General features: G+C 49.3%; 82 protein-coding genes, 2 tRNA genes and 1 pseudogene. 40 read left to right on the top strand and 45 right to left on the bottom strand.

What is annotated here, in order from left to right:
- Positions 1–154: 154 nt before the first annotated feature.
- A pseudogene (locus HHO50_RS21395) lies at positions 155–1191 on the top strand (IS3 family transposase); the annotation flags it as partial.
- Positions 1192–2264: 1073 nt separating this feature from the next.
- Here HHO50_RS21395 and HHO50_RS18380 read toward each other — a convergent pair.
- The 4 genes from HHO50_RS18380 to HHO50_RS18365 form a co-directional block, all read right to left on the bottom strand.
- Positions 2265–2348 (bottom strand) — tRNA-Leu (locus tag HHO50_RS18380).
- A 43-nt stretch (positions 2349–2391) separates the two neighbouring features.
- Positions 2392–2931, bottom strand: a complete 540-nt coding sequence (locus HHO50_RS18375; RefSeq protein WP_181308214.1) for an iron-sulfur cluster co-chaperone HscB C-terminal domain-containing protein — start codon at positions 2929–2931, stop codon at positions 2392–2394.
- Between the two features lie 75 nt (positions 2932–3006).
- Positions 3007–3297, bottom strand: a complete 291-nt coding sequence (locus HHO50_RS18370) for a putative quinol monooxygenase (protein WP_181308212.1) — start codon at positions 3295–3297, stop codon at positions 3007–3009.
- 345 nt (positions 3298–3642) lie between these two features.
- Positions 3643–4419: an S-adenosyl-l-methionine hydroxide adenosyltransferase family protein gene (locus HHO50_RS18365; protein ID WP_181308210.1), complete on the bottom strand. Its 777-nt coding sequence runs from the start codon at positions 4417–4419 to the stop codon at positions 3643–3645.
- A 110-nt stretch (positions 4420–4529) separates the two neighbouring features.
- On the opposite strand from HHO50_RS18365, the gene HHO50_RS18360 reads away from it, so the two are divergent.
- From HHO50_RS18360 to HHO50_RS18345, 4 genes are all read left to right on the top strand, one after another.
- On the top strand, positions 4530–5573 hold the full coding sequence (locus HHO50_RS18360) for a PhoH family protein (protein ID WP_181308208.1): 1044 nt from the start codon (positions 4530–4532) through the stop codon (positions 5571–5573).
- A 241-nt stretch (positions 5574–5814) separates the two neighbouring features.
- Positions 5815–7923, top strand: coding sequence for a ComEC/Rec2 family competence protein (locus HHO50_RS18355; RefSeq protein WP_181308206.1), 2109 nt, complete (start codon positions 5815–5817; stop codon positions 7921–7923).
- A gap of 359 nt (positions 7924–8282) precedes the next feature.
- Positions 8283–9128, top strand: coding sequence for a hypothetical protein (locus HHO50_RS18350; protein WP_181308204.1), 846 nt, complete (start codon positions 8283–8285; stop codon positions 9126–9128).
- A 182-nt stretch (positions 9129–9310) separates the two neighbouring features.
- Entirely contained in the window at positions 9311–11224 is a 1914-nt protein-coding gene (locus HHO50_RS18345) for an ATP-dependent DNA helicase RecQ (protein ID WP_181308203.1), read from the top strand.
- A 436-nt stretch (positions 11225–11660) separates the two neighbouring features.
- Here HHO50_RS18345 and pgk read toward each other — a convergent pair whose 3' ends face one another.
- From pgk to HHO50_RS18325, 4 genes are all read right to left on the bottom strand, one after another.
- Positions 11661–12869: a phosphoglycerate kinase gene (gene pgk / locus HHO50_RS18340; RefSeq protein ID WP_181308201.1), complete on the bottom strand. Its 1209-nt coding sequence runs from the start codon at positions 12867–12869 to the stop codon at positions 11661–11663.
- Between the two features lie 174 nt (positions 12870–13043).
- Positions 13044–13214 (bottom strand): hypothetical protein, encoded by a 171-nt coding sequence (locus HHO50_RS18335; RefSeq protein ID WP_181308199.1) that lies wholly within the window; start codon positions 13212–13214, stop codon positions 13044–13046.
- A gap of 211 nt (positions 13215–13425) precedes the next feature.
- Positions 13426–13629, bottom strand: coding sequence for a helix-turn-helix transcriptional regulator (locus HHO50_RS18330; RefSeq protein ID WP_181308197.1), 204 nt, complete (start codon positions 13627–13629; stop codon positions 13426–13428).
- 2 nt (positions 13630–13631) lie between these two features.
- Positions 13632–14159 (bottom strand): DUF2975 domain-containing protein, encoded by a 528-nt coding sequence (locus HHO50_RS18325; RefSeq protein ID WP_181308195.1) that lies wholly within the window; start codon positions 14157–14159, stop codon positions 13632–13634.
- Positions 14160–14557: 398 nt separating this feature from the next.
- Here HHO50_RS18325 and HHO50_RS18320 point away from each other — a divergent pair, with 398 nt between their 5' ends.
- From HHO50_RS18320 to HHO50_RS18305, 4 genes are read left to right on the top strand one after another with little or no spacing between them, the layout of a single operon-like run.
- Entirely contained in the window at positions 14558–17257 is a 2700-nt protein-coding gene (locus HHO50_RS18320) for a D-alanine--D-alanine ligase (RefSeq protein ID WP_181308193.1), read from the top strand.
- A gap of 3 nt (positions 17258–17260) precedes the next feature.
- On the top strand, positions 17261–18055 hold the full coding sequence (locus HHO50_RS18315; RefSeq protein WP_181308191.1) for a PASTA domain-containing protein: 795 nt from the start codon (positions 17261–17263) through the stop codon (positions 18053–18055).
- A 9-nt stretch (positions 18056–18064) separates the two neighbouring features.
- Positions 18065–19903: a T9SS type A sorting domain-containing protein gene (locus HHO50_RS18310; RefSeq protein WP_181308189.1), complete on the top strand. Its 1839-nt coding sequence runs from the start codon at positions 18065–18067 to the stop codon at positions 19901–19903.
- The gene (locus tag HHO50_RS18305) at positions 19900–20205 is read left to right on the top strand and encodes a rhodanese-like domain-containing protein (RefSeq protein ID WP_181308187.1); all 306 of its coding nucleotides are present in this window, start codon (positions 19900–19902) and stop codon (positions 20203–20205) included. Before HHO50_RS18310 ends, HHO50_RS18305 begins: the two co-directional genes overlap by 4 nt.
- 223 nt (positions 20206–20428) lie before the next feature.
- Here HHO50_RS18305 and HHO50_RS18300 read toward each other — a convergent pair whose 3' ends face one another.
- Together HHO50_RS18300 and HHO50_RS18295 are read right to left on the bottom strand one after the other, a co-directional pair.
- Positions 20429–21553: a site-2 protease family protein gene (locus tag HHO50_RS18300; protein WP_181308185.1), complete on the bottom strand. Its 1125-nt coding sequence runs from the start codon at positions 21551–21553 to the stop codon at positions 20429–20431.
- Positions 21543–22187, bottom strand: coding sequence for an HAD family phosphatase (locus HHO50_RS18295; RefSeq protein ID WP_181308184.1), 645 nt, complete (start codon positions 22185–22187; stop codon positions 21543–21545). The genes HHO50_RS18300 and HHO50_RS18295 overlap by 11 nt, the downstream gene beginning before the upstream one ends.
- A 73-nt stretch (positions 22188–22260) precedes the next feature.
- Here HHO50_RS18295 and HHO50_RS18290 point away from each other — a divergent pair.
- Positions 22261–22334: transfer RNA gene (locus HHO50_RS18290), tRNA-Ile, on the top strand.
- A gap of 160 nt (positions 22335–22494) precedes the next feature.
- On the opposite strand, the gene HHO50_RS18285 is transcribed toward HHO50_RS18290, so the two are convergent.
- Complete coding sequence (locus HHO50_RS18285) at positions 22495–23532, bottom strand: BT4734/BF3469 family protein (protein WP_181308182.1); 1038 nt, start codon at positions 23530–23532, stop codon at positions 22495–22497.
- A gap of 235 nt (positions 23533–23767) precedes the next feature.
- Between HHO50_RS18285 and HHO50_RS18280 the strand changes: the two genes are divergently transcribed.
- From HHO50_RS18280 to HHO50_RS18245, 8 genes are all read left to right on the top strand, one after another.
- Complete coding sequence (locus HHO50_RS18280) at positions 23768–25531, top strand: reverse transcriptase domain-containing protein (protein ID WP_181308180.1); 1764 nt, start codon at positions 23768–23770, stop codon at positions 25529–25531.
- Between the two features lie 133 nt (positions 25532–25664).
- Positions 25665–27209: a class I SAM-dependent DNA methyltransferase gene (locus HHO50_RS18275; protein WP_181308178.1), complete on the top strand. Its 1545-nt coding sequence runs from the start codon at positions 25665–25667 to the stop codon at positions 27207–27209.
- Positions 27202–28377: a restriction endonuclease subunit S gene (locus HHO50_RS18270; protein WP_181308176.1), complete on the top strand. Its 1176-nt coding sequence runs from the start codon at positions 27202–27204 to the stop codon at positions 28375–28377. Before HHO50_RS18275 ends, HHO50_RS18270 begins: the two co-directional genes overlap by 8 nt.
- Positions 28377–29042: an abortive infection family protein gene (locus HHO50_RS18265; RefSeq protein ID WP_181308174.1), complete on the top strand. Its 666-nt coding sequence runs from the start codon at positions 28377–28379 to the stop codon at positions 29040–29042. The genes HHO50_RS18270 and HHO50_RS18265 overlap by 1 nt, the downstream gene beginning before the upstream one ends.
- The gene (locus HHO50_RS18260; RefSeq protein WP_181308172.1) at positions 29039–32269 is read left to right on the top strand and encodes a type I restriction endonuclease subunit R; all 3231 of its coding nucleotides are present in this window, start codon (positions 29039–29041) and stop codon (positions 32267–32269) included. The genes HHO50_RS18265 and HHO50_RS18260 overlap by 4 nt, the downstream gene beginning before the upstream one ends.
- 163 nt (positions 32270–32432) lie before the next feature.
- Positions 32433–33989 (top strand): AAA family ATPase, encoded by a 1557-nt coding sequence (locus tag HHO50_RS18255; protein WP_219921581.1) that lies wholly within the window; start codon positions 32433–32435, stop codon positions 33987–33989.
- Positions 33990–33991: 2 nt separating this feature from the next.
- Positions 33992–35368, top strand: a complete 1377-nt coding sequence (locus HHO50_RS18250) for a hypothetical protein (protein ID WP_181308170.1) — start codon at positions 33992–33994, stop codon at positions 35366–35368.
- A gap of 301 nt (positions 35369–35669) precedes the next feature.
- On the top strand, positions 35670–36746 hold the full coding sequence (locus tag HHO50_RS18245; protein WP_181308168.1) for a YhcG family protein: 1077 nt from the start codon (positions 35670–35672) through the stop codon (positions 36744–36746).
- 419 nt (positions 36747–37165) lie between these two features.
- Here the strand turns inward: HHO50_RS18245 and HHO50_RS18240 are convergent, their stop codons facing one another.
- The 7 genes from HHO50_RS18240 to HHO50_RS18210 form a co-directional block, all read right to left on the bottom strand.
- A complete protein-coding gene (locus HHO50_RS18240; protein WP_181308166.1) occupies positions 37166–37555 on the bottom strand; it encodes a hypothetical protein in 390 nt (129 codons plus the stop codon).
- 157 nt (positions 37556–37712) lie between these two features.
- Positions 37713–38645 (bottom strand): BT4734/BF3469 family protein, encoded by a 933-nt coding sequence (locus HHO50_RS18235; RefSeq protein ID WP_181308164.1) that lies wholly within the window; start codon positions 38643–38645, stop codon positions 37713–37715.
- A complete protein-coding gene (locus tag HHO50_RS18230; protein WP_181308162.1) occupies positions 38627–40090 on the bottom strand; it encodes a DUF3987 domain-containing protein in 1464 nt (487 codons plus the stop codon). Before HHO50_RS18230 ends, HHO50_RS18235 begins: the two co-directional genes overlap by 19 nt.
- A gap of 5 nt (positions 40091–40095) precedes the next feature.
- The gene (locus HHO50_RS18225; protein WP_181308160.1) at positions 40096–40812 is read right to left on the bottom strand and encodes a hypothetical protein; all 717 of its coding nucleotides are present in this window, start codon (positions 40810–40812) and stop codon (positions 40096–40098) included.
- Positions 40813–40823: 11 nt separating this feature from the next.
- A complete protein-coding gene (locus HHO50_RS18220; protein ID WP_149098642.1) occupies positions 40824–41168 on the bottom strand; it encodes a helix-turn-helix domain-containing protein in 345 nt (114 codons plus the stop codon).
- 94 nt (positions 41169–41262) lie between these two features.
- Positions 41263–42192, bottom strand: coding sequence for a hypothetical protein (locus tag HHO50_RS18215; protein ID WP_181308158.1), 930 nt, complete (start codon positions 42190–42192; stop codon positions 41263–41265).
- Between the two features lie 4 nt (positions 42193–42196).
- A complete protein-coding gene (locus HHO50_RS18210) occupies positions 42197–43429 on the bottom strand; it encodes a site-specific integrase (RefSeq protein ID WP_181308156.1) in 1233 nt (410 codons plus the stop codon).
- Between the two features lie 633 nt (positions 43430–44062).
- On the opposite strand from HHO50_RS18210, the gene HHO50_RS21390 reads away from it, so the two are divergent.
- The 4 genes from HHO50_RS21390 (at position 44063) to HHO50_RS18195 (ending at position 46398) form a co-directional block, all read left to right on the top strand.
- Positions 44063–44275, top strand: coding sequence for a type I restriction-modification system subunit M N-terminal domain-containing protein (locus HHO50_RS21390; protein ID WP_255478812.1), 213 nt, complete (start codon positions 44063–44065; stop codon positions 44273–44275).
- Entirely contained in the window at positions 44223–44879 is a 657-nt protein-coding gene (locus HHO50_RS18205) for a class I SAM-dependent DNA methyltransferase (protein ID WP_255478811.1), read from the top strand. Before HHO50_RS21390 ends, HHO50_RS18205 begins: the two co-directional genes overlap by 53 nt.
- On the top strand, positions 44842–45243 hold the full coding sequence (locus HHO50_RS18200) for a hypothetical protein (protein WP_255478810.1): 402 nt from the start codon (positions 44842–44844) through the stop codon (positions 45241–45243). The genes HHO50_RS18205 and HHO50_RS18200 overlap by 38 nt, the downstream gene beginning before the upstream one ends.
- Positions 45244–45453: 210 nt before the next feature.
- On the top strand, positions 45454–46398 hold the full coding sequence (locus HHO50_RS18195; RefSeq protein WP_219921580.1) for a type I restriction enzyme endonuclease domain-containing protein: 945 nt from the start codon (positions 45454–45456) through the stop codon (positions 46396–46398).
- A gap of 724 nt (positions 46399–47122) precedes the next feature.
- Here the strand turns inward: HHO50_RS18195 and HHO50_RS18190 are convergent.
- Both HHO50_RS18190 and HHO50_RS18185 read right to left on the bottom strand, forming a co-directional pair.
- On the bottom strand, positions 47123–47524 hold the full coding sequence (locus tag HHO50_RS18190; RefSeq protein ID WP_181308154.1) for a heme-binding protein: 402 nt from the start codon (positions 47522–47524) through the stop codon (positions 47123–47125).
- A 415-nt stretch (positions 47525–47939) separates the two neighbouring features.
- Positions 47940–48290, bottom strand: a complete 351-nt coding sequence (locus tag HHO50_RS18185; RefSeq protein WP_181308152.1) for a hypothetical protein — start codon at positions 48288–48290, stop codon at positions 47940–47942.
- Positions 48291–48810: 520 nt separating this feature from the next.
- Between HHO50_RS18185 and HHO50_RS18180 the strand changes: the two genes are divergently transcribed.
- The 3 genes from HHO50_RS18180 to HHO50_RS18170 all read left to right on the top strand — a co-directional run bounded on the left by HHO50_RS18180 (position 48811) and on the right by HHO50_RS18170 (position 54232).
- The gene (locus HHO50_RS18180; RefSeq protein WP_181308150.1) at positions 48811–49317 is read left to right on the top strand and encodes a phosphoheptose isomerase; all 507 of its coding nucleotides are present in this window, start codon (positions 48811–48813) and stop codon (positions 49315–49317) included.
- 999 nt (positions 49318–50316) lie between these two features.
- Positions 50317–51975, top strand: coding sequence for an alpha-glucan family phosphorylase (glgP, locus tag HHO50_RS18175; RefSeq protein WP_181308148.1), 1659 nt, complete (start codon positions 50317–50319; stop codon positions 51973–51975).
- 1030 nt (positions 51976–53005) lie between these two features.
- Positions 53006–54232 (top strand): Bcr/CflA family multidrug efflux MFS transporter, encoded by a 1227-nt coding sequence (locus tag HHO50_RS18170; RefSeq protein ID WP_181308146.1) that lies wholly within the window; start codon positions 53006–53008, stop codon positions 54230–54232.
- 88 nt (positions 54233–54320) lie between these two features.
- Here HHO50_RS18170 and xrtN read toward each other — a convergent pair whose 3' ends face one another.
- The 4 genes from xrtN to HHO50_RS18150 are packed head-to-tail and all read right to left on the bottom strand — an operon-like array spanning position 54321 to position 59194.
- A complete protein-coding gene (xrtN, locus tag HHO50_RS18165; protein ID WP_181308144.1) occupies positions 54321–55688 on the bottom strand; it encodes an exosortase N in 1368 nt (455 codons plus the stop codon).
- Entirely contained in the window at positions 55685–58231 is a 2547-nt protein-coding gene (locus HHO50_RS18160) for an XrtN system VIT domain-containing protein (RefSeq protein ID WP_181308142.1), read from the bottom strand. Before HHO50_RS18160 ends, xrtN begins: the two co-directional genes overlap by 4 nt.
- Entirely contained in the window at positions 58221–58556 is a 336-nt protein-coding gene (locus HHO50_RS18155) for a transcriptional regulator (RefSeq protein ID WP_181308140.1), read from the bottom strand. Before HHO50_RS18155 ends, HHO50_RS18160 begins: the two co-directional genes overlap by 11 nt.
- Positions 58557–58564: 8 nt before the next feature.
- Positions 58565–59194, bottom strand: coding sequence for a hypothetical protein (locus tag HHO50_RS18150; protein ID WP_181308138.1), 630 nt, complete (start codon positions 59192–59194; stop codon positions 58565–58567).
- A gap of 861 nt (positions 59195–60055) precedes the next feature.
- On the opposite strand from HHO50_RS18150, the gene HHO50_RS18145 reads away from it, so the two are divergent.
- The 5 genes from HHO50_RS18145 (at position 60056) to HHO50_RS18125 (ending at position 66034) form a co-directional block, all read left to right on the top strand.
- A complete protein-coding gene (locus tag HHO50_RS18145; protein WP_181308137.1) occupies positions 60056–60739 on the top strand; it encodes a response regulator transcription factor in 684 nt (227 codons plus the stop codon).
- Positions 60736–62121, top strand: a complete 1386-nt coding sequence (locus HHO50_RS18140; RefSeq protein WP_181308136.1) for a HAMP domain-containing sensor histidine kinase — start codon at positions 60736–60738, stop codon at positions 62119–62121. The genes HHO50_RS18145 and HHO50_RS18140 overlap by 4 nt, the downstream gene beginning before the upstream one ends.
- 407 nt (positions 62122–62528) lie before the next feature.
- Positions 62529–62684: a hypothetical protein gene (locus HHO50_RS18135; protein ID WP_181308134.1), complete on the top strand. Its 156-nt coding sequence runs from the start codon at positions 62529–62531 to the stop codon at positions 62682–62684.
- Positions 62685–63790: 1106 nt separating this feature from the next.
- Positions 63791–65353: a SulP family inorganic anion transporter gene (locus tag HHO50_RS18130; protein ID WP_181308132.1), complete on the top strand. Its 1563-nt coding sequence runs from the start codon at positions 63791–63793 to the stop codon at positions 65351–65353.
- 18 nt (positions 65354–65371) lie between these two features.
- Positions 65372–66034, top strand: coding sequence for a carbonic anhydrase (locus HHO50_RS18125; protein WP_255478808.1), 663 nt, complete (start codon positions 65372–65374; stop codon positions 66032–66034).
- 102 nt (positions 66035–66136) lie between these two features.
- Here the strand turns inward: HHO50_RS18125 and HHO50_RS18120 are convergent, their stop codons facing one another.
- Entirely contained in the window at positions 66137–67435 is a 1299-nt protein-coding gene (locus HHO50_RS18120) for a hypothetical protein (protein WP_181308130.1), read from the bottom strand.
- Between the two features lie 312 nt (positions 67436–67747).
- Between HHO50_RS18120 and HHO50_RS18115 the strand changes: the two genes are divergently transcribed.
- From HHO50_RS18115 to HHO50_RS18100, 4 genes are all read left to right on the top strand, one after another.
- The gene (locus HHO50_RS18115; RefSeq protein ID WP_181308128.1) at positions 67748–70213 is read left to right on the top strand and encodes a type IA DNA topoisomerase; all 2466 of its coding nucleotides are present in this window, start codon (positions 67748–67750) and stop codon (positions 70211–70213) included.
- A 276-nt stretch (positions 70214–70489) separates the two neighbouring features.
- Positions 70490–71455, top strand: coding sequence for a LysM peptidoglycan-binding domain-containing protein (locus tag HHO50_RS18110; RefSeq protein ID WP_255478807.1), 966 nt, complete (start codon positions 70490–70492; stop codon positions 71453–71455).
- Positions 71456–72022: 567 nt separating this feature from the next.
- Positions 72023–72802, top strand: coding sequence for a TIGR02757 family protein (locus HHO50_RS18105; protein WP_181308126.1), 780 nt, complete (start codon positions 72023–72025; stop codon positions 72800–72802).
- A gap of 171 nt (positions 72803–72973) precedes the next feature.
- Positions 72974–75382, top strand: a complete 2409-nt coding sequence (locus tag HHO50_RS18100) for an endonuclease MutS2 (protein WP_181308124.1) — start codon at positions 72974–72976, stop codon at positions 75380–75382.
- Positions 75383–75945: 563 nt separating this feature from the next.
- Here HHO50_RS18100 and murB read toward each other — a convergent pair.
- Positions 75946–76965, bottom strand: coding sequence for a UDP-N-acetylmuramate dehydrogenase (murB, locus tag HHO50_RS18095; RefSeq protein WP_181308122.1), 1020 nt, complete (start codon positions 76963–76965; stop codon positions 75946–75948).
- Positions 76966–77118: 153 nt separating this feature from the next.
- On the bottom strand, positions 77119–78414 hold the full coding sequence (locus tag HHO50_RS18090; RefSeq protein WP_181308120.1) for a sugar MFS transporter: 1296 nt from the start codon (positions 78412–78414) through the stop codon (positions 77119–77121).
- 261 nt (positions 78415–78675) lie between these two features.
- Here HHO50_RS18090 and HHO50_RS18085 point away from each other — a divergent pair, with 261 nt between their 5' ends.
- Entirely contained in the window at positions 78676–79863 is a 1188-nt protein-coding gene (locus tag HHO50_RS18085) for a class I SAM-dependent RNA methyltransferase (RefSeq protein WP_181308117.1), read from the top strand.
- Between the two features lie 269 nt (positions 79864–80132).
- On the opposite strand, the gene HHO50_RS18080 is transcribed toward HHO50_RS18085, so the two are convergent.
- From HHO50_RS18080 to HHO50_RS18045, 8 genes are all read right to left on the bottom strand, one after another.
- Positions 80133–80933 carry a DUF4349 domain-containing protein gene (locus tag HHO50_RS18080; RefSeq protein WP_181308115.1) on the bottom strand — a complete coding sequence of 267 codons (801 nt, stop codon included), beginning with the start codon at positions 80931–80933 and terminating at the stop codon, positions 80133–80135.
- A 476-nt stretch (positions 80934–81409) separates the two neighbouring features.
- Positions 81410–82714: a UDP-N-acetylglucosamine 1-carboxyvinyltransferase gene (gene murA / locus HHO50_RS18075; RefSeq protein ID WP_181308113.1), complete on the bottom strand. Its 1305-nt coding sequence runs from the start codon at positions 82712–82714 to the stop codon at positions 81410–81412.
- Positions 82715–82720: 6 nt separating this feature from the next.
- On the bottom strand, positions 82721–83392 hold the full coding sequence (locus HHO50_RS18070) for a DUF4290 domain-containing protein (RefSeq protein WP_181308111.1): 672 nt from the start codon (positions 83390–83392) through the stop codon (positions 82721–82723).
- 223 nt (positions 83393–83615) lie between these two features.
- Positions 83616–85853 carry an ATP-dependent helicase gene (locus HHO50_RS18065; RefSeq protein ID WP_181308109.1) on the bottom strand — a complete coding sequence of 746 codons (2238 nt, stop codon included), beginning with the start codon at positions 85851–85853 and terminating at the stop codon, positions 83616–83618.
- 267 nt (positions 85854–86120) lie between these two features.
- Positions 86121–88550, bottom strand: coding sequence for a hypothetical protein (locus HHO50_RS18060; protein WP_181308107.1), 2430 nt, complete (start codon positions 88548–88550; stop codon positions 86121–86123).
- Positions 88551–88563: 13 nt separating this feature from the next.
- Positions 88564–89706, bottom strand: a complete 1143-nt coding sequence (locus tag HHO50_RS18055) for a DUF4249 domain-containing protein (protein ID WP_181308105.1) — start codon at positions 89704–89706, stop codon at positions 88564–88566.
- The gene (locus tag HHO50_RS18050; protein WP_181308104.1) at positions 89706–92498 is read right to left on the bottom strand and encodes a TonB-dependent receptor; all 2793 of its coding nucleotides are present in this window, start codon (positions 92496–92498) and stop codon (positions 89706–89708) included. The genes HHO50_RS18055 and HHO50_RS18050 overlap by 1 nt, the downstream gene beginning before the upstream one ends.
- 59 nt (positions 92499–92557) lie before the next feature.
- Positions 92558–93193 (bottom strand): hypothetical protein, encoded by a 636-nt coding sequence (locus tag HHO50_RS18045; RefSeq protein ID WP_181308102.1) that lies wholly within the window; start codon positions 93191–93193, stop codon positions 92558–92560.
- Positions 93194–93791: 598 nt separating this feature from the next.
- Between HHO50_RS18045 and HHO50_RS18040 the strand changes: the two genes are divergently transcribed.
- Positions 93792–94190: an STAS/SEC14 domain-containing protein gene (locus HHO50_RS18040; RefSeq protein WP_181308101.1), complete on the top strand. Its 399-nt coding sequence runs from the start codon at positions 93792–93794 to the stop codon at positions 94188–94190.
- 130 nt (positions 94191–94320) lie between these two features.
- Positions 94321–94896 (top strand): DUF3109 family protein, encoded by a 576-nt coding sequence (locus HHO50_RS18035; protein WP_181308099.1) that lies wholly within the window; start codon positions 94321–94323, stop codon positions 94894–94896.
- A 146-nt stretch (positions 94897–95042) separates the two neighbouring features.
- On the opposite strand, the gene accC is transcribed toward HHO50_RS18035, so the two are convergent.
- The 7 genes from accC to HHO50_RS18000 all read right to left on the bottom strand — a co-directional run bounded on the left by accC (position 95043) and on the right by HHO50_RS18000 (position 100501).
- Complete coding sequence (gene accC / locus HHO50_RS18030; protein WP_181308097.1) at positions 95043–96386, bottom strand: acetyl-CoA carboxylase biotin carboxylase subunit; 1344 nt, start codon at positions 96384–96386, stop codon at positions 95043–95045.
- 111 nt (positions 96387–96497) lie between these two features.
- Positions 96498–96989, bottom strand: coding sequence for an acetyl-CoA carboxylase biotin carboxyl carrier protein (gene accB / locus HHO50_RS18025; protein WP_181308095.1), 492 nt, complete (start codon positions 96987–96989; stop codon positions 96498–96500).
- A 4-nt stretch (positions 96990–96993) separates the two neighbouring features.
- The gene (gene efp, locus HHO50_RS18020) at positions 96994–97557 is read right to left on the bottom strand and encodes an elongation factor P (RefSeq protein ID WP_181308093.1); all 564 of its coding nucleotides are present in this window, start codon (positions 97555–97557) and stop codon (positions 96994–96996) included.
- A 123-nt stretch (positions 97558–97680) separates the two neighbouring features.
- Entirely contained in the window at positions 97681–98679 is a 999-nt protein-coding gene (locus HHO50_RS18015) for a beta-ketoacyl-ACP synthase III (RefSeq protein WP_181308091.1), read from the bottom strand.
- 37 nt (positions 98680–98716) lie between these two features.
- Complete coding sequence (plsX, locus tag HHO50_RS18010) at positions 98717–99658, bottom strand: phosphate acyltransferase PlsX (RefSeq protein WP_181308089.1); 942 nt, start codon at positions 99656–99658, stop codon at positions 98717–98719.
- Between the two features lie 64 nt (positions 99659–99722).
- Positions 99723–99917: a 50S ribosomal protein L32 gene (gene rpmF / locus HHO50_RS18005; RefSeq protein WP_062544815.1), complete on the bottom strand. Its 195-nt coding sequence runs from the start codon at positions 99915–99917 to the stop codon at positions 99723–99725.
- 32 nt (positions 99918–99949) lie between these two features.
- Complete coding sequence (locus HHO50_RS18000) at positions 99950–100501, bottom strand: DUF177 domain-containing protein (protein ID WP_181308087.1); 552 nt, start codon at positions 100499–100501, stop codon at positions 99950–99952.
- A 468-nt stretch (positions 100502–100969) separates the two neighbouring features.
- Here HHO50_RS18000 and HHO50_RS17995 point away from each other — a divergent pair, with 468 nt between their 5' ends.
- From HHO50_RS17995 to HHO50_RS17985, 3 genes are all read left to right on the top strand, one after another.
- A complete protein-coding gene (locus HHO50_RS17995) occupies positions 100970–101251 on the top strand; it encodes a hypothetical protein (RefSeq protein WP_181308085.1) in 282 nt (93 codons plus the stop codon).
- Positions 101252–101772: 521 nt separating this feature from the next.
- Complete coding sequence (locus tag HHO50_RS17990; protein ID WP_181308083.1) at positions 101773–102159, top strand: transposase; 387 nt, start codon at positions 101773–101775, stop codon at positions 102157–102159.
- A gap of 46 nt (positions 102160–102205) precedes the next feature.
- Entirely contained in the window at positions 102206–102778 is a 573-nt protein-coding gene (locus HHO50_RS17985) for a transposase (RefSeq protein ID WP_181308081.1), read from the top strand.
- Between the two features lie 74 nt (positions 102779–102852).
- Here the strand turns inward: HHO50_RS17985 and HHO50_RS17980 are convergent, their stop codons facing one another.
- The 3 genes from HHO50_RS17980 to HHO50_RS17970 form a co-directional block, all read right to left on the bottom strand.
- Positions 102853–103347 carry a hypothetical protein gene (locus HHO50_RS17980; protein WP_181308080.1) on the bottom strand — a complete coding sequence of 165 codons (495 nt, stop codon included), beginning with the start codon at positions 103345–103347 and terminating at the stop codon, positions 102853–102855.
- Positions 103348–103944: 597 nt separating this feature from the next.
- Positions 103945–104277, bottom strand: a complete 333-nt coding sequence (locus tag HHO50_RS17975) for a DUF86 domain-containing protein (protein ID WP_181308078.1) — start codon at positions 104275–104277, stop codon at positions 103945–103947.
- Positions 104267–104569 (bottom strand): nucleotidyltransferase family protein, encoded by a 303-nt coding sequence (locus HHO50_RS17970; protein ID WP_181308076.1) that lies wholly within the window; start codon positions 104567–104569, stop codon positions 104267–104269. Before HHO50_RS17970 ends, HHO50_RS17975 begins: the two co-directional genes overlap by 11 nt.
- Positions 104570–104818: the final 249 nt, after the last annotated feature.

Genomic DNA, 104818 nt, shown 5'->3' with positions numbered 1-104818 from the left:
TGGATGGCCGACAAGAAAGCCGATACCCTGGCCGCCCTCTTCCATGAGAACGCCGTGTTCGTCCATATGGGGGGTAGCTGGGGTAACTGTAAGCTCCCCCGAAAATAGAACTGTTTAGGAAAAGAGAAAAACTCTTAACTTAGAACAGTCAATCATGAAAAGAAAAACTTTCACCCCACAGCAAATCGCCAAGCTCCTCCAGGAGTTCTCCGACGGCAAAAGCGTGGCTGAGATCAGCCGGGAGCATGGTGTGAGCCAGGCAGCCTTTTATAAGTGGCGGCAGCGCTACAACGGCATGGACGCCACCGAGCTCAAGCGGCTCAAGGCCATGTATGCCGAGTTGGCCCTGGACCTGAGGGTAGCCAAGGAGATTATCGAAAAAAAGCTTTAACGCCCTGCCAGAAGCGACAGATTGTAGAGGAGATGTCCCCACCCGCCGCAAGGGGCATCAGCAGGGTTTGTCGGGTACTCAACCTGAGCAGGTCGGTTTACTACTATCAGTCCCGGAAGGATGACCAGCCGGTGGAGGATGCGCTGCGGCGGAAGGCCGAAGAGCATCCCAGGGAGGGGTTCTGGAAAGCCTTTGCCCGGCTGCGTAATGAAGGGCAGCCATGGAATCATAAACGGGTGCATCGCATCTATAAAACCATCGGGCTGAATATCCGGCGCAAAGCCAAGAAAAGGCTGCCAGCGCGCGTCCGGCAGCCTTTGCAGGTACCGGTGGAGTTGAACCACACCTAGTCGATTGATTTTATGAGCGATGCCCTAATGAACGGGAGAAGATTCCGGTCCTTTCATGTGCTGGATGATCATAATCGGGAGGCGCTGCACATCGAGGTGGACTTCTCCTTGAAAAGTAACCGGGTGGCCTGGGTACTTAACCACCTGATGAAGAAAAGGGGAAAGCCAAAGCGGGTCCGGATGGATAACGGCCCGGAATTCATTTCTAGCCTGATGGTCGAATGGAGCCAGATGCACGGGGTAGAGTTCATCTACATCCAACCAGGAAAGCCCACGCAGAACGCTTTCGTAGAGCGGTTCAACGGCACCTTCCGGAAGCATGTGCTCAATGCTTACCTGTTTGACAACATCCAGGAAGTCCGGGATGTTACTTCTGCCTGGCTCGAGGACTATAACCTGGTCAGGCCGCATGATGCCCTAGGAGGCATGTCTCCGGTAGCTTATGCCAAGGCATCAGAAACCAAGCAATTAATACATGATGAAGCCCTGGCGTTGAATCAATATTGATGGAAATTTATACTCCTACTCAGTTCTAAAAGTGGGGAGCCTACAAAGGATAAGGTTGAAACAGAATTTTTTGGAAAGTTTATTTTTGCATCTAATAATGTTAAAGACTTCCTACCAATTGAAGAAGAAGAAATTCGGTACTGGGTTAGATATATTCATCCTCTCAATAATGACAATGTTAATTTTATTCAAGATCTAGAGAAGGAGATACCCGCTTTTCTGAGGTTTTTGATAAACAGGAAAATGCACACACCCAACCCTTTGACTAGAATGTGGCATAGTGTAGGGGACATATGGACAAGAGATTTGGAGATAGCCATGAGGGGTAGTAAAAGTAATACTGAACAACTGCTAATTGAGACTATCAAAGAATATTACTATGGGTTCAATGATGAACTCATAAGCCGGGGGATGAAGAACAATGGCTAAAGTTAGCATTGAATGATATTGTTGAGTTAATGACATTAGCAACTGGCCGTAAAACAGTACATGGAATTCATGACATAAAAAGAATTGTAAGTGATAAGTGGGGGTTAAAGCCCTTAAATAGTTCTTACAAAGTTTACAGTTGGGTAGAGGTACTAGATGGTAATACTAATACTAAAATGTCATTATCAGTTAAAGCTAAGAAAGGCAGATACTAGTTGATTCCCAATGAAAAGTTTGAGCCTGTGCAGTTGACAGTTGAATAGAAGTCCTAGGTTCTAGTAATTATTTGAAATATAGGTAATTGGATGTGATTTGCCCTTCAACGGATTATCAACTTAGTGTCAACAGTTCAACACTAATCAACAGACTATAACTATAGATTGGGCTATATAATCATCAATAAGTCAGTTATTTACCTTTGATATCAACAGTTCAACCAAAATAATTTGAACTAGTGAAAAGGAGCATTCTTAAAGGCGTGTTTTGATTTAACCTTGGATAGAATTATAGAATAGGTTTTGCCACCTAATTTGCCACCTATAAAACAAGAAAGCCGCTGATTATCAGCAGCTTTCAATCTTTAAGAGTACCCAGAGCCGGAGTCGAACCGGCACATCCGTGAAGATATTGGTGTTTGAGACCAACGCGTCTACCGATTCCGCCATCTGGGCATTTACTTTCCGGTAGATTCTGAAAAACGAGGCGTGAAACGCTTTATCTGTCAGAAGAGGATGCAAACTTATTCAATGATTCCTTTATACGCAAGAGGTAACGCTGCTTGAGGTAGTAATTTTTTACCTGTTTCAGCGCTTCTGCCTGTTGCTCAGGGGGTAAAGTTTCATAAGATTCCAGCACCGGCCAGATAGAAGCCTTCAGATAGCCCTCAATTTCGTTGGTTTGGTCAGAAACGATCTTAAACTGCACCGAGTCATAGTCCATCTCCAGATCCATGAGTTGCTCGTTCAACTCCATTACCTCCATCAGGAAATCCTGGGGCAGATCATTTTGACCGCCTTCCTCCAGCAGACCGTGCTGCTCCAGAATGTATTGCATGCGCCGGTCAAAGTTGGAGAGCGTGCGATAAGCGTTGGTGTTAAGGGTAGACTTCTCCAGAATCTCCTGCTGTTTTTCGGGCGACTCCAAGGTGTAGAAATCCGGGTGGAACTCGCGGCTCAAGGCGTAGTATTTGGTCTGGATGGCTTTCTCATCGGGCAGAAAGCTTTCCGGGAGGCCATAGAATTGAAAGTAGTTCACAGGTAAATAGGGGTTAAACGTTCATCATTAGATACAAGACGCAAGAAGCAGGGGAGAAGATACACTCCGCTTACCCTATAGTTGGGCGGGCTGAAAGGAAAAAGCCTGCGCAGGCTCAGAGAACAGGGCTTTGGTGGGTTTCCAGACACTCCCGAACAATTCTGACTTGCGGTAATTATTCAGGGCTTCGTCAGAGTCCCAGAGGCTGTAGGTGCTGTAGACATGGGGCAGGTGGTAGTCCTGCAACAGCTCCACGCTTCTACACCCTGGAAAAGCACTGATCTTCTCCCTGGAAGCTTTGAAGATCTCCAGAAACGCAGGCACCTGCTCCTTCAGAAACGTCATTCTCACTACTCGTATCAGCATTTTTTATAATTAGGAATTAGTTTGACCGCCTGTGCTAATTTAACCGTGTTTTTGGAAAAATAAGCCAAAATCGCTTAAGCCCTCTGCCATCCTGAAAAGATCTTGGCGGAAAGCGGCAGAAGCGTTAAAGAATAGCTTTTCTAGTCCGGCCACAAGATCCTTCCAGGAGGACAAAAATATAAAGAAGAATCAGAGGATGGCAGTAAAGGGAATACTCAATTAGGAAGGCTCAAAAATTGAAGTTGAACACAATAATAGAAACTGGTAAATACAGAGGAAATTGGATTAATAACCAATAAACCAGCAAGTACTACAACCGCACATTCCTCAATTCCTAATTCTCAATTACTCCGTGTCTGGCGCAAACCGGATGTCTACGGGAGAGTCAAAGTACATGCCTAGTAGTTCTGAGGCGTGGCCTTTGTTGATGCCAATGGTGAGGTAGCCCTGCCGGTTGAACAGCGCCACGGTGTCGCCTTCGTTGGGTTGGTTGAAGCGGGTGCTCAGGCGGTCAATCACTTCGCGGTTGAAATGGATGGTGAAGTTTCGGCCGTGGCCGATGGCCTCCACGCTGTCTTTGGTAATATCGGTGATCAGGTTCCCGAAGTGGTCTACGTGCACCACGTGGCCGGTAATGGAATGGTCGTTGAGCCGCAGTTGCCGGTTAATGAGCTGCACCATGCCATCGGCTAACTCACCCACCTCGGCCATGGAAGAGCCCTGGGTCAGGGCCACGGCGGCGGGCACCATAATGTCGCGGGCCGGCGAGGTGGAGTCTGGTTGCAGGGGCAGGTCTACCAACTGCTCAGGATCACCGTCGGTAATGAGCGAAAGCAGTCCGTTGTCGGCACAGATAAAATAATGTCCTTTCTGGCGGGCCACCTGGTAGCGGCCGCTGCGCGTGCCGTGGGAGTCTACGGCAATCAGATGCACCGTGCCTTTGGGGAAGTCTTGGTACACCGAGTTGATCACGTGGTAGCCATGGGCAATGTTGAATGGTTCTACGTGGTGCGAGATGTCTACAATAACTTGCGTAGGGTTGATAGTCAATATCTTAGCTTTCAAGGCGGCCACGTAGTGGTCTATGGTGCCAAAATCTGACAGTAACGTGAGAATTCCCATGGGAACGGTTGGTCAAAAGAACTTTATAATTTGTAGAATTGTCTTATAACAAATCTACTATATTTTCAGTAGATTGGTTTTAAAACCACATATATAAACGGAAATAGCCCTTGGTAGAAAAAACAATAACCCTGGAGAATATCTCTCTGTTAGATTTCCTGGGCCTCGAAAATCAAAACATAAAACAACTGGCCGCCGCTTTCCCCAGCAGCAAAATCATCTCCCGCGGCAATGAGATAAAGATACAGGGGCAAACCCCCGAGATCACCAAAATCCACGAAATCCTTTCCTCCCTCATTGAGCATTACCACCAGTACGGGAAAATCACGGACAAAAGCGTGCATAAATTCCTGACCGCCGACAATGATTTTGAGGAGGACGTGGTCATCACCTCGCCAGACGTCATTGTGTACGGCAGCAAAGGCGGCGTTATCAAAGCCAAAACGCCCAGCCAGCACAAGTTGGTAGAGGCCGTGGCCAAAAACGATTTGGTGTTCGCCCTGGGGCCCGCCGGTACCGGTAAAACCTTTATCTCGGTGGCCATGGCGGTACGCGCGCTCAAAAACAAAGAGGTAAAGAAAATCATCATCTCACGCCCGGTGGTGGAAGCTGGCGAGAGCCTGGGGTTCTTGCCCGGCGACATGAAAGACAAAGTAGACCCGTATCTGCGGCCCATCTATGATGCCCTGGAAGAGATGATTCCGGTAGAAAAGCTGAAGTATTACTATGAAAACAAAATCATAGAGATAGCGCCGTTGGCCTACATGCGGGGTCGTACCCTCAACCACGCGTTTGTGCTGTTGGACGAGGCGCAGAACACCACCCCCATGCAGATCAAGATGTTCATGACCCGTATGGGCCCCACCTCTAAGGTGATGATCAACGGTGACCGCACCCAGATAGACTTACCGCGCAACCAACGCTCTGGCCTCATTGAAGCCATGACCGTGCTGCGCGACATCAAAGGAATTGGCTTTGTAGAAATGCAGGCCGAGGACGTGGTGCGCCACCGGTTGGTGAAGAACATTGTGGAGGCATACACTAAGTTTGACGAAAAACGCCAGAAAGAGCGCGAAGAACGGGAGAAAAGCGGAGACACCGAAAATCAGGATGCGCCCCGCCGCCGCCAGAACTTCCGCCGCCACGACGACTAATTTGGAATTCGGCAAAGGCGCCTTCTCTGTAGAGGAAGTACTTTTGCCGATTTCTTTGAAAAACAGCCGGGAAACTCCCTTTGCAAGAAGATGGAAAACAGACCAGTTGCGTTGAACTCCCTAAAACAGATGAATCCGCAGGCTCGCTCGCCATCGGTTTCCTTCGGTGAATTTTTCGGGTTTACGTTGGCTGGTGCGCTTTCTTCCACAGGGAATTCGGAACAAAACACAATGGTGCTGAATGGCTAAAGCGGCAGTTGCGGGCACGTTTCGGCTGGTGGGCAGCTTTGTGCTCGGCATTGTCTTGTACCATACGGTAGGCCGCGGTTTCTCTTTTGCGGGAGAAACCGCGGCTTTTTTTGTGCTCCTGTTTTTAGTTTCGGGGTGGTTCGCGCTAAAACGTCCTTTAGCCCGGCGTAGGAGAGGGGCCGGACTAGCCGGCATGCTGGCTGTCACCGCTTTCTCGTTTTGGGGCAGTTCTTTGAAAAACAAGCCTGAAACGCTTCCGGTGCCCGCCCAGGAAATCACCCATTACCGCATCACGCTGGTCAAGGCCGTGGCCCTTAAACCTACCTCGGTCAGTTCAGTAGGTCGGGTGGAGGCCGTTCTGGCCAACGGGAAATGGTATCCCGCCAAAGGTCAGGTAGCCGTGTTTCTGCCCCATTCTGCCAAAGCAGAGGCGTTGCAGTACGGGCAGCAACTGCTGGTACAAGGCACGCTGATGCCTCCCGCCCAACCCGCCAACCCTTTCCAGTTTGATTACAGACGTTATCTGGCCCTGAAGCACATTCAATGGCAGGCGTATCTTCCCCACAGCACCTGGCTTACCATCGGCTATGCACCCCCCAGCGCGGTGGTGGCTTTGAGCCTGAAAATCAGAAAACAGCTCGAAAACGCTTTCAGAGAACACATACGGGCCAAACGCGAGGGCACCATTGCCAACGCGCTGGTGCTGGGCGTGCAGGATGACCTGGATGCCGCGCTGCGCAACGCGTACGCCCGCACCGGAACCATGCACGTGCTGGCCGTGAGCGGGCTGCACGTGGGCTTGCTTTACGGCGTGCTGTTGCTTTTCCTGAAACCCCTGCGGCGTAACAAAACCAGTAAACTGCTGATCTTCCTGCTCATTGTGGGCATTGTCTGGTTTTACGCCTTCGTGACGGGCATGTCGGCTTCGGTGCTGCGGTCGGTGTGTATGTTCTCGCTGGTGGAATTGGGTTTGTTGCTGCGCCGCAGGTCTTCCATTCTGAATACCCTGGCTCTGGTGGCCTTGGCTTTGCTGCTCTACGACCCCAATTTCCTGTTTGATGTTGGGTTCCAACTGTCTTTTCTGGCCGTAGCGGGTATTGTGCTGCTGCAACCCTTGTTCCTGAAACTTTGGTACCCTGCGCAGAAACCGGTGCGCCTGGTCTGGGAATTACTGGCTATTTCCATTGCGGCACAGGTGGCTACGTTTCCGTTGAGTCTCTATTACTTTCATCAGTTTCCGGTGTATTTCTGGGTCGCTAACCTGGTGGCGGTGCCGCTGTCTTCGGGGGCCTTGTACCTGGGCATTGGGTTTATGTTGCTCTTCTGGGTACCCGTACTCAATAGCCTTGTGGGCCAATTACTGGAATGGACGCTGTGGCTCATGAATGAACTGCTGCTCTGGCTGGAGCGCTGGCCCGCGGCGGTGCTGGATGGGTTTGTGATCACCCCCGGGCAGGTGGTAGCCTTGTATCTTTTCATCATTGCGGCTGTCCTTTTCCTGGTACAGAAGAAACTATCCTGGCTGGGGGTGACTGTCCTGTGTCTGGCGTTTTTCTCCGGCACAGAACTGGCCGAGGCGCATCGGCAACGCCGCACCAAAGAGTTGGTTATCCATAGCGCTAGAAGGAGCAGCGCGACAAGTGTCCTGCAAGGCCGGCATGTCACCTTCTTCGCAGATTCTTCCTTCTATGCCCAACCCACGCTATTTTCTTACCAGGTGCAGCCGTACTGGTGGGCCAGAGGGGTGAGGCAAAAGGCTTCTTTTTCTCCTGCTTTAGCGAAAACAGGGGAAAAACAGCCTGTCCCTCTCTATGTTACCCCAGAAGGAAACCGCTTGGTGGTATGGCAGGGCAAACGGCTGCTTTGGCTTAAGAAATTGCCCAGGAACGTAGCGCAGCCGATTGCAGTAGACGCCATGGTGTTGCAGCAGAATGTATGGTTTGATTTGGCTAGACTCCAGCGCAGTTTTTCCACCCGTATAATTCTCTTAGACCAAACCAACTCCAGAAGGTACGTGTCCAGAAAGGCTGCCGAACTTCGGGCGGCCGGTTACAAAGTCCACGTGCTGGAAGAAGACGGAGCGTGGCAAATCAGGTGGTAACCGGTGCGGTTTTAAGGCTCTTTTTCTCAAAACGCCCCTAAACCAAATTGCGCCGGTTGAAGGTTTTCTCCTGGAAGGGTAGGTTCAATGACCCCTTGCGGGAGTCACGTCTTTTGTAAGGCAAAGAGACAGAGGGTATTACCATGCCGTGCTTGTGACCTTTGGCAATGCTTCTTTTCAGGTTGTTTCGTGTGTTTTGTAAGTAGTTGTGAAACAGATCTTTAGCAATGCTAAAAATATTTTAGCATTACGTTGTAAGTGATTGATAATCAGTAGTATAATTTGCTGTATTTTTGAAGATAAGGGGCACTTTTACCGCACTCGTTCTGTTACTAATCTGAACAGAAACCAGAGAAAAAATGCAGACCAAAGTGAACCAAGAACCAAACGAAGAGAAAGTGGTTAAGAAGCACAAAATCGAGAGTTTTGATATCTCCCGCTCAGACGAAACCATGCACTTGGCCGTTGATTTGGCGAAGTTCATTAAGGAAAACCGGCTGTATCAAAACATACAAGGCAAAGAGTACGTGAACGTGGAAGGCTGGCAGTACGCCGGTTCCCGCTTGGGTATTCTGCCCGTGGTAGACGCGCTCACCAACATGAGCGATAGCACTGAGATCAAGTACATGGCCAAAGTGAACCTGCTGAACCTGCGTACCGAGCAGATTGTTGGCGCGGGCTTCGCGCTGTGCTCCAACAAAGAGCAAGGCCGTAAGTACTACCAGGAATACGCTATCGCGTCTATGGCGCAGACCAGAGCCATCGGGAAAGCCTATCGTAATATATTAGCCTGGATCATTAGGGCCGCCGGATATGAGCCAACTCCCGCCGAGGAGATGGACTACCAAGGCAACGTGACCGAGCAGAAAACGGAACAAACAGCTAAACCAGCCGTGCCCGCCAAAACCATGAAAGCCGTTCCGGCCGATGTGGTGGCTGCGGAAGTAACGCCCGCTCCGGTTGCGCCAGCGCCTACCGTGTCTCCGGCCCCGGAAGTGACGGAGGAAGCGACGGTGAAATACGCCACGGCCAAGCAGAAGGAAGAGATCATCCGGCTGCTGAACAACCCAGTCATTACGCGGCAGGAGAAAACCAAAATGCTCCTGAACATCAACAAACTGGACGAGGAACGGGCCAAGCAGTCTATCGCGAAGCTGAGAAAAGTGATTGAAGACCGCGAGCACGAACAAGCTGCCGCTGCCTAATGCCTTTAAAATTGAAGTGAATGTACAGAAGCCCGGCCCTTGGTCGGGTTTTCTGTTTTAGGGCCGTTTTATGGAAAACAGGCTTACATCACTCTGCCCGTAGGGCTCCATTTTCTCTAAGCAGAAACGGTGAGAGAGAGAGGTAGGCGCTTCCACCAAGGAATTCGTAATTTTGGGGAGATATGGCAATCATTCAGGATATTCTTAAGCAGTATTGGGGACATGAGACGTTCAGGCCGGGGCAGGAGGAGATTATTACTTCGGTGCTGAAAGGACAAGACACCTTGGCGATTCTACCTACCGGGGGCGGAAAATCTATTTGCTTTCAGGTGCCTACGTTGGCTATGGAGGGGATATGCGTGGTGGTGTCGCCGTTGATTGCGCTCATGAAAGACCAGGTGGAGAACCTGAGAAAACGCGGCATCTCGGCGGCGGCCTTACACGCTGGGCAGCCCGAACGGGAGCGCGATATTATTTTGGATAACTGCGTGTTTGGGGTGGTGCAGTTCCTGTACGTGTCGCCGGAACGGTTGCAGACGGAGTTGTTTCTGGAGCGCGTGAAACGCATGAACGTGTGTCTGCTGGCCGTAGATGAAGCGCACTGTATCTCGCAGTGGGGCTATGATTTCCGGCCGCCGTACCTGGAGATTGCCAAGCTGCGCGAGGTGTTGCCTGCCGTGCCGGTGCTGGCCTTGACTGCCTCGGCCACCGAAGCGGTGAAAGTAGACATTCAGGAAAAGCTGAAGTTCAAAAAGCAGCAGGTCTTTCAGCAGAGCTTCGCCCGAAAAAATCTTTCCTATTCGGTTTTGCAGACGGAGGACAAAGAAGGCAGGTTGCGCGAGATACTGCAGAAGATGAACGGCACCGCCATTGTCTACGTGCGCAACCGCCGCCGCACCATGGAACTGGCCCAGTGGCTGCACAACCAAGGCATCAAAGCCGCCGCGTACCACGCCGGGTTACCGCACCAAACCCGCGCCACCGCCCAAACCGATTGGGTTATGGATCGCGTGCGCGTGATGGTGGCCACCAACGCCTTCGGGATGGGGATTGATAAACCGGATGTCCGGCTGGTGGTGCACCTGGACTTGCCCGATTCACTGGAAGCGTATTACCAGGAGGCGGGAAGGGTTGGCCGAGACGGGAAATACAGTTATGCCACCGTCTTGTTAGGCCCCGAAGATGCAAAGCTGCTCCTGAAGAAAACCGAGGAGGCGTATCCGCCCGTGGAGACCTTGAAGCGGGTGTACCAGGCGTTGGCGAACTTCTACCAACTGGCCACTGGCAGCGGCGCTTTCCAGTCGTTTGACTTTGATATAGCCGAGTTTAGCCGTACGTACCAACTATCGCCCATGGAAGTCCATTTCGCCCTGAAACAACTGGAGTCTGAGGGATTGCTGCAACTGAACGAAGGGTTTTACAGTCCTTCCAAAGTCAATTTCCTGCTCAGTAATACCCAACTCTACGAATACCAAATCATAAACGAAACGCTGGAACCGGTCATTAAAGGATTGCTGCGGCTTTACGGCGGCGAACTGTTCCGGGATTTTGTGAAGATTTCGGAAAAAGGACTGGCCAAACACATTTCGGTACCCGAGGCCACGGTGCGGCAGCAGCTGCAGCACCTGCACCAGCGCAAAGTGTTGGTCTATGAACCGCAGCATGACGGCCCGCAGGTACAGTTCACGGCTCCCCGGTTTGATGCCGTTTCCCTGCCCATCGACCAGAAACGGTTGGGTTTGTTCAGGGAGCGGGCGCTGGAGAAAGCCAATGCGGTCATCAACTTCATGCAGAACACAGCCAAATGCCGGACTAATCAAATCTTAGCCTATTTCGGGGAGCAGGCTACCGCGCCTTGCCGCATCTGCGACTACTGCCTGGCCCAAAAAAAGAAAAAGAAGCTGGCGGAAAACAAGCTCCACATGGAAGCCCGCGTGCTCAGCCATTTGAAAGAGACGCCGCTGCACCCTAAATCCATTGCCATGCACTTCAGTTCCTCAGAACAGGAGTTATTAGGTGGTTTGCTGCAAGAGATGCTGGAGAGTGGGGTAGTGGGCTACACACCAGAAGGGAATCTTCATAGAAAGGAGAGGTAGTGTCTTCGGTTTTTTATTTATGTTAAGTAGTGGATAGGGGTTTTCAGGTCGATTTTACTTACTCCCAGTCTCCTTTAAGAATACTGACGCCCCATGGGTAGTGGTTCCCGGCGAGGCTGGAGTCTCGCGCCAGCTTTCTGCTGGCTCACCCTGAGCTGCTGCCTGCTCCAAAGGCCTCGTAGTGCGCGCAGCTCCTATGAGTGTCTGCGCCAACTGCGTTTAGGGCCTGTTTTTCGAAAAACAGGCTCTAAACGCAAAAACCTGTGAGGTTTTCATGACCTCACAGGTTTTTGCGTTTACTGGTGCAAGTCTTCAGGCCCGCCGGAGACTACCCGCAGAATGGAGTCGTCTTTACAGGAGAATGGGAGTAAACAGCCTGTAAACAGAAACGGCAGCAAGAGTTCTTGCTGCCGTTTCTGTTCTGTTTTATGGAAATTTAGGTCAAAGGAGTTTCTTCCATCTGCAGCGCAAGCACGCCGGGCAGTTGCTTGCCTTCCATGTATTCCAGTAGAGCGCCACCGCCGGTAGACACGTAGGACACATCATGGCTATGGCCCATCTGGGTAACCGCCGCCGCTGAGTCACCGCCGCCAATGAGGGAGTAGGCTCCGTTCTTAGTGGCTTCCACCACCGCCTCGGCAATGGCCTTGGTGCCGGTCGCGAAGTTCTCGAACTCAAATACGCCCATGGGGCCATTCCATAAAATGGTTTTAGAGTTCCGAACCACTTCGGCAAACGTGGCGATGGTGTCTGGCCCTATGTCCAAGCCCATCCATCCGTCCGGAATGGTGCCGCTGGCGACTACTTGCGTGTTGGCGTTGTTGTCAAAGGCATCTGCAATGACAGAATCAGAAGGAAGGTAGATTTTCACGCCTCTTTCTTCGGCTTTCTTCAGAAGCTCAAGCGTCAATTCCTGCTTGTCTTCCTCCAGCAATGAATTCCCGATGGTGCCGCCCTGGGCTTTGGCAAATGTATAGCTCATGCCGCCGCCAATGATGAGGTTGTCCACGCGGTCTAGCAACTGCTCAATCACCTGAATTTTGTCGGAAATCTTCGCGCCGCCCATGATGGCCGTGTACGGTCGGTCGGCGTAGGAGAGAACGCGTTGCGCATTCTCCAACTCGGCCTGCATCACAGAGCCACACACTTTGTCATGCGGGAAGTATTCAGCCACAATAGCGGTAGAGGCATGGGCGCGGTGCGCCGTCCCGAAGGCATCGTTCACGTACACATCGCCTAATAGACTCAGTTTCTCGGCGAAGCTATGGTTTCCCTGCTCTTCTTCTTTGTGGAAACGCAGGTTTTCTACCAACAAGATCTGGCCGGGTTGCAGGCTGTTCGCCAGTTCCACGGCTTCGCTACCAATACAATCAGAGGCAAACTGAATGGGCAGCTGGAAAACTTCCTCCAACGGTTTGAGCAGGTGCTTCAACGAATACTTTTCCTCTGGCCCACCCTTTGGTCTGCCCAGGTGAGACATCAGAATCACGGCCCCACCGTCGTTTAGAATTTTGCGGATGGTTGGCACCGCCGCCCTAATGCGGGTATCGTCGGTTATTTCAAAGCTGCTGTTCAGAGGCACGTTAAAATCTACGCGTACCAGGGCTTTTTTCCCTCGGAAGTTGTACTGGTCAATGGTGGTCATAGCTAGGTAAGGTTAGGTTCTTCGTACGCAGATCCTGTTTAAATAGGTGCAGGCAAATATACAGATTTCGTTACTCGTTGTTTGTTTCAGTTACCCGATTTTCAAAATGCGCCAGAAAGTATGGTCGCTGTGAAAGAGCGATGGTTTTAAGTAGATGTGTTTTGGGCCTGTTTTTCAAAAAACAGGCCCAAAGCCATTGCTGGCGCCTCTGGCAGTGGCAACCATCTTTTTCTTGTCTGAGTTGCCGTCATATTGGTTTCGGGTAAGGATGATGGCCCATCCGGTGCAGAGAAGTGTTGCGGCAGATAATGCCATCACCACGGGTTTTGTTTCCTTGCCTTTCATAGGCAGATAATTAGGGGTGCAACAGCCGGTTTCTTAATTATTCGCCTGAAAGTCAAACAAGCTGAAAAGGGCAAACTGTCACAAGTAAGAAAGGTTTTGTTTCTGATGTGCCAGAGGCAAGCCCAGTGACACGCACGTGAAAATAGTGGCCCTTTGTTGAAAGAGCCACTATTAGTTATGTTTACAATAAAGTAAGCGGTACTACATCTGGTTAATCCACATATTCCAGAATGTCGGCGGGCTGGCAGTCCAGTGCCTTGCAAATGGCTTCTAAGGTGCTGAACCTGATGGCTTTGGCTTTTCCGGTTTTTAAAATGGAAAGATTAGACAACGTTAACTCCACTTTTACGGAAAGCTCGTTCAGAGACATTTTCCTTTTCGCCATCATCACATCCAAATTAACGACTATGGGCATAACTAAACGGTTAATTCGTTTTCGGTCTGTAACTCAATTCCCCTTTTAAAGACCTGCGCGATGATAAAGATGATGCCCGCCAGAAACAGGAATTCACTGCTTTCCCAGTGCAGCGGCAGCGCAATGCCGCTCTTCAGAAGCACTTTGCTGTAGCTGCTGGCTATCACTGCCAAAACTCCGGTGCCCAAGGCAATGTGGCTGATCTGGGAAATAAGCGCGGCATTGGTTGAGTTGAACGGATTTGCGTAGTCAAACTTTGAGAAAATCTTCACCACCAGATACGCCAGGTACGCTTTCAGGCCAGACAGGAAAACAACCAGCGAAACCACCCCTACATAATGCCGAAGGCTGAAACTGTACAAATCATGCAGATCCAGACCCAAGTAAAGGTCTCTGGCCCCTTCAGGATTCACAAAGAGGCTGACAAAAAACGAAATGACAATGGCCCCGGTCTTCATGCAGAGCCCTATGAATACTACCCAGGAAATAATATTCAGAACGGTTAAAATAAGCTTTGTTTTTGTTTCCATCTTATTCTGTTTTAAAGTGATAATGCAACGTTCAACAAATATTTATTAATAAACAATAAATATTTGTTGATATTGTAGATAATTTATTGTGAGTAGTAAGTGATGTTCTTTGGCTGTTGTTGAAGATGAAAGATCTGCGTCCCAAATTGCTTGAGCATTGGCGGCTATTGGTTTGTCCTCTAAATTCCATTGCGGTAAAACCTTTTTCTGTTTTCGGCCTGTTTTTCATAGAACAGGCCGAAAACAGAAAAAGGCCTCCTTTAAATGCATGCGGTGTTTATTTGCCAGGGAATACGTAGAGTCTTAAATTGAACCAGTCTGCGGCGCAGGCCGATGCTTTTTAGCGAACGAAAATCGAATAACTAACAACGAATAACGAAATCAGTATCTTTGCCCTAATGAAAATTGGAATAATCTTCGGGGGGCCATCCCGGGAGCGCGAAATCTCTTTCGCCGGGGGCCGCACCGTCTTCGATAATTTAGATAAGTCCCTGTTTGAGGCCGTACCGGTATTTGCCGACAGCCTGGGGAATTTCATCCTGCTGGACTGGCATTACATCTACAAAGGCACCATCCGCGATTTCTATCCGCCGGTAGACGTGGTGCCCCACACCCAGCATGGCCTGCAGATGTACCTGGAGAGCCTGGGCAACCTGAGCGAGGAAGAACTGAACGGCATTGCCTCCCGCGTAGGCCGCCGCATTCATCCGCACCAGTTCCGGGAACTGTTTGACTTCGCGTTTTTGACTTTGCACGGCCCATACGGCGAAGATGGCAGCATCCAGGGCTTGCTGGAGTGGTACGGCCTTCCGTATTCCGGTTCCGGCATCATGGCCTCGGCCATTGGCATTGACAAGATTGCGCAGAAAGCCCTATTGCAGCAGCACGGCTTCGCGACACCGGATTACCGCATTCTGGGTTTGCAGGAGTGGCACGCCACGCAAGACCGCGCCGCGCTTTTAGACAATCTGGTGGCTGAGTTAGGCCTGCCGCTGGTCTTGAAAGCCCCGCACCAGGGTTCTTCCATTGGCGTTTCCATCATCAAAGAGAAAAACCTGCAGCAGTTTGAAGAAGCGGTGGCCCGCAGTCTGTTCTCGCTCACCATCCAGAAAACTGAGTGGAACGGCAAGACGGCCCAGCAGCAACTGAACTTCGTGAAAACCTTGACGGATATCCGCGAGGGCATCGGCTTGCCGGTGCAAACCCAGGACGGCAAACTGATTTACGCACCCGAGGAACTGTTGAACCAGCTTTCGGCTACTTTTGCCCAAAACGGCCCCGAAACGCTCACGCTCACCAACGTGGAGAGCGAGACGCAGGTGCTCATTGAAGCGTTCATCAACGGCCGCGAGTTTTCCTGTATTGTGGTGCAAGACCAGACGGGGAGACCTTTGGCCTTGCCCCCCACCGAGATCAGGAAAGGCGGCGAGGTCTTTGACTACCGCTCTAAATATTTGCCCGGCCTGAGCCGCAAAATCACACCCATTGACTTGCCTACCGAGCAGATTCAGGAGATACGGCAGCAGTGCGAACGCCTGTACACCAGCTTGGGCTTCAACGTGTACGCCCGTCTGGACGGCTTTATCACCGATTCTGGCGAGATTTTCCTCAATGACCCCAACACCACGAGTGGCATGTTGCCGTCGTCGTTCTTCTTCCACCAGGCCGCCGAGATTGGGCTGAACCCCTCGCAGTTCCTGACCTACATCATCCGGACATCTTTGGCGGAGCGGGTGAAATCTGGCAAGAATACGTCGCACTTAACAGCCTTGCTGAGAAGATTAGATTCGGCGATGGCCGATGAGCGCGCGCACCGCCATGACAAGCTGCGGGTGGGTGTGATTATGGGCGGTTACTCGTCTGAGCGCCACATTTCCGTGGAAAGCGGCCGGAACATCTACGAGAAACTGGCCTCTTCTACCAAATACGAGCCCATTCCCATTTTCCTGACCGGAAACGAGGAAACGCATCAGCTGTACCAGATTCCCATCAACATCATGTTGAAGGACAACGCAGATGACATCAAAGAGAAAATAGAAGCCGCTGAGGCGGGCGTGCCTACGCACCCGGTGTTGGCCCAAATCAAAGAAGCCGCCTCGGGCATTACGCGTACGTACGCCGGTAGCACGTTGCAGAAACCGCAGCGGCTCACGTATGAGCAGTTGAAGAGTCTGGTAGATGCGGTGTTCATTGCCTTGCACGGTAGACCAGGCGAGGACGGTGAGTTGCAGACCGAGCTGGAAAAATATTTGATTCCGTACAACGGCTCAGGCATCCAGTCTTCGCAGGTGACCATCAATAAATTTGAGACCAACCGGATTCTGCGCGAAAACGGCGTGCATGTGGCAGAGCACATGCTGGCTTTCAAGAAAGACTGGCAAGAAAATCAAGATGCGTTCTTCCAATACATTGAGGAGCGTTTCGCTTATCCGTTCATCGCCAAACCCGCCGATGACGGGTGTTCTTCGGCGGTGAAAAAAATCAAAACCCGCGAAGAACTGGAAGCCTTCGCGGAGTTGATTTTCCGGAACTCCGTTGAAATACCGGAAGGCCCGGCCCAGGTGCTGAAACTGAGCTTCAAGGAAGAGGTGCCCATGAAAGGCTATTTCCTGATTGAGAACCTCATTTCGCGCGAGGGCGCGAAGCACTTCCTGGAGATTACGGGCGGTTTATTGACCAGCTATGGCTCTAATGGGCGCACCGAGTACGAAATATTTGAGGCCTCTGAAGCGTTGGCCGAAGGAGAAGTACTGAGTCTGGAAGAGAAGTTTTTGGCAGGAGAGGGGCAGAACATTACCCCGGCCCGTTACGCCAGAGACCCACAGGAGCGGCAACGCATCTCTGACCAGGTGAAGCAAGACCTGAAACGGGTGGCGGAGATTCTGCGCATTGAGGGATATGCCCGCATAGACGCTTTCGTGCGGGTGCACCAGGACGGTAGCGTGGAGACCATCATCATTGAGGTAAACTCGCTGCCTGGCATGACCCCGGCTACGTGTATCTTCCACCAGACGGCCATTAACGGCTACAAACCCTATGATTTCATTGACCGCATCCTGCAGTTCGGCATGGAGCGCACCAAAAAAGTTATCTCTTAAGTAATGAGTGGTTTTCTGAAAGCCCAGTCCTTGGGTGACGTGTTCAAGCATCTGGCCATCATGGTGGTCATTGTGTTTCTGTTTCTGTTTCTGTTCTTCTTTGTGTACCTGCCCAGCACCACCAACCATGGTGAAACCATTTCGGTGCCCAACCTGGCGGGCATGTCCGTAGAGGAGCTGGAAGATTTTCTGGCGGACAAAGACCTGCGTTTTTACGTGAGTGACTCCACTTATGAGCAGGGCAAAGCTCCGTTCTCGGTCATTACCCAGGAACCGAAAGCGGGCGAAAAGGTGAAAGAAGGCCGGAAAATCTACGTGAGCATCAACATGAAGAACCCACCGCTCATCAAGATGCCGAAACTCATTGAAGGCTCGGTGAAGAATGCCGAGATGATTCTGAAGAACTATGACCTGAACCTGGGCGAGATACGGTATGTGCCGGACTTGGCCGAGAACTCCATTCTGCGCCAGTTCCTGAACGGCCGGGAAATCAAGCCGGGTGAACCGGTGGCCAAAGGCTCCCGCATTGACCTGGAGGTAGGAAACGGCTTGGGCAATACCGAATTGGATGTCCCTTCCTTGGTGGGCATGCCAATTGACGAAGCCACCATGCTGGTGACCGGACAAGGTTTGCAGATTGGTTCCGTTATCTACATGGAAGCGCCCAACGGAGAACTGGACGGAACCGTATTGAAACAAAGACCCATTGCCGGTGACAGTGTCAAAACAAAGATCAGAACCGGAGAATTAATAGACATCTGGGTGGCCGGGCCACAATCGGTAACGCCTATTCAATAAAAGAATTCTATGCGTCAGCGGCTGACCATCTTTCTGATGTTATTCTTGGGGGGATGGACAGCCCACGCACAGGTATTGACGCCCCTGAACCAATTGCCCGCCCACGTGGCGGGAACAGGGCAAACCGCCGGAAAACCCATCGGGGCCACGCCCCAGCCACTCGCCCCCGGCGATACCCTTTCCCTGCCGTTTTTTGATGATTTCGCCCAAAGCGAAGGTGCCCCTGATGCCACGCGCTGGCTCACCCGCGGCGGGGTTTCCGTCACCAACAGATTAGCAGCCAATCCGCCGTCTATTTACGCGGCCTCCTTTGATGGCTTGAACGCCGAAGGGCAGCCGTACGGCAACAGCACCGCCGTTGGCCCTACCGATACCCTTACCTCCAAACCCTTGAACCTGAGCACCCTCCAGCCGCAGGACTCCTTGTACCTGAGTTTTTACTGGCAGGCGGGTGGGTTGGTAGATGCGCCGGACTTTTCCAGTTCTAACCTTTATTCGCTGCAACTAGAGTTCAAAGAGGCAAACGGCACCTGGAATTCTGTCTGGTCGCAAAGGGGAACCGGACGCTCCACAATGTTTGCCCCGGTCATGGTGGCTCTCAGGGAAAGCCGCTACCTCTACAATGGCTTCCAATTCAGGTGGGTGAGCAGCGGCAGACAAAGCGGCCTACGCGATGTCTGGCACGTAGATTATGCGTACCTAGACCGTAACCGCCGGCAGGGGCAACTCCAAACCTATGACGTAGCCTTAACCCAGCGGCTTCCTTCTTTGCTGCAACGCTACAGTGCCATGCCCATCTGGCAGTTTCTGGAGAGCCCGACCGGGGAGACCAGACAACAAGTAGGTTCTGAACTGGCTAACCTCAGCAATGTGCCCGCCGCCTTGAGCTGGCGCGCGTACGTGAAAAACCTGACCACCAGTGCCGTGGATACCTTCCTGCGCGGAAGTGCCCCGGTCAATGCCGGTGTCAGAACCCCCATTACCGCTGCGCCGCCCAGTGCTTTCCTGAGCAGCCAGAACCAGCCCTATTCCTTAGAGACCGTTCTGTTTCTGAACACGAAAGAACCCAATTTCTACACCCGCTACAATGACACCCTCCGGCGGCGGACAGACCTGCAGGACTTCTATGCCTATGATGACGGCTCCGCCGAGACCGGGTTCAGTTATCCTTCGGGAACCGCGGTGCAGTTGGGGTATCAGTTTGACGTAAACAAAGCAGATAGAATCAAAGCCGTCCGGATATTCTTTACCGGCACCAACACGCCCGGCACCGAACTGTTTCTCCGCATCTGGGCCGATAACAACGGCAGACCCGCTGACCAACCCGTATATGAGCAACGCTTTGTGCTACCCGCCGCCACTGGCTTGAATAATTGGCTGGAGATCACCCTAGACCGGCAAATAGAGGTGCAGGGCCGCTTTTACGTAGGCTACCGGCAACCTTCGGGCGGCGTGTTTGTCAACGTAGGCTTTGACCTGAACGAGAACACAGACGGAAAGCTCTTCGCCTTGAACGGAGCCACCGCTTGGGGTGCCGTTGAAAATCTGGGCGGGGCCCTGCTCTTGCGGCCCGTGATGACCGGGACGCTTACCTCAGCAGGCGATGAACTTGCGACTTCGGAGGCGCTCTTGTACCCTAATCCAACCAATACCGGGCATTTTTACCTGCACCAGGCCTTTGACCAGGTGCAGCTCTACACCCTTACCGGCCAATTACTCCAAACCTGGACAAAAGTGCCGAAAGGCCAGCCGTTAACGCTCTCCACCGGGCTCACCACCGGAATTTATCTTGTAAAATCCCAAAAAGGAAACCAACTTAGAACCGCTAAACTAATCCTTCAAAAATGATTACTGCAGACATCACCGCCGCTGAACTGAAACAACGCTTAGCCAATAATGAAACTCCTATCTTAATTGATGTGCGCGAGCCTTGGGAACACGAAGAGCAAAGCATTGCTGGTGCCAAGTTGATTCCCCTGGGCTCTTTGCCCGAGCGCATCCATGAATTGGAGGAATACAAAGACCAGGAAGTACTGGTGCATTGCCGCTCTGGCAAGCGTTCTGCCACGGCCCAAGCCATCATGCAACAGCAAGGCTTCACCAACGTCCGCAATGTGTCAGGCGGCATGTTGGCCTACAACGAGGCGTAATTTTAATAGAACCAATATCCCCGTTTCGGGGCTACTTTTCAGAAAGCAGCCCCGAAACGGGGATTTTGTTTGAATGAGATTGAAATAGGGAGAATAGGAGGTGAATCCGTTTGGATTCGAACCAAACACCTGCTGCTTAGAAGGCAGGTGCTCTACTTATGCTGTACTTGAACACTGCTCTGTTTCGGGGCTGTTTTCTGAAAAACAGCCCCGAAACAGAGCATCAGTCAATGATAAACGGGGCGGGGCTGAAACAGAGGACGAATACGACCAGGGCAACCCAGCCCAACAGGATTCTTCCCCGGCTTAACGGTTCCTCATTGGGGCTGGACGGATGGAAAACCCCTAAAGCTTTAGACAAGACCAATCCGAAGACCAACCAGCCGTTATATCCTTGCACCTGGGGCCAGATGATTTGGACAAAAAGCTGGGCACTCAGCACCCCGGCGGCTACCAGCACACCTCTTCGGGCCTCTGGGAACAGGGGGCGGAACACGACGAGCAGGTAAAGGGCGTATCCGGCCCATTTCCACCAATCTTCCTCTACATTGATTTCCAGCGACAGCAAGCCTAATCCGGCATAAAAGATAAAGAGAATGTAGAGAATGGGCGATAACCGGTTGAAGCGTTCATAACCCATCATGCCATACAGGATGTGTCCGCCGTCCAATTGCCCAATGGGCAGCAGGTTCAAGGCGGTAAAGAACAGCGAGAGAAACCCGGCAAACAGGAGCGGGTAATGGACAATCTCGTACCTACTGGGCAGTAAAGCAGGGTCAGCCACCAGCTCTTCGAAAAGCCAGAACAGCAGGTTTCTGCCTATGGCCAGGTCATCGGCCCGGTAATACACATGCGCCTCATAGTTCTGCCCCCAAACGCGGTAATCTGGATGGATGGAATAAAGGTACTCCAGCGGCGGAAGGTGCGTGAAGCCATAGGCCAGGATAGCCAATGCCAGCACAAAGCCCGCCAAAGGCCCCGCAATCCCGATGTCAAAAAACTCCTTCCGGGAGAAGATGCGCTCTTTGATTCGGATGAAGGCCCCCATGGTACCAATCCCGAAGGTGACCCCCAGCCAGATGGGAATGTAATACGGCAGGGTGACCCGCACCCGGTAAAAGCGGGCAGTGAGGTAATGGCCAAATTCATGGACGGTCAGGAAACCCAGAAACGCCGACGAGAACGCCAGTCCGCCCAGTACCTGCTGCCAGGTGATGGCCGGGGGCCAGATGAATCCCCCATACCCGTAAAAGAAAGACCGGCCGTACCGCCATTCGGCCCCCGCCAGGGTAGTCGTGACCACGGTGAGCAGGAACAGCAGTACGTGCAGCGCCAGCTTACGCGCCATGTTCGGGCAGCGCCTCCTTCAGCACCTGGTTAATGGTAAGCGGAGGAGCCAGGTGGATGGTGTGCAGGCCTACTTTTTTGGCTCCTTCAATGTGCTGGATGCTGTCATCAATAAACAGCGTCTCTTCGCGTTTCAGACTGTTTTCGGCCAGTATGTGCTCAAAAACGGCACCGCCCGGCTTCCGCATCCGCACTAAGTGCGAGTAATAGGCTTTGTCAAAGAGGCTGTCTAGGCTGGGTATCCCGAAATTGTCTTCCACAATCTTATTGAAGGCGAGCATGTGGATGGCGTTGGTGTTGCTGAGCAGGAAAAGGCGGTAATGTTCTCCTAACGCACGCAGCAGTTCAATCCGCTCGGCCGGAATATCCAGGAGCAAACTGTTCCAGGCTTCATCTATTTGTTCATCAGACGCCTCCAGGTAATATTCGGCCCGAAGTCCTTCCCTAAATTCCTCAGAGGAGATATCCCCGCGCTCATACAAGTCAAATAGTTCAGACTGAGCCTTCTGGCTAAAGTCTACCTTTGACCCAGTTTTGCCGTAGGCCTTGAGGGCATCGGTTCCTTTGGCATAGTCAATGTTGATGATGACCCCACCCAGGTCAAAGATGATATTCTTTACAGAAGAAAAGTCCACGAGATTACCTGTTTTGTTTTGCGTTTTAAAACACAAATTTGTAGAATTGCACTCCCAAATCAAAGATTTGGCCGGGCCTATAGCTCATTCGGTTAGAGCAACTGACTCATAATCAGTAGGTGCTTGGTTCGATTCCAAGTGGGCCCACCTGATAATCAGCCACTTACGAGGTAAAACTTGTAAGTGGCTTTTTTATTTGCAAACAATTTGAGAAACAACTCCAAAAATAATAAATGGAAAAGTAGAAGACGGATTCCAAGTACGGGCAACGAAAAAATGTAGAGGACTTTTTTCAGGATATCATTTCCTACTTATTGTTAAGCTTAAAATTATTTTTAGTTCTAACCTCAAAACCTTTTTGCTGCGCTAGATAAATGATTGTGGCAAAGTTGATCTCTCCAAGCCTTCTGTTCCTGTAGCAATACTGTAGTAAATAACGACTTTTGTAATCATCATGGCATAAACCATCCAATCTGCAAAGCTTCAGAAAGTAGCCCTCTCCAAGTGTATATGTGAACGAGTTTGCTAATGCGATGGCTACCCTAAACCAGTCGTCATAGGATGAAGTGATAGAGAGTTTGTTTTTTGATAAGAAGGTGATGATTTTTGCCAGCTGTTCCCGGTTCTGCTTATTATTCCTTCCTTCTGTTTTATGGAATAGGGCTGAATCTATGTCGCGAATGTTAGTTTTAAACTCTTTCTTAACGTCGCTATTAACCCTTGAAGCACTTCTCCTAGTTTTCGGAGTACCTTCCTCAAATAGCCTTACTAAATCTTCTTCTCTGATTTCGAAAATTTTACTTTTGTTCTTTTGTAGTAGGTTAGGGTCATATGAGACAAAGCATAAACGACAAACGTCACTCCCACATACATCAACAGCTATTTGATAATGGTTATCAAAATATTTAACAGCGGCATCAAAATAATACTTATGGGTTTCTGCTGTGGCATTTGTTTTCATTAATGCTTTTATACCATTGCCCGAAGGAGATATCCAGCAGGCGAAGATGTGTTCATCTTGAAATAAGAGAGCCTTTTTAGCTTCTACCTCTTCAGGTAACAGATTATCGACGTCAATGATTAGCAGTGGATTGAAGGTAACCAAAGTTTCCTTGCTATGTGGCCCGTTGAATGTGCCACAGAAGGTTAAGGCAGGAAGTCGTTTTTTTAATATAGTATAACTCTCTTTACCATCTTCTAAGAGAACTCTCCTGCATTCCTCTATACTAACTTTATAAGTCTTCTCTTTAATCTTATTCAACTCTTCAAGCAAATTTACCTGCTTCGCATGCTTAGATAGAGCTCCTTCATACCTTGAAATTGAAATATCATGTAAAGTTTCCATAGTTGTCTAGTTGTATAACTAAATATATAGAAATTTTATATATTTGAAGAGTTGGAGTAGTGAAGGATGTAAACTTGTTTAAATCAAGTTGAATCGGTGTAACTATAATCAATTAGTTACTAGGCTTTATGCCGAAAGAATGACTCTGCACGAGTCTCCGTATGTTTCCAGTGCACACTTATGTGTCAGTATTTGGTATGGAATTTACTTATCCACTACTCCAACACTTTTTTTTATGAAGGCTTACGAAGATTATTTTTCAAGTGAAAGTATAATCAAACTCTTGTGTCGCCAGAGAATTAAACTTGCCAAAAAAAGGCATGAAAAACACCTTTTGCGCGATATAAGTCTTCATGGTTCTACAAAAAGGCATTTAGGGATAAAAAAGGATTATGGTTTTAGCTCAATGTTTCCGCCCAGGAGGACTTGGGTAAGATTTAATAACATACAGAGATTAAAGTATAAAAATAGTTCAGATTTAAATGTAGCTGCACTTTATTATACTATCTTAGAAACTCATAAGCTTGTTTCAAGTAGCAAGTTATTCCCGCCAGATTGGTATTTAAATCTGCAAACTTTCATTCTTTCGGTTCAAAAGGAAATTGCTGGCTTAACCCCGTTAAAATTGCAACCTCCTGAAACAAGACCTATAAAGAAAGAAATAGAAGGAGGTCTAACTATTTGTAGACCTATCTCTACTTACAAGCTAAAGGAAAGAATTATTATAAGCCTAACAGCTAAATACTTAATTAAATCTTTTGATCCCATTTTTAGAGATTCTTCTTTAGCTTTTAGAGCTACTCAACCAGGAGCTAAACTAATTACGCACCATGATGCAATAGAGAAGATACTAGAATATAGGAAAACTAATGAAGGTGCTATTTGGGCTGCAGAATGCGATATTAAGAAGTTCTTTGATTGTATAAATCATAGGCTTATTAAATTAAGCTTTACATGCTTGTCTAAGAAGCTGCTTGTAAAAGGCATAGATATTGCACCAAAAGCTAAAGAGGTTTTTGTCAAATATTTGAATTCTTACACCTTTAACAAGCAAGTATTTACATTAAATTCTAATCAAGAATTTTTTAAAAAGTTTAAACTAGAGAATGGTTGTTTTGAATGGCCAAGTAGCAAACTAGAATCTGAATTTTATCCAGTTAATTTAGATAAGACTGCCATTGGAGTGCCTCAAGGAGGAGCAATATCATGTTTTATTGCAAATTTAATTTTGCATAAGGTAGATGACCTTGTTTTGCGCAAGCGCCAAGATAAAGATTTGCTTTATTTAAGGTTTTGCGATGATATGATAATCCTACATACCGATAAAAATAAATGTCAGGTTGCTTTGAACCACTACCTTAAAGGTGTAAAACAAATAAAGCTGCTTGTCCATGAGCCAGCTCAGATTTCTGATTATAATAAAGAGTTTTGGGAAACAAAATCAAAAGCACCTTATAAATGGGCAAATAAGACAGAAGCTAAAGGTAATGTCCCTTGGCTGGCCTTTGTAGGATATCAGATTAAATATAATGGTTTTATTAGAGTACGTAAAAAATCATTAGAAGCTGAAATAAAAAAACAGGGTGAAAAAACGAACCAAGTTTTAAAAGCAGTAAGGGCTACAGATAAAACAAATATCAATAAGAATTCTCGTAAATCATTCAATCAGCAAGTCTATGCCATAGAAAGCAGGCTGATTTCTATGGCTGTTGGTAGAGTTGCTCTGCATAATTTCAAGGATAAGACCTTTTCATTATGTTGGACCAATGGATTCAAGCATCTAGATTATAATGTTGTAGTTAAGTCCCAACTGAAAAGCCTTGACCGATCACGGTCTAAGCAAATAAATAGACTAAAATTAAAACTTAGTAGTCTGTCTAAAAAATCTGATGGTAAAGGTGAGGTAGCGAAACCAGTCCGATATTTTGGTTATCCCTTTAGTTATTACCGATTTATCAAAAATAAAGAAATAGCTAGTCTTAATCCACTTAGCCAGTAGGGAACTAGCTTTTTCTTAATTTTAATAATCTGGTTTGTTCCAAAGCCGCTAACATCCTAATTTCATTTCCATAAAACATCATTGGTGTCAAAGCTGAAGATTAGTAATTTTTTTATATCCCACCTAATAGATAATGGCTAAACAAAAAGCTACAACTGAAGAACCCTTAGAAAAACAACTCTGGAGAACAGCCGATAAGCTCCGAAAGAACATTGACGCAGCTGAGTACAAACACGTTGCGCTTGGCTTGATCTTCCTGAAATACATATCTGATGCTTTTGAAGACCTGTACCAGAAGCTAGAGGCTGGAGAAGGCGACTATGCCGGTGCCGATCCTGAAGATCGCGACGAGTATAAAGCCGAAAACGTGTTCTTCGTTCCACCAGGCGCTCGCTGGAATAAATTGCTCTCTCAAGCCAAGCAGCCAAACATAGGCACACTGGTTGATGAAGCTATGGATGCCATTGAGAATGAAAACCCATCGCTGAAAGGAGTACTACCAAAGGTATATGCTCGCCAAAACCTGGACCCAACCAGCTTAGGCGAGTTAATTGACTTAGTAGGTAATATTGCGTTGGGCACAGCCAAAGCCCGTAGTGCCGATGTGCTGGGCCATGTGTTTGAGTACTTCCTGGGTGAGTTTGCGCTGGCCGAAGGCAAAAAGGGCGGTCAGTTCTATACTCCACGGAGCGTAGTAGAGCTATTGGTTGAAATGCTGGAACCATACCAGGGCCGGGTGTTTGACCCTTGCTGCGGCTCTGGCGGTATGTTTGTGCAGAGCGAGAAGTTTGTGCTGGAGCACAGCGGCAAAATAAACGACATCTCTATTTACGGACAGGAGAGCAACCAAACTACCTGGCGGCTGGCCAAAATGAACCTGGCCATACGCGGTATAGACAGTAGCCAGGTAAAATGGAACAACGAAGGCTCTTTCCTGAACGATGCCCACAAAGACCTGAAAGCCGATTTCATTATTGCCAACCCGCCGTTTAATGTAAGCGACTGGGGCGGTGAGCTGCTCCGCAAGGATGGCCGTTGGCAGTATGGCACACCACCTACTGGTAACGCCAACTTTGGTTGGTTACAGCACTTTATTTACCACTTAGCCCCTAATGGACAAGCTGGGGTGGTACTGGCAAAAGGTGCCCTTACATCTAAAAGCGGTGGCGAAGGTGATATACGCCGTGAGCTGGTAGAGAATGGCCTGATAGACTGTATTGTAAACCTTCCGGCTAAGCTTTTCCTGAACACGCAAATACCAGCTGCCCTTTGGTTTATGAGCCGGAACCGCACCAATGGCAAGTTCCGCGACCGTAGCAAGGAAATACTTTTTATAGATGCCCGCAACCTAGGCTATTTAATTAACCGCCGTACCAAAGAGCTGTCTGCTGACGACATAAAGCAGATTGCCGATACCTACCACAACTGGCGAAACCTTAACGGCAATTACCAGGATATACCTGGCTTCTGCGTGGCTGCCCCTATTAGTAAAGTAGCAGAACTGGATTATGTGTTAACGCCGGGGCGCTATGTAGGCTTGCCTGACGAAGAAGACGGTTTTGACTTTTCCGAGCGTTTTGCAGCCTTAAAAGCTGAGCTTGAAGCTCAGATACAGGAAGAAGATCAACTAAATGAAGTAATTGCTGCAAACCTTCTAAAAGTGAAATTTAATGAGTAAGTGGAAAGAATGTAAGCTTGGTGAATTAATAGAACTGGTAACTAAAGGTACTACTCCAACTACATTAGGAGGAAAGTTTACTAATAAAGGTATAAATTTTATTAAATCTGAATCTGTTGGCTATAATGGTAGAATTGATAAATCAAAATTTGTTTTTATTGATGAGGAGACTCACCAAAAGCTTAGACGCTCCCAGTTAAAAAAGGATGATATACTTTTTTCAATGGCTGGTGTTTTCCTGGGAAAAAATGCAATAGTCACGGAAGACATACTACCTGCTAATACTAATCAAGCATTAGCAATAATTAGGTTAAACCAAGATAAAGCCTTCCCTAAGTTTGTCAGCTATTATCTAAGACAGGAAAGTGTAATTGAATTCATTAATAATATGTCTGGGCAGTCAGCTCAGCCAAATATTAATTTTGAAGAAATTAAAAGTATAGAGATACCTTGTCCACCACTTTCTGAACAAAAAGCCATTGCCGCTGTACTCGGCAGCTTAGATAACAAAGTAGATTTGCTGCACCGCCAAAATACAACCTTAGAAGCCTTGGCCGAGACCCTCTTTAGGCAGTGGTTTATTGTAGATGCTAAAGCGGAATGGGAGCAAAGGCCGTTGAGTCTAATCGCTAATTTTTTAAATGGTTTAGCTTGCCAAAAATACCCACCTGAAAATGAAATTGACAAGCTACCTGTTTTAAAGATAAAAGAATTAAGCAGCGGGATTTCAGAAAGTTCAGACTGGGCAACTAAGAATGTAAAACCAGAATACATTGTTCAAAATGGTGATGTAATTTTTGCCTGGTCAGCTTCTTTAATGGTTAAGATGTGGAATGGAGAGGATTGCGTTTTAAATCAACACTTATTTAAGGTAACGTCAGGGGAATTTCCTAAATGGTACTACTATATGTGGTCCAAACACCACTTAGATGAATTTATTGCTATAGCTGCGAGTCATGCAACTACGATGGGACACATTAAGCGCAAAGATCTAGATGAAGCCATGGTTCTGGTTCCTTCTGATAAGGAATTGGAAGAGATGACAGCTATAATTGAGCCTCTTATTAATAAGTTCATCTCTAATAACAAACAAATTAATAGCATAATTAAACTCCGTGACACAACATTGCCAAAGCTGATGAGTGGACAAGCAACCGTTACTATATAATGGAGAAGCTTAAGAAGGTAATTGAGCAATATGGAAGATGGGCAGAGCTAACAGTTTTTATAGAAAGAATTGAAGCTCACTTAGAGTTAGACTTTAGCCATTCATTAGAGAATGCTAAAGCTCTGTTAGAAGCTATTTGTAAAGAAATATGCGAGTGTAAAAACTTTGAATTGGGTGCCAAACCTTCAGTGAACAATGTTTTAAGAAGTGCTTTTATTGCCTTAGGCTTTACAAGTACGGAAATGGTTAATCAAATTTCTTCCGCTTTAGCAACAATAGGACAGCAGGTTGGAGTTCTGCGTAATGAAATAGGCCTTACGTCTCATGGAAAGACATTAGACGAAATCAAAGTAAGAAACGATGGAGTTGATCTGCTTACACGAGAGTTCTTAGTTGATTCCATTGAGATTGTTGCTTCATTTCTAATTAGAACTTTTGAAAATGAAAATCCAAGAGTACCTCAGAAATCGGAGGAAAGCAGTTTAGATTATTTTGAAGCAGTAGAGTTCAACGAGTACTGGGATGATGTTTTTGGGGAATTTTCTATGGGCAATTATTCATATGCTGCGAGTGAAATTTTATTCCATGTGGATAACCAAGCCTATGTAAATGAATATAAGGGTTTTATGTCTGAAGAAACATCCGAGGAAACAGTTGAAGAATGATAAGCACTAAAATAACTGAAAGTACCATTGAGACTTTTGCCATTGAGCTGCTGGAAAAGCAAGGCTATAATTACATTTATGCCCCAGATATTGCCCCCGATGGTGAGACACCCGAGCGTGAAAACTACGCACAGGTGCTATTGCATAGCAGATTAAAAAATGCGGTTCATAAAATAAACAAGGGTATTCCAGTAGAGGCTCAGGCAGAAGCCATAAAAGAAATACAACGCATTGCCTCGCCCGAGCTTCTGGCCAACAACGAGGCGTTTCACCGGCTACTCACCGAGGGTATTCCGGTTACCAAGCGCATAAATGGCGAAGATCGCGGCGACCGCGTGTGGCTCATAGATTTTAAAAACCCGCTCAACAACGATTTTGTAGTTGCCAACCAGTTTACGGTTATAGAGAACAACCATAACAAACGCCCCGATGTGGTCCTGTTTGTAAATGGCATCCCGCTGGTAGTCATAGAGCTTAAAAACCCTGCCGACGAAAACGCTACTATTAAGTCTGCCTACAAGCAAATAGAAACCTACAAAGCTCTTATACCTGGCCTGTTTACATACAATGCTATTACCATTATTTCCGATGGGCTGGAGGCAAAGGCTGGCTCTTTATCAGCGGGCTTCAGCCGCTACATGGCTTGGAAGTCAGCTGATGGCAAAGCCGAAGCTTCGCACCTGGTTAGCCAGCTGGAAACCCTGATTCAGGGGATGCTTAACAAGGAAACGCTCTTAGACCTAGTAAGGCATTTTATTGTTTTCGAGAAATCCGCTAAAGAAGATACAGCTACAGGTATTACCACCATTTCTACGGTAAAAAAGCTAGCGGCTTATCATCAGTATTACGCTGTAAACAGGGCCGTAGAATCTACCATGCGTGCCTCGGGTTATAAAGCTAAATTGCCTGCAAATATGGTGGAAGAATCTCCTGAAAGCTATGGCTTGCCTGGTGTAAAGAAGCAGGCCACAGGAGACCGTAAAGGTGGTGTGGTATGGCACACGCAGGGCAGTGGCAAGTCGCTCTCCATGGTGTTTTATACCGGCAAAATCGTGCTGGCCTTGGATAACCCAACCGTGCTGGTCATCACCGACCGCAACGACTTAGACGATCAGTTGTTTGATACCTTTGCCGCCTCTAAACAACTACTTCGTCAGGAGCCGGTACAAGCCGAGGACCGGGACCATCTAAAAGAATTGTTAACCGTTGCTTCCGGCGGGGTAGTGTTCTCTACTATCCAAAAATTCCAGCCCGAAGAGGGTAATGTTTACGAGGAACTCACTACCCGTAGCAACATAATTGTCATTGCCGATGAAGCACACCGCACCCAGTATGGCTTCCGGGGTAAAACTGTAGATACCAAAGATGAAGAAGGCAATGTAATAGGTAGCAAAATGGTATACGGTTTCGCCAAGTACATGCGCGATGCTTTGCCCAACGCTACCTATTTAGGCTTTACCGGTACACCCATTGAAAGCACCGATGTAAACACGCCTGCCGTATTCGGTAACTATGTAGATATCTATGACATCGCCCAGGCCGTAGAAGACGGCGCCACGGTTCGTATCTTCTATGAGAGCCGCCTGGCAAAAGTGGGACTTACCGAAGAAGGTAAAAAGCTGGTAGATGACCTGGATGACGAGCTTGATCAGGAAGACCTGACCACTACCCAGAAAGCTAAAGCCAAATGGACACAGCTGGAGGCACTTATCGGCAGTAAGAACCGGATCAACAACATTGCCAAAGACATTGTAACGCACTTTGAGCAACGCCAGGAAGTATTTGCAGGCAAAGCCATGATTGTAGCCATGAGCCGCCGCATTGCCGCCGAGCTATACGAAGCCATCATAGCCTTAAAACCTGAATGGCACTCTGATGATTTTAAGAAGGGAGTTATCAAAGTAGTGATGACTTCTTCCTCCTCAGATGGTCCACTCATCGCCAAGCACCACAGCACCAAAGAGCAACGCCGCAAGCTGGCAGACCGCATGAAAGATCCGGAAGACGAGCTGAAGCTTGTAATTGTCCGTGATATGTGGCTGACAGGTTTTGATGCCCCTAGCATGCACACGCTTTACATAGACAAACCTATGAAAGGTCATAACCTGATGCAGGCCATTGCCCGGGTAAATCGCGTGTACAAAGATAAACCAGGCGGCTTGATAGTGGATTATTTAGGCATTGCCTCAGATCTTAAAAAAGCACTCTCTTTCTACTCAGATGCCGGTGGCAAGGGCGATCCCACCATCTTACAGGAACAGGCGGTACAGATCATGCTGGAAAAGCTGGAGGTAGTTTCGCAGATGTTCCATGGTTTTGCCTATGAAGAGTTTTTTGAAGCCGAAATATCAAAAAAGCTGTCGCTGATATTAGCAGCGGAAGAACACATTCTCGGTTTAGAAGATGGAAAGAAGCGATTTATAAATGAAGTAACAGCGCTTTCTAAAGCCTTTGCTATAGCCATACCACATGATCAGGCGATGGATGCCAAAGACGAGGTTGCCTTCTTTCAGGCTGTAAAAGCACGCTTGGCAAAGTTTGATGGTACCGGCTCTGGCAGAACAGATGAAGAAATTGAAACCACCATCCGCCAGGTGATTGATCAGGCTTTAGTCTCTGAGCAGGTAATAGATGTGTTTGACGCAGCTGGTATAAAAAAGCCAGATATCTCCATTCTGTCAGAAGAATTCTTATTAGAGCTTAAGAGCATGAAGCACAAAAACATTGCGTTAGAGGTGCTTAAAAAGCTGCTCAATGATGAGATAAAGTCGAGGTCTAAAAAGAATCTGATACAAAGCCGTACGCTCATGGAGATGTTGGAAAACTCCATTAAGCGATACCACAATAAGGTATTAACGGCAGCAGAGGTGATTGACGAGCTTATAAAACTCAGCAAGGAAATAACCAAAATGGATGGTGAAGCCAACGAACTTGGCCTTACCGATTTTGAATATGCCTTCTATACAGCGGTAGCTAACAACGAAAGCGCAAAAGAGTTGATGCAGATGGATAAGCTACGTGAACTGGCTGTAGTACTCACAGAAAAAGTAAAGCAAAACGCCTCTATAGACTGGACCATTAAGGAAAGTGTAAAGTCTAAGTTAAAGGTGATTGTAAAGCGCACCCTCCGTCAATACGGCTACCCACCAGATATGCAGATGTTGGCTACAGAGACTGTTTTGAAACAGGCAGAGATGATAGCCAATGAGTTAACTTCTGCTTCTTAGTCAGCAAAAAATCTAACAGAACTGATTATATAATATTATAACTAATAGCTTGAATAGCTAATATACTAACTGTTGCCCAGGCTAAAGAGAGGAGGGATATGCCATAAGGTAGGTAGTAGCTTGTGGCAGTCATGGAGAATTTAAATTTAAATAAAATAAATAGATGGCATACTGGCATATTCAAATGATGTACCCTCATGGTCCAGAAGGGGAAAGGATCGACTCCAGCTTAATGTTAAAAGAATCTGTACCAGTTATTGGAACAGGTGAGTGGGCTGACTATCAATGCGATGACTTCAAAGATACGAAAGGCAATGGGATAAAAATTGGAGACATTATATTAGTAAGAGAAGGTAATAGACCATTAGCCTTATGTAAAATCAAAGGAGGATCATTCAAGGATCAAGTTCTTACTAATAAATATCTCAATAAAAACTTTAGAAATATTGAAGTTTTAGATTGGTACAAGGGGAAAGATAAGTTTCCAAAATCAATGGGAACTTTAGAATACCTTAGATCTAGTGATACAAAATCATGGAAGTTTGTTGATAAGTGGTATAAGCAAATTAATGCAAATAAGAAGATGCAGGATTTAATAAACATACTTAAGCACAAAAAACAAATAATCCTTCAAGGTCCTCCAGGTACAGGAAAGACATATACAGCAAAGCAAATAGCCAAGCAATTAGCAAAGAGGCAGTCAATTACGGAAGCTGATATAAGGGCGCATATAAGTGTATCTCAGGTAATTCCTAGTAGCGGTAACTACTCAACTTATTCAGTTGATTCATTTACAAATAATGGCGTTTACTTACAGACAGCTGGAGATAAGTATGAGGCAAAATTTGCTGCTATAATTGACGCATTTGAAAGGAGGACCTGGGAGAATGGGCAAGTTGCCAAAGGGAATGACCCTTATAATGCAGCAGTAGCAAAATACATTGATGAACAGCAAAAACAGCTCCCTAACGAACGTGTCAAATTGATTCAGTTTCACCCAGCATATTCTTATGAGGATTTCGTCAGGGGAATTACAGCCGAAACAGTAAATAACAATGTTGCTTATGATACAAAAAATAAGGTATTAGCTAAGCTTGCAAAAAAAGCCTTTGAGAATCCAAGAGAAAACTATGTATTGATAATAGATGAGATTAACCGTGCTAATTTACCTGCTGTGCTTGGTGAGCTTATTTATGCGTTGGAATATCGAGGTGATGTCGTAGAAAGTATGTACGGAATCAATGGTGACAATAATCTTGTGTTGCCAAATAACTTATTTATTATAGGTACCATGAATACTGCTGACCGTAGTGTTGGACACATTGATTATGCTATCCGGCGTAGGTTCGCTTTTAAAAGTGTACTACCAAATAAGCATGTGGTACATGAACTTAGCAATACCCTTTTCAGAAAAGTGTCAGAGTTGTTTATAGATGGTTATGATAATATTGATTGGAAGGAACCTGACCTTAAAAGGTCTAAACATATAGCCCAAGATTTTAATCCTGAAGACGTTTGGATAGGTCACAGCTATTTTATGACTAATCAAACAGAACAAAAAGATTTGGAAGAAGATAAAAAGGAACTTCAGCTAAAATTAGATTACGAAATAAAGCCACTTCTTCGGGAGTATGTGAAAGATGGTATATTGCGCGAAGACATAAAGTTGGAAGGGGCTGCTAATGCAATGGACTATATTAACAATAAACTTTGCCTGTAAGTATGTCTAGTAATGAAGTGGTGCTAGAAGAACACTTTTTGGAGCGCAAAGTTTACTGTGAACACTATGCTGATTATAATAAATATAGTCCGGAAAAAGGCAAAGTAAATCCTATTTATTTTACTCAGTGTGGTTACGACAAGGATCTTCCAAAGCCAATTTTTTTTCAAAACAATAAAAACCATTGCTGCTTTGCTATTACAAAGGACAGAGATATTGTAAATGGTTACTTTGTTGGTGTTGATTGGCTACGAGAGAATGAGAAAGCCGTATACGTTCAACCAAAAGTGAACCGTAGCAATAACAAACAGGTCGATTATTTAGCCATGCTTTTCTCAGCATTACGGCATCCTGAAGTGTTTGATCATACTTCTGACCTGTTTGAGATAAAGTGGGATAAACCTGAAATTAAGATCAACCAGCAGCAGGATATGCTCACTCCGCTGCTGGTACTTCAATATTTACAGGTTGTAAAAAGTATTGTGCGCAAAGGGCTTAAGAAGTCTTACTACAAGGTAGAGCACAATCTGCGCAACCGCATAAAAGGTAAAGTGCTAATTGCTCAAAATATTAAGCAAAATTTGGTAAAATCTAAAACACTTAATACCTATTGCGCTTACGATGAGTTTGGATTCAATGGCATCGAAAATCGAATTCTAAAAAAGGCTCTAGTTTTTATAGAGCGTTACTTACCTGCTTTCAATAATTTAGGCTCAAAAGAAACTTTCATCAATACATTCAACTACATTAATCCAGCCTTTGAAAAGGTTTCATCTGATGCCAGCCTGCATGAATGCCGGCACATTAAAGCCAATCCTTTTTATAAAGAATACACCTTGGCTATTGACCTAGCTAAACAAATACTTCGACGTTTCGGCTATAATATTCAGAATGCTGCAGTTGCTCAGGTAAGCACTCCACCATTCTGGATAGATATGAGCAAGCTATTCGAGCTGTATGTGCTAGGTCTGTTAAAGGATAGGTACGGAAGTGTTGATGTTGATTTCCAGTTTGGCGATAAAGCTAATAAATTGGATTTCCTGCTCAATACAGATGACTTTGTAGGGGTTGTAGATGCCAAATACAAGTTGAAGTATGAAGATGGTAATATCAAGTCAGCTGATATTCGTCAGGTGAGTGGATATGCCCGCATGCACAAGGTTTACCAAAAGCTTGGTAAAACTCCTGTTGATAATCAGCCACATCAATTAATTGATTGTTTGATTATCTATCCTGAGAAAGAGTTGAAGGTTAATTTAAAAGAGTATAAGCTGGTTCTATCGAAAAAGGAAGAAAATAAAGTGAAACGTTATGCAGGAATGTATAAAGTCGGTGTGCCTTTACCAGCAATGATCTATACAAATAATTCAAAAGAGTAAGAGGTTATCAAGGGAATTGAGGTAAGACGAGTAATCCATTAAATTAGATTAAGCAAAGTAATGCTGGCTCCGGTGAAGTAGAACTTGAATTAGAGAAATTATATCAGCTACTGCTGTTGTAGTACAGTGCTCTTGCAGACGCTAAAAAGAACTGGGCTGTATATTATCTATCCGCAACCCCTTTATTGGTTTTCAGAGTTATCAATATGGGGGCAGAGTGGCAGTATAGGAGTTCATAGTTGCTTTATAGAATCTGCCTATTTGAAAAAGGGATCAAAGAAACAGTTAGAAGAAGTACATTATGCCTGATATATCAGCTTTAATCAAACAGGAAAATACGGCTGGGCTCTTTGAGAAAGTAGCTTTACTCATCTCTGATGCTCGCCGAAAAGTGGTGGCTACTGTAAACCTTACCATGGTGCGCACCTACTTTGAGATTGGGCGCATGATTGTGGAAGAAGAGCAGCAAGGCAAGGAACGAGCTGCCTATGGTAAAGCCGTGCTGAAAGAGCTCTCCGTGCAGCTTAGCCGGAAGTTTGGGAAAGGTTTCTCGGTGGAGAACCTTGATAGGATGCGTTTTTTCTACAAGACATACTCCATAACAAATTCGTCAACAGCGTTGACGAATTCGGGGGAAAAAGATGAACGCGGAAAACAGGAGACGCCTTCCCGTGATTTTCAGCTTTCCTGGTCGCATTACATCCGTCTCATGCGCATAGAGAACCCCGCTGAACGGCGGTTTTATGAGCTGGAATGCGCCCAAAATAACTGGAGCCTGAAAGAGCTGCAACGGCAATTTGACAGCGCCCTGTATGAACGCCTGGCGCTAAGCCGGGACAAGGAACAGGTAAAGGAACTGGCCGAGAAAGGGCAGCAACTCCAGCGGCCACAAGATGTGGTGAAAGACCCTTACGTGCTGGAATTTCTGGGGCTGAAAGAAGAAGCGGTATATTCAGAGTCCACCCTGGAGCACCGCATCATTGATGAACTGCAGCATTTCTTGCTGGAGCTGGGCAAAGGCTTCACGTTTGTGGGGCGGCAGGTGCGGTTTTCCTTTGACGACAAGCATTTCAGGGTAGACCTGGTGTTCTACCACCGCTTTCTGCGTTGCTTTGTGCTCTTAGACCTGAAAATCGGGGAGGTGAGCCACCAGGACTTAGGGCAAATGCAGATGTACGTGAACTACTATGACCGCTTCGTGAAAACCGATGACGAGAACCCTACCATTGGCATCATTCTATGCAAAGAGAAAAACAATGCGCTGGTAGAAATAACCCTGCCCAAAGAAAACAGCCAAATTTTCGCTAGTAAATACCAGACGTTTTTGCCAAGTAAGGAGGAGTTGAAGGCAGTTCTAAATGAAACGATGGAAGATTAAGAAATAAGCGTAAGAGAGGAATGAATTAAGTATTCTTTCAAAGGCAATCTGTACCTGAAGAAGGTGTAATAGAAACCAACTTAAAAAGCAGACTATTGACCCTGACGGGTTGACTTAGCCTTGGGCGTTCAAGCATCTTACCTATGAGTTGGGAATCATACTGGTTTTCACTGTTAGCGTTGGTTTTACGTCGACGTTTGCTTTATGAACTCTTTGAATGAGAGTTCCAATCTTTTGCTATTAATATCTCTGCAAATTCTTCTTCGCATTTGAAAAAATTACCCCCTTGTATACAATGTCCTGAATTGTAAACAAGGGGGTAATGGACGGCTAAAGAGATAGCCAATATATTGTGCGGCCATCAAGGCTGGCTACTACTCTGTTTCGTCTCCAATCAAATGGCCACAGAGAGATAAATATCAATGTTCTCGATCACTGAATACATGTTTCTCAAAGTCTGGCAAGTCAATCAGGAAGTATACATACTGCCTGGACATATAGTCAAACAGCTTATTCAATGATTTGTACGGGAACTCAGTAATTTTCCGTATCCCCGCTTTGCCGTTGTAAGGGTTTCCTTTGTGTAGCTTTACCTGGGGAATATACCCCTTGAATTTGCCACGTTCATACACCTCCTTGCACTCGAGCTCCAGACCAAGATGTTCCCCTAAAAACTCAAGGGCATCATAGTAATTCAAGTCAACCCTAAGGCTTTTTCTATACCGCTCAATAACCTGCATGCCTTTATTGTCTGGGTTGTTCTTGATCAGGTTTTTAACTTCCCTATTGAATGTATAAAAATGATTCATTTTTATTTTTTTGTGGTGATTAGATGGTTTATTCTACATTCTGAATTCATTCAGAATGAGATGTAATCAATTAGTTTTTTAGTTGGGGAATCTGTCTTGGTGTGATACACCGATGCCTCTGAATAATTTAAGCGGTGTTTTGCCAGTATGAGCTAGGCTATCTCTTGCAATACTTGAAGAAGGTGGCAATCGTATAAGTATAACTCCCTCTCAAGCAACTGTCATACAGCCTATCGGTTCTAGTGCTAGAGTACTTTGGGTGAAATTGGCTTACCCGGTGGAAATAGCACCTGCCTTCTTCCCCGAACTCAGCCGCCAGGCTGCACCCAACCTCAAACCATGCCGCATAAGAAGAGGTGACATCAATACCATTTCTCTCTATCGCAGTAATGCGCAATTCCACTCTGACTTTTACCGGTGAATCATTGCTGCCTGGCATGCCTGAATAAGGGTTAAGCTTTTCCTTCTGGAATGACTCATAGCGGGCAAACACCGCCGCATTGTGGTTAAAGTATGCCTCTTCGTCATAGCTGTATCCTCTGAGGCTTGCAATGTTCCTCGGCTTCACGTCAATAGTGATACCCAGTTGAAGGAAGGTTTTCCTGAGAGCCTCAAAATGCTCCCGGTGCCTTTCCCTGAAAGCTATAGGTATCAATCCCCAAAAACCCTGTCCGGAGACGGAAAGGCCGCAGTAGGCAACGTTGGGTATGTTGCTTATTTGCAGCTTTAGGTCATAGAAATTGTCTATGTGCGTGTTCTCCTTCAGGTCAATGTCGAACTGGATCAGTCCGCTGTGACTAATCAGGTCTTTCTCGCTTCTATAGGTGAAGGTGCCGCTGGGGGTGATGGCGGGTAGCCTACCCTTGAGGCTGTCCCGCACATATTTATCACCTGTTGCCCTTATTTTTCTCACCTCTTTGGCATAAGCGCCACAGGAGAGCCAATACAGCAGGTTCACGGTTTTGGGGTCTGTAGCGGTGCCGTAATTGGCGAAGCAGGAGACCTCCACATCCAGAATTGAGTTACCGGTTCTGTCCCGTCCCAATTCTGGGACAAACGGAATGTGCGTACTTAATATCCCTTTATCCATCGGTGAACGGTTGACTTTTGGCTGTCCGATCCGAACACCAGAATTGATATCTCCCTTACATTGGTGATCCCTTTGCCGTTAAGTTCAAGGCATTGCCGCTTTTGTTCCAGTCTCAGAGCCCCCCTATCCCCGCTATCCTCCGTTGTGAAACTCTTCATTCTGGGTAGCTTATCGTAAACGGCGACCATGTGCTTTGTGAAGGTATTCAGTATCCTTAAAGAGTTCTCGAAGTCCTGGTCGGTGCACTCCAGTATGTGTGGGAGTGTGCCGCCCTCATAGGCCCTTATTACACTGAGTTGCATGGCTATACGGAAACAGATCATGCCCATTCTGTTGACCGTGCCCCCAAGGGCCAAGCTCACGTGCTCCCTTAGCTCACTTTTCTGCTCCGAGAACTCCTTCAAGAATCTTTCCTGTTGGTGAGCCTTAAGCTCGAACTCAATAGGGTGACTCAATGCGGTCAACTCACTATGCATTTTCCTAAACCAGATGCCCATCTCCGTAAAGTATCTGCTGTAACCGTTCTTGTTCTTATCAAACACGTTGTTGAACTCGGGAGTGGAGTCAAACTCATAATAGAGAAAGCGGCTGAACAGGCCGTTCTCCACCGAGGGGATCAGTTTCAAAAGCTGGTCAAACGTGCTGGACAGCACCACGGAAAGGGAGGGGGATGGTATCTCCACATCTTCGCTGTTGGTACGCCTGAAAAAACTCATGGGCTCATGGCCGAACGCCTGCCTCAGCACATCGGAGAAACCGCCGTGCTCTTGCCTCATTGCCTCCGCCAGCGTGTCGGCCTCAGTTTCAAACATGATCCCCCTTCCGCTGTTCTCGACAAGAAGCTGCAACATGCCTGTCTTCCCTATATTGGAGGGGATGTACATCTTCAGGTGCGGTGGCTGTTTGGGTTGCTCCGGCATGGTGGAGGACTTTCCCTGCTCAAACATCTTGGACTCCATCTTATAGCGAGCCATCTCTTCTTTATGGGCGTTCACCAGCTCTGCTGTCTTTTCGTGTTTCTCCTGGTGTATGGCCTCGGCGAGCTTCCTTGCCCACATGAGCCCACTCTTGCCCTCCCCGTAGGGTCCCAGGGTGTAAGTGTAAAGGTTAGGCTCCAGTTTCTTCCCGCCGTAATATCCGTATACATTGGGCAAGATGCCGCTGGTCACGCCTAGCATTCCCACAAGGAAAACTTCCCTCTCTATGGGATCGACTATCCTGCGGCAAAGTGCTCCCTGAACATCGGGTAGGTTTGCATACACTTCTTCAGGGAAAGCTTTGGTGCTTTTTAGCCCCATACCGCCCAAGTTGCGGGGCGGTATGGGGCAGTTGAGGTCGGTGCCCGGTGGTACGTTTACTGTTATTTTGAAGGCGTTACTGATGTTTCCACCGGCCAGGGATCCGGTGGAAACGTTGGTTTTTTTTGGAAGGGATACTGTCTCCATTTCAGCTATATGATGGGTTGGAAGAAGTCCTTGTATAGAAAACTCTGCCACACATGCATGTCCCGAGACTTCAGGTCTATTCGATGGGTTTTGTCATCCATAAACCTGTCCGTCCCGGAGAGAATGTGCTGCATGGTTGACTCGATCTCCCGCAAAGCCTTTACGGCCGGAAGGGTTTCCGTGCCTTCCTCCAGTTGGAAGGCCAGGATCTTCGTGTGCTGTATCAAGCGCTTGACCCGCCTAACGTAGAAGGAGTAGGTGGAGACATCGATTAACGTATCCATGGAATGTAATTCAATTATCTCTGATAGAAAATCATGGATATCATCCTTGAGCAGCGCCGTCTGCATCATCAAAAGCTTGGCCTCGGCAATCGTATAGCTCACTTTGTGCGATACAGGCTCCCTTTTACTAATTTTTTGCCCCCGTTTGGCATTATTATCTGTATTAAACGGTGTGTCAATGGCTGTATTCCTAGCTGTCTCACCTGTATCATAAGGTGTATCAAGGCCTATATCAAGGGGTGTATCGGCTGTATCGAAGCCTGTATCAAAGAGTGTATCGTTCTCTGTATCACTATCCAGGAACGAGGCCTCAAGCTGTTTCCTCAGGATACGCTGTACCTTTGATTTGTCTATGCCTAGCTCAGAGGCGATTCCGCGGATGGATAAACCAGCGGTTTGCAGTTCCTGCACTTGCTGTTCAATGGAATTTGAATTCATATGAAAGGGAATTAGAATTTAGAAGGCCTACGGGTATGTATTCTTACTTCCTTCTCAATTTGACTTTGTGTCTTCTTTTCCCCTGAGTCAATCCATTCCAGGAGCTGTGAACGCTTGAATCTTAGCTTTCCGCCCTTTTTGTAGTGGGGCAGCTTTGATTTGTTTACCAATCCGTAAATAGTGGAAGATGCTAAGTTTAGCAACTTAGCTGCCTGCTGCACATTTAGGATTTCAGATAGGCTGTCTGTAGCTGTCTGTTTCTGGCGTGACGAGTCTAATGCCAGCCTAAGCTCTGTACTGATGGCCTGCGTGATCAATTCACGCAAATGGGTTTCTGTTGTTACGATAATGTTCATAATAGAAATAATTGGTTATTTGTTTCCCAAATTTTTCTAAAATGACACCTTGAAAACTATTAACTATTAACTATAGAGTTAATTAGTATGTTAACTAAAAGTTGTATATTCCTTTGATTATCAAATCTATAGGGGCTAAGTTTTTTTTATGTTCTTGTGCTTCTGTATTATGTAACATCACACTCACGCTCTTTGTCTTGAGTGGTTTACCATTGGCAAGGAAGTGTTTTGATATCGTTGTTATAGAGGGATTTTTTTGATTGTAAAATGAGGCGTCTATAAATGGTTGTAAGCTTTTAAGCAGGTAAATTAGTTGATACTGGCTTTGAGTCCAGTTTATCATTTTAGTTTGTAACAACCCTGAGAAGTGATTTTTAAAGGTGTTTAAAGTGATTTTTTCTATAAAATGATGTTTAACAAGTGAGTAATGGAGGTGGTTTAACCTTTTGTCCCTTCTTAAGCCATCGATATCCTTATCATCTTTAAGCCACTTCATAGAAGTGGTTGGATCTGTAAAGTTTTTGCTGGCACTCACTTTTTTACCTTTATTTTCTAAATTCAGCTGTGGAGATTGCCCTGCATAATACTGTGTGCTTTTATGCTGGGGCTTGTTTTTTAACTCCTTAATCCGCTGATTGAGATATTCAAACATGTGGGGAGATAGGTATCTGCCTGCAAGAGTTGTTATATAGATTTCTTTCCACTTTGGATCAATATATTGCTCCCTCACTAGATCTATTCTTCTTTGAGTAGAGAATTCACGCTTCTTGAATTCTGTTTTTGTAAGCTTATTGATAACATGAGTGGCATCAGGACCTTCAAAAACTTTTTTATTCACTTTAGCTAATTCTTCCTCTAAAAGCTTTATTTCCGCTTCAACTCCTAAAGAGCTAATAGTTATTCGGATAATATCCTCTATCCTTTTCTTTTGAAAAATAAAGTATTCGTTCTTCTTCTTGTTGATGGACTTGAATAGATCATTAAGCATCATCTCATCTTCTGGTTTCAGAATATTATTTTCCATTTTGCTATTTTTTAAATGCAAGTAGGCTATCAGAGAACTGTTTCTTGATGTCATCTTCAAATGAATCTAGATAATGTTCAGTTGTTTTAGAATCTTGATGACCCAGGGATTCCTGTATGTATTCCTTTGAGGCTCCGCTTCTCTTAAGAACCGTGCTGAATGAGTGACGGGCAACATAGGTGGTCAGATTGATGTCTAGTTCTAATTCAGTTGCAATCCGCTTCATGTATGTATTGATGTTCTTCGTAAGTTGATTTATAATCTGTCTTTCTCTTGTAGGTGTTTCGCAATCGTTAAGAAAGGGGTAGACGTAGCTTTCTGACCCAATGTATTTATTCCCCCATTTGTCAATGATTTGCTGGGCTTCAGCAGGAAGAATGAATTCAATAGGCTTAGGGTCAATTCTGGTTGTTCGTTTGGTTTTTGCCCTGTAGAAAGAAATTTTACCGTTGGAGATGTTTTTACCCTTCAATAAACAGATGTCTTTTATATTCATTCCATTGCACAGGTAGCTAAAGAACCAAAGATCCCTGGCTTTCTCTTCCATCGTTCCCTCCTCAACAGGATGGTAATAGATTTTCTCAATCTGGCTCAAGTTAAGCGCCTTCTTAACATTTCTTCCTTTTGGTATGGTGTATCGCCTGGTTCCGAACGGATACTGTTCTGGTTTCACAATGCCTGCTTCTTTGGCTTCATTGATAATAGTTCTTAGACTTCTTAGATAAAAGCCAATCGTGGTTAGGGACTTGTTGTTGCCCAGCATCCACTTCTCGTATTTATGTAGGAATTCAGGCGTTACATCATCAAAGAGCAGCGGCTTCCTGAATTTAGATAAAGAGCTAAGGGCATTTCCGTAGCTTAATGCTGTCGTTATGCGACCTTCTTCTTGCAAAGATTTGATGTAATCCTCAAAGGAGCTATAGACATCGTTCTTGTTCCGGTTTGATTTGAAGCGTTTCTCAAATTCGGCAAAAGAGAAGAGGGGGATTTCTTTGATGACACCTCCAGCCTTATGTTCTAGTGCTTTCAGTGCTTGCCCAATTTCTTTATATGGTGAACGGGGTTTAGGCCCTACCACTTTCTCCCATTCATCAGGTGAGAGAGCAACTAGCTCATTATCCACGATTGCAGAGTAGTATTTAGACCTTCGATTGTAGGTAATCCTTATCTTTATAGGAAATCTACCGTCCGCTTTTTCTCTGCGAGTATCCAATACAATGGTGGCTGTTGCGTTCATGTGTTTACAAATTTGAGAAACAATTTGAGAAACAAATGAACGCAAATGTTAGAAGTAAAGCTAAGCTATAGGAGTATTTATTTATTAAAAAGCCTTAAATAAGCCCGTTTAAGGGGTTTTTGCTAATAAAGGCAAAAATGAATAAACAATCAAAAAATGACTCATAATCAGTAGGTGCTTGGTTCGATTCCAAGTGAGCCCACTTGATAATCAGCCACTTACGAGGTAAAACTTGTAAGTGGGTTTTTTGTTTGCAGAAGCTGTTTGGCTACAAAAGTCATTTGAGAGCTTGTTTAAATTTCATTTTTGCCGGCGGAAATGGCCAGAGAAAGGTTCTGCGGAAACGTTTTTTGAGCCGCGTAGCAGCGCTAAGGGGCGAGAAAAAGGCGAACGCAGGTTCTTTTTATGGCCGTTTGTAGCGCAAAAATGAAATTTAAACATGCTCTGATAAATCTCTAAGGAGGGCGTTGTCTGCTGATATATTCTGCAGATGAGCCAAGGGTTGAGACAAGCGTAAGGGGGTAGGAGGAGGGGCATCATTATTTTGCAGCTTCCAGGTCTTTCCTCTTCGGGCTGCCTGAAATTTCAATATCTTAGGCTTTCCATTCTACCCCACCCCACCACCCATTATACATGGCCAAAAAAATTACCTCGGCCCCCGCGGCCAAAGGCGATATAGATTTTGAGAAAGAACTCTGGGACGTAGCCAATGAGCTGCGCGCCGCCGTGGCCGAAAACCAGTACAAAGACTACGTGCTCTCCCTGCTGTTTGTGAAGCACCTGAGTGAACGCTATGGGGTGCGCAAGCAGGAGAATCCAGCTTTCTTTTCTGGAGCCGAAATCTGAGTACTACAGCCTAGAAGCCCACCAGCAGAGCGAGGTGCTGGAAGACGAGCTGGAGTACCAGGTCAAGAACGCCTACCGCCTGCCCCAACATGCCACCTGGAACTACCTAGTCCAGAACGCCGAGCAGGACGACATCAAGGTGAAGGTAAACCAAGCCTTCGTGCTGATTGACGAGCTGCTGGCCAAGCGCAACCCCGACTACAAAGGCGTGCTAGAGCCAATCTTCGTGAAGAGCCAGCTCTCGCCTACGCAGGTGGCGGGGCTCATTAACCTATTCTCCAAAGACAAGTTCTCTGAGATTAACAACCCCGAGAGCGACATCTACGGCCGCGTGTATGAATACTACATCGGCAAGTTCGCGATGGCCGAGGGCTCCGGTGCGGGGCAGTTCTTCACGCCGGGCAGCGTGGTGCGCTTGCTGGTAGAGATGCTGGAGCCGCTCAAGGGCCGCATCATGGATTTAGCCTGCGGCAGCGGCGGCATGTTTGTGCAGAGCCTTAAATTTCTACAGGCGCACGGCCGAGACAAAAACGATATAGTTCCCGCACGTGCGCACCAAAGAGGCCATGGAAGGCATAAAGACCCGCTTCAAAGACCCAGATGATACCCTGCAACTGGTCATTGTGCGGGACATGTGGCTCACCGGCTTTGACAACCCCGCCCTGCACACGCTCTACGTAGACAAGGTGATGACCGGCCACAACCTCATCCAGGCCGTGAACCGCGTGGCCACCGTCTTCCGTGACAAACCCAGCGGCCTCATCGTGGACTACATCGGCATTGGTGACCGCCTGCGTGATGCCACCAAGAAATACACCGGTGCCGGAGGTTCCGGTGCCGTGGCGTTTGACATTGAAGAAGCGTTTGAATTGACCAAGGAGCTGATTCAGCAACTGCGTGAAGCTTTGCCCGGCGGCCCCGTCACCATTTCACGCATTCCGTCCCCCTTTGAAGGGGGCAGGGGGTGACATCTGCCGCCCATGTTGCAGGGGCATCTGCTAAGAATCCTTCAGACCTGGCTCTTCCGGAGTTCCACTCCGGAAGCATATTGCCGGGGAGTTCCACTCCCCTACATGTGCCCGTGGTTCCCGTGGGGAGTAGAACTCCCCGGCAGCCAAGTTCGGGAATGGAACTCCCGAACAGCATAGCTCCCGAACAGCATAGAGGGACGAAATGCGTTGCAAGAGAAAGAAGGGCAGCGGACGTTTTCGTCGTTGCACGCCGCTATTCCGTACTTCTCCAGCTTCCCCAAAACAGAACGGCTGAAACTGGTGGGTTTTGCCACCAACACGCTAGTGGCAGGTGATGAGCTGTGCAAGACGTTCTTGCTGAATGAGAAGAAACTCAGCAGCCTGGCTCCCATTGTGAAAAGCCACGAGCGTATTCATGAACTAGGCGCTGATATTGTGTGCCTGCAGTACGTAGGCGCGGCCCTACGCAAAGCCAAAAATCCGCAGCAGAACACCCGGCAGTCGGCTAACAAAATCAAAGACCTCATCCACCGTAGCATTGAAAGCGAAGACGTGGTAGACGTGTTCCAGATGGCCGGCATTGAACGCTTTGACATCTCCATCATCACTGATGCCTTCCTGGCTACCGCCAAAGAACAGAAGACCGGCAACGAGCTCAAGCTGGAACTCCTGCGCCAGATCATGAACAATGAGATCAAGCTCCGCTCCACCAAGAACCTGATCAAGTATCGCAAGCTCAAAGAAGAAGTAGAAAAGATCATCTCTGATTACCACGCCCACTTCTTTGACAGCCTGGTGGCCATGGAAAAACTGCGCGCCGTGGCCAAGCAGATGCAGGAAGAAGACAAGATCCGCCAGAGACTGGGCCTCACCGAAGAAGAGGAAGCCTTCTACCAGATATTGGCCAACCACCCCAACGCCGTGCAGGAGGTTGACCTCATCAAAGAGTTGGTGAAAAAGATACTGGCCGAAGTCAAGAAAAGCGCCTCCCAACCAGACTGGTACAAAAAAGACGACACCAAAGCCCAGTTGCAACTAGCCGTAAAAAAGGTACTCCGCTTTAAAGTGAAAGCAGGCCTGCAGGCGATTCTGAATGAGGTGATGGAGCAGGCCGAGGAGCGGTATAAAGTGTGGGCGTTTGAAGTGGCGTAGCTTCTGCTTTAATTGCGTGCCCGCGCTCAGAAACCCTTTTCATGAATAAATGATAGGCTCGCCTTGGAGTTGAAATGGGATAGGGCGCAAAAGGAAGAATTTACCTTCTGGAGGTAAACTTGCAGGAAAGCTGTTGTGAATGGTGCTGTTCAGGGTTGCAAAATCCTGAACAGCACCATTCTAGGTTTACAAATACTTTCCCCATCGACCAATAAGTAGATGCAGGGATTCGGAAATTCCCAACCCAGTGCTTCGGCATCGGTAAAGCCGCAAGGATAAAAAATGCGTTGGCTTACCTTGATGCCGTTTAGAGTTTTATGCCTGTTTTCAAAAAAATAGCCTCAAAACGGAAGGACAAGCAGATGCTTGCGGCAGTGTGCCAATAAACCTCTTGTTTTATGCCTGTTTTCATAAAAATAGCCTTAAAACGGACACAAGCAGATGCGCACGCAAGAGGAATTAATTGCTTTAAATGCCGGTTAATGAAAAACTCTAAACAGGTTCGTTGTAAGTAACTGGACAGAAATCCTCCTCTCCTGTCATCCTGAAAGGATCTTATGGGCGAACGGCAGGGGCGTTCATTTACAGCTTTTCCGGTTTGGCCACAAGATCCTTTCAGGAAAACAAAATTGATAGTCTAATTTGTCCTGCTACTCAGAACTGCTTTTCCCTACAAGATGCGCGACAGGGGAGGGGAAGCCTACGTTGCAGGAACTCCCGCGCGCTAGCTGATGGCCTTCAAGCCTGCCTCGGCCACCCTATGGTCATTCTCCACCGTGCTGCCCGATACTCCGATGGCACCGATGACCTCACCGTTGCCGTCTTTGAGGGGGATGCCGCCCGGGAAGGTGATCAGTCCGCCGTTGGAGTGCTCTATGTTGTAGAGGGAGCCGCCCGGCTGTGAGGCTTGCCCCAAATCGCCGGTGGGCATGTCAAAGAACCGAGCCGTGCGGGCCTTGCGGATGGCAATGTCAACCGAGCCCAGCCAGGCACCGTCCATGCGGGCGAAGGCCGTCAGGTTAGCCCCGGCGTCCACCACGGCTATGTTCATCTTCAGGTCCAGTTCCTGCGCTTCGGCGACGGCTGCCCTGATCGCCTTTTCGGCCTGTTCTAATGTAATTCCCATTTGGCTAGCGTGTGTTTAGTGAGAAGAATGATTGCAGTTTGGTCTGCATAATAGATACGCAGGCGGCAGAAAAGGTTGGCAGAACCTGTGCCGTTGGAGACATGGGTGATTCCGCCACTGAAGGCATACCCCTGAAGGGGTTGGGCCTGTCACAGTAGAGACGGGACACTATCAACAGGTAAAATGTTGAAAGTAACGGTTTTGAGCTTGCGCGTACTTGACTCCTTCTTCTGGGCAATGGCCATTGACTTCTCCTATGCCCGGCCATCTGGCCTCCTTGCCAATATGACCATCTGTAAGGCCAAGCATGTCTGCCTGAGACAAAAGCCTTCAGTAAACATTGGCATCCTGATATGACATGATTGGATGGGCTTACCCAGGGTGCCATCCAATCCTGTCATATCAGGCTTGGCAGTCAGGCAACTGGTATATTCTGGAATTCGAAATTACTTTGTATGCTGTTTTTGAAAGCGAATAAAGCTCTTAAATAGAGAAATAAGTCATTTTTAGGATTATGCATCATGTTCAGCGCCTCCTGTATAAGGGAGTCCAGGTGCCAAAAGATTTGATCTGCGTTTTTTGATTCCTTCAACTCAGGGCTTTGGCCAAGTACCTCTTTATAGGTAGTAGCCACTGATAAAACATCCTCAATGGCTTCTCCGCGCTCATATACCTCAGACTGTAGTATCGTCATGAGTTTTGCTGAAAAATCCTCCTCTAAGAACTCAGGGTTGTTTATGGCTTGTGAAGGGTAATAGTTCTTCATATATACAATATTTTATAAATTTGATTTTATTTACAAATGTAATAGATTGATTTTATATAAAAATTTGATTATTCAAATAATGTAATTGTATATGTTTGGCCCGGCTTTAATGCCTTAAGGGGAGTGGGTAGGAAAGAAAGGGTCTTTTTAGTGATGCGTAAAGCGGTAAAAGGCGAAATTCGCCTGGCTGGTCTTGGTGCGTGTGATGTTTGTAATTGTAGTATCATAAGATGTTTGGTAAAGGTTTGTGTTTCTTGCAATATGACTATTTTGATAATTTTAGAAGCTTGCTTTTAGGGGTGCTGTTAAATTACAGGTTTGCCAAGGCAGCTATAACTAGTTTATAGTGTGCTACATATTTGTACTTCAGCATCAAAAAAGGAAATCCAAAAACACATTGCCTTTCGTGAAGGCGCAGAGGAATTTGGTTAGCGAGACGGCACGAGTTCTAAACATTTTATGCGGTTAATTACGCTTGCCCTGCTAAATTAGCCCCTCAACATCATTCATTGAAACCATTATGCCCACTACTGACACCCAGAAACAAGCCCTTTTTCAAGAAATAGAGCAAGAACTGACCTCTAAAGGATTCTCCATTGCCAGCCAAGACCAAACCAGACCCTGGGGCGGCTTCTTTGTGATTGATGAAAACCAGGCCCAGCAGTTCGCCGATACATATTTTGACGGAATGTCAGTGGATGATCTCCGGATATCGGGGAAGTTAAGCCCAAAGATTCTGGTGGTGGCCCCAGACAAACGCCTCTCCTGGCAGTACCATCACCGCCGCGCCGAAATCTGGAAAGTGGTGAAAGGCAAAGTAGGCGTGGTCACCAGCCCCTCAGATGAAGAAGGCGAACTGCAGAGACTGGAGCCCGGAGCGTTGATTACCTTGAAGCAGTCTGAACGTCACCGTCTGGTTGGCTTAGAGGAGTGGGGCGTGCTTGCCGAAATCTGGCAACACACAGATGCCTCCAATCCGTCCAACGAAGACGATATCGTGCGCGTGCAGGACGATTTCGGCCGGTAGGCCCACTCTGTTTCACCAGATATTTTCACATTTCGGCCCATAAACGGGAGCGAGATAAAAGGGGGCTTGCCAAACGCCAACTGCGTCAATGGCAGGGGTATTCCTGTTCTATCGCTTATGGGCGTTTCGGCTACCCGGCCATATTCGCTTCAGCATACCCTTCGCTGCCTCCGTTTGAGGGCTGTTTTGGCAAAAACAGCCCTCAAACGGAGGCAGCGTTGTAAAGAAGCCGTTGTGCTACGCCTTTCTCCAGGTGTGTTTCTCCCGCATCCTCCTCCCTCGTAATCAAGCTCTTTTACCAGAAGCCTAAAAGGCTTTTGGGAACTGCAAAAGAAAGGGAAGCATTCATGCGGTATGGATTTTCCCGTGCCCTTTGTACGTGTTAAGTAGGCTAATAAAAATAGTTTGACTTACTTTTCTTGTCTTCCTGCTGGAAGGATCTTGGAGGCGAACGGCAATTGCGCTCCATCAAAGCTATCCTAGTTCGCCCACGAGATCTTTCCAGCAGGACAAATAAGATAACGTAATCCTGCCTCCGTACTTATCACCAGCAATCTTTTATCGGCTTCTTTCCCAAAACTACCATCAACCTGCTCTTTCAGATTGATAAATCCCGAACAACAGCGCAAACCTCACTTCCCTTTTCCCTTATGGATAATAGGGTGGCTTGGTGGATTTGGCGCCTTTTCTGGAAAACAGCCTTAAAACAACCCTAAAACAGACTGGGGCAAGTAAAAGCACAGGGGGATATGCTACGTTTGCGCTGAAGTTGGAATGGGTTTAAAGCAAGAATGAGTATCGGTTTAGAAAGGAAATAGAGGATTAGAACGCCTCATTTGAAAAGATATTGTGGAAGATTTGCTTCTGAGGTAGAATATGCCTAGTATTAATACGCATTCATCTTGCGTAAATGGGGCTTCGCCCAACTAATGAAGCAAGGGAAGCTTTGAAGGGACAGATCTATCCAATTATATTTTAGGTTGGCGCGGCCAATAACTTATGGGAAATTACAGCAAATGGTATCATCCGTATGCCATTAATGAGAAGTACAGTGAGCGCGTGGCTTACTTTAGCATGGAGTTTGGGATTGACCAGGCCCTGAAAACCTATTCGGGCGGACTTGGGTATTTGGCCGGTTCCCACATGCGCAGCGCCTATGAACTGCGGCAGAACATGATCGGCATTGGCATTCTCTGGAAGTACGGGTACTATGACCAGGTTCGGCAAGACGACCAGAAAATGGGTGTACAGTTCCTGAAGAAATACTATACCTTTCTGGAAGACCCCGGCATCAAATTCCAGGTGACCATCCACAACAACCCGGTGTGGGTGAAGGTGCTGGTGCTGCCCGCCGAAACCTTCAGGACGGTGCCCATGTACTTCCTCACCACCGACATCGCCGAAAATGACTACATCAGCCGGACAATCACCCACCGCCTGTATGACCAGGAATTGCCCACCCGCATTGCGCAGAGCATCATTCTGGGAGTGGGCGGCGCCAAGGTGATAGAAGCCTTAGGCGGCGTGGCCACCTATCACATGAACGAAGCCCACGCCCTGCCGCTGGTTTTCCATTTGTTTGAGAAGTACCGCGACGTGCAGGAAGTGAAAAAACGGATGGCCTTCACCACCCACACGCCCGAAAAAGCCGGAAACGAGGAAAATGAGGTGGAACTGCTCAATAAGATGTCCTTTTTTGGGGGCTTGTCTATAGAGGAAGCCCGGGAAATTTCCGGGGCCCACGGTTCGCACCTGGACTACACCTTAACCGCCCTGCGCTTGTCTAAAATGGCCAACGGGGTGTCCCAACTACACGGCGAGGTATCGCGCGACATGTGGGAAGGCAACGAAGGCATCTGTGAAATAAAGTCCATCACCAACGCCCAGAACGTCAACTACTGGCAGAACCCTGACCTGCGTGCCGCGCTGGATGCGAACGAAGATGAGCGCCTGGTGCAACTGAAGGCCGAGATGAAGAAGCCCCTCTTTGACATAGTGGCCGACCAGACCGGAAAGATTTTCAAGAACGATGTCCTGACCATTGTCTGGGCCCGCCGGTTTGCCGCCTACAAACGCGCCGACCTGCTGCTCCACGACCTGCACCGTTTCTTTGAACTCATTAACCGCGAAGGCCAACCCGTACAGGTCATCTGGGCCGGAAAACCGTATCCGTATGACCATGGGGCCATTGGGGTTTTCAACCGGCTCGTGGAAGTCTCGCACAAGCACAAGAACGTGGCCATCCTCACTGGCTATGAGCTCAGTCTCTCCCGCAAGCTGAAAGACGGCGCCGACATCTGGCTGAACACGCCGCGCCGTCCGCGCGAAGCCTCTGGTACCAGCGGTATGACGGCCGCCATGAACGGCGCCATCAACTTCTCGGTGCAGGACGGCTGGCTCCCCGAGTTTGGACGCCACGGCGAGAACAGCTTCCTGTTCCCCATTGTGGACACTGCGCTCCCCAACGAAGAGCAAGACCAGATAGACTACAACAACATGATGGATATCCTGGAGAACGAAATCATTCCGGCGTACTACGTTGACCGCAAGAAATGGGTAAGCATCATGAAGCAGAGCATGAATGAGGTGGTAGGGTATTTCAGTTCAGAACGTATGGCTGATGAGTACTACCACCTCATGTATCAGAATGGGAAATAAGCATTCTTGATTTTTATGGGTGAAGAGCGTCAGAAGTTGTTTCTGGCGCTCTTTTTTTGTTTTGATGTTGAATGTGCAGGCAGTTGACGAGTGCCTTGGAGTGACGGTATTTCACGTTGTTTCAGGTTCATCTTTCCCGATAAGCGCGCACCGTGCGAGCCCCCGCTTCCTTTGGCTAAAAGCCTCAGAGGCCGGGCTGCCCCCAACACCGCAGATCTCAAGGCGCTCAAGCGAAAGGTTGGGAACGGATATGCGTGGGAGGCCTCACCGGTTTTGGAAACCTGTGAGGTCTTTTGTAGAGACGCAATACCTTGCGTTCCCTTCTATAGCAGCGGGTATTTCCTTCCACATATAAGAAAAACATCCCTGATTCCTGCTCTACAAGAAAGAGCCTCCCATTTTGCTGGCGCGAGTCTCTGATTCGTTCCTACGTGTTGGGTTATCTCCATACTATCTCCGCTGCTAGCGCAAAAACAACTATGGCGCGGATTTACTTCCGCGGCCTAGTTAACATCAGAAAAGCCTTTGGTCACAATAGCAGATGCTCTCCCTTTGAAGGGGGCGAAGGGGGATGTTTACACCAGCAGATTTCACGCACTTCAAAGCCACCGGCACAGACACTCGCAGGTCTTCCAGACACTTCGAGGTCTTTTGAGCAGGCGACATTGCGTTGGCAAACAAAAACTCCCCTCCTCACTAAGGAGCTCATCTTGTAGGAAAACTTGTATTAACGTTGCTGTTCGGGATTAATAAATCCGAAAGAGCGGGAAGGGTAGAAAGCGCCTTTTCTTTCATTAGAATGGTTACTGTTTTTTCCCTGCAAGATTAGACTAAGGAGGATTGCCTGAAAGGCGGGGTGGTAACTGCCTGATTTTGCCTTGTTTTTCTGAAAACAGGGCAAAATCAGGCGTCCTGGTCTACTGGAATCGCGTAGAGAAATTCTGGTTTCGCGGAGGATACCGGCGGCGGTGGGCTTTTCTGAAATTCAGAGCCTCGCGCATCGTACCTTTGCCTCCTTTTTTATTGAGTTATGACGCGTAAGCAGTATTTTTTGATTATCCTGATTCTGGGTTCCCTCTCCACCATCAGCCCCTTTTCCATTGACATGTATTTGCCGGGCTTTCCGGCCATTGCCGAAGACCTGAACACCACCATCTCCAAAGTGCAGCTTTCCCTGACCGCTTACCTGATCGGGATTTCTGCGGGGCAGTTGCTGTACGGGCCGTTGCTGGATCGTTTCGGGCGGAAATACCCTCTGTATGCCGGGTTGGGCATTTACATTGCGGCATCCATTGGCTGTGCCTTCGCAGATTCACCAGATATGCTCATTGCCATGCGGTTTCTGCAGGCCATTGGCGGCTGTGCGGGAATGGTGGCGGCGCAGGCGCTGGTCAGGGATTTGTTTCCGGTGAGCGAGACGGCCAAGGTGTTCTCCTGGTTGATTCTGGTGATTGCCGTTTCGCCCATGATCGCCCCCACGGTGGGCGGCTATATAACGGCCGCTTTTGGGTGGCACGCGGTTTTCCTGGTACTGGCTGGTATTACGTTGGTGATGCTGATTGCGATCTTTTTTTTCCTTCCCGAAGGGAAACAGGCAGACCCGGGGATGTCTCTGAAACCGAAGGCGGTGCTGGGGAATTTCTATGCAGTCATGCGCAACCCTCAGTTTCTGGTGTACACATTGGTAGGCGGAATTGCATCGGCGGCGCCGTTTGCGTACATCTCGGGCTCGCCAGAAGTGTTCATGAAAATCTATAAGGTAAGCGAGCAGGAGTACGGCTGGATTTTTGCCGTGCTGTCGGTGGCCATGGTTGGTTCTCCGCAATTCAATCACCTACTGCTCCGCAAACTTAGAAGTGACCAGATCATCAGGCTGGGCTTGGTGTACCAGACGCTCATTGGGGCGTTGATGGTGATAGGAGTGTATGCCGGTTGGTACGGCTTGGTGGGCTTGATCATAGTGCTGTTCCTGTTCCTGCTGGGCCAGGGGCTTACGGCCCCCAATGCCTCGGCCTTGTCTCTGGCTCCGTTCTCTAAGTTCGCGGGAAGTGCCTCGGCGCTGGCCGGAAGTTTCAGAATGGGCATTGGTGCCCTGGTATCTGGAGCGGTCAGCCTGCTGCACAACGGCACGGCCCTGCCCATGGTTGTGGTGATGACCTCCTGTACCGTTTTGGGCATCCTGATTTACTTTATAGGCCAGGGGAGCGCGGCCAATTACCGCAATGCCGAACTGGCCGGGGCTGTTCCTGAACTGTAGTCATCTTCTGGAGGGAATTGTTGGAACCCCGTTTTAGGGCTGTTATCCAGAAAACAGCCCTAAAACGGGGGTTTACTTTTGGTTAGGTTCAATTCTGAGCCTGGTTTCCCTTCTGGGTTGTAGCGTGAAGCAGTTGGGTTGCTTGAGAAAGAAGGGCCGCTTTGGTGGCAGCCGTGACATTGACCAAGTGAAACGCCGGTTCTCCGGTTGCCATGCGCCAGCGCCAATCAGATTGCTCTATGGTTTGGTGCTGGCCGTTGTCCATCCACCAGGCGGTGTGTAACCGGTCATTGCCCTTTTCCAGCGTACCGGTGTAAATCTGTTTTCCGGCTATTTCCTGTTGCGTGACGTGCCTGAAAAGATAGCCGCTGCCTTCCCAGCAGATCAACGGGTGGTGTTCAAAGGAATAAAATCCGCGGACGGGTTTCATGTAAATCAAGGCATCTCCGTTGGTGAATTTGTGCACGCCATCCAGCACAATGGTCTTCTCAAACCCCGGTACCTGCAATGGCGCCGCTGAAGATGGGGGCACTTTCTTGTGAGACTGTACCTGGTAACCTACCCCTGCCAGGCATAGAAGCAGCCCCGCGTGTACCAGCAGAATTCCTCTGGAAAACGGTGCTTTCTTAGTTTTATAAAATGCCGGTGTAGAAAGTTGGATTTTTCTGCTCGCGTATTTTACCAGGAAAAAGAAAGGGACAATGGCGTAAAGAACCAGGCAAAGCAGGCCCACGGCATCGTGCATGAAAGCGTCTGGCCCAATCCGGAGTAAGACCAGCACCAGAATGCGGAGGAGGTTTGCCAGCAGGTTAAGGCCCAGCATGCCCAACAGAAGAAAGGCCAGGAGCCAGAAAGGCCAGGGTTTTTGTTGCGTTTTGTGTTGGTGGGCCAGCAGAAAGATGGCCATCATGAAAGAGAACGAAAGCATGTGCAGCCCGGCGCAGGCAGGGTCAACCGAAAATTCCTCGCCGTTCAGGAGAAGGATATTGCCCGCCGCCTCCGCCGAAGTGCCGCTGAAACGGAGAAGGGTGGCCGCGGCTTCGGTTAGTTGTAACCGAAGGGGAAAACTCCCCACATCGGCCAGGTAACTGAAGATAGGGGAAGCCACCAGCAACATCAAAAGCGCGTACCCGCCCCCTCTGTGCAGGATGGTTTGCAGGAAAAACCAGAGCACGAGCAGGAAACCTAGAAAGTACACGGTGGTAATCTGGAAGAAGCCCGCCAGCAGCAGCAGAAGGGCTGCGCCCATTAACAAAACCCAGGACATCTTTTTAGGCGCAGCGGGTAAGGCGAGGAACGGGAGCAAGGCCAGACCCAGAAGCCACTGCGGGTTCCAAAGCAGGTACTGCCGCAGAAAGAAGATCGCCACCAATGCATAGCCCAACCCCAGCACCACCGCCAGGGGTAGTGCCGGGCGGCGGGAGAGGACTAAAAGCCGAAGGGCAGGAGTTCTCATGACAACATACGGGGTTTTAACACCGAAAAGGAAACTACCAGAATGACCAGGAAAATAAGGGCCCACTCATGCGGCTCTGGCACGGCCCCCGATGATTTCACGCTGGCATTGCCCAGGCTGTTCTTGCTTTCCTCAATCCCGAAGCGTTCATAATCGGCTTTGGTTTCCAGCACCACTAGACTGGAAAGCGGGCTCACCACGTTGGCTTGGGCGGCTTCCGCTATCAGGTGTTGCTCCAGGTAGTTTTGCTGGAAATAGGCTGGCCCAATCTGCTGCAACAGGTGGTTGTAAGCGAATAGCCGCATAAGGTGGTCTGGTGCACCGTAGGTCGTCTCAGCCGAATGGGAACGTGTGATCTGTACCCCGGCCTCTCCCAGAATCACCGAGTTCTGGTCTTGGTTTGCCGCCACAAATTGTTTTTCGGCCAATAAACGCACCAGTTCTTCGGCGGAGCCCTGGTCATACTGCAGCAAACGTAATTCCTTTATGGTCTTCACGTAAGGCGATGGCGTGGTGCCGAGATGAAAGAAGCGGATTGGCTCCCGTTTTGGGGCTGTTTTTGCAAAATTAAGGGCAAAACGGCTGTCTTGCAGGTCGCTCAGGTGAGGGGAGTTTCCGGTGCTTTTGCTGATGATTAGGGCTAATTCGGGTTCTTTGACCAAATGCAGGGGAAACAAGGAGAAGTTGAGTTCCCGTAACTGCCGGAAGACGGCGGCATGGTTCTCGTCCGTCAATTTGGTCATGGTACCAGCGGCGTAGGCGTACACCTTGGCATTTTTAGCAGCGTTCCAGACTTGCATAAACTCCTCCTCAGACCAGGCTTTGTTCAAGTCCAGGTAAATGCGGGTGGGGCTAAAGGAGGTAAGCGGTGGCGCGTAGGGCTGCATCTGGTAAGATTGTCCGGCAAAGGTGAAACGGCTAGTACTAAGCGGGGCGGCGGCTATCTTAAAACTCCAGTCGGGTTCATAGTTTCCGTAGCGTTCATACCGGCCCGGCGAGGTTTGGTTGAACTCCCGGGGCAGGGGCAATGCAGACGTTGACTCCTCTACCCTAATGATGGTGGTTTCTGGGGCGTTTTTTGCCGAAGGGCCGTCAAAGTAGATGTTCTCATACACCAGCTGTCCGGCGTCTAAGCGGAGGGGCGACGTGACGCCTATCTTAAACTGGCGCCTTTCCTGCGGCGTGCAGGGGAATACCCGCACGCTCACGGTATTTCCCTCTTGCCAATGCACCACCGAGGGGTCTCTGACTTCTACGCCCACAATGGTGGTATAGGCACTGTCGGCTTTGCTTTGGGTGGTGAGGCGGCCTTTTTCTTCTTTGCCGTTAATCCACAAAGAGAGGGAGGTGACCACACTTCCCTGGGGTAAATGAAACGTGTAAATAGCCTCTTCCTGGGCCCAGGAACTTGGTTGGTTGTTATAGACCGTCAGGATTTTCTCTGTGTAACTGAAACGGTGCCGCGGAAAGAGCTGGGCCTGCGTGATCACGTTGCTGGTAGAAAGATGATCGCCTGACCAGAGCCGCTCCTGCGCCAGGTGACGGGCGTCAAACCGGCTTTCCATGATTTTGATGCGCTCTTGAGTGGTAAGCTGCGGTTTTCCGAAGAAACGGGTGGCCAGTACTACCAACGGATCATGGCGTTGCAATTCCTCAAAAGAGCGGGAAGGGAAATTGAACATTTCAGAAGATTCGGCCGCCGTCTGGTAAAGCAAATCTGTCTGCACCAGCCGCTCAAAGATAGGCGTGTGCGGAATCTGCTGACTCAGGGCTACCCACCGGGGCAACTCCTGTTGGTCTTGCACCTGGTAGGAATTTAGGATGCGGTTGATCTTGTCATGGCCTGCCTGCCAAAGGCTTAGGTACACCAGCGCGAACAAGATGGGCACCAGAATCCCCATCAGGAAGGTCTTTTTAAGGGCAATATCCTCCCTGGCCATCCGCAGTGCGGCCACCGTCAGGCTTATGGCCGACCAGAAGGGCACAAACATATGCAGCCCCAGTCCCAGCACAATGGTACCCAGCAACCCCACGTGGTAATAAGGAGCCAAATAAAGCGCGAAATAACTGAACAGCACGGTGCCGGTGCCCAGCAAGAACACCATTACCAAATAGAGGGCCCGGGGCAGCAGGAACCTGAAGGCGTACCCTACCATGCCCAAAGACACCGCCAAAAGCCAGCCACTGAACCAATCTACCGAAGGAAGGAAGAGGGGGATTTCACGGTTCAGGGAAAAACAACTGATAAGGCCCGCCACTAGGAAAAGCATCAGGTAGTCCAATTGTTGCAGCGGAGAGTTAAAGCGGAAAAGCCTTTGAACCCGGAGGGCTATCAAATACCCGCCCGCCATTAGGAAGTTTAACATGAAAAGGCTTTCCGTGCCGTCTACCTTCTTGACCAGGTTTGCTTCCTGCAACAGGAAAATACCAAAAGAGACCACAATGCAAGCCAAGCCCACCAGGAGGAGCGGTTTCTGGGCTGTTTTTTGCGTTTTAGCCTCAGAAACAGGCGTTTCTAAAGTACTTTGTAATTCAAAGTTCATAGTCAAAATTTTTTGGGTTAAAGATTGGTCTATTGCTTAAAATGAGTTGCTCCAGGGCATCCAGATGCTGCTTGAAATCTACTTTACCGGCATTGGTAGCGGAGTAGGCGGTGTTCGGCTTTCGGCCGATAAACTGTTTTTCTGCCTTCAGGTAGGCGGCTTCTTCCAGTGCCCGCAGGTGGCTGGCCAGGTTGCCGTCGGTGAGGTGCAGCGCTTCTTTGAGCGAAGAGAAATCAGCGCGCTCCTGAACCATCAGCACCGACATAATGCCCAACCGCGCTTTGCTCTCAAAAGCTTTGTTGATGTATTCCAGGTAATTCTTCACGGTTCCGTCTATGCCTCCCGCTCATATTTGAAATACATGATGGCGCCGTACAGAATGTGCAAAACCCCAAACCCGATGCTCCAGGAAAGCAGGGCGTACCCAATAAAGAAGCAGGCCCCTAACCCCAACCCAACCTCACAAAGGCCCAGGTAGTAAATGTCGCGCAGAGTGTATTTACTGGCGTTCAGAAGTGCCAAGCCATAAAATAGGAGCATGGACGGGGCAATCAGATAAAAGAGGTGGTGGTACAGCAGAACTCCGCAGAAAATACCGCCCGCCGCCAGCGGAATAGCCAGATTGAGCAGCAACCGCTTTGCCTGGCTGTCCCACACTTTCTGGTTGGCCTTCCGGGCTTTACGAGCAGTGAAATAAATGCCTGATAGCAGCGCCAACGCTAAAACCACCACGGCCGTGGTGCCCAGAAAAAGCATGGTCTCCAGATTAGGACTGGCTTGGTACAACGTGCGCGACACAATGTGGTGACTGCCCAGATACCACTTCACCACGCCTGCGCCCGCCAACGCAAACCCGCCCGCAAACACGCCAGACAAACCACTCAATGAAATGAAGCGGGAAGACCTATCCATAATGCTCCTGATCTCTTTCAGGTCTTCCAGATATTCTATGTGTGGATTCATATTCAGTTCTAGTTTTTGTAAAGTACTTTGAGTTTCAAAGTTACTGGTACTGGTGATATCTGCAAGAGGTTTCCGAAAAATATATTTTCAAAGCGAACTGAGGTAAAAGGGCTGTAGGAGTGGCGACTAATGAGCAGATGTTGTTTAACCAAGCTTGCTATTGCTTCTTCACTAAACGGGTTCTAGGGCTGTTTTCTGAAAACAGACCCAAAACGAAGAAACAGTGAGGTTTTCAAGACCTCACTGGTTTAGAGTAAACTGGCGCCTTGTTGTGCATAGAGCGCGAGCGTCTGTGCCCTTGGACAGCCAATCTCCTGATTGGCTGTCCAAGGGCACAGACGCTCGCAGGTCTAAAGACGCGACGAGGTCTTTGGAGCAGGCGGCATGGCGGAAGCAGCCGGTTAGAAAACACTGGCGCGAGACTACCGTCTCGTGACAAAGGATGAAGCGAGTCTCCAGACTCGCCGGGAACCATCAGTAAACTGCGTCACATCAGTCAAATCCCATCGCAGAAACATCTCAGACGGCCCGTGGGGCGATTTTCTCCAAAAAACACGAAGACCGGGCCGAATTGGTGTTGCAGGAACTGGAGAAAGCGCATCCTTCCGTCAGAAAAGAAGCAATCAAAATTCACGCCGGGCTTTAGCTGGGCCTGGGAAAGAAAGGATGCTGCTATGGCTATGGAAGGAAACATTGTGTGTGCCCATTCAGATCTGAGCGGAATCTCTATTTTTGAAGAAGCACTTTACAAGGGAATCAGAACGCCGCCGCAGATGCTGGTTTCCTGGCAGAGACCACGCCAAAACTCGCTGCGTAAAATCTACCTGTGTTTGTTCCCCCGCAACTTTCTATCTTAGCCCCATGAAAATTCTGCTGATTGAAGACGAACCGAAAGTAAGTGCTTTCATCAAGAAGGGTCTGGAGGAGCAGATGTATGAGGTGGAACAGGCGTATGACGGGTTCTACGGCGCTAAACTGGCTATGGAGAATGACTACGTGCTGGTCATTCTGGATGTCATTCTGCCGCGCATGAATGGGGTGGAGGTGTGCAAACTCATCCGGCAGCAGAACCTCACCGTGCCCATTCTCATGCTCACCGCCCTGGGCAGCACCGATGATAAAATACTGGGGCTTGACTCCGGGGCCGACGATTACCTGGTAAAGCCCTTCGAGTTTCAGGAGCTGTTAGCCCGCATCAGGGCCTTGACGCGCCGGTCGCAGGAAAGCGTGGGCACCGAAGTCCTGAAGATTGCCGATCTGGAACTGGACGTGCAGAAGAAAACCGTGTTCCGCAACGGCACGCCTGTTTCGCTCACCGCCCGCGAATTTGCCCTGCTGCAGTACCTGCTGCGCAACAAAGAACGCGTGGTTTCCCGGGTAGACATCATTGAGCAGGTCTGGGAAACGTCGTTTGACACCGGTAGCAACGTCATAGACGTGTACATCAATTTCCTGCGGAAGAAGATAGACAAAGATTTTTCGCCCAAGCTGATTCATACGCTGGTGGGCATGGGCTATGTGTTGAAGGAGATGGAGGAGAAATGAAAATCAAAACCAAACTCACGCTGCAGTTTACGGGTATCTTCATGGGTATTCTGCTCTTTTTCTGCGTCTCGGTCTATTACTTCAGCTCCCTCTACCGCAGCAATGATTACTACGGCCGAATCCTTAACCGGGCGTACGCCACCGCGCATTACGTATTAGACGCAGACACCGTCAGCCAGCAACAGCATGTCCTAGACCAGCGGCTGTATTTCCAGATGCTGCCCCGCGAAGTAGTGAAGGTGTTTGACCAGAACCAGCGCCTTATTTTTCAGGAAGGGGAAGAAAACGTGCAAGTGCCCCCGCATCTTCTGCGGCAGCTAACCCAGGTGGGCGAGATACGCATGGAGCAAGGCGACCGGCAAATGGTGGGCATTCGGTACCTGCACCGCGGCCAGACCTTTTTTGTGCTGGCGTCTTCCATTGACTTATACAACCTGAACAAACTCCAGCACCTGCGCACGTTGCTCATTACCGGCTTCGTGATGGCCCTGGTCACGGTTATCATTAGTGGGATTATTTTCTCCCGGGCCGCCTTAAAGCCCTTTCTGCAGGTGGTTTCTGAAGTAGAGAAGATCAACCCCTCAGACCTGCACCACCGCTTGAGCCAGGCCGATGGGGAAGATGAAGTAAGCCAACTGGCCCAAACCTTCAACAACCTGCTGAACCGGTTGGAGCGGGCGTTTGAGGTGCAGAAAACCTTCGTGTCCAACGCCTCCCACGAGCTGCGTACCCCCCTTACGGCCATGATTGGGGAAATACAGGTGGCCCTCATGAAAAAGCGCCAGCCCGAGGAGTACGAACGGGTGCTGCAGTCTATTCTGGAAGACGCCCAACTGCTGGCCCAACTCTCCAACGGACTGCTGCAGATGGTGCAGGCCAGTTCAGACACCACCAAAGTCCAGATGACAGACCTGCGCCTGGATGAACTGATCTGGCAGGCTTGCGCTGAAGCCCGCAAACGCCAGCCGCACATGAAAGTGGAAGTGGAGTACGTGAACATGCCCGAAGACGAAGACGAACTCATGATCAAGGGGAACGAAGCCCTCTTGCTCATTGCCACTGTCAATGTGCTAGAGAACGCCGCCAAGTTCTCGGGCAACAACCCCACCATTACCGCTTCCATTGATGTGCAACCCAACTCTCTGTTGCTCCGCGTGAGCGACCGGGGCATTGGCATGGCCCCGGAGGACGTCCGCAAAGTGTTCGTCCCTTTCTTCCGGGCCGAGAGCGTGCGGGATATTTCCGGGCACGGCATAGGCTTGCCCTTGGCAGAAAAAATCATCCAGCTGCACAAAGGCTCCATTTCAGTACACTCCCAACTCAACCAGGGCACCGAAGTCACCTTCACGCTGCCCAAATTATACGAGGTATACAAGATATGATAAGCCAGCACGCCACTGATGGCGCAATGGGTAGGCTGTTATAAATTTACGCAGAGGCGGTGTTATGCCTCTCTTGGTTCCTTTCTGCGCATTGGCTTCTGTCTGGAAGTGGCTTCTTGGAGAGGGATTAGTTTGTGCATGCAGTTTGCTGTTCCCTTGGCATGTCCGCTTCTGCGTAGGATTGGTGGGTGCACGGAATATGCTGTTCCCTTGGTTTGTCTGTTTGTTGCGTGGGTGCACGTGCTGTGTTGTTTCATCTTTGGCGGTAAGCGCTCACGGCCGCGGGGCCCCGTCTTCCCCTCTCGCACTGCCCTTTCGGCCTGAGAAGTCTGTCTCGCTTAGCTGGTGCCTGTCCAGGGCCAAAAGCGAGGCGCGCTCGGGGGAGACTGGAACTGGGAAAGTAAGTAATGGCAGCAGTAAAAGTAGCAAGGGAGATAGTCCCGCTCTTCCGGAGTTCCACTCTGGAAGCCAACCTGCCGGGGAGTTCTACTCCCCTTCTTCTGCAACACCTGCCCGTGGTTCCCGGCGGAGTGGAACTCCGCAGCAGACAGGTTCGGGAGTAGAACTCCCGAACAGCAAGGTAATAGAAGGAGGTGGTAGCGGTGATACCAACTTGTGTTTACGTCCTTCTAAGTACGGAGACGGCATTGCGTTATACTCTTTGTCCTCCTGGAAGGATCTTGTGGGCGAACTAGAATAGCTTTGATGGAGCGCTATTGCCGTTCGCCACCAAGATCCTCCCAGGAGGAAGATAAGCAAAGTAAGTCAAGCTAATTTTGGCCGCATAATTAGCAGTTATTGGTTGTAATGCCTGTATTACCCTGTAAAGGCTTGGGAGCTCATCTTGCAGGGGAAGGACAGCTTGAGCCGCCTTTCTCCCGTCAAGCGGGTTGGTGCGTTTTAGGTTCGTTTTCCGCAAAACAGGCCCAAAACACCATCCCTGTTCTTCCATCCCGCTCTTTCGGAGTTCCACTCCGGAAGCACTCGGTCGGGGAGTTCCACTCCCCTTCTTTTGCCCGTGACGCCCGGCGAAGTTTCACTTCGCAGCAGGCAGGTTCGGGAGTGAAACTCCCGAACAGCGACATCAGCAAAAGTTTCCCTGCAAGAGGAGCCTGGGCAGGGTGGGTTCTGGCGCTCCGCCATCCCTTCTAAGGCGCACCAATTTATCGGGGTTTTAAGGCTGATTTAAGAAAATCAGCCTTAAAACGGCTTCGTGTTTTCTAATGCATAGATTGAAAGTCAACCTGGAAGAGGGATCATCAGCAAACGGGGCGGCTAACGCTTACCAAGCTAAGAGCTTGTTTCCGTTTTCCCTTTGTTTTACAGAAAACAGCCTCTAAACGATACCCTTAAAAAGTCGCTAAGAATCAATTTCTTCTCGCGCTCATCTCTGGTGAGTATGAACTGCCTGCGGCGTTCTGCCGCTTCAGCGCGTAGATTTTCTCCTTAAGGACTGCGCAGATGAGAGTTTTGGGCAGCGAGTGCAGCTCAATAAAGTGGGATGTTTACACAGGAGGAACTTCGGCCCCCGTATCTTTTTTATTTTAATCAAATTTTAATCTGCTTTTAATTCAATCTTAATTCCAATAGGTGACTTTTGTGTTACATATTATCTGGAAAGAAAGAAACTAGATTGTCAGTTTGGCATTTTGAGCAGAGTCATTAGCGTATGAAAGAAAGAAAATTGTTTGACACGGTGGGCAAAGACCTGTCTGCGGGCTTGGTTGTATTTTTGGTGGCATTGCCGCTGTGCCTGGGTATTTCCCTGGCGTCTGGGGCGCCGCTTTTCGCCGGGCTCATTGCCGGGGTTGTGGGCGGCCTGGTTGTTTCCTTGCTTAGTGGCTCCCAACTGAGTGTGAGTGGGCCGGCCGCGGGGTTAACGGTGATCGTGCTCAATGGGATTACCACGCTGGGCAGTTATGAAGTCTTCTTGTTGGCCGTGGTGGTCTGCGGCGTGTTACAGATCTTGCTGGGCTACCTGAAAGCGGGAATTATTGGCTTGTACTTCCCATCGTCGGTGATCAAAGGGATGCTGGCGGCCATTGGTCTAATCCTTATCCTCAAGCAGATACCGCACTTTTTGGGGGCAGATGATGATTTCCTGGGGGATATGGACTTCTTCCAGCCAGATGGGCGTAACACATTCTCTGAAATCTCTTATGCCTTAAGTAACCGCCTGCAAGTGGGTTCTTTGATTGTGGGGGTGATTTCCCTGGGTATTTTGATTTTGTGGGAAAAGCCCTTTGTCCAGCGCGTTAAGTTTCTGAAACTGGTGCCCGGGGCCTTGATAGCCGTGTTGGTTGCCATTGGCCTGAACCTCTTGTTCCAAAACTCTTTCCCGGCGTTTACCATCGCTAATACGCACCTGGTGCAACTCCCTGAGATCACCGGGCCGGCTTCTTTATTGAACGAGCTTCGGTTCCCAGACTGGTCGGCCATCACCAATCCCTCTGTCTGGGTGGTGGGGGTAACCCTGGCCATTGTCGCCAGCCTTGAAAGCTTGCTAAGCCTGGAAGCCGTTGACAAACTAGACCCGCACAAGCGCCGCTCACCCAACAACCGCGAATTAAAAGCGCAGGGCGTTGGAAACATGGTCAGTGGTTTGATAGGTGGTATTCCGGTAACGGCGGTGATTGTACGGAGCTCTGCCAACGTGAATGCCGGGGGTGAAACCAAAATGGCTTCCTTCTTCCACGGCGTGTTTCTACTGCTGTCTATTCTGTTCATGACAGATTTCCTGCGGTATGTGCCGCTGGCCGCCCTGGCTGCCGTGTTATTGATGGTAGGGTTTAAGCTCACCAAGCCGGCCTTGTACAAAACGCAATGGAAACTAGGGTTAGACCAGTTCCTGCCTTTCATCATCACCATCATTGCTATTCTGTTCTCAGATTTGCTCAAAGGTATTTCCATTGGCTTAGTGGTAGGGGTATTCTACATTCTGAAAGCCAATTACAAGTCGCCTTACTTCTTCAAGCGCGAAAGCCACGAAGGGCATGAAAAGATCCACATCAAGCTAAGCGAGAATGTGTCTTTTTTAAACAAAGCCAGCGTGGCGCTTACCTTAGACCATCTGCCGAAAAACAGCGACGTGATCATTGATGGCTCAAATTCTACGTACATTGACTATGATGTGCTGGAGGCCATTGAAAACTTTAGAACGGTAGCCCATGAGAAAGATATCCGGTTAACGCTGCGCGATATTCCTTCGGTTGCTACCGTAGACATGCATTAATTAAAACCAGATATAACTATGGAAACTGTAAATAGTGACCCAATGCACCCAGACATGGAGCGCATCTTTGAAGGAAACCGCGCCTGGGTAGAGCGTAAACAGAAAGAAGAACCTGATTTTTTTGAGCGTTCTGCCAAAGGACAGGCCCCTAAATACCTTTTCATTGGCTGCTCAGACAGCCGGGTGCCCTCCAGCAAGATTGCCGGAACAGAACCAGGTGAAATGTTTGTGCACCGCAACATTGCCAACATGGTGGTGCATACAGACATGAACCTGCTGTCTGTACTGCAGTACGCCGTTGAAGTGCTCCAGGTGAAGCACGTGATGGTAGTGGGGCATTATGGTTGCGGTGGCGTGGCGGCCGCCATGAGCGACAAACAATTCGGCCTTATTGATAACTGGCTCACCAACATCAAAGATGTGATCAGGCTGCATGACAATGAATTGAACTTCATCACAGATGAAGAGCAGCGTTTACGCAGACTGGTGGAGTTAAACGTGATGGAGCAGGTGATCAATCTGTCAAAAACCTCCATCATCCAGAATGCCTTAAAGAACGAGGATCCGCCTCAGCTACATGGTTTGGTGTATGACATCAGGGACGGGATTCTACATAACCTCAATGTGAAGGAGCACATGCTCAGAAGATACGACCATATCTACGGCATGAATGCCCTATAGAACTTTGATTTTAGTTTTAGTTTCGTTTCAAGTTAAAGTTAGTTGGGAAACAGAAAGCCCCACCAATTGGTGGGGCTTTCTGTTTCCCAAAGGAGGTGTTTATTACCAACCGGCGTTGTTAGAGCCGGAGCCGTAACCGTAAGGAGGGCCACCGGCAGAAGAATTTCTGCGGTTGTTATTGTTATCGTAGTTATTGTCCTCGTCACCGGCTATGCTGTTCCAGGCGTCCTTGATGCCGTGGGTAATTCTTCCGAAGAAACCCTCGTCTTCCTGGCTGTTGTCCTGGCTGTTTTCATGGCTACGGTTATGACGATACCTGTCCTGGTCATAGTCTCTGCCGCCGTTCATGTTGGACGGATGGTTGTAATCATCTGAGTAGCGGTTTTGAGTAGCGTTGCCATGGCTAAACTGGGCGTGATCGTGGTCATCGTCGTTCATCCAGCTGCTTCCGCCGCGGTTGCCGCTTTGGTTGTTGGTGCCGTACATGTTGGTGTTTCCGCCAGAGTGACGGTTGCTGTCCCATGAATTGCCCATGCCTGCGTTACCGCTCATGCCATATCCAGAACCACCTCTGGAAGACTGCCCGTAAGTAGACTCTGAATTGTTCCCATACGAAGACCCGCTGTGCCCGAAAGATCCCCCGTAATTGCTGGAGCCTGATTGCTGTCCTCCGCGGTTGTTCCCGTAGTTATTGGAGCTGTATCCGGAGTTTGATCCTCTAAAGTCATTTGAATTACCGTAGTTGCTGTAGGCGTTTCCTCTGTCCAACGCGCCACCAGAGGTGTTGCCGGAAGAAGAACCGGCGTAGCCAGACCGCGCACCGCCGTAAGTGCCTATGTTAGAAGAGGAGCCGCCGGTATTGGAAGAGCCGCTTTGGCCGTAGTTAGATCCGCTATGTGAGCCATAGTTGGAAGAACCCTGGTTAGAACCGGAACCGTAGGCACCGTACCCGCCCGTGTTCATGCTGTTCTGGCTTCCCATGGAAGAACCGTAGCCTCCCTGGTTGGAGCCGCCTCTGTTTTGATTAGAGTTGCCTTGCATGGAGTGGCCGCTCCAGCCGCTGGTGCTGCCTTGCTGGCCACCCATGCCGCCTCTGTTTTGGTCGCTTTGGTTTCCAGTGCGGTATTGGTTTCCGCCATAGTTAGAGCCTTGGCTGCTGTAATGGTTTTCCTGGCGGTCGCCCAGGTTGCCACTGAAAACGGAGCCTCCCTGGCTGGTGAAATTACTTTCCCCCCGGTCACCGGTATTGCCGCGGTTCATGTTGCCGCCATAAGATTGGTAATCCTTATTTCCTTGTCCTTCGGTGCGGTTGCCTAAGCTGCCCCACTCACTACGACTCGTGTTTTCATGTCCAGAGCGATACGAGTTAAACGCATCGTACCCCATTCCGTGATTTCTCATAGTTATTTATCGTTTAAGGTGAATGATGGATACATCCAGTGCCACCTAAGGCACCGGGTAATATATACGAGTCCGTTTTGGCTTAGTTAAGTATAAATCCCAAAAACCAGTGGAGACACCCACTGGGTAGAAGGCCTTTTAGATAAGCTAATCAATTGATAGAGAATTGGTAACCGAACAACCGTTTACGGTGTGATTTTCTTAAAACATAGGAAAAGTGATATATGTGTTCTGTTAGGTCAAAATTGGCATGGGGCCCCAATTTTGCGTACCTTTGGAGTCCGTTTTTGACCTAATTTCTGAGAAATAGCCTTGAAACTCTGCATCGCCGAAAAGCCTAGTGTCGCCCGTGAGATTGCCCATGTCCTTGGTGCCAAGACCAAGATGAACGGGTATTTTGAAGGCAACGGGTACCAGGTTACGTGGACCTTCGGGCACTTTTGCCAGCTCTGCGAACCAGACGACTACAACCCCAACTGGAAGCGCTGGTACCTGCCAGACCTGCCCCTGGTGCCCGACCGCTTCAACATCAAGCTCATCAACAACAAAGGGGTAGAGCAGCAGTTCAAGATCATCCAGACCCTGCTGGAAAACGCCGAGGAAGTGATCAACTGCGGAGATGCGGGCCAGGAAGGGGAGGTGATCCAACGCTGGGTGCTCCATCAGGCCAAATACCGCAAGCCCTTCAAACGCCTCTGGATTTCCTCCCTCACCGAGGAGGCCATTCGGCAGGGATTCGCGCAACTGCGTGACGGCAAAGAGTTTGACCAACTGTACCAGGCCGGTAGAAGCCGCGCCATTGGCGATTGGCTTCTGGGCATCAACGCCACCCGGCTGTTCACCGTCAAGTACGCCCAGGGAAGGCAGTTGCTTTCCTTGGGCCGCGTACAGACGCCCACGCTGGCCATGATTGTACACCGGCACCTGGAAATCCAGAATTTCAAGTCTGAACCGTTCTGGGAACTGAAGACCGTGTACCGCGAAGTGACGTTCAGCAGCACCTCGGGCCGTTTCAAGGACGAAGCCAAAGGCCGACAAATCCTGGAGCAGATCAAGCCGGCCGAGTTTGAGATCAAAGACGTGGAAACCAAACGCGGCACCGAGAGTTCGCCCCGCCTCTTTGACCTAACCTCCCTGCAGGTGGAGTGCAACAACAAGTTCGGCATGTCTGCCGATGAGACCCTGAAGACCGTGCAGAGCCTCTACGAGAAAAAGGTAGTCAGTTATCCGCGCGTAGACACCACCTTCCTGCCCGATGATATTTACCCCAAGATCCCCAATATTCTGAGCGGCCTTACAGGGTACCAGCACCTCACGCAGGAACTGTTGGGCAAGAAGATCAGGAAATCGGCGAAGGTCTTCAACAATAACAAAGTGACTGATCACCACGCCATCATTCCCACCGGGGCCGAGGCCAGAGGTCTGTTCGGCACCGAAGCCAAGGTGTTTGACGTGGTGGCCAAACGGTTCATAGCGGCTTTTTACCCCGATTGTATTGTGAGCAACACCGTGGTGAACGGCGAGGCGGCGCAGCACGCGTTCCGGGCCAAAGGAAAGCAGATTCTGGAACCCGGCTGGCGCGTGGTGTACGGCCCCGAGGAAAACACGGCTCCCCCTAAACCGGCCGCTAAATCCTCCGCCGAAGGCGAGGAGAAAGAAGAGGAACTGGCGGTGCTGCCCCACTTTGATGCCGGGGAGCGTGGCCCCCACGAGCCCCTGCTGGAACGTAAATCCACCAGCCCACCCAAAGATTATACCGAGGCCACCTTGCTGCGCTCCATGGAAACCGCCGGAAAACAGGTGGAAGACGATGAACTGAAAGAAGCCCTGAAGGAAAACGGCATCGGAAGACCCTCCACCCGCGCGGCCATCATTGAGACGCTGTTCAAACGCAACTACATCCGCAAGGAGAAAAAGAAAATACTGCCCACCCAAATGGGCATTGATTTGATTCAGGTCATCAAAAACCCCACCCTTAAATCAGCGGAGATGACGGGGCAGTGGGAAAAGAAGCTAAGGCAGATTGAAGGCGGCGAGTTCTCTGCCGATGATTTCCTGCGCGAACTCAAAGGCCTGGTCTGGGAGATGGTGCAGGAAGTAAAGCAGGACAACCACCGGGTCACGCTTCAGCCCGCCGAAACGCCCGGGAAAGCCCCGGAGAAAGAGGCCGCCAAAAAGAGCGAGAATTCCAAAAAAGAGGCGAAAAACGCTTCGGGCCCTGCGGCGGGTGGTCTGGGGAACTGTCCCGCCTGCGGCACCGGTCATGTCCTGAAAGGAAGCCAGGCCTACGGTTGCGCCCGGTTTAGGGAAGGCTGTACGTTCCGGTTGCCCATGGCTTTCAAAGGCAAGCCATTGGGCGAGAAACAGGTGCAGGCGCTCCTGAAGAAAGGCAAGAGCCCGGTGGTGAAAGGCTTTGTGGACGAGGCGACTGGGGAGAAATTTGACGCGGTGTTTACCTTGTCCCCGGCCCATGAGCTACAGTTGGAAAAGGCCGAAGCCAAAGAGGAAAAACCCGTGGTCATGATCTGTCCCAAGTGCAGCCAGGGCCAGATGCTCAAAGGGAAAACGGCCTACGGCTGCAGCCGCTTCAGGGAAGGTTGCCAGTTTATGGTGCCGTTTGCGCTGCACGGGAAAACACTTTCAGAAAGCCACATCAAGGCTTTGGTACTGAAAGGGAAGACCGGAAAGATTAAAGGCTTTACCTCGCCCAAAACGGGTAACAAGTTTGAGGCAGCCCTTAAACTGAACGAAGAATTCAAGGTGGTATACCAGTTTTAGGGAGCCTCTTCGTTCTTCTTGCACCAGGCCTTGTACCGCAGAAAGATGGTTTGTCTGGGTTTGGCCCGCCGCTAAACGGAAAAGGAAGGCAGAAGGTTTTTGATTTTTTTGGTAACTTACACCCTCACAAGAGCTTCATCAATTGGCTTTATCCTATTTTGAAGTGACGGGTGAAACGGGGCAGCCTGCTTTTTTGTGGGAAAGAATCGTCTTTCTCCTTCGGCAATAGCCAGAATGGGCCGCCCTATTTTGTAAATGATTAAAGAAGTAGAATCCATGTTAAAGAAGTTTGTGTTTGTTCTGGGTTGTGTCATGGTTTCCTATGCCACCGCCGCCGCCGAGACTTTGTTTGTCCGTGATTCCACCGGGATCAAAACCCAGAACGGAAAAACCTACATCACCCATAAAGTAACCCCCGGCGAAACATTGTACGCCCTGTCTCGCAAGTACGGCGTGGCCGTAGACCAGATTGTAGCCGCCAACAAGAACGTGGACAAGGCCTTGGTTATTGGCCAAACCGTGCTCATTCCCCTGAAAATGGGGGCCTCCAGCACCGCTTCTTCTGCCACTGCCGCCGCTGAAAAGCCAGTGGCCAGCCCTGCCGCCAACCGCACCTATGTGGTAGACGCCAAAGGGAATAAGATGCATACGGTGCAAGCCCGGCAGACCTTGTTTTCCATTGCCAACCAGCACAAGGTAAGCGTTGATGACTTGAAGAAATGGAACAAGCTCACCGCGTCTACCGTGAAAGTCGGCCAGAACCTGATTGTAGGGGTGGGGGAGAAAGCCCCCTCGTCAGCCGCCGCCAGCGCCAAGGTGTACACCCCGGAAGCCGATGACGTGGTGTCTACCGCTAAACAGCCGGTAAGTTCTTCCGCTTCCGCTAGTCCTGCCGCAGCCAAAACCAGTCCGGCCCCCGCCAAAGGCGATGCCGATGACGAGAAGGCCACTTCCAAGACCTCAGAGTATGTGTCCAGGGTAAACGAAAGCGGCATGGCCGAGCAGATTGATACCCGCACCGATGCCAATAAATTCCTGGCCCTGCACAAGACCGCCCCCGTAGGCACCATCATGGCCGTCAAAAACCCCATGAACGACCAAACCGTGTACGTGCGCGTGATCGGCAAACTGCCCGCCACCGGCGACAACGACAAGGTAGTGGTAAAGCTTTCCAAAAAAGCCTGCCAGCAGATTGGGGCCGTAGACAAACGCTTCAGGGTAGAAGTGTCTTACATGCCCTAATCCTTAAGCGTTTATAGGCTTATTTTAGCAAAAGAGGCAAAAAACGGAGTTCCTGGGGGAGCCGTTTTTTGCCTCTTTTTTATAAATCTGCTCCAAGCCTCCTTTTGTTTCCTTTCTGTGCTTAGAGCTGGTTTTTTTGGGAGATTACCGGGCGCTTGGAATATGCTGTTCCCTTGGCTTGTCTGCTTTTTGCGTGGGTGCAGGTGCTGTATTGTTCCATCTCTGGCGGTAAGCGCTCACGGCCGCGGGGCCCCGTCTTCCCCTCTCGCACTGCCCTTTCGGCCTGTGGGGTCTGTCTCTCTTAGCTGATGCCTGTCCAGGGCCAAAAGCGAGGCGCGCTCGGGGAAGACTGGAACTGGGAAAGTAAGTAATGGCGGTAGCAATAAATGTAGTAAATCCGCGCCATGGAGGCATTATCTGTATTCTACCGCATAGGCGTATTCCCCTCCTCGGAGGGGTGGGTTCTGGCGCTTCACCAATCTCCTTCTAAGGCACATTTCATCCAATAATGGTTTAACTCGTACGCATTCTTTTAAATTAGTAGACCCATAGATCGCTTTAATCACCATGTCTTATACTCCTGCCCAACTGGAAGCCTTGCTGGAAAACCGCTACCGGAAATACAATACCAGAGACTTTATTCCGCATGACCCGGTTTCTATTCCGCACCTGTTCAGTCAAAAGCAGGACATTGAGATAGCCGGTTTCTTCGCGGCCATTCTGGCGTGGGGACAGCGCAAAACCATCATCAAAAAGTGCAGAGAACTGCTCCAGCGCATGGATCACGCCCCTTTTCAGTTTATTACCCAGCACCAGGATGAGGATCTGAAACAGCTGCTGGGTTTCAAGCACCGCACCTTCAATGACACTGATCTGCTGTACCTGGTTTATTTCTTCCGGTGGTTTTATGAGCGGCATGAAAGCCTGGAGGAAGCATTCCTTGGTGATCCGGCTACCCCAATTACCTCCCAGAAAGCCCGACTGGAGTCGTTTTATAACCTGGTTTTCTCCCTGCCCGAAGCTCCGCACCGTACCCGTAAGCACATTTCCACGCCCGCCAAGAAATCAGCCTGTAAACGCATCAACATGTACTTGCGCTGGATGGTACGGCAAGATACCATAGGGGTGGATTTCGGAATCTGGCACCGCATGTCGCCCGCCGACCTGGTTTGTCCCTGCGATGTCCATGTGCAACGCGTAGCCCGCAAGTTGAACCTCATTCAAAGAACCCAATCAGACTGGGCCATGGCCGAAGAATTGACCCAGAACCTCCGCCAGTTTGATGCCGCAGACCCGGTGAAGTATGATTATGCTTTGTTCGGGTTAGGGATAGAAGAGAAGTTTTGATTATGTCTTTGGGTCTGTTTTTATGTTAAGTATGAATCCGCTTAATAATTCTTGAATACAAAGGAACATACAGCCGCTGCCCTATGTTCTAAAATCCTGACCAATCCCGTTTTTAAGCTATTTTTGCAAAATCGGGCTTGAAACGAAAAGTAAAACTAGAAAAACAAAGACTTGATATACCCATCTAATTTTGAGCAGAAAATAGGGTTCAGCCAGATCAGAGAGATGTTGTCTGAGGCCTGTTTAAGTCCGCTGGGGCGCAGGTTTGTAGAGCGCGTGTCGTTCTTAGACCGCTTTGACCTGGTGCAGCGTTTGTTGCAGCAAACCCATGAGTTTGCCAACATCCTGCGTTCGGGCGAAGATTTCCCCTCCAGCTATTATTTTGACGCAACCGAGCACCTGAGCCGGGCTTCTTTGGAAGGAGCGTTTCTGGAAGTGCGTGGGGTGTTTGAGGTGAAAATGTCGCTGCGGGCCATCCGGCAGGCGTTGGGCTTCTTCGTGGAGTCTGAGGAAGGGGAGTACCCGGCCTTGAAAGCCCTGACCGAGGGCGTGGAAGTAGACCGTTCTTTGGTAGCTGCCCTGGAGAAACTGGTAGATGACAACGGCAACGTGAAAGACGATGCCTCGCCCGAACTACAGCGCGTGAAGCGAGACCTGATTGGACAGCAGACGCAACTCCGCAAGACCATCAACAGCATCCTGCGCCAGGCCAAAAACGAAGGCTGGACGCCCGGTGATGCCGAACCCACCATAAGAGGCGGCCGTTTGGTGATTCCGGTGATTGCCGAATACAAACGCCGCATCAAAGGCTTGATCCACGATGAATCGGCCACCGGCCAGACTGTGTACCTGGAGCCCGAAAGCGTGTTTGAGCTGAACAACGACATCAAGGATCTGGAGAACGCGTATCACCGCGAGTTGATTCGGTTACTGACGGCGGTAACCAACCAGGTGCGGCACCACCTGCCGGGCCTTCGCAAAGCGTACCAGTTCCTGGCCTTGCTAGACTTTATCCGGGCCAAATCTGTGGTGGCGAATAAACTGGGAGCCATTATGCCCGAGCTGCAAAAGCGTCCGGTCATGAAGTGGAAGAACGCCCGTCACCCCATTCTGCACCTGACCTTGCAGGCGCAGGGCAAGAAAGCCGTGCCTTTGTCCTTGGAACTAGACCAGGAACAGCGTATTCTCCTGATCTCGGGGCCCAACGCCGGCGGTAAATCGGTGGCCATGAAAACGGCCGGTCTGTTGCAGTACATGTTGCAGTGCGGTTTGTTGATTCCGGTGGAGGAAGGTTCTGAGGCGGGTCTGTTCGGGGATATCTTCCTGGACATGGGCGATGAGCAATCCATTGAGAATGACCTGAGTACCTACAGCTCGCACTTGCAGAACATGAAGCAATTCGTGCTGCTGGCAGATAAAAAATCACTGGTGCTCATTGATGAGTTCGGGACGGGCACGGAGCCTGCCTTGGGCGGGGCCATTGCTGAGGCCGTGTTGGGCCAGTTGCACCACCAGAAAGTATTTGGCGTGATCACCACCCACTACACCAACCTGAAGAACTTCGCGGAGAAGAACGAAGGCATTGTGAACGGGGCCATGCGCTACAATCCCGCCGAGTTGCAGCCGCTGTACCAGTTGGAGATCGGGAAACCGGGTTCTTCGTTCGCTTTGGAAATCGCCCGTAAAATCGGCTTGCCGAAGAACATCATTGACCGGGCCGGTACGCTGGTAGGGAAGGAGAAGATCCGTTACGACAAGTTGCTGGAACAACTGGAGCAGGAGAAAACCGACCTGGAACGCCGGAACGCGGCGGCGGCCAAGCACGAGCGGAAACTACAGAAGCAGGTGGAGGAATACACGGCCCTGAAACAGCATCTGGAAGAAAGCAAGCAGGACATCATCCGCACCGCCAAAGGCCAGGCCAAGCTGCTTTTGAAAGACGCGAACCAGCAGATTGAGAGCACCATTGAGCAGATCAAGCGCAGCCAAGCCGACAAGGAGCAAACCAAAGCAGCCCGCCAGGAACTGGATACGTTCAGGGAGAAACTCACGCCTGAACCCAAGCCCGTGTACAAACGCAACGGATCAGTGCCTACAGGCCCGTTACAGTTAGGCGAGCGGGTGGCCTTGATTGGCCAGGACTCGGTGGGCGAACTGTTGGCCATCAAAGGCAAAACGGCAGAGGTTAGCTTCGGGGGGCTGAAAACCATTGTGAAGCTGGAGAAACTGGAACGGCCAGACCCTAACGTGGTGCGCGAGAAAGTAAAAAAAGAGAAGGAACTGGCTACGGCGGTCTCTCCGTCCAAAGGACTGGACGTAACCCAACGCATGGCCGATTTCCAGTACACGCTGGACGTACGCGGGCAACGCGCCGAGGAAGCCCTGACCACCGTGATGAACTTCATGGATGATGCCATCATGCTGGGCATGCCCGAGGTGAAGATCATCCACGGGCGGGGCAACGGAATCCTGAAGATGATTATCCGGGATTACGTGCGCACCCTGCGGGAAGTAGCCAGCGTAGCCGATGAACACGTGGAGCGCGGCGGCGATGGGGTGTCTATTATTGTGCTGAAGTAAACAGCGTTTTAGGCCTGTTTTTGGAAAACAAGGCTGTAAACCGTTCAAATAAAAAGGGGAGCCGGCTTTTGCCGGCTCCCCTTTCACTTATCCCTTCATTGTCATCCTGGAAGGAACTGTAAAGACCAAGAGGCCAGGCTGTACAGGTTTGCCTACGCACGCCAATCAGGAGATTGGCTGTCCAGCAGTGCGGAGAGCGCTTACGCTAACTCTACGCACAACAAGGGGATCTTGGTAGCAAGCGGTAGTAGCGTTTACGAAAGGTTTTTCTAGTTCGCCCACAAGATCTTTCCAAGATGACAAGGAAGCTGTTTAGAGTTTTCATTAACCGGCATTTAAAACAATTCCCCTGGGGCAAGCATCCGTTTATACTTTTGTTTTGAGGCTATTTTTATAAAAACAGGCCAGAAACAAGAGGTTTAGCGGTACACTGACGCATGCAGATGCTTGTACCGTCGTTTTCAGGCTAGTTTTATAAGAACAGACCAGAAACTCTAAACAGCTTCAAGAGTATGATTGATCTTTTCAGGATAAGAAAAGGCTTTATTGTTGAATCAAGCTACTTATATAATATTCACTTCCGGCGTTAAAGAAATGCCGAATTTCTCCTGTACCGAGTGGATGATCTCGTAGGCCAGGGCTTTCACGTCGTTGCCGGCTGCGCCGCCGTAGTTGACCAGCACCAAGGCCTGGTCTTTGTGGACGCCGTGTCTGCCCAGAACTTTGCCTTTCCAGCCGCACTGCTCAATGAGCCAGCCCGCCGGTACTTTCATGGTCTCGGGGTTCACCGGATACCCGGGGATGCCGGGGTACTGCGACTTCAGAATCTCAAATTGCGCCAGTGAGATCTCGGGGTTTTTGAAAAAAGAGCCTGCATTCCCAAGCTGGGCCGGGTCTGGTAATTTGCTTCTCCTGATGCGGCAAACCGCTTCGCTGATGGCTTTCAGACTCAATTCCTTCACCTGCTGCTGCTCCAGGGTGTCCTGAATGGCACCGTAGGTAGTGTTGTAGGTGTGTTCTTTGGTTAACCGCAGCGTGACCGAGGTCACAATGTAGTTGCCTTTGGCTTCTTTCTTGAAAACACTTTCGCGGTACCCGAAACCGCATTGCTCTTTGTTGAACAAAACCACTTCGCCGGTGGCCATTTCCAACGCCTCCAGAGAAACAAAGGTGTCTTTCAGTTCTACGCCATAGGCTCCAATGTTCTGTAAGGGAGCCGCACCCACGGTGCCGGGGATCAATGACAAATTCTCAATGCCGCCCAGGTCATGCTCCAGGGAATAGAGTACCAAGTCATGCCAGGTCTCGCCACTGCCCGAGGTCACCAGTACGTGTTTCGCATCCGCCTCCTGGGTTTGGGTAATGCCTTTGATGCGGTTCAGGAGTACGGCGGCCTCTACGTTCTGGGTGAAAAGGACGTTGCTGCCTCCGCCTAAGATAAGCTTGGGAAGCGCCTGTACCTCTGGGTTCTGGAGCAGGGCGCGCAATTCATCTACTGAGGTGAATTCGGCCAACAGGTGGGCTTTGGCGTCTATGCCAAAGGTGTTGTAAGGCTGCAGGGAGGCTTTTCGTTGAATAGTCATGGAAAGCGGGTGGGTGAGGGGCAAAAGTACGGAAATGAATAGAGAAATCAGTAGCGGGAAGCTCCATAGAAAAAGCCACCTCCAGGGGAGGTGGCTTTTCTGTTTTCCTGTTTCAGACCTGTTTTTCTAAAAACAGCCTTAAAAGAGGAAATCTTATCTGGTTCTGATTCTATACCCCACGGCGGCGAAGTACAAGATGAACAGGTAACAAGGCACCATCATCCAGTAGGCTTGCTGCGGGTCTAAAACATCGGCCAAGAAACCATACAGGAGCGGTAGCAACGCCCCCCCGGCAATGGCCATAATCAGCAGGGAAGACCCAATTTTGGTGAAGCGTCCCAAATCTGCGATGGCCAGCGGGAAGATGGCGGGCCACATCAAGGAGTTCGCCAAGCCTAACAGGGAGATGCTCAGCACCGAGATATAGCCCTGGGTGAAAATGGCTGATAATGTGAAAATCACCCCTAAAACGGCACAGATCTGCAAAGCCTTCTGCTGGCTCAGGTACTTGGGAATGGCAATAATACCAATGATGTACCCGGCAATCATGGCCCATAAGGTGAAGGTGGTGAACCGTGGCGCTTCATCCAAAGGAATTCCCTGGTCGGCGGCGTAACTCACCACCGTGTCACCAGCCATTACTTCCACGCCCACGTACAGAAACAAGCTTAAGACCCCTATAATCAAGTGCGGGAAGTGGAATACGCTGGTTTTACCCGTGTTGGCGGCGGCGGTGGTCTCGTCTTCCTGTTCGGTGTCTACCTCAGGCAAGCCTGAAAAATAGGTGAATACCGCCAACAGGATAAGTACCCCCATAATAACCAAATAAGGAGTAATAACCCTTGCGGCCAGGGCATCCAAGCCTTGGGCTCTCTGCGCCAGATCCATGGTTTCTAAATTGCCCACCAGATCATCGGTGCCCACCAGCAAGATGCTGCCCAAGATGAAAGGGGCCGCTGAACCGGCAATCTTGTTGCAGATACCCATGATGCTGATGCGCTTGGCGGCACTCTCGGCGGGGCCGATAATGGAAATATAGGGGTTCACCGCCGCTTGTAGCACCGTTAAACCGGTTCCCTGCACAAACAAGCCCAGCAGAAACAGAACGTACGTGCGGGACATGGCGGCCGGAACGAAGAGTAAGGCCCCTGCGGCGATGATCAGCAGACCCGCCGACATGCCTTTTTTGTAGCCCGTCTTTTTCAGAAGCCAACCGGCTGGTAACCCCATCACCAGATAAGCAATATAAAAAGCAAACGTGACCAGGTAAGACTCAAAGTTATTCAGCTCACAGGCAATTTTCAGGTAGGGGATCAGGACTGAGTTGAGCCAGGTGACAAAGCCGAAAACGAAAAACAAGGCCCCAATGATGGCCATGGAGCGGGTGTAGTTCACCTGGTTTCCCTGAACAGTGGTAGCAGAGGAGTGGGAAGGCATTACTTTTGACATGTTAGAGGTGGGTAGGGTTTGAACGTGTGCGCAGAAAACTAAAGATGCGGGAAAAATCTTGTGTTAGGGGTAGATACTTTGGCTAAATTTAATAAAATTATTTAATAAGTAGGGGTAAGCTTTCGCCTCGGGTAAATTCTTTTACTTAAATGGGCCTGCCGGGGGGGCGGTGCGCGGCATGGGCACAATTTTTTTCCGAAATTGCCGACATTAAGAAGTTTTCGCTGGCACCGTTCAGATACACCCCCACAAGCGCATTCTATGGCTAAATCAAAATCATCAGGTAATTTCAACATGACGGCTACCACCCTGGCGGGCCTGGAAGAGGTACTGGCCCAGGAACTCCGCGATTTGGGCGCGACGTACGTGAAAGCAGGGGTACGGGCGGTCACTTTCAGCGGGAACCAGTATTTATTATACCAAGCCAATATCTGTTGCCGCACGGCCATCAGAATATTAAAGCCGTTCGCCCAGTTCAAGGCCCGCGACGAAAAAGAGCTGTACATGAAAGTGCGCGAGATTGACTGGGATCTGTACATGAGCCTGAACGATACTTTCGCCATCAATGCCGTGGTGTCCCGCTCCACCTTTGAGCACTCGCTCTATGTGTCACAGCTCACCAAAGACGCCATTGTAGACCAGTTCCGGGAAAAAACAGGTAGAAGACCCAACATTGACGTGACCACGCCAGATGTGCGCTTCAACCTGCACATGCACGAGAACATTGTGTCGTTGGCCCTGGATTCCTCCGGCGATTCTCTGCACCGCCGCGGTTACCGCCAACAAACCAACGTGGCTCCCTTGAATGAAGTGTTGGCGGCTGGTATTCTGCTGTTGAGCGGGTGGGACAAGCGAACTCCGTTGTATGACCCCATGTGCGGCTCAGGAACGTTTCTGGCCGAGGCGGCTATGCTGGCCCACAACATCGCCCCGGGCGTGTACCGCAAAGACTACGGCTTCATGCGCTGGCCCGATTATGACGCCGCTTTGTACCAGCGCGTGCTGCAGGATGCCATTTCCAAAGAAGAGGCCAAGGTGGAGGTTGACATTTTCGGCTCTGACGTAGACCCCGACTTTGTGGAAGCCGCCTTCCAGAACCTGGAGTACGCCGCACTAGACCAGTACGTACGGGTTAAAGAACTGAATTTCAAGGAAGCGGTAAAACCCGCCAACCATGGAATCATTGTGATGAACCCGCCCTACGGTGAACGGATAGGGGAGGAAAGCGAGATCAACGACCTTTACAAAATGATTGGCGATACGCTCAAATCCAACTTCCAGGATTGGGACGCCTGCATTTTCACCGGAAACCTGGAAGCCGCCAAATTCATTGGGTTAAAACCATCAAGACGAATTCCGTTGTACAATGGCCCCATTGAATGCCGCCTGTTCAAGTATGAACTCTACCGCGGAAGCCGAAGAGAAAAAGAAGTGAGTGACGCAGGTTAACTTTTCTCTTGTAGTTGTTTTCTGACGTGTTTCAGCGAAAACAGGCTAAAAACGTGAACACAAGCAGAGGCTCGCACCAGATAAAAGGTTTCCCGCTTTCTGGTTTAGAAAACAGGAAAGAGGTTCATACTTTGGTGTTTGAAGGAAAGTAATGGTTAAACAAAGAACACTCGCTCGCGGGACGCAAGCGAGTAACTTTACTCAAGTCTAAGAAAAGACCACTCACCTGTTTGAGTGGTCTTTTCTTTTAGAGACAAAGCCAAAATCGGTTACGCTACCCTGCTTTTGCGCAGGTAAATCATAATGCCAAAACCTACCAACCAAGCGGGCCAGATGTAGAACAGACCTATTACCAGAGAAAGCCACAGTTGCCAGCCGGTATTCAAGGCCTCAACCAACCTGGTGCCAAACGTTGGCCCTTCGGGAACCGTAACGGGAACGATTTGGTACATGGATAGCCGGATGGTGCTGAAGGAAGTCTGGTTCTGCAGGTACCGCAAGCGTGCCTCGGCACTTTCTATCTCCTCGCGTATGGTCAGAAGCTGGCCTTCCACCTCCAAAATCTGTGGGATGGTCTTGGCTTCTTTCAACAGACCCAGGAACCGTTGTTCTACGGCTAGTTTCGCTTTTTTCCTGGCTTGCAGGTCTACATACTCCAACCCCAGATTTTCTGAGGTAATGGTTCTTACGTCCAGATGCACGCTTTCCTTTTGGAGTTGCCGCAGGAGGGGCTTAAAGTTTTCGGGCTGCACCCGTATCACGAAGTCGGTGGTTCTGTTGTCTTCGCTTTGGTGCTGGGTGGTGTGGGCGAGGGTGGCGCCCATTTCCTCCACCAGATTTTCTACCCGTTGCGTGCTCTCCGCTAAATCCTTGACCTGAAACTTAACTTCGGCCTGCCGGATGACATGTTCCTGATTTACTGGTTTGGCTTTATCTGCTACCGTAATATTTTCAACGGTGTCCTGTTGGGCCGCCAATTCATTCATAGAGGCTTCCGGGTCGGTGGAACATCCGCCTAAAAGGAGCGAGGCGGTGCAGAAGAATAGAAGTGAGGAGAAGCTAGTTTTCATAGGCAGAAGTTTTACCTTAATCCCTTCAGCCTCAAAAAGGTAACCCTTTATGATAGGACAATATAAATGCGCAGAGCAGCGTTTGTCCTCTCCTTTTCACGCAGAACAAATGAAGCTTAAAAGCAAATTATCCCCGTTTATAGCCCATTTTTACGAAAATAAGGTAGAAACAGGAATGAAAAACAGGCAGAGAATTGTGCCCTTGTTGGTGTTCTCACCAACAATCCTTTAGCGGTTCCTTCTCAAAGCCACATCAACCTAAACGGAGTAGAAGTTGTTGGTGAGAACACCAACAACGGAGACAATAAGTTTTTCTCCGTTTACAGCCCGTTTTTGCGAAAGTAAGGCAGAAACAGAGAGTAATGATTGGCCGAGGAAAGGCTTAAAAACTTAGCCCTTCTACCCAGAAGTAAACCCGTTTTTGGGCTCTTTTCTGAAAAGAAGGGCTGAAAGAAAGTTCTTCTCGCGGGAGAAATTTAGATACGGGTGATTTGGGCTCCTAGAGCGTTCAGACGGCCGTCAATGTTCTGGTAACCGCGGTCAATCTGCTCAATGTTGTGAATCACACTGCGGCCTTCGGCCGAAAGGGCGGCAATAAGCAAGGCAACCCCAGCCCTGATATCGGGCGAAGTCATAGAGATGCCGCGTAACGGAACCTGTCTGTTCTGCCCGATGACGGTGGCACGGTGCGGGTCGCAAAGAATAATCTGGGCCCCCATATCAATGAGTTTGTCCACGAAGAACAGGCGGCTTTCAAACATCTTCTGGTGAATGAGCACCGTTCCTTTGGCTTGGGTAGCCACCACCAGCGCGATGCTCAGCAAATCTGGGGTGAAGCCGGGCCACGTGTGGTCAGAAACGGTTAAGATGCTGCCGTCAATGTAGGTGTCAATTTCGTACTGCTCCTGGGCCGGAATGAAAATATCATCACCGTGGAATTCCATCTTAATGCCTAACCGGCGGAAGGTATCTGGAATCAAGCCTAACTCCCGAATCTGGGCGTTTTTGATGGTGATTTCGGAACCGGTCATACCGGCCAGGCCAATGAAAGAGCCAATCTCAATCATGTCGGGGAGCATGCGGTGTTCGGTGCCACCCAATTTCTCCACGCCCTCAATGATGAGCAGGTTTGAACCAATGCCGCTTATTTTGGCACCCATGCGGTTCAGCATTTTGCAAAGCTGTTGCAGATAGGGCTCACAGGCGGCGTTGTAGATGGTGGTAATGCCTTCGGCTAAAACGGCGGCCATCACAATGTTGGCGGTTCCGGTTACCGAGGCCTCATCCAGCAGCATGTACGTGCCTTTCAGGTTTTTGCCTTCCAGGTGGTAGAAGCTGTCACTGGCATCATACGTGAACTTGGCCCCCAGTTTCTCAAACGCCTCAAAGTGGGTGTCTAAGCGTCTGCGGCCAATCTTGTCTCCGCCGGGTTTCGGCAGTTTGGCTACGCCGTAGCGGGCCAGCATAGGCCCCAGAATCATCACAGATCCCCGGATGGCGCGGGCCTGCTCCACAAATTTATCGGAAGAAAGGTAGTCCAGGTTGACATCCTCGGCCTTGAACACATAGGTGTCGGGCGCGGTTTGCTCCACGTCTACGCCCATGTCGCGCAACAGCTCAATGAGCTTGTTTACGTCCCGTATGTTGGGAACATTGGAAATGATGACCGGCTCAGCGGTCAATAAAACGGCACACAGAATCTGCAATGCCTCGTTCTTCGCTCCCTGCGGGATAATCTCGCCGTGTAAAGTACGGCCGCCTATTACTTCAAAAGAAGCCATGCGTTCTTATTTATTCTTACCTCGGTTCTGATTCTTGTTCTGGTTGTTGTTCTTGTACTTCTGGTCTCTTTGTTCCCTTTGGTCTCTCTGGTAATTGTTGCCAGGGCCCTGCGGGGCTTTCACCGTGCTTTCAAAAAGATTGCCTCTTTCCATGAGCGAAGCATCTACATCCAACTCTCCTTTAGACAGCTCCCGTAGGTTCTCCAGGATTACCTCGTCTGTGACGCTGTCTTTGTTATAGGTGCGGTACAACACCTTCATCAACTTCCCGATGGAGATGACCGCGGCTTCGCGCTCCTGCGGGTCATTGATTTGCTTGGCTTTGTCAATAAGGCGTTCCAGGTTGGTGCCGTAATGCTTGTATTTGGGGTTTTGGACGGGATAGTCTACCCGCTGCGGCTTATCGTTCAGGTATTCCATGGCACTCAACTCAAAAGGAGCATCAACGTCCAGTTTACCGTCAGACATCACAAACAAGTGGTTCCAAAGGGTGTGTTGGGCATCCTGAATATCCTTTACGTTGGGGTTCAGGCGTCCCATCAGGTTCACCAGTAACTGGGCCAGTTGATTCCGTTTGGTGCGGTCTTCTACCGTGAGAAGGTACTGTACTATGTTCTGCACGTTGCGGCCGTACTCCCGCAGCAAAAGCTCTTGTTTAAATGTTGAACTGGCTACCATGGTGATAGTGTGTGTTGCAAAGTCAAAAGTAGGAAAAATTAGTTGTTAGTTGTCAGTTTTTGGTTGTTAGTGGGAAGAGTACAATAGAAAGATGTAAAATCAAAAGAGTCACTTTGGTGGAATAGGAAAACTCTGCACCTGTTTTAGGATTGTTTTATGAAAAACAGCCTCAAAACAGGTACTTACTTTAAAGCACTATCAACTGAAAACTCATAATTGACAACTAGGTATGGATGCGCAGTTTAGCGAAACTCAAGAGCAGGGTTTTCTCGCCCACGCCTTCAAACTCAATGATGGCCTTAATGGAGTTTCCTTGATTGTCAATCTTGGTCACCTTGCCAAACCCGAATTTAGGGTGCTCTACGCGCATTCCGGCTTGTAGGTTAGACGTGTCGCTGGGGGTGAAATCGGCCGGTGGATTGTAGGTCGGCGCGGCCGATGGTTTTTTGGCAGGGGTAATCAACTGCGCCGCCGGGGTTTTCCGCTGCAACACTTTCTCAAAGGTGGGCCGCTCATCCCCGAACTTAAAGTTGAGGTATGTAGGGTCAATCTCATCAATGAACCGGCTTTTCTCAGCGGCCCGAAGGTTTCCCCACTGGTAGCGGCTGGTGGCGTAGGAGAGAGTCAGCTTCTTTTCGGCGCGGGTGATGGCCACGTAGAACAGACGGCGTTCCTCTTCCAAGTCGGCGCGGGACTGTAGCATCATCTGGCTGGGGAACAGGTTTTCTTCCATGCCCACAATGAACACGTTCCTGAACTCCAAGCCCTTGGCCGAGTGAATGGTCATCATGGTCACGTACTCACCTTCCTCTTCCTTTTTGGTGTCAGAATCGGTGAGCAGGGCAATGTCTTGTAGGAACAAGGCCAGGGAGTTTTCCTCTTTCTCAGGGTCGTCCACGAATTCCTTAATCGCGTTCAGCAACTCCTGGATGTTCTCGTAGCGTGCCAGCCCTTCCACCGATTTATCGGAGTACAGGTCATCTACCAGCCCCGAGTGCTTGGCGATGTACGTGGCCGCCTCAAAGGCATCTTTCTCTTGCGCGATGACGGCAAAGCTTTTGATCTTGGTGGCGAAATCATCAATGGCCGCACCGGCTCTTCCGCCTAACAGTTGGCTCGCGTGGCTCACCACTTCCCAAAGGCTATGGTCGGTCTCGTTGGCCGTGACAATGAGTTTCTCAATGGTAGTATCGCCTATGCCGCGTTTGGGGTAGTTGATCACGCGGCGCAAGGCCTGCTCGTCGTTGTGGTTAATGGCTAGCCGCAGGTAGGAAATCAAATCTTTGATTTCCTTGCGTTGGTAGAACGACAAGCCGCCCACAATGCGGTACTTGATGTTCATTTTGCGCAAGGCTTCTTCCATGGCCCGGCTCTGGGCATTGGTACGGTAGAGAATGGCGAAATCCTCATAAGAGAGGTGGTGGTTCATCTTCTCCTCAAAGATGGCGTGGGCCACCAACTTGCCTTCCTCGTTGTCTGAGCTGGCTTTGATCACGTCAATGAGATGGCCTTCCTCGTTTTCAGAGAACACGTCTTTGCGCAGCTGCGCCTTGTTGTTCTTGATCACACTGTTGGCCGCCTTCACAATGTGCTGGGTAGAACGGTAATTCTGCTCCAGTTTGAACACTTCCAGCTCGGGGTAATCGCGCTCAAAGTTGAGGATGTTCTGGATATCGGCGCCGCGGAAGGCATAAATACTCTGCGCGTCATCGCCCACCACGCAGATGTTGCGGTCTTTGGCCGACAATTTGCGGGTGATGAGGTACTGGCTGTAGTTGGTATCTTGGTACTCATCTACCATCACATATTTGAAGATGTGCTGGTATTTGTTAAGCACATCCACGTGGTCTCTGAAGAGCACGTTGGTGTTGAAAAGCAAATCGTCAAAGTCCATGGCCCCGGCCTTGAAGCACCGTTCGGCGTAGATTTTGAAAATTTGGCCTATTTTCGGGCGAAGCGCCGCCTCGTCATCGGCCTGAATAGCAGGGTCACGGAGGTACTGCGCTACGGAGATGAGTTTGTTTTTCGCCGCCGAGATGCGCCCCAGCACCATGTTGGGTTTGTAGAGCTTGTCGTCCAGGTTCATCTCCTTCACTATGTTCCTGATGAGCGTTTTAGAGTCATCAGAGTCATAGATGGTGAAGTGGCTGGGGTAGCCAATCTTCTGCGCCTCGGCGCGCAGGATACGGGAGAAAACCGAGTGGAAGGTTCCCATCCAAAGATTCTTGGCCTCAGGGCCTACCACTTTCTCAATCCGGCCGCGCATTTCTTTGGCGGCTTTGTTAGTAAAGGTAAGGGAGAGGATGTTGAACGGATCAACGCCTTTCTCCAGCAAATGCGCAATGCGGTAGGTAAGCACCCGGGTTTTGCCGGAGCCCGCCCCGGCAATGATCATGCAAGGGCCTTCGGTATTTAAAACAGCGGCGCGCTGTGACTCATTCAGGAGTTTCAGGTAATCCATGCTCACGTTATTCTTTCTTCAGGAGTAACACAAAATTAGGGAATAAAGTCGCATTATCAGAGGCCGATTTATAGAGGGTTCTGGATTATGCCAATATGGTAAGCGGCTAACATTTGAATGTGCCTGGGAATGACCGTAAGGGGCAGAAACCAGAAAGCTACTCCATCACACAATGAAGTAGCTTTCTGGTTTACCCGAGTTTTCTGAAAAAGAGGCTGAAAATGGATGGTAGCGCTGGTTTATACTTGGCAGGTTTTTGAAGGAGGGTTACAAGGGTTTCTTCACCTGAAAGGTAACTACTTTACTGCCGGGTAAGCCTTCCTGGGTTAGGCCCTGCACCACAATGGTGTACGTGCCTGCCTGGTCAGAAGTGTAGAAGTGGGTGCTGGCTTTGCCGTCTGGGCCGGTATTCAGGTCAGGAGCCCAGTACAGCAGGTTCCGCCAGTCGGGCAGGCGGCTTAGTTTCTGTTCCTGGGTATCATAGGCAGGGGCGTAGAATTCGCGCTGTAGTTGGAGCCCTTCGTATTCCTGCAACAAGGCTCTGGGGTCTATCGGGAAGCCGGCCAGATCGCCTTTGTAGGTGGTGTAACTTACCACTCCGTAGGAGGAGAGCGAACCGTTGTAATAGTTGGTGGTCATGACATCCAGCTTTTGCACCTTCAGCGGGTCAAAGGCCATTATTTTATTTATGTCAAAGACCGGAACGCCATCTAGCAGGACGAGGGGATCTTCCTCGAAAACAAGCCTGTTCTGTGCATCCATTACCCTGAAATGGAAACCGTCGCGGCGTTTTCTTACCAGTACGCCTGGTACATACTCGCGCATGACCTCTTCCATCACTTTAAAGCGGGTATAATCGTCCAAGAAGAATTGCTGGTTGGGTTTGCCGTAAAAGGGGAGGCTGTCTATGGCCGGGGCTTGGTAGCGGTTCAGGAATTTCTCAAAATAGATATTCTGTGCCTGTACATCCAGGTGGCGTAAGTGGATGGCCGGGCGCAGGCTTTCTTCGGCATCAAAGGCGGGGGGGCGCTTTTCTGAGTAGTTACTGGAAAACGGGCTGAAAACTTCAAAATGGTAGGTGCTGTCTTTTAGGAAGTTTGTCTGCACCACCATTTCCTTCGGCCCAAAGAAATCTTTCACGGCAAACAGCACAGAGCCATCTGCCTTGCTCACGTTGCTGTAAAAGCGGGTGTTTTTGCCCGGTGCGGCCAGGTAAGCTCTAACATCGCTGGCTGGGGTGCCGGTGGCATTATGGGTAACTTTCCCCTGGATCAGGTGGCCCTCATATTCTGGAAGAAATTGAAAGGTGGGTGTTTTCTGGCTTAGCACGTCCTCCCAGGTAAAGCGGCGCCAGCCATGGGTTAACATGAGGTTATCAAAGGCTTCCTCTGCCTGCGGGCCAGTTTCAGAGAAGTAAGAAGCGGCATTCTCTACCGTGCCTTTCAGATCAGAGGATAAATACAGATACGCGGTGATGTCGGCGATGTCAGTGGCTTGGAGGCTGTCTGCTTTGAAGACCGCCAACGATAGATTGGCCGCAGTTGCCACCCCCGGCTGCCGTTGGGTAAGTAAGTCCAGCACTACCTTCTCGCGCGCGCCAAACGGATTGTTCTGTAAGACGGTTTCTATTTCCAGTTGCTTTGTAGGGCGTTTGAAGAAGAGCCGTTCGGCTATCGGTTTTTGCTGGCTGTTGAAAACGGTAAAATGGGTGATGCCCGCCGCCAGAGAATCTTTGACCACTGAAAAGGTGGCTTTCCCATTGGCCATGATAGTGGTAGCCGCTACAACCACCTTTTGCCGCGTGTGGCCCAGAAGGTAAAGTTGTTCCGGTTGCTGGTTTGTAGCGTAAGTAGTAATCTGAAGCTCACCGGGGCTGCTTTCAGTCAGGTTTAGATGATAGCCTGTTTCCTGAAGCTGGGGCAATTTCTGCCGAACCACTTTTCCCCCCGGAAACGTAGCCACGGCCGTGTATTCTCCAGCGGCAGGGGGGAGGATAAAATGGCCTATTCCGTGCTTTGTAGGCTGGAAAGTGGTCACTACATGACCGGCATTGTCCCGTATTTCGCCCTGGCAACTGGTGCCTTTGCCGGTCTTGCGGTTTGTGGCCTTGAAAGCTACTTTGCCGGGTAAGCCAGTGACAAGGTTTCCCCCCTCGGGGAAAAACTGTATCGCGTATGTGGCCGTGTCAGGGACGGGTTTTAAGGCTAACGGCTGAAAGGTGTTGATGATGGCCACCGGCTGTTCAAAATAAAAGTCGGGGCTGAAGTTTTTCATCCAGTTGGTATAGGCCCGTACCATGTAATTGCCTGCCTCCAGGGTCACCGGTAACACAAAAGACCCATTGCCGGCACCTTCCTTTAACGCGATTTTCCCCTGCAGAACAGGTTGGCGGCCCGCATCCAATACCTCTACGTAGGCAACTTTGCTCATGTCCAGCGGTTGGTGCAGCGTTCCGTCTACGTTGTACACTTTAAACCACATGATGTCGCCGCTGGCGTAGGCGGTACGGTCTAGGTGCAGGAAGACCTTCTCCTGGACGGCTTTGCTCTGGAATTCTTGCAGACGAGCGGGCAGAGTTGAAGAGGAAGCGGCTTGGCCGTAGACATTGGCTGTTATTCCGTAAAACAAGCCTAAGCCTAACATGACCCTGAAACCAGCTCTGCCAAAAACGGTTAGATTCTTCATTGGTGTTTTCATGCTGTTTTCAGAATTATTGCCAGAAATCTGGTTTGGTTTTGGTGCCGTAAACTCTACAATCTGCGCAGGTGCTAGAAGCCCCGGAGTAGCCTAAGAAAGCTCCCATATCTGAGTATATCATGCTAACCGGAATATTAAAACCAGATGAGAAATGCTCCTTCAAATCTTTTACTGCCACGGTGTCAATGGTGCAGTGCATACTTGGGGGACGCCATCCCGTAGGTAACTCAGACTTGTTCACAAAGATCCTTTTTTCTTCTACTGAGGAGATGTTTATAAACCCTATGACAGGCTCTGCAGGATCTGTAAGACAGGTGATGTTCCCGGTCAGCTGGGTAGGGAGGGGATCGAACAAGGTGCCAATATTTTCGGTATTTTTCTTGAGCGCGTCCCAGTATTCATAGGATTCTTTAGACTGGGCATATTGCTTCACCAGAAGGCTGTATTTGTTGGCGAGTTTGTCAGAATTTGCGGGAAGTTTGAGTAAGGGGTAATTGCTGACCACATCCTGGCTGAGCTTGACGGTATTGTTGATGAGGATGTTTTTGGAACTGTTGTTTTGCCAGCACAGGTAAATGTCATTTTCAGGCCTGCGATACTGCATTTCTCCATTGACATACTCATACTCAGAATAATAATACGCCCGGTACTCCCAGGTCTCTTCGTATTCCCAACGGTAAAAGCGCGTATTGTTCTGGTCATCATGGGTGGTTACCATGAACTGTAAGCCGTCACTCTCTGCCTGCCAACTTATTTTGTCAATGACAGGGGTTTGCTTTACTTCTACATAGTCAGAGGCATAATCCTTACCGCCCGCCTTTATGACCAGACGGTACCGTTTACTGTTCTGGATAGGGAGTCTGCCTGAAGTGTACGTACCTGCTGCGGTTTCCCTTAGAAGGTACGTTGGGCCGTTTTCTTCCGCCACCGTCACGGTTGCTCTTGTTTCCATAGCTGGCCCACCCTCTTCAGACAGATTCTGGGTGCGGGAGAGTTTGATGGCTGTGGGCCCGTTGCTGTTGATAAAACCACTTACCACTAAGAAGTTGTTCGGCCTTTCCAGTACTTCAGGGGTAAAGGGTTCCTCGCAAGAGGTGAGCAGAAAGAGGAAATACAAGAAGAGCGTATTTCTCAGGTACTTGGTATAAAAGCTCATTAGAATTTGAAGTTATAGGTAATGGTAGGAATGGGCTGACCAAAAATAGAGAGTTTGTAGCCTTTGACTTTTCCCTCCTCCGTCCGGAAATACACAGAGTAAGGATTCTTGCGGCCGGTGAGGTTGTAGACGGCAAGAGTCCAGGAACTATGGGCCAGTTTCTGGACTTTGTGGTTTCCTTCAATGTTCAGGGCGAAATCTACCCGGTAATAGTCTGGTACCCGGTACTCGTTTCTGTCTGAGTAGAAGATGCGGGTGGCGTTGCCGTCCTGGTATTTGGCAATGGGTAAGGTGATGGGCCTGCCGGTACTGTACGTGAAGTTGAAAGAGGAACTGAACCGCTGGCTAAACCGGTAGTTGCTGATCAAGGTAAAATCATGCGGCTTATCTACGTTGCTGGGGTAAAATTCGCCTTTGTTAATAACCTCTGAGACTTGCGTGTTATTCAGGCGGACAAGCGTGCGGGAGTAGGTATAGCTCACCCAGCCGTTCAGCTTGCCCGTCAGTTTTTTCAGCATGACTTCCACCCCATACGCCTTCCCTTCGGCATTTGCCACATCTGTTTCAATGTGGTGGTTGAGAATGATGTTTGCGCCGTTTCGGTAATCCAGAAAATCCTTCATTTTCTTGTAATAGCCCTCTACCGACAGTTCAATGGTATTTGCCCTGAAATTCTGGTAGTAGCCCAGCGCTATCTGGTCGCCCACCTGCGGCTTCACATTGGCATCGCTCAACTTCCAGGTGTCTGTGGGCGACATGGAGGCCGTGTTAGAGAGCATGTGAATGTACTGGCGCATCCGGTTAAAGCTCATCTTCACAGATGAATGATCCGTTAGGCCAAACCTGGCCGAAAAGCGATACTCCGGCCCCTGATAAGTAGCCAGTGCCTTGCCGCCCCCGTAGGAAACGGTGTCCAGAATGGTGCTTTCCGTTTTAGGGACATTGGGTGCGTAAGTATAAACCTCTCTGGGCCCCAAGGCATTGAAAATAGAATACCGCAGCCCTACGTACACCGATAAACGTGGGGAGATATCGAATTGGTCAGAGACATAAAGTGCACTCTCCAATGCTTTTTCCCGCTGTAAGATATCTGGCATGACCAGAGATTCACCCCCAACCGGGGTGAGGCTGCCCGGCGAAATGTTATACAGAATGGAACTGGCCCCAAAATCTAGGGTGTGTTTTGAGTTCAGGAAGTAATTGAAGTCGGCCTGCAGGTTTGCCTGCTTCATGTCAAAGGTCAGGTTTGCCGCGTTTACGGGGTTCTTTTCTGAATTTACGCCATACCCGTAGTGGCTGTAAGCACCCGTAAGCACACTGTACAGCTTGTTGTGGAAGATATGCTTCCATTTAACGCTGGCGTTGTGGTTAGTGAAATTATAAAGCGAGTCTGACCCCAGTTGGAATTTGTCTTTGCTGAGATACCCTGAAAAGTAGAGGGTATTTTCACTGTTGATTTCGTGGTTGACCTGGGCATTCAGGTCATAAAAGGAGGCCGAGCTTTTGCTGAACGACTCTTTGGGTAATTTCTTGAGGAGCCAGTCTGAGTACGTGCTTCTACCCGCTATGATAAAAGAGGTTTTGTCTTTGATAATTGGCCCCTCCAAGGTTAACCTACTGGTTAAAAGACCAATACCGCCAGAGGCACCGAACTTTTTCTTGTTCCCGTCACGGGTGATTACTTCCAGCACCGAGGAAAGCCTGCCCCCGTACCTGGCCGGGATATTACTTTTATGCAACTCCACCGACTTTACAATATCTGGGTTAAAGGCCGAAAAGAAGCCAAACAAATGTGACGGGTTGTAGACGGTGGCGTCATTAAACAAAATGAGGTTCTGGTCAGTGGAGCCCCCGCGCACGTTCATGCCAGTGCTTCCTTCCCCTACAGATTTCACGCCGGGTAACGTAAGTACTACCCGTAGAATATCTGTTTCGCCAAAGGCCGTGGGCACCTGTTTGATGGCCCGCATGTCCAGCCGTTCCATGCCCATTTGCATACCGGCTACGTTGCGGTCTTTTTCTGCCTCTACCAGAACTTCTTTGAGTGACCTTACATCTTCCTCTACCTCAATGTCCAGCTTTCCGTTGGAATACAAGGCAATGCGGCGTTTTGAATTCTTAATCCCGATGGCCCTTATGATCAGCTCATGCTCGCCTACGGGCAGCGTCAAGGAATAATACCCGTATTGGTCTGTGGTGGTGGCTAGGAGCGGAGACTGGATATAAACCGAAGCGCCAATGACAGGCTCCCCGGTTTTGGCGTCGCGCAGGTGTCCGGCCAGGTTGGCGTTTCCTGAAGCGTTGTCTCGCTTGACGCCTATCACATAGAGCTTGGCTTCTGAGACGGCCTTCTTTTTACTGTTCCCTCCCGCCATGTACGGGGTTGTAGTGGAAGTTCCGGCGGGTGAAGTAGTGCCACTGGCGGTGGTTTTTTCCCTGTTAAAGAAGTTCTCCGGCAAATTTGCCATGAACTCCTTCCCCTGGGTGATAAGTACAGCGCCCTGCGGGGTAATGGCGAACTTCAATTCTGTGCCTGCCAGCGCCTGTTCCATTATTTCTTTCAGAGGCTTTTGTGTTACCTGCATAGAAACCAGAAGGCTATCTACCGTGGTGGGGTCGTAATAAAAGCGGTAGGTTGTTTTCGTTTCTATTTCCTGGGCAAATTTCTCAAAAGAAGCGTCTTTGAGGTCTAATGTGATCAGTTGCTCTGCTCTGGTTTGCGCGTGGCTGTGTAAGAGACAACACAAAAGTGAAACGGCTAACAGAAATGCTTTACGGTAAAGTTGGGTCATGTTTGAAGGCATTCAATAGATGATGGAGGCAAAGGTTTAGGGGCCGGGACGGTGGTCACTTACTGGTTTCTGAGGGTGTCATAATAGGTGATAAGCGCCAGAATACCTTCTTCCCGCTGCTTCCTGAACCGTAACTTATTGGAGCGGGCATATTTTTTCAGTTCTTTCTTTTTATCTTTCAACAGCTGGTAAACTGATTTCTTGCTTCGAACCTGGTAAAAGGTCTTTTCTTTCCCCAGAAAGAATTTGTCCCGATGGCTATATATCTCAATCAGAAACTTATCCTCTACCTTTTCTTCCATCTGCTTCTGCCTTTTTACCAACATTTTGCTGGTACCATCATGAAGCACATCATAAAAACCCGTAGGAAGGGAAGAAGAATCTGCGGACTGGGGGGCTACATGGCGCACAAACCTATGCCCGTTCAACTCAAAAGAAGCTACTTTCTCACTAACCAGTTTCTGCATAAGTAAGTTGTTGCGCATAATGATGACTTCATCTTTTACCAAGTCATAGAGCATAGGCACTTGGTCATATGAAGCGCCATCATAGTGAACGTTGCCCGTGGCGGCGGCATCCTGCAGAAAGAACTGATGCCCTTCTCTCATTTGCCTTCTGTAGTCTACATACTGGGGGCCGTTAAATAGATGCGATTCGGTTTGGGTGGCCTGTTGGTACAAACGAACCGGATACATTGACAGGGACTGTTTTGACAATGTATCTACTTTGCCAGCCTGAGCAAACCCATCATGTCTAATGAAAAAAGCAAAGGCAGCCAGCAATAATAGGGTAGAGTGAAACTTTGGTAACATTGAAAAGAACAGGGTGGTTAAGTACAGCTTTTTACTTCTCAATATATTCAATTACATTGATATAATTGATAAATAATTTGTTAATAAAAGTTTCCCGGCTTAGCGTGCATCAAAAGCAGCGGCCTTTCATCTGTGGTTTGGAAGGGCCTCGTCTACGAAAGGCATTGTTCCGGTCAATTGGGAAGGTGAAAAAAAATAGGGCATAGGCTCCTGCCGGAGGGAAGTGGCTGACAATACACCTTTGAAAAGAGCAGAATTCTGGACAACTTTGGTTTTACGGGGTTTTACTTCACTTTTTCGGGCATCATGCGGGGGCTTGAAGGCCGCAAAAGAAAGTACATTGGTACTTCAGAAGTGAAATTTGGGTAAGCTTTAGAGGGGCAAGTAGTTTCTTGTGGGCAATGCACTTTGCCGGGAGCCAGGCGTTGCGTTACGTAGCACCAGTCCCGTTTTGTAGTACCTCAGACAGACAAAGACAAAAATGGTTTACTTTCAAAATGATAGAATCCTCATTACTTATGATGAGGGAGCGGCATTGGTACGCACCCAATGGAAAGGCTTCGCCAATAGCGAAGAGTACCGGCAAATCCTGAACACCTATCTTCAATTGGTTACTGAAAAAAAGGTGCTCCGTTGGATAGGCGATAACACCAACGCCAAAGCCATACGACCCTCCGACCAGGAGTGGACTGTACAGGAGTGGGCTCCCAAATTCTCTGCCCAAGGCAATGTGGAGCGTATGGCGGTGATTGTGTCAAAAGACATCTTCAATAAAATGGCGGTAGATAACATCCTCCTGAAAGCAGGCATCGCCGTACGGTTTGACACCCATTATTTTGACAACGAAGCAGCGGCCCTGGCCTGGGTGATGGAAGCCTAACCGTTTTTGGCCTTAAAACAGGAAAGCAGCCCCCAAACGGCTGCTTTCCTGTTTCTGGATATTCTTATCCCTGTTTTTGCGGCCGAACTTAAATAGCGGTACTTTTGTCTTTCTGCTGTAAGAAAAAGCCATGATTGTACTACAAAACACCGTTCTCTCAGACGACCTCAAAGACAAGTTCTTTGTCTGCAACCTGGAGAAATGCAAAGGCGCCTGCTGCGTGGAAGGTGACCTGGGAGCCCCGTTGGAGAAAGAAGAACTCGCTGTCTTAGCCCATGCCTATGAACACGTAAAACCGTACATGTCACAGGAGGGCATCCAGGCCGTGGCGGAACAAGGACTGTACGTAGAGGATTTTGAAGGCGACTACAGCACGCCCACCGTCGGAGACCGCGAGTGCGCCTACGCCATCTACGATGATAACTTCACCCTGAAGTGCGCCATTGAAGCCGCGTATTTGGATGGAAAGATTACCTGGAAAAAACCTATCTCCTGCCATTTATACCCCATCCGGATTACGAAGTACGACGGTTTTGAGGCGCTTAACTATGACCGTTGGGAAATCTGCAACCCCGCCTGTTCCTTCGGGATGGAGCTGGGCGTGCCGGTCTACAAATTCCTGCGCGAGCCGTTGGTGCGGAAATACGGCGAAGAGTGGTTCCTGGAACTGGAAGAGATGGTGGACAAAGAAGCCGTCGCGAAATAGATCAAAATATGAGCACGTTCCGTTTCTAACCAGTTTTCTGGAAAACACGCCAAAAACACCAGCCCCAAACTTCATAACATCAGTTTTGCCCCTAAAACAGAAAAGCAGCCCTAAAAGGCTGCTTTTCTGTTTTAGGGGCAATTTCCTTAAAACTTAGTGAAATCGTAGGTATCCAGGTAACTGGTGGTGAAGTCGCCTTCGTTGAAGTTTTTGTCCTCCATCATGGCCATGTGGAACGGAATGGTGGTTTTTACGCCTTCAATCACGAACTCGCTCAAGGCGCGTTTCATCTTTACAATGGCTTCTTCGCGGGTTTGGGCGCTCACAATCAGCTTCGCGATCATGGAGTCATAGTTGGCCGGAATGGTGTAGCCCGCATACACGTGTGTGTCTACGCGTACCCCATGACCACCCGGAATGTGCAACACCGTGATCTTCCCTGGGCTCGGGCGGAAATTCGCTTTGGGGTCTTCGGCGTTGATGCGGCACTCAATGGCGTGCATCTGCGGATAATAGTTCTTGCCTGAGATTGGGATACCGGCGGCTACCTTGATTTGCTCCTTGATTAGATCGTAGTTCACTACTTCCTCGGTGATGGGGTGCTCCACCTGAATACGGGTGTTCATCTCCATGAAGTAGAAATCTTTGTGCTTGTCTACCAGGAACTCAATGGTGCCTACGCCTTCGTAGTTGATGGCTTTGGCCCCGGCAATGGCGGCCTGGCCCATGCGCTCGCGCAGCTCGTCTGAGATAAACGGCGAAGGGGTTTCCTCAATCAGTTTCTGGTGACGGCGCTGGATGCTGCAGTCGCGCTCAGACAAGTGGCAAACGGCGCCGTACTGGTCGCCCACAATCTGGATCTCAATGTGACGCGGCTCCTCCACAAATTTCTCCAGGTACATGCCGTCGTTCCCGAAAGCGGCTTTGGCTTCCTGCCGGGCATCGTTCCAGGCCTTGTCAAACTCATCGGCTGATTTGATGATGCGCATGCCGCGTCCACCGCCCCCGGCCGTGGCTTTGATGATGACCGGATACTTGATTTTGGCGGCCAATTTCTTGCCCTGTTCGGCAGAACTCAGCAAGCCTTCTGAACCCGGAATGGTAGGCACGCCCGCTTTTTTCATGTACTCCTTCGCCGATGATTTATCGCCCATGGAGTTGATCATTTCTGGGGTGGCGCCAATGAACTTGATCCCGTTTTCGGCGCAGATTCTGGAAAACTCGGCGTTTTCAGAAAGGAACCCGTAGCCGGGGTGAATGGCATCTGCGTTGGTGATTTCCGCGGCGGCAATCAGGTTGGGAATGTTAAGGTAAGACAGGGCGCTGGAGGGCGGGCCAATGCAAACGGCTTCATCGGCGAAGCGCACGTGCAGGCTTTCCTTGTCGGCGGTAGAGTAGACGGCTACCGTTTTGATGCCCATTTCTTTGCAAGTCCGGATCACCCTCAGGGCAATCTCGCCACGGTTGGCAATCAGTATTTTTTTGAACATTTGGTTTAATTTGGAGATTTGAAGATTTGGAGATGTGAAGATGTAAGAAGGAAAATGGAGAACCGTTTAAGTGTCTCCATTTTCAAATTTTCTCATTTTCAAATTTTCAAATCAACTAGGATCTACCAAGAACAACGGTTGGTCGTATTCAACGGGGCTGGCGTTGTCAACTAATACTTTCACAATGCGGCCCGAGATCTCAGACTCAATCTCATTGAACAGCTTCATGGCCTCAATGATACAGATGACCTGGCCTTTCTGCACCTCGTCGCCTACGTTCACGAAAGACGGAGACTCTGGGTTGGCTGAGCGGTAAAGCGTCCCGATCATAGGCGCTTTGATGGTGAGGTACTTGCTGGTGTCATCTGCGGCAGGCTGGGCCGGAGCGGCGGGGGCAGCAGGTGCGGCCGGTACCGGGGCAGGAGCGGGGGCTTGCGGCAATGCCTGCGGAGCGGCCGCTGGAGCCGGCTCAGAGACGTACTTCACCTTCTGGCTGGCCTCGCGCTGCACAGAGATCTTAAACTCCTCTGTTTCAATGTCAACTTTATTCAGGCCTGATTTCGCGATGAAATCAATCAGTTCTTGGATTTCCTTAGCTTTCATAGGTTTATTTTACTCGTTCGGCGTAGGTGTAGGTACGCGTATCTACCTTAATCTTTTCATCTTGCCCAATAAAAAGAGGGACAGAGATAGTGGCACCCGTCTCTACGGTGGCTGGTTTAGAAGCGTTGGTGGCGGTGTCTCCTTTGATACCGGGTTCTGTATACGTGATAGTGAGTTCTACATACGTAGGAAGTTCGGCGGTTAAGGGCGTTTCCGTCTCGGCGTGGAACAAGATAGTCACTTCCTGGCCTTCTTTCATCAAATCGGCGAAAGGAACCATCTTCTCATCCAAAGATACCTGTTCAAAGTTCTCCAGGTTCATGAAATTATAGCCATAGTCGTCTTTGAAGATGTACTGATGGGGGCGTTGCTCCACGCGGGCGGTGGTTACTTTAATACCGGCGGTGAAGGTGTTGTCCACCACTTTTCCGGTTTTGATGTTCTTGAGTTTGGTGCGGACGAAGGCGGGGCCTTTTCCTGGTTTCACGTGCTGGAACTCAGTGATGATCCACAGGTCGCCGTTAAATTCAATGCAAAGCCCGTTGCGAAAATCAGCGGTAGTTGCCATAGTTAGTCTTGTGTTTCGGTTTAAAATGCCTACGGGTTTTTCCCGATTGGACATAAAAAAATTCGGCCAAAGATAGCCGAATTTTTTGATCTATTTCAGAAAAGAAGCCTAAAAACGAGCGGCTTACTTGGGATCATACGCCCATTTGAGGTAGATGGAACCCCAGGTAAAACCACCGCCAAAGGCAGCCAGCACCACGTTATCGCCTTTTTTGAGCTGGTTCTCATACTCCCACAGGCACAAGGGAATGGTGCCGCTGGTGGTATTGCCATATTTCTGGATATTGATCATCACCTTCTCCGGGCCTACACCCATGCGGTTGGCCGTGGCATCAATGATGCGTTTGTTCGCTTGGTGCGGTACCAGCCAAGCAATGTCCTCGGCGGTAAGGTTGTTGCGTTCCATGATCTCGGCCGACACATCGGCCATGCCTTTCACCGCGAACTTGAATACCTGCTGGCCTTCCTGGAAAGCATAATGCTCCCGGCGGTCTAAGGTCTCCTGGGTGGCCGGCCGGCGGCTTCCCCCGGCTTTTTGGTGCAGGTAAGGAACCCCGGTACCATCAGACTTCAGGATACTGTCCTGTACGCCCAGGCCTTCGGTGTTAGGCTCCAGCATCACGGCCCCGCCGCCATCTCCGAAGATGATGCAGGTGGCCCGGTCTGTATAGTCCACAATGGCCGACATCTTATCGGCACCCACGACGATGATTTTCTTGTATTTGCCGGTTTCTATAAACTGGGCACCAGTGGCCAAGGCGAATAGAAAACCGGAGCAGGCGGCCTGCAGGTCATAGCCGAAGGCGTTGACGCAGCCGGTCTCAGCGGTGATAATGTTGGCCGTAGCCGGAAACACCAGGTCTGGGGTAGTGGTGGCACAGATGAGCATTTCAACGTCTGCCGGGTCTGTGTTGGTTTTCTTGAGGAGATCCAGTACCGCCGGAATAGCAATGGCGGAAGTGCCCTGGTCTTCGCCCTTCAGGATGCGTCTTTCACTAATGCCCGTGCGGCTCACGATCCATTCATCGTTGGTTTCAACCATGGTTTCCAACTCATGGTTGGTTAACACATACTCCGGGGCATATCCGCTCACACCAGTGATCGCGGCGGTTATTTTGCTCATATCGTTCTGAAGGAATGTCTGGTGGAAGGGCGCACCATTAGGCGCTAAAATATTTTCTCAATTTATCTGAAACATGGGACACGGCCATTTTGTTGGCCAGGTGCAGCATATTGCAGATAGCGGTGGGGCTGGAAACGCCATGGCCAATGACGGCATTCCCATTCACGCCCAAAATAGGGCTTCCGCCTACCGCTTCATAGTTAAAGCGGTCAAAGAAGGGGTCTCTGAAGTTTTTCTCCCGCAGGATGTCATAGATTGACTCCGCCAGTTTGAGGATGACGTTACCGGTGAACCCGTCACACACAATGACGTCGGCGCGGTCGTTAAACAGGTCGCGGCCTTCAATGTTCCCGATAAAGTTGATGGATTGGTTTTCTTTGAGGAGTTTGTAGGTAGGTTGGGTCACCATGGTGCCTTTGCCTTCCTCCTCCCCCAGGTTCATCAGCCCTATCCGCGGATTGTCAATTTCCAGGACATGCTGCGCGTAGAGGGAGCCAATCTCGCCAAACTGTTCCAGAATCTCGGGTTTGCAGTCGGCAATGGCGCCTACGTCCAGCATGATGCCGTATCCGCCAGAAAGCTTGGGCACGAAACTGGCCAAGGCTGGCCGAAGGATTCCCTCCACCTGTTTCACGCTAAAGACAGCGCCTACCAGCATGGCACCGGTATTGCCGGCGCTGCAGAAAGCGTTTACCTTTTTAGAGGCCAGCATGCCGTACCCTACCGCAATGCTGGAGTCTGGTTTCTGGGTGAGGGCTTTGGTAGGGTGTTCACCCATCCCAATCACTTGAGATGCGTGAACAACCTTTACTCTGGAACCGGTGTAGCCGTGCTTCTGCAGGAGGGAATGGATCTTGTCTTGATCTCCAATCAGGAAAATCTCTACCTCATCCGTTAAAGTCTCAGCCGCCAAAAGTGCGCCTTCTACAACTGCATCAGGGGCGAAGTCGCCGCCCATTGCATCCAGAGCTATTTTCATGTAAAGCGTGTTTCGTAAATTATCCTACAAGTAACTAAAATAAAGCCTGAACAGGCAAGCTTTATTACGCAACAGAGGTATAATTTTTGATGGCCACTTTACCGTTGTGGTATAAATCTCCGTCTACCACGTATGCTCTGTGGTATTGGTGCACCTCTCCGGTGTTAGGGCAGATAGAAATCGCTTTAGGAGTGATTTTGTCGTGCGTTCTTCTCTTATCTCTTCTGGTTTTGGAGATTTTTCGCTTAGGATGTGCCATCGCAGGTAATTATTACAAAATTGGTTATAAACTTATTTTAACTTTCTAAGGGCGGCGAAGCGGGGGTCTATTGGGCCGTCCTCGTCCTCATCGTCCTCATCATCTTCTCCCTCTGAACCAGTAGAGTAGATCAACAGGCCTTCGGCCTCTGGGTCATCCCGTTCCTGGTCTTCTTCCACAAACCGGGGGTGCAGCTTTTTCATGGGTATGGCCAAGCCTATGTAATCATATAAGTGCTGGGCAATGTTGATATACTGCGTCTCCGGTACTATCTGCAACACGTTCACATCCAGTTCCAGGTCTTCTGGGCCGTAGCGAACGAGCAGCGTTTGTTCTACTTCCAGCGGGTGCTCAAAATCCTCTAAGCTCCGGTCACAGGTCAGGCGAACCGTTCCTTTTATATGGAAATCGAACTGCAAAAGAAGCTCAGACTTGTGCAGCACTACCTCAGCCTTCAAGTTGCCGCCCAGGATCAACTCCTGTTCAAACAACTCAAAGAAGCGGTCATCCAATTCAAACTCATAGCTGTGGCTTTTGTTGCCCAGCCTCACAAGATTGATATCGTATTTCTTAATCTCCTTCACGTTGCCTCTTTTTTTGCAAGTCGCAAAATTAGCAAGAATATCTGAATTATAAAATACAAATGCCTTTTTTGCGCTGGTTAATAAATAGCCGTTTTCGGCCTGTCCTTGGTAAAACAGCCAAAAAACAGGAGTGGTTCATTGTGAGGAGGATAGCTGTTTATAAAAGGGAAGGATAGCCCCATGCAATAAAACTGTTTAGGAGAGTACGTGTGTTTTAGAGGCGGCCTGTGCTTTATTATCTCCTTCTGTCATACGGAAACCCTGCTAGGTTTTAGTAATTGCCCAGTTCCATTAGAGTAGTGCGGTTTCATTTCCAATTGTCCCTTTATGATTGTTAGGGGAAGGACGGCATGGTGAACGTATGGGGGGACGCCGGAACGGTTCAAAGGCCTGCAGCGGTGGCCCCAGTCTCTGGCCAACCGCTTGGGAGGATGAGCAGGAAAGTCATCAGCGGGTCTGGAGTAAAGTATGGAGCAGGTGAAGGAGAAAATGCAGGAGTCTATGGCGCGAGACGGTGCCTTGAAGGTCAAATACTACCTGCCTATGGGCGTAAAGTACATGGCGTGTAAGTGGCAACTGAGGTTGTTTGTTGACGCCGCCGTTTACACAAGTACGTTGTGCGGAGGTGTTCTTTTACTTTTCCCCGCGCATTTTATTATTTCTGTTTTTGACCTGATTTCAGGAAAACAGCCCGAAAACAGGAGATGGGGCGTTTTATGTTTTCTTTTCTTTCGTTCAGTTTTGGCCTGATTTCTGAAAAACAGGCCAAAAACGCGTTTCGGTCGGTTCTGCAAGCTTTTTGCGTCCGTTCTTGTTCAAATGCTGCGTCAATTCCTCTTTTGCCACTTCTGCAACTTTTGCTGATAGAAGTCGGGTGGCTTTCCTGACTTTTGCTAAGCTAACTTATAATTCTTCTGCTGGTTTTCTTCTGCCAAGTCAGATGATTTCTTTTCTGTACTTCTGCTTCATCTGCTGATAAATTTTCTGCCGTGCCAGCTGGTAAAAAGTTCTTTCACTTACGCACAACCTTTAGATTAGCCCAGTTTCATTTTTTCAATACCTGTTTCCAATCACCAGCTATTGGATTAACTTTCAGTAGCTGAAGGGGCAGCCAGGGCACTACGCGCTAACCAGGCGATTGCCATCCTACAGGCCGATTCAGCCTGGCTGCCCTATTTGTAAACCCGCAGGCAGGGGTCATATAGATTCTCGGGACACTGGGCCCATGATAAAGGTTGCGATCCGCCGTCTGCACAACCTGTTGAAAAGATATGGAAAAGACTATGCAACCGCAAGCCCCCGCCTTCATCCTGGGCATTGACGTATCGAAGGACAGCCTGGACGTATGCCTGGCGGACGGCGGTGACGGGCACATGCTCGAAAGCAAGTTCAACAACAACCCCTCCGGCTTCAGGCGCATGGAGGCCTGGCCCAGGCAGCACGGCTGCGAGGCGGGTACGGATACCCTCTGCTACCTGGAACACACGGGCCTCTACACCAGGCAACTGGTGCATTATCTACTTGCAAGGGAGGTACGTGTGTGGATGGAGAGCGCCCTGCAGATAAAGCGCTCCATCGGCATGGTACGGGGCAAGGATGACAGGGTGGACGCCCAGCGTATCTGCCGCTACGCCCTGCTGCACCAGCGGGAGGCCTAGTGTAACGCTCGAGCGGCTCAAGGATCTGCAAGCCAACAGATCGAGATTGGTCAAGGCCCTGCAGAGTCTCAAGGTCACCATAAAGGAACTGCTGGCGGTAGACCCAATCTCCGGCAAGACGCTGGGGCAGGTAAACAAAAAGGCAATCAGGGGGCTGGAGGAGAGCATGGAACAGGTGGAGGAGAAGATGCAGGAGTTCATCGCCAAAGACGGAGCCCTGAAGGGCAAATACGATTTGCTCACCAGTGTGAAGGGCGTGGGCAAGGTGCTGGCCGTCTCGCTGCTGGTCTATACCCAGGGCTTCACGGTGATGGACGACGGGCGCAAACTGGCCTGCTACTGCGGGGTGGCCCCCTTCGAATACCGCAGCGGCACGGGCGTGATGGGCAAAACAGGTGTATCTAAATTTGCAATTAAGCAGCTCAAACACATCCTGCACATGGCGGCGATGAACAGCGTCCGCTACAATGAGGAGATGAAGGCGTATTTTGACAGGAAAGTCTCGGAAGGAAAGAGCAAGATGAGCGTCCTGAACGCGGTAAGAAACAAGCTGCTCCACCAGATCGTGGCTGTCGTCAAAAGAGGGACTCCTTATGAGATTAAATTGGATAAAATTTAGCGCATAACGCTTGTTTTACTCATAGATTTCGGACTCGTGCATGAGACGTGTAAGGCCGTCGGCCGTAGCATGGCTTATGCACCTTGTTGGGCGTTGTTATTTTTTGATTTTAATTCCTTAGCTTTCAATCTGGCAGCTAAAACACCAAAGTTCTTTACTTCAATACGTTTTCCAGTATTCCACTTGCCACCAAGATATGGTCTAATAAAATTTACATTCCTTAACGCTCTTAAATCTTTATGATATTCAGAATCTCTTTCGAAGCTTTGAGGTAAAATCACTTCTTCTTCATTAATATAAATTTTATTATAAATCTCTAAAAAAAGCTCTTTTTGCCTATCATTTAACAAGGTAACTGAATCATCTAATTCATTAAGGATTGGCTTAATGAAAACCTCTATGGTTTGCTTGGTAGCTGTAAATTCATAATCACCGACCTTGAATTTTATTTCTGAAGCATTTATTATTATCTTTCTAATTAGTGGGACTAGCATTATAGCAATGACCATAACTATTATTGGCCATAGAATGTTTGCAATAGCTTCTATCAATTTAGGGTCGGCTTTCATATTATTTTAATTACGCCCAACGGCCGCTGCTAAACGACGGCCAAGAGTTTTGCCTGATTATCTCTCAAAGTACCGATTGCAGTTTTAGAAAGCAACTGGTTTGCGCCTGGATACGACTTGGCTGACGTTTAGCTTGTGTTGGGGCAAGTTTGTTCTTGTTGGGACGGCTCGGCACGCATTGCCGCGTTTCCAGTTTTGCCCTGGTTTCCGGAAAACAGGCCGGAAACGTATTTCCGCAGTCAGGCCTCACGCATTGCCGATAAATTCACTTGCTCAAACGCAACGTCAAATTCCTGCTCAAACGCAGCGTCCATTCGTAAGCCGGCGGCGGAGCTTTACCCGCGCCAACTGTAGTTGCAGCGGCTAGCTTTGCGCCCGCTCTTGGGGAACGTGCCGCCAATCACGGCCTTTTCCCACTTCTGCTAAGGTAAGTTTCGGCTTTTTCTAATTGCTTTTGCTACTCCTGCAGATTTGTTTTTTCTGCCGTGCCCGCCGGTAAGAAGTTTCTCAAATTTGCCCCAACGGCCTCGTATAAAAGACGTGGAAGGCCGTCGGCCGAAGCATGACTTATGCACAATGTTGGGCAATGTGCTTTTTCTATGGAAGCAAGCGGTCAATTTCTTCCTCAAGTTTCGGTAACTCTTTAATGACTATAGCCCAAATGATGTCCTCCGAAACAGTGTCGTAGCCATGAATGATTCTGTTCCTGGTATTTACAATCCGGCGTGAGTTAGTGATAAGTATATCAGGATTTACCCGTAATATCCTGTTCAGCGCTTCTCCGATAATTTCAAGGTTCCGCTCAACTGCTTTTCTTGTCTTCAGGTCTTTTTGGAATGTCGGAAAATCCTTCTCTACTGGCAGGAAGTCGTAGATTTCAACTATTGACCTTTTAATGTCAGCTAACCAAAGTTTAATTTCATTCTCCATAAACGAGTACCTTGGTTCGGTCAATCTCTTGTTTAAGGAATGGGTTCCTGATAGCTTTCTGTTCCAGCAAATCAATTTTCCTTTGGAGGATTTGCTCCAGCTGGAATTTCAATTCAAAATAATGGTCTGTATATTCAATTGGGTCGGCCGCGTCAATATCGACCACTAAGTCAATGTCGCTGTCTCCTTTGAATCTTTTATTTGTAACCGAGCCAAACGCAAAAAGGCTTCTTACGCTGTGTTGGTTACAGAGATTTCTTATTCTCCCTATATGGTCGCTGATTATTTTCATAATAATCACAAATTACGACTTTTATCGTCAACCTGTTTTATTCTTTGCATTTTGCCCAACGGCTAGTATAAACAACGAGCAAGGCCGTCGGCCGTGGCATGGTGTTTACACAATGTGCTTGTTGCACAACCGACTGAAGATACACGTAAAAGGATGTTCCACCAACTCTTTTTACCGATGCAGGGCAGGAAGCACTTTGCCGATGAGAAGGAGCTGCGCTTCTCGCTCTCGGCGCACGTTCCGGAGCGC

The organism is Rufibacter sp. XAAS-G3-1, from assembly GCF_013623775.1.
Taxonomy (GTDB): Bacteria; Bacteroidota; Bacteroidia; order Cytophagales; family Hymenobacteraceae; genus Nibribacter.
Note: the sequence above shows the minus strand (reverse complement) of the source record. Positions and strands in the feature narration are given on the sequence as shown.

Excerpts from the sequence above, each read along its gene's own strand:
- HHO50_RS18040 (WP_181308101.1), top strand. The coding sequence starts at position 93,792 with ATGGTTTACTTTCAAAATGATAGAATCCTCATTACTTATGATGAGGGA.
- HHO50_RS18300 (WP_181308185.1), bottom strand. The coding sequence starts at position 21,553 with ATGGCGCGTAAGCTGGCGCTGCACGTACTGCTGTTCCTGCTCACCGTG.
- HHO50_RS18060 (WP_181308107.1), bottom strand. The coding sequence starts at position 88,550 with ATGAAAACACCAATGAAGAATCTAACCGTTTTTGGCAGAGCTGGTTTC.
- accB (WP_181308095.1), bottom strand. The coding sequence starts at position 96,989 with ATGAAAGCTAAGGAAATCCAAGAACTGATTGATTTCATCGCGAAATCA.
- xrtN (WP_181308144.1), bottom strand. The coding sequence starts at position 55,688 with ATGAGAACTCCTGCCCTTCGGCTTTTAGTCCTCTCCCGCCGCCCGGCA.
- HHO50_RS18055 (WP_181308105.1), bottom strand. The coding sequence starts at position 89,706 with ATGAGCTTTTATACCAAGTACCTGAGAAATACGCTCTTCTTGTATTTC.
- HHO50_RS18190 (WP_181308154.1), bottom strand. The coding sequence starts at position 47,524 with ATGGGAATTACATTAGAACAGGCCGAAAAGGCGATCAGGGCAGCCGTC.
- HHO50_RS18330 (WP_181308197.1), bottom strand. The coding sequence starts at position 13,629 with ATGCCCATAGTCGTTAATTTGGATGTGATGATGGCGAAAAGGAAAATG.
- HHO50_RS18090 (WP_181308120.1), bottom strand. The coding sequence starts at position 78,414 with ATGTCAAAAGTAATGCCTTCCCACTCCTCTGCTACCACTGTTCAGGGA.
- HHO50_RS18050 (WP_181308104.1), bottom strand. The coding sequence starts at position 92,498 with ATGACCCAACTTTACCGTAAAGCATTTCTGTTAGCCGTTTCACTTTTG.
- HHO50_RS18145 (WP_181308137.1), top strand. The coding sequence starts at position 60,056 with ATGAAAATTCTGCTGATTGAAGACGAACCGAAAGTAAGTGCTTTCATC.
- HHO50_RS18210 (WP_181308156.1), bottom strand. The coding sequence starts at position 43,429 with ATGAACGCAACAGCCACCATTGTATTGGATACTCGCAGAGAAAAAGCG.
- HHO50_RS18180 (WP_181308150.1), top strand. The coding sequence starts at position 48,811 with ATGCCCACTACTGACACCCAGAAACAAGCCCTTTTTCAAGAAATAGAG.
- HHO50_RS18150 (WP_181308138.1), bottom strand. The coding sequence starts at position 59,194 with ATGAATCCACACATAGAATATCTGGAAGACCTGAAAGAGATCAGGAGC.
- HHO50_RS18355 (WP_181308206.1), top strand. The coding sequence starts at position 5,815 with ATGGCTAAAGCGGCAGTTGCGGGCACGTTTCGGCTGGTGGGCAGCTTT.
- HHO50_RS18235 (WP_181308164.1), bottom strand. The coding sequence starts at position 38,645 with ATGGATAAAGGGATATTAAGTACGCACATTCCGTTTGTCCCAGAATTG.
- HHO50_RS18120 (WP_181308130.1), bottom strand. The coding sequence starts at position 67,435 with ATGAGAAATCACGGAATGGGGTACGATGCGTTTAACTCGTATCGCTCT.
- glgP (WP_181308148.1), top strand. The coding sequence starts at position 50,317 with ATGGGAAATTACAGCAAATGGTATCATCCGTATGCCATTAATGAGAAG.
- HHO50_RS17990 (WP_181308083.1), top strand. The coding sequence starts at position 101,773 with ATGGAAAAGACTATGCAACCGCAAGCCCCCGCCTTCATCCTGGGCATT.
- HHO50_RS18370 (WP_181308212.1), bottom strand. The coding sequence starts at position 3,297 with ATGCTGATACGAGTAGTGAGAATGACGTTTCTGAAGGAGCAGGTGCCT.
- HHO50_RS18140 (WP_181308136.1), top strand. The coding sequence starts at position 60,736 with ATGAAAATCAAAACCAAACTCACGCTGCAGTTTACGGGTATCTTCATG.
- HHO50_RS18240 (WP_181308166.1), bottom strand. The coding sequence starts at position 37,555 with ATGAATCATTTTTATACATTCAATAGGGAAGTTAAAAACCTGATCAAG.
- HHO50_RS21390 (WP_255478812.1), top strand. The coding sequence starts at position 44,063 with ATGGCCAAAAAAATTACCTCGGCCCCCGCGGCCAAAGGCGATATAGAT.
- HHO50_RS18135 (WP_181308134.1), top strand. The coding sequence starts at position 62,529 with ATGGCAGCAGTAAAAGTAGCAAGGGAGATAGTCCCGCTCTTCCGGAGT.
- HHO50_RS18335 (WP_181308199.1), bottom strand. The coding sequence starts at position 13,214 with ATGAAAGGCAAGGAAACAAAACCCGTGGTGATGGCATTATCTGCCGCA.
- HHO50_RS18045 (WP_181308102.1), bottom strand. The coding sequence starts at position 93,193 with ATGTATCCGGTTCGTTTGTACCAACAGGCCACCCAAACCGAATCGCAT.
- HHO50_RS18315 (WP_181308191.1), top strand. The coding sequence starts at position 17,261 with ATGAGTGGTTTTCTGAAAGCCCAGTCCTTGGGTGACGTGTTCAAGCAT.
- HHO50_RS18350 (WP_181308204.1), top strand. The coding sequence starts at position 8,283 with ATGCAGACCAAAGTGAACCAAGAACCAAACGAAGAGAAAGTGGTTAAG.
- HHO50_RS18085 (WP_181308117.1), top strand. The coding sequence starts at position 78,676 with ATGGCTAAATCAAAATCATCAGGTAATTTCAACATGACGGCTACCACC.
- HHO50_RS18305 (WP_181308187.1), top strand. The coding sequence starts at position 19,900 with ATGATTACTGCAGACATCACCGCCGCTGAACTGAAACAACGCTTAGCC.
- HHO50_RS18245 (WP_181308168.1), top strand. The coding sequence starts at position 35,670 with ATGCCTGATATATCAGCTTTAATCAAACAGGAAAATACGGCTGGGCTC.
- accC (WP_181308097.1), bottom strand. The coding sequence starts at position 96,386 with ATGTTCAAAAAAATACTGATTGCCAACCGTGGCGAGATTGCCCTGAGG.
- HHO50_RS18125 (WP_255478808.1), top strand. The coding sequence starts at position 65,372 with ATGGAAACTGTAAATAGTGACCCAATGCACCCAGACATGGAGCGCATC.
- HHO50_RS18230 (WP_181308162.1), bottom strand. The coding sequence starts at position 40,090 with ATGGAGACAGTATCCCTTCCAAAAAAAACCAACGTTTCCACCGGATCC.
- HHO50_RS18250 (WP_181308170.1), top strand. The coding sequence starts at position 33,992 with ATGTCTAGTAATGAAGTGGTGCTAGAAGAACACTTTTTGGAGCGCAAA.
- HHO50_RS18205 (WP_255478811.1), top strand. The coding sequence starts at position 44,223 with ATGGGGTGCGCAAGCAGGAGAATCCAGCTTTCTTTTCTGGAGCCGAAA.
- pgk (WP_181308201.1), bottom strand. The coding sequence starts at position 12,869 with ATGACCACCATTGACCAGTACAACTTCCGAGGGAAAAAAGCCCTGGTA.
- HHO50_RS18220 (WP_149098642.1), bottom strand. The coding sequence starts at position 41,168 with ATGAACATTATCGTAACAACAGAAACCCATTTGCGTGAATTGATCACG.
- HHO50_RS18185 (WP_181308152.1), bottom strand. The coding sequence starts at position 48,290 with ATGAAGAACTATTACCCTTCACAAGCCATAAACAACCCTGAGTTCTTA.
- HHO50_RS18225 (WP_181308160.1), bottom strand. The coding sequence starts at position 40,812 with ATGAATTCAAATTCCATTGAACAGCAAGTGCAGGAACTGCAAACCGCT.
- HHO50_RS18265 (WP_181308174.1), top strand. The coding sequence starts at position 28,377 with ATGGAGAAGCTTAAGAAGGTAATTGAGCAATATGGAAGATGGGCAGAG.
- HHO50_RS18325 (WP_181308195.1), bottom strand. The coding sequence starts at position 14,159 with ATGGAAACAAAAACAAAGCTTATTTTAACCGTTCTGAATATTATTTCC.
- murA (WP_181308113.1), bottom strand. The coding sequence starts at position 82,714 with ATGGCTTCTTTTGAAGTAATAGGCGGCCGTACTTTACACGGCGAGATT.
- HHO50_RS18275 (WP_181308178.1), top strand. The coding sequence starts at position 25,665 with ATGGCTAAACAAAAAGCTACAACTGAAGAACCCTTAGAAAAACAACTC.
- HHO50_RS18110 (WP_255478807.1), top strand. The coding sequence starts at position 70,490 with ATGTTAAAGAAGTTTGTGTTTGTTCTGGGTTGTGTCATGGTTTCCTAT.
- HHO50_RS18280 (WP_181308180.1), top strand. The coding sequence starts at position 23,768 with ATGAAGGCTTACGAAGATTATTTTTCAAGTGAAAGTATAATCAAACTC.
- HHO50_RS18080 (WP_181308115.1), bottom strand. The coding sequence starts at position 80,933 with ATGAAAACTAGCTTCTCCTCACTTCTATTCTTCTGCACCGCCTCGCTC.
- rpmF (WP_062544815.1), bottom strand. The coding sequence starts at position 99,917 with ATGGCACATCCTAAGCGAAAAATCTCCAAAACCAGAAGAGATAAGAGA.
- plsX (WP_181308089.1), bottom strand. The coding sequence starts at position 99,658 with ATGAAAATAGCTCTGGATGCAATGGGCGGCGACTTCGCCCCTGATGCA.
- HHO50_RS18310 (WP_181308189.1), top strand. The coding sequence starts at position 18,065 with ATGCGTCAGCGGCTGACCATCTTTCTGATGTTATTCTTGGGGGGATGG.
- HHO50_RS18365 (WP_181308210.1), bottom strand. The coding sequence starts at position 4,419 with ATGGGAATTCTCACGTTACTGTCAGATTTTGGCACCATAGACCACTAC.
- HHO50_RS17995 (WP_181308085.1), top strand. The coding sequence starts at position 100,970 with ATGGAGCAGGTGAAGGAGAAAATGCAGGAGTCTATGGCGCGAGACGGT.
- HHO50_RS18285 (WP_181308182.1), bottom strand. The coding sequence starts at position 23,532 with ATGGAAACTTTACATGATATTTCAATTTCAAGGTATGAAGGAGCTCTA.
- HHO50_RS18160 (WP_181308142.1), bottom strand. The coding sequence starts at position 58,231 with ATGAACTTTGAATTACAAAGTACTTTAGAAACGCCTGTTTCTGAGGCT.
- HHO50_RS18215 (WP_181308158.1), bottom strand. The coding sequence starts at position 42,192 with ATGGAAAATAATATTCTGAAACCAGAAGATGAGATGATGCTTAATGAT.
- HHO50_RS18170 (WP_181308146.1), top strand. The coding sequence starts at position 53,006 with ATGACGCGTAAGCAGTATTTTTTGATTATCCTGATTCTGGGTTCCCTC.
- HHO50_RS18200 (WP_255478810.1), top strand. The coding sequence starts at position 44,842 with ATGGAAGGCATAAAGACCCGCTTCAAAGACCCAGATGATACCCTGCAA.
- HHO50_RS17980 (WP_181308080.1), bottom strand. The coding sequence starts at position 103,347 with ATGAAAGCCGACCCTAAATTGATAGAAGCTATTGCAAACATTCTATGG.
- efp (WP_181308093.1), bottom strand. The coding sequence starts at position 97,557 with ATGGCAACTACCGCTGATTTTCGCAACGGGCTTTGCATTGAATTTAAC.
- HHO50_RS18130 (WP_181308132.1), top strand. The coding sequence starts at position 63,791 with ATGAAAGAAAGAAAATTGTTTGACACGGTGGGCAAAGACCTGTCTGCG.
- HHO50_RS18345 (WP_181308203.1), top strand. The coding sequence starts at position 9,311 with ATGGCAATCATTCAGGATATTCTTAAGCAGTATTGGGGACATGAGACG.
- HHO50_RS18015 (WP_181308091.1), bottom strand. The coding sequence starts at position 98,679 with ATGAGCAAAATAACCGCCGCGATCACTGGTGTGAGCGGATATGCCCCG.
- HHO50_RS17975 (WP_181308078.1), bottom strand. The coding sequence starts at position 104,277 with ATGGAGAATGAAATTAAACTTTGGTTAGCTGACATTAAAAGGTCAATA.
- HHO50_RS18105 (WP_181308126.1), top strand. The coding sequence starts at position 72,023 with ATGTCTTATACTCCTGCCCAACTGGAAGCCTTGCTGGAAAACCGCTAC.
- murB (WP_181308122.1), bottom strand. The coding sequence starts at position 76,965 with ATGACTATTCAACGAAAAGCCTCCCTGCAGCCTTACAACACCTTTGGC.
- HHO50_RS18320 (WP_181308193.1), top strand. The coding sequence starts at position 14,558 with ATGAAAATTGGAATAATCTTCGGGGGGCCATCCCGGGAGCGCGAAATC.
- HHO50_RS18070 (WP_181308111.1), bottom strand. The coding sequence starts at position 83,392 with ATGGTAGCCAGTTCAACATTTAAACAAGAGCTTTTGCTGCGGGAGTAC.
- HHO50_RS18270 (WP_181308176.1), top strand. The coding sequence starts at position 27,202 with ATGAGTAAGTGGAAAGAATGTAAGCTTGGTGAATTAATAGAACTGGTA.
- HHO50_RS17970 (WP_181308076.1), bottom strand. The coding sequence starts at position 104,569 with ATGAAAATAATCAGCGACCATATAGGGAGAATAAGAAATCTCTGTAAC.
- HHO50_RS18065 (WP_181308109.1), bottom strand. The coding sequence starts at position 85,853 with ATGGATTACCTGAAACTCCTGAATGAGTCACAGCGCGCCGCTGTTTTA.
- HHO50_RS18035 (WP_181308099.1), top strand. The coding sequence starts at position 94,321 with ATGATTGTACTACAAAACACCGTTCTCTCAGACGACCTCAAAGACAAG.
- HHO50_RS18260 (WP_181308172.1), top strand. The coding sequence starts at position 29,039 with ATGATAAGCACTAAAATAACTGAAAGTACCATTGAGACTTTTGCCATT.
- HHO50_RS18255 (WP_219921581.1), top strand. The coding sequence starts at position 32,433 with ATGGCATACTGGCATATTCAAATGATGTACCCTCATGGTCCAGAAGGG.